General features: G+C 29.5%; 109 protein-coding genes, 3 pseudogenes and 1 CRISPR repeat array (1 of these 113 running past the window's edge). Of the genes and pseudogenes, 15 read left to right on the top strand and 97 right to left on the bottom strand.

The window, feature by feature from the left end; translation table 11 throughout:
* Positions 1-60: 60 nt before the first annotated feature.
* The 27 genes and pseudogenes from ACI48Q_RS09840 to ACI48Q_RS09710 form a co-directional block, all read right to left on the bottom strand.
* A complete protein-coding gene (locus tag ACI48Q_RS09840; RefSeq protein WP_474918908.1) occupies positions 61-543 on the bottom strand; it encodes a GNAT family N-acetyltransferase in 483 nt (160 codons plus the stop codon).
* A gap of 24 nt (positions 544-567) precedes the next feature.
* Positions 568-1,368 (bottom strand): hypothetical protein, encoded by an 801-nt coding sequence (locus ACI48Q_RS09835; RefSeq protein WP_474918907.1) that lies wholly within the window; start codon positions 1,366-1,368, stop codon positions 568-570.
* Between the two features lie 122 nt (positions 1,369-1,490).
* A complete protein-coding gene (locus ACI48Q_RS09830) occupies positions 1,491-1,853 on the bottom strand; it encodes a hypothetical protein (protein ID WP_474918906.1) in 363 nt (120 codons plus the stop codon).
* Between the two features lie 410 nt (positions 1,854-2,263).
* On the bottom strand, positions 2,264-3,076 hold the full coding sequence (locus tag ACI48Q_RS09825; protein WP_474918905.1) for an alpha/beta fold hydrolase: 813 nt from the start codon (positions 3,074-3,076) through the stop codon (positions 2,264-2,266).
* Positions 3,077-3,272: 196 nt separating this feature from the next.
* The gene (locus ACI48Q_RS09820) at positions 3,273-3,716 is read right to left on the bottom strand and encodes a GNAT family N-acetyltransferase (protein ID WP_474918904.1); all 444 of its coding nucleotides are present in this window, start codon (positions 3,714-3,716) and stop codon (positions 3,273-3,275) included.
* A 132-nt stretch (positions 3,717-3,848) separates the two neighbouring features.
* Positions 3,849-4,391 (bottom strand): GNAT family N-acetyltransferase, encoded by a 543-nt coding sequence (locus ACI48Q_RS09815; protein WP_474918903.1) that lies wholly within the window; start codon positions 4,389-4,391, stop codon positions 3,849-3,851.
* A gap of 174 nt (positions 4,392-4,565) precedes the next feature.
* Complete coding sequence (locus ACI48Q_RS09810; protein WP_474918902.1) at positions 4,566-5,510, bottom strand: GNAT family N-acetyltransferase; 945 nt, start codon at positions 5,508-5,510, stop codon at positions 4,566-4,568.
* Positions 5,511-5,661: 151 nt separating this feature from the next.
* Positions 5,662-6,537, bottom strand: coding sequence for a GNAT family N-acetyltransferase (locus tag ACI48Q_RS09805; protein WP_474918901.1), 876 nt, complete (start codon positions 6,535-6,537; stop codon positions 5,662-5,664).
* Positions 6,538-6,554: 17 nt separating this feature from the next.
* Positions 6,555-6,962, bottom strand: a complete 408-nt coding sequence (locus ACI48Q_RS09800) for a VOC family protein (RefSeq protein ID WP_474918900.1) — start codon at positions 6,960-6,962, stop codon at positions 6,555-6,557.
* A gap of 402 nt (positions 6,963-7,364) precedes the next feature.
* Complete coding sequence (locus tag ACI48Q_RS09795; RefSeq protein WP_474918899.1) at positions 7,365-7,835, bottom strand: TraX family protein; 471 nt, start codon at positions 7,833-7,835, stop codon at positions 7,365-7,367.
* Positions 7,836-8,232: 397 nt separating this feature from the next.
* Positions 8,233-9,099 carry a sugar diacid recognition domain-containing protein gene (locus ACI48Q_RS09790; RefSeq protein WP_474918898.1) on the bottom strand — a complete coding sequence of 289 codons (867 nt, stop codon included), beginning with the start codon at positions 9,097-9,099 and terminating at the stop codon, positions 8,233-8,235.
* A gap of 383 nt (positions 9,100-9,482) precedes the next feature.
* Positions 9,483-10,346, bottom strand: a complete 864-nt coding sequence (locus ACI48Q_RS09785; protein WP_474918897.1) for an undecaprenyl-diphosphate phosphatase — start codon at positions 10,344-10,346, stop codon at positions 9,483-9,485.
* 90 nt (positions 10,347-10,436) lie between these two features.
* A complete protein-coding gene (locus ACI48Q_RS09780; RefSeq protein ID WP_474918896.1) occupies positions 10,437-12,332 on the bottom strand; it encodes an FtsX-like permease family protein in 1,896 nt (631 codons plus the stop codon).
* Positions 12,332-13,078 carry an ABC transporter ATP-binding protein gene (locus ACI48Q_RS09775; protein WP_474918895.1) on the bottom strand — a complete coding sequence of 249 codons (747 nt, stop codon included), beginning with the start codon at positions 13,076-13,078 and terminating at the stop codon, positions 12,332-12,334. Before ACI48Q_RS09775 ends, ACI48Q_RS09780 begins: the two co-directional genes overlap by 1 nt.
* Positions 13,079-13,453: 375 nt before the next feature.
* Positions 13,454-14,437, bottom strand: a complete 984-nt coding sequence (locus ACI48Q_RS09770) for an ATP-binding protein (protein WP_474919513.1) — start codon at positions 14,435-14,437, stop codon at positions 13,454-13,456.
* 11 nt (positions 14,438-14,448) lie between these two features.
* Positions 14,449-15,141, bottom strand: a complete 693-nt coding sequence (locus ACI48Q_RS09765; protein ID WP_474918894.1) for a response regulator — start codon at positions 15,139-15,141, stop codon at positions 14,449-14,451.
* A 218-nt stretch (positions 15,142-15,359) separates the two neighbouring features.
* Positions 15,360-15,782, bottom strand: coding sequence for a VOC family protein (locus tag ACI48Q_RS09760; RefSeq protein WP_474918893.1), 423 nt, complete (start codon positions 15,780-15,782; stop codon positions 15,360-15,362).
* A 382-nt stretch (positions 15,783-16,164) separates the two neighbouring features.
* Positions 16,165-16,578 carry a VOC family protein gene (locus tag ACI48Q_RS09755; RefSeq protein ID WP_474918892.1) on the bottom strand — a complete coding sequence of 138 codons (414 nt, stop codon included), beginning with the start codon at positions 16,576-16,578 and terminating at the stop codon, positions 16,165-16,167.
* Positions 16,579-17,011: 433 nt separating this feature from the next.
* Positions 17,012-17,593 (bottom strand): flavodoxin family protein, encoded by a 582-nt coding sequence (locus ACI48Q_RS09750; protein WP_474918891.1) that lies wholly within the window; start codon positions 17,591-17,593, stop codon positions 17,012-17,014.
* Positions 17,594-17,694: 101 nt separating this feature from the next.
* Positions 17,695-18,486, bottom strand: coding sequence for an arsenite methyltransferase (gene arsM / locus ACI48Q_RS09745; RefSeq protein ID WP_474918890.1), 792 nt, complete (start codon positions 18,484-18,486; stop codon positions 17,695-17,697).
* Positions 18,487-18,498: 12 nt separating this feature from the next.
* Positions 18,499-18,891, bottom strand: a complete 393-nt coding sequence (locus tag ACI48Q_RS09740) for an ArsR/SmtB family transcription factor (protein ID WP_474918889.1) — start codon at positions 18,889-18,891, stop codon at positions 18,499-18,501.
* A 320-nt stretch (positions 18,892-19,211) separates the two neighbouring features.
* Positions 19,212-19,670: a GNAT family N-acetyltransferase gene (locus tag ACI48Q_RS09735; protein WP_474918888.1), complete on the bottom strand. Its 459-nt coding sequence runs from the start codon at positions 19,668-19,670 to the stop codon at positions 19,212-19,214.
* Positions 19,671-19,767: 97 nt separating this feature from the next.
* On the bottom strand, positions 19,768-20,367 hold the full coding sequence (locus ACI48Q_RS09730) for a zinc dependent phospholipase C family protein (RefSeq protein ID WP_474918887.1): 600 nt from the start codon (positions 20,365-20,367) through the stop codon (positions 19,768-19,770).
* Positions 20,368-20,587: 220 nt separating this feature from the next.
* Positions 20,588-21,613, bottom strand: a complete 1,026-nt coding sequence (locus tag ACI48Q_RS09725) for a phosphotransferase (RefSeq protein ID WP_474918886.1) — start codon at positions 21,611-21,613, stop codon at positions 20,588-20,590.
* 601 nt (positions 21,614-22,214) lie between these two features.
* Complete coding sequence (locus ACI48Q_RS09720; protein WP_474918885.1) at positions 22,215-22,763, bottom strand: N-acetyltransferase family protein; 549 nt, start codon at positions 22,761-22,763, stop codon at positions 22,215-22,217.
* Positions 22,764-22,905: 142 nt separating this feature from the next.
* A pseudogene (locus ACI48Q_RS09715) lies at positions 22,906-23,013 on the bottom strand (lactate utilization protein); the annotation flags it as partial.
* Positions 23,014-23,051: 38 nt separating this feature from the next.
* The gene (locus ACI48Q_RS09710; protein WP_474918884.1) at positions 23,052-23,939 is read right to left on the bottom strand and encodes a LysR family transcriptional regulator; all 888 of its coding nucleotides are present in this window, start codon (positions 23,937-23,939) and stop codon (positions 23,052-23,054) included.
* A gap of 113 nt (positions 23,940-24,052) precedes the next feature.
* Here ACI48Q_RS09710 and ACI48Q_RS09705 point away from each other — a divergent pair, with 113 nt between their 5' ends.
* Together ACI48Q_RS09705 and ACI48Q_RS09700 are read left to right on the top strand one after the other, a co-directional pair.
* On the top strand, positions 24,053-24,508 hold the full coding sequence (locus ACI48Q_RS09705) for a DMT family transporter (protein WP_474918883.1): 456 nt from the start codon (positions 24,053-24,055) through the stop codon (positions 24,506-24,508).
* 57 nt (positions 24,509-24,565) lie between these two features.
* Complete coding sequence (locus tag ACI48Q_RS09700; RefSeq protein WP_474918882.1) at positions 24,566-25,144, top strand: LOG family protein; 579 nt, start codon at positions 24,566-24,568, stop codon at positions 25,142-25,144.
* A 101-nt stretch (positions 25,145-25,245) separates the two neighbouring features.
* Here the strand turns inward: ACI48Q_RS09700 and ACI48Q_RS09695 are convergent, their stop codons facing one another.
* The 10 genes from ACI48Q_RS09695 to ACI48Q_RS09650 all read right to left on the bottom strand — a co-directional run bounded on the left by ACI48Q_RS09695 (position 25,246) and on the right by ACI48Q_RS09650 (position 35,204).
* The gene (locus tag ACI48Q_RS09695; RefSeq protein ID WP_474918881.1) at positions 25,246-25,755 is read right to left on the bottom strand and encodes a GNAT family N-acetyltransferase; all 510 of its coding nucleotides are present in this window, start codon (positions 25,753-25,755) and stop codon (positions 25,246-25,248) included.
* 107 nt (positions 25,756-25,862) lie between these two features.
* On the bottom strand, positions 25,863-26,744 hold the full coding sequence (locus ACI48Q_RS09690; RefSeq protein WP_474918880.1) for an aminoglycoside 6-adenylyltransferase: 882 nt from the start codon (positions 26,742-26,744) through the stop codon (positions 25,863-25,865).
* A gap of 197 nt (positions 26,745-26,941) precedes the next feature.
* Positions 26,942-28,333: a HAMP domain-containing sensor histidine kinase gene (locus tag ACI48Q_RS09685; RefSeq protein WP_474918879.1), complete on the bottom strand. Its 1,392-nt coding sequence runs from the start codon at positions 28,331-28,333 to the stop codon at positions 26,942-26,944.
* The gene (locus ACI48Q_RS09680) at positions 28,315-29,010 is read right to left on the bottom strand and encodes a response regulator transcription factor (protein WP_474918878.1); all 696 of its coding nucleotides are present in this window, start codon (positions 29,008-29,010) and stop codon (positions 28,315-28,317) included. Before ACI48Q_RS09680 ends, ACI48Q_RS09685 begins: the two co-directional genes overlap by 19 nt.
* A 24-nt stretch (positions 29,011-29,034) precedes the next feature.
* Positions 29,035-29,790, bottom strand: a complete 756-nt coding sequence (locus ACI48Q_RS09675; protein WP_474918877.1) for an ABC transporter ATP-binding protein — start codon at positions 29,788-29,790, stop codon at positions 29,035-29,037.
* Positions 29,791-29,801: 11 nt separating this feature from the next.
* Entirely contained in the window at positions 29,802-32,129 is a 2,328-nt protein-coding gene (locus ACI48Q_RS09670; protein ID WP_474918876.1) for an ABC transporter permease, read from the bottom strand.
* A gap of 459 nt (positions 32,130-32,588) precedes the next feature.
* On the bottom strand, positions 32,589-33,080 hold the full coding sequence (locus ACI48Q_RS09665) for an HIT family protein (RefSeq protein WP_474918875.1): 492 nt from the start codon (positions 33,078-33,080) through the stop codon (positions 32,589-32,591).
* Positions 33,081-33,487: 407 nt separating this feature from the next.
* Positions 33,488-33,961 (bottom strand): NUDIX hydrolase, encoded by a 474-nt coding sequence (locus tag ACI48Q_RS09660; protein WP_474918874.1) that lies wholly within the window; start codon positions 33,959-33,961, stop codon positions 33,488-33,490.
* Positions 33,962-34,064: 103 nt separating this feature from the next.
* Complete coding sequence (locus ACI48Q_RS09655) at positions 34,065-34,487, bottom strand: GNAT family N-acetyltransferase (RefSeq protein WP_474918873.1); 423 nt, start codon at positions 34,485-34,487, stop codon at positions 34,065-34,067.
* A gap of 231 nt (positions 34,488-34,718) precedes the next feature.
* A complete protein-coding gene (locus ACI48Q_RS09650; protein ID WP_474918872.1) occupies positions 34,719-35,204 on the bottom strand; it encodes a GNAT family N-acetyltransferase in 486 nt (161 codons plus the stop codon).
* A gap of 976 nt (positions 35,205-36,180) precedes the next feature.
* On the opposite strand from ACI48Q_RS09650, the gene ACI48Q_RS09645 reads away from it, so the two are divergent.
* The gene (locus ACI48Q_RS09645) at positions 36,181-36,591 is read left to right on the top strand and encodes a hypothetical protein (RefSeq protein ID WP_474918871.1); all 411 of its coding nucleotides are present in this window, start codon (positions 36,181-36,183) and stop codon (positions 36,589-36,591) included.
* A 506-nt stretch (positions 36,592-37,097) separates the two neighbouring features.
* Here the strand turns inward: ACI48Q_RS09645 and ACI48Q_RS09640 are convergent.
* A complete protein-coding gene (locus ACI48Q_RS09640) occupies positions 37,098-37,622 on the bottom strand; it encodes a dihydrofolate reductase family protein (protein ID WP_474918870.1) in 525 nt (174 codons plus the stop codon).
* 146 nt (positions 37,623-37,768) lie between these two features.
* Here ACI48Q_RS09640 and ACI48Q_RS09635 point away from each other — a divergent pair, with 146 nt between their 5' ends.
* On the top strand, positions 37,769-38,722 hold the full coding sequence (locus ACI48Q_RS09635; protein WP_474918869.1) for a helix-turn-helix transcriptional regulator: 954 nt from the start codon (positions 37,769-37,771) through the stop codon (positions 38,720-38,722).
* 146 nt (positions 38,723-38,868) lie between these two features.
* Here the strand turns inward: ACI48Q_RS09635 and ACI48Q_RS09630 are convergent, their stop codons facing one another.
* From ACI48Q_RS09630 to ACI48Q_RS09550, 17 genes are all read right to left on the bottom strand, one after another.
* The gene (locus tag ACI48Q_RS09630) at positions 38,869-39,162 is read right to left on the bottom strand and encodes a RidA family protein (RefSeq protein WP_474918868.1); all 294 of its coding nucleotides are present in this window, start codon (positions 39,160-39,162) and stop codon (positions 38,869-38,871) included.
* Positions 39,163-39,203: 41 nt separating this feature from the next.
* Positions 39,204-39,473, bottom strand: coding sequence for a CD3324 family protein (locus tag ACI48Q_RS09625; protein ID WP_474918867.1), 270 nt, complete (start codon positions 39,471-39,473; stop codon positions 39,204-39,206).
* Positions 39,474-39,752: 279 nt separating this feature from the next.
* Positions 39,753-40,655 (bottom strand): GNAT family N-acetyltransferase, encoded by a 903-nt coding sequence (locus ACI48Q_RS09620; RefSeq protein ID WP_474918866.1) that lies wholly within the window; start codon positions 40,653-40,655, stop codon positions 39,753-39,755.
* 195 nt (positions 40,656-40,850) lie between these two features.
* Entirely contained in the window at positions 40,851-41,015 is a 165-nt protein-coding gene (locus ACI48Q_RS09615; protein WP_474918865.1) for a hypothetical protein, read from the bottom strand.
* An 82-nt stretch (positions 41,016-41,097) separates the two neighbouring features.
* Positions 41,098-41,736 (bottom strand): Vat family streptogramin A O-acetyltransferase, encoded by a 639-nt coding sequence (locus tag ACI48Q_RS09610; protein WP_474918864.1) that lies wholly within the window; start codon positions 41,734-41,736, stop codon positions 41,098-41,100.
* Between the two features lie 175 nt (positions 41,737-41,911).
* The gene (locus ACI48Q_RS09605) at positions 41,912-42,646 is read right to left on the bottom strand and encodes an MBL fold metallo-hydrolase (RefSeq protein ID WP_474918863.1); all 735 of its coding nucleotides are present in this window, start codon (positions 42,644-42,646) and stop codon (positions 41,912-41,914) included.
* Between the two features lie 483 nt (positions 42,647-43,129).
* On the bottom strand, positions 43,130-44,383 hold the full coding sequence (locus ACI48Q_RS09600) for a sensor histidine kinase (RefSeq protein WP_474919512.1): 1,254 nt from the start codon (positions 44,381-44,383) through the stop codon (positions 43,130-43,132).
* Positions 44,384-44,519: 136 nt separating this feature from the next.
* Positions 44,520-45,197: a response regulator gene (locus tag ACI48Q_RS09595; protein WP_474918862.1), complete on the bottom strand. Its 678-nt coding sequence runs from the start codon at positions 45,195-45,197 to the stop codon at positions 44,520-44,522.
* A gap of 24 nt (positions 45,198-45,221) precedes the next feature.
* The gene (locus tag ACI48Q_RS09590) at positions 45,222-45,788 is read right to left on the bottom strand and encodes a TlpA family protein disulfide reductase (protein ID WP_474918861.1); all 567 of its coding nucleotides are present in this window, start codon (positions 45,786-45,788) and stop codon (positions 45,222-45,224) included.
* A gap of 21 nt (positions 45,789-45,809) precedes the next feature.
* The gene (locus tag ACI48Q_RS09585; protein WP_474918860.1) at positions 45,810-46,493 is read right to left on the bottom strand and encodes a cytochrome c biogenesis CcdA family protein; all 684 of its coding nucleotides are present in this window, start codon (positions 46,491-46,493) and stop codon (positions 45,810-45,812) included.
* Positions 46,494-46,503: 10 nt separating this feature from the next.
* Positions 46,504-46,974, bottom strand: coding sequence for a hypothetical protein (locus ACI48Q_RS09580; protein ID WP_474918859.1), 471 nt, complete (start codon positions 46,972-46,974; stop codon positions 46,504-46,506).
* 253 nt (positions 46,975-47,227) lie between these two features.
* Positions 47,228-48,472 carry a glutamate-5-semialdehyde dehydrogenase gene (locus ACI48Q_RS09575; RefSeq protein ID WP_474918858.1) on the bottom strand — a complete coding sequence of 415 codons (1,245 nt, stop codon included), beginning with the start codon at positions 48,470-48,472 and terminating at the stop codon, positions 47,228-47,230.
* 26 nt (positions 48,473-48,498) lie between these two features.
* On the bottom strand, positions 48,499-49,311 hold the full coding sequence (proB, locus tag ACI48Q_RS09570) for a glutamate 5-kinase (RefSeq protein ID WP_474918857.1): 813 nt from the start codon (positions 49,309-49,311) through the stop codon (positions 48,499-48,501).
* 293 nt (positions 49,312-49,604) lie between these two features.
* Positions 49,605-52,541 carry an insulinase family protein gene (locus tag ACI48Q_RS09565; RefSeq protein WP_474918856.1) on the bottom strand — a complete coding sequence of 979 codons (2,937 nt, stop codon included), beginning with the start codon at positions 52,539-52,541 and terminating at the stop codon, positions 49,605-49,607.
* A gap of 714 nt (positions 52,542-53,255) precedes the next feature.
* The gene (locus ACI48Q_RS09560) at positions 53,256-54,734 is read right to left on the bottom strand and encodes an Lsa family ABC-F type ribosomal protection protein (protein WP_474918855.1); all 1,479 of its coding nucleotides are present in this window, start codon (positions 54,732-54,734) and stop codon (positions 53,256-53,258) included.
* 560 nt (positions 54,735-55,294) lie between these two features.
* Positions 55,295-56,494 carry an FprA family A-type flavoprotein gene (locus ACI48Q_RS09555; RefSeq protein ID WP_474918854.1) on the bottom strand — a complete coding sequence of 400 codons (1,200 nt, stop codon included), beginning with the start codon at positions 56,492-56,494 and terminating at the stop codon, positions 55,295-55,297.
* A gap of 56 nt (positions 56,495-56,550) precedes the next feature.
* On the bottom strand, positions 56,551-58,458 hold the full coding sequence (locus tag ACI48Q_RS09550) for an acyl-CoA dehydrogenase family protein (RefSeq protein WP_474918853.1): 1,908 nt from the start codon (positions 58,456-58,458) through the stop codon (positions 56,551-56,553).
* A gap of 583 nt (positions 58,459-59,041) precedes the next feature.
* Here ACI48Q_RS09550 and ACI48Q_RS09545 point away from each other — a divergent pair.
* Both ACI48Q_RS09545 and ACI48Q_RS09540 read left to right on the top strand, forming a co-directional pair.
* Entirely contained in the window at positions 59,042-61,132 is a 2,091-nt protein-coding gene (locus tag ACI48Q_RS09545; protein ID WP_474918852.1) for a peptidoglycan-binding protein, read from the top strand.
* Between the two features lie 369 nt (positions 61,133-61,501).
* Positions 61,502-62,254, top strand: coding sequence for an acyl-[acyl-carrier-protein] thioesterase (locus ACI48Q_RS09540; protein ID WP_474918851.1), 753 nt, complete (start codon positions 61,502-61,504; stop codon positions 62,252-62,254).
* A gap of 31 nt (positions 62,255-62,285) precedes the next feature.
* Positions 62,286-62,644: direct repeats of the CRISPR family, unit length 30 nt; unit sequence ATTTAAATACATCCTATGTTAAGGTTCAAT.
* Between the two features lie 202 nt (positions 62,645-62,846).
* Here ACI48Q_RS09540 and ACI48Q_RS09535 read toward each other — a convergent pair.
* Both ACI48Q_RS09535 and ACI48Q_RS09530 read right to left on the bottom strand, forming a co-directional pair.
* Positions 62,847-63,389, bottom strand: coding sequence for a YdcF family protein (locus ACI48Q_RS09535; RefSeq protein WP_474918850.1), 543 nt, complete (start codon positions 63,387-63,389; stop codon positions 62,847-62,849).
* Between the two features lie 316 nt (positions 63,390-63,705).
* The gene (locus ACI48Q_RS09530) at positions 63,706-64,362 is read right to left on the bottom strand and encodes a hypothetical protein (RefSeq protein WP_474918849.1); all 657 of its coding nucleotides are present in this window, start codon (positions 64,360-64,362) and stop codon (positions 63,706-63,708) included.
* 213 nt (positions 64,363-64,575) lie between these two features.
* Between ACI48Q_RS09530 and ACI48Q_RS09525 the strand changes: the two genes are divergently transcribed.
* A complete protein-coding gene (locus ACI48Q_RS09525; RefSeq protein WP_474918848.1) occupies positions 64,576-64,785 on the top strand; it encodes a DUF3955 domain-containing protein in 210 nt (69 codons plus the stop codon).
* Between the two features lie 55 nt (positions 64,786-64,840).
* Here ACI48Q_RS09525 and ACI48Q_RS09520 read toward each other — a convergent pair.
* The 4 genes and pseudogenes from ACI48Q_RS09520 to ACI48Q_RS09505 all read right to left on the bottom strand — a co-directional run.
* Positions 64,841-64,927, bottom strand: a pseudogene (locus tag ACI48Q_RS09520) (ATPase); the annotation flags it as partial.
* Between the two features lie 5 nt (positions 64,928-64,932).
* A complete protein-coding gene (locus ACI48Q_RS09515) occupies positions 64,933-65,712 on the bottom strand; it encodes an NUDIX hydrolase (RefSeq protein WP_474918847.1) in 780 nt (259 codons plus the stop codon).
* A 686-nt stretch (positions 65,713-66,398) separates the two neighbouring features.
* Positions 66,399-67,427: an epoxyqueuosine reductase gene (locus ACI48Q_RS09510; RefSeq protein ID WP_474918846.1), complete on the bottom strand. Its 1,029-nt coding sequence runs from the start codon at positions 67,425-67,427 to the stop codon at positions 66,399-66,401.
* A 33-nt stretch (positions 67,428-67,460) separates the two neighbouring features.
* A complete protein-coding gene (locus ACI48Q_RS09505; protein WP_474918845.1) occupies positions 67,461-68,639 on the bottom strand; it encodes an acetyl-CoA C-acetyltransferase in 1,179 nt (392 codons plus the stop codon).
* Between the two features lie 246 nt (positions 68,640-68,885).
* On the opposite strand from ACI48Q_RS09505, the gene ACI48Q_RS09500 reads away from it, so the two are divergent.
* Positions 68,886-69,776 (top strand): LysR family transcriptional regulator, encoded by an 891-nt coding sequence (locus tag ACI48Q_RS09500; protein ID WP_474918844.1) that lies wholly within the window; start codon positions 68,886-68,888, stop codon positions 69,774-69,776.
* A 449-nt stretch (positions 69,777-70,225) separates the two neighbouring features.
* Positions 70,226-70,861, top strand: a complete 636-nt coding sequence (locus ACI48Q_RS09495; protein ID WP_474918843.1) for a CatA-like O-acetyltransferase — start codon at positions 70,226-70,228, stop codon at positions 70,859-70,861.
* 222 nt (positions 70,862-71,083) lie between these two features.
* On the opposite strand, the gene ACI48Q_RS09490 is transcribed toward ACI48Q_RS09495, so the two are convergent.
* From ACI48Q_RS09490 to ACI48Q_RS09460, 7 genes are all read right to left on the bottom strand, one after another.
* Complete coding sequence (locus ACI48Q_RS09490; protein ID WP_474918842.1) at positions 71,084-71,782, bottom strand: zinc dependent phospholipase C family protein; 699 nt, start codon at positions 71,780-71,782, stop codon at positions 71,084-71,086.
* Positions 71,783-72,138: 356 nt separating this feature from the next.
* Positions 72,139-72,357, bottom strand: a complete 219-nt coding sequence (locus ACI48Q_RS09485; protein WP_474918841.1) for a hypothetical protein — start codon at positions 72,355-72,357, stop codon at positions 72,139-72,141.
* A gap of 64 nt (positions 72,358-72,421) precedes the next feature.
* Entirely contained in the window at positions 72,422-72,592 is a 171-nt protein-coding gene (locus ACI48Q_RS09480) for a hypothetical protein (protein ID WP_474918840.1), read from the bottom strand.
* Between the two features lies 1 nt (position 72,593).
* Positions 72,594-72,890, bottom strand: a complete 297-nt coding sequence (locus tag ACI48Q_RS09475; protein ID WP_474918839.1) for a CD3324 family protein — start codon at positions 72,888-72,890, stop codon at positions 72,594-72,596.
* A 34-nt stretch (positions 72,891-72,924) separates the two neighbouring features.
* Positions 72,925-73,860 carry a GNAT family N-acetyltransferase gene (locus ACI48Q_RS09470; RefSeq protein ID WP_474918838.1) on the bottom strand — a complete coding sequence of 312 codons (936 nt, stop codon included), beginning with the start codon at positions 73,858-73,860 and terminating at the stop codon, positions 72,925-72,927.
* Between the two features lie 242 nt (positions 73,861-74,102).
* Positions 74,103-75,458: a UDP-N-acetylmuramoyl-L-alanine--D-glutamate ligase gene (gene murD, locus ACI48Q_RS09465; RefSeq protein ID WP_474918837.1), complete on the bottom strand. Its 1,356-nt coding sequence runs from the start codon at positions 75,456-75,458 to the stop codon at positions 74,103-74,105.
* Between the two features lie 303 nt (positions 75,459-75,761).
* A complete protein-coding gene (locus ACI48Q_RS09460; protein WP_474918836.1) occupies positions 75,762-76,820 on the bottom strand; it encodes a DUF6709 family protein in 1,059 nt (352 codons plus the stop codon).
* 321 nt (positions 76,821-77,141) lie between these two features.
* Here ACI48Q_RS09460 and ACI48Q_RS09455 point away from each other — a divergent pair, with 321 nt between their 5' ends.
* Complete coding sequence (locus tag ACI48Q_RS09455) at positions 77,142-78,398, top strand: cytochrome P450 (RefSeq protein ID WP_474918835.1); 1,257 nt, start codon at positions 77,142-77,144, stop codon at positions 78,396-78,398.
* Positions 78,399-78,435: 37 nt separating this feature from the next.
* On the opposite strand, the gene ACI48Q_RS09450 is transcribed toward ACI48Q_RS09455, so the two are convergent.
* Genes ACI48Q_RS09450 through ACI48Q_RS09425 form a run of 6 tightly spaced genes read right to left on the bottom strand, consistent with a single transcriptional unit; the run spans position 78,436 to position 83,733 of the window.
* The gene (locus ACI48Q_RS09450; RefSeq protein ID WP_474918834.1) at positions 78,436-78,732 is read right to left on the bottom strand and encodes a hypothetical protein; all 297 of its coding nucleotides are present in this window, start codon (positions 78,730-78,732) and stop codon (positions 78,436-78,438) included.
* 8 nt (positions 78,733-78,740) lie between these two features.
* A complete protein-coding gene (locus tag ACI48Q_RS09445; protein WP_474918833.1) occupies positions 78,741-80,003 on the bottom strand; it encodes an MFS transporter in 1,263 nt (420 codons plus the stop codon).
* A complete protein-coding gene (locus ACI48Q_RS09440; protein WP_474918832.1) occupies positions 80,000-80,794 on the bottom strand; it encodes an ABC transporter ATP-binding protein in 795 nt (264 codons plus the stop codon). The genes ACI48Q_RS09445 and ACI48Q_RS09440 overlap by 4 nt, the downstream gene beginning before the upstream one ends.
* 2 nt (positions 80,795-80,796) lie before the next feature.
* The gene (locus ACI48Q_RS09435; RefSeq protein WP_474918831.1) at positions 80,797-81,804 is read right to left on the bottom strand and encodes a FecCD family ABC transporter permease; all 1,008 of its coding nucleotides are present in this window, start codon (positions 81,802-81,804) and stop codon (positions 80,797-80,799) included.
* On the bottom strand, positions 81,804-82,796 hold the full coding sequence (locus ACI48Q_RS09430) for a FecCD family ABC transporter permease (protein WP_474918830.1): 993 nt from the start codon (positions 82,794-82,796) through the stop codon (positions 81,804-81,806). The genes ACI48Q_RS09435 and ACI48Q_RS09430 overlap by 1 nt, the downstream gene beginning before the upstream one ends.
* Positions 82,783-83,733 (bottom strand): ABC transporter substrate-binding protein, encoded by a 951-nt coding sequence (locus ACI48Q_RS09425; RefSeq protein WP_474918829.1) that lies wholly within the window; start codon positions 83,731-83,733, stop codon positions 82,783-82,785. Before ACI48Q_RS09425 ends, ACI48Q_RS09430 begins: the two co-directional genes overlap by 14 nt.
* 238 nt (positions 83,734-83,971) lie before the next feature.
* Between ACI48Q_RS09425 and ACI48Q_RS09420 the strand changes: the two genes are divergently transcribed.
* Positions 83,972-84,976, top strand: a complete 1,005-nt coding sequence (locus tag ACI48Q_RS09420; protein WP_474918828.1) for a helix-turn-helix domain-containing protein — start codon at positions 83,972-83,974, stop codon at positions 84,974-84,976.
* Positions 84,977-85,486: 510 nt separating this feature from the next.
* Here ACI48Q_RS09420 and ACI48Q_RS09415 read toward each other — a convergent pair.
* From ACI48Q_RS09415 to ACI48Q_RS09405, 3 genes are all read right to left on the bottom strand, one after another.
* Positions 85,487-86,095 (bottom strand): GNAT family N-acetyltransferase, encoded by a 609-nt coding sequence (locus tag ACI48Q_RS09415; protein WP_474918827.1) that lies wholly within the window; start codon positions 86,093-86,095, stop codon positions 85,487-85,489.
* Between the two features lie 427 nt (positions 86,096-86,522).
* Complete coding sequence (locus ACI48Q_RS09410) at positions 86,523-86,801, bottom strand: hypothetical protein (protein WP_474918826.1); 279 nt, start codon at positions 86,799-86,801, stop codon at positions 86,523-86,525.
* A 261-nt stretch (positions 86,802-87,062) separates the two neighbouring features.
* Positions 87,063-87,908, bottom strand: a complete 846-nt coding sequence (locus ACI48Q_RS09405) for an aldo/keto reductase (protein ID WP_474918825.1) — start codon at positions 87,906-87,908, stop codon at positions 87,063-87,065.
* A gap of 400 nt (positions 87,909-88,308) precedes the next feature.
* On the opposite strand from ACI48Q_RS09405, the gene ACI48Q_RS09400 reads away from it, so the two are divergent.
* Positions 88,309-88,650, top strand: coding sequence for a winged helix-turn-helix transcriptional regulator (locus ACI48Q_RS09400; protein WP_474918824.1), 342 nt, complete (start codon positions 88,309-88,311; stop codon positions 88,648-88,650).
* A 310-nt stretch (positions 88,651-88,960) separates the two neighbouring features.
* On the opposite strand, the gene ACI48Q_RS09395 is transcribed toward ACI48Q_RS09400, so the two are convergent.
* The 11 genes from ACI48Q_RS09395 to ACI48Q_RS09345 form a co-directional block, all read right to left on the bottom strand.
* Positions 88,961-89,410, bottom strand: coding sequence for a DUF6194 family protein (locus ACI48Q_RS09395; RefSeq protein WP_474918823.1), 450 nt, complete (start codon positions 89,408-89,410; stop codon positions 88,961-88,963).
* A gap of 451 nt (positions 89,411-89,861) precedes the next feature.
* On the bottom strand, positions 89,862-91,049 hold the full coding sequence (locus tag ACI48Q_RS09390) for a macrolide family glycosyltransferase (RefSeq protein ID WP_474918822.1): 1,188 nt from the start codon (positions 91,047-91,049) through the stop codon (positions 89,862-89,864).
* A gap of 41 nt (positions 91,050-91,090) precedes the next feature.
* On the bottom strand, positions 91,091-91,513 hold the full coding sequence (locus tag ACI48Q_RS09385; RefSeq protein ID WP_474918821.1) for a helix-turn-helix domain-containing protein: 423 nt from the start codon (positions 91,511-91,513) through the stop codon (positions 91,091-91,093).
* A gap of 287 nt (positions 91,514-91,800) precedes the next feature.
* Positions 91,801-93,123 (bottom strand): FAD-binding oxidoreductase, encoded by a 1,323-nt coding sequence (locus tag ACI48Q_RS09380; protein ID WP_474918820.1) that lies wholly within the window; start codon positions 93,121-93,123, stop codon positions 91,801-91,803.
* A gap of 108 nt (positions 93,124-93,231) precedes the next feature.
* Positions 93,232-95,469, bottom strand: a complete 2,238-nt coding sequence (locus ACI48Q_RS09375; RefSeq protein WP_474918819.1) for an ATP-binding cassette domain-containing protein — start codon at positions 95,467-95,469, stop codon at positions 93,232-93,234.
* Between the two features lie 260 nt (positions 95,470-95,729).
* Positions 95,730-96,878, bottom strand: a complete 1,149-nt coding sequence (locus ACI48Q_RS09370) for a hypothetical protein (protein ID WP_474918818.1) — start codon at positions 96,876-96,878, stop codon at positions 95,730-95,732.
* 80 nt (positions 96,879-96,958) lie between these two features.
* The gene (locus ACI48Q_RS09365) at positions 96,959-97,546 is read right to left on the bottom strand and encodes a TetR/AcrR family transcriptional regulator (protein WP_474918817.1); all 588 of its coding nucleotides are present in this window, start codon (positions 97,544-97,546) and stop codon (positions 96,959-96,961) included.
* A gap of 349 nt (positions 97,547-97,895) precedes the next feature.
* The gene (locus ACI48Q_RS09360; RefSeq protein ID WP_474918816.1) at positions 97,896-98,273 is read right to left on the bottom strand and encodes a carbon-nitrogen hydrolase family protein; all 378 of its coding nucleotides are present in this window, start codon (positions 98,271-98,273) and stop codon (positions 97,896-97,898) included.
* Positions 98,274-98,368: 95 nt separating this feature from the next.
* Complete coding sequence (locus tag ACI48Q_RS09355; RefSeq protein ID WP_474918815.1) at positions 98,369-98,752, bottom strand: hypothetical protein; 384 nt, start codon at positions 98,750-98,752, stop codon at positions 98,369-98,371.
* Between the two features lie 80 nt (positions 98,753-98,832).
* Positions 98,833-99,795: an alpha/beta fold hydrolase gene (locus ACI48Q_RS09350; RefSeq protein ID WP_474918814.1), complete on the bottom strand. Its 963-nt coding sequence runs from the start codon at positions 99,793-99,795 to the stop codon at positions 98,833-98,835.
* Positions 99,785-100,318: a GrpB family protein gene (locus ACI48Q_RS09345; RefSeq protein WP_474918813.1), complete on the bottom strand. Its 534-nt coding sequence runs from the start codon at positions 100,316-100,318 to the stop codon at positions 99,785-99,787. The genes ACI48Q_RS09350 and ACI48Q_RS09345 overlap by 11 nt, the downstream gene beginning before the upstream one ends.
* A 325-nt stretch (positions 100,319-100,643) precedes the next feature.
* Here ACI48Q_RS09345 and ACI48Q_RS09340 point away from each other — a divergent pair, with 325 nt between their 5' ends.
* Positions 100,644-101,606 carry an alpha/beta fold hydrolase gene (locus tag ACI48Q_RS09340; protein WP_474918812.1) on the top strand — a complete coding sequence of 321 codons (963 nt, stop codon included), beginning with the start codon at positions 100,644-100,646 and terminating at the stop codon, positions 101,604-101,606.
* Positions 101,607-101,759: 153 nt separating this feature from the next.
* On the opposite strand, the gene ACI48Q_RS09335 is transcribed toward ACI48Q_RS09340, so the two are convergent.
* The 3 genes from ACI48Q_RS09335 to ACI48Q_RS09325 all read right to left on the bottom strand — a co-directional run bounded on the left by ACI48Q_RS09335 (position 101,760) and on the right by ACI48Q_RS09325 (position 106,207).
* A complete protein-coding gene (locus tag ACI48Q_RS09335) occupies positions 101,760-103,073 on the bottom strand; it encodes an ATP-binding protein (RefSeq protein ID WP_474918811.1) in 1,314 nt (437 codons plus the stop codon).
* Positions 103,066-103,743 (bottom strand): response regulator transcription factor, encoded by a 678-nt coding sequence (locus tag ACI48Q_RS09330; RefSeq protein WP_474918810.1) that lies wholly within the window; start codon positions 103,741-103,743, stop codon positions 103,066-103,068. The genes ACI48Q_RS09335 and ACI48Q_RS09330 overlap by 8 nt, the downstream gene beginning before the upstream one ends.
* Positions 103,744-103,855: 112 nt before the next feature.
* The gene (locus tag ACI48Q_RS09325) at positions 103,856-106,207 is read right to left on the bottom strand and encodes an ABC transporter ATP-binding protein/permease (protein WP_474918809.1); all 2,352 of its coding nucleotides are present in this window, start codon (positions 106,205-106,207) and stop codon (positions 103,856-103,858) included.
* A 734-nt stretch (positions 106,208-106,941) separates the two neighbouring features.
* Between ACI48Q_RS09325 and ACI48Q_RS09320 the strand changes: the two genes are divergently transcribed.
* Together ACI48Q_RS09320 and ACI48Q_RS09315 are read left to right on the top strand one after the other, a co-directional pair.
* Complete coding sequence (locus ACI48Q_RS09320; RefSeq protein WP_474918808.1) at positions 106,942-108,453, top strand: sodium-dependent transporter; 1,512 nt, start codon at positions 106,942-106,944, stop codon at positions 108,451-108,453.
* A complete protein-coding gene (locus tag ACI48Q_RS09315; RefSeq protein WP_474918807.1) occupies positions 108,454-108,555 on the top strand; it encodes a MetS family NSS transporter small subunit in 102 nt (33 codons plus the stop codon).
* A 388-nt stretch (positions 108,556-108,943) separates the two neighbouring features.
* On the opposite strand, the gene ACI48Q_RS09310 is transcribed toward ACI48Q_RS09315, so the two are convergent.
* From ACI48Q_RS09310 to ACI48Q_RS09285, 6 genes and pseudogenes are all read right to left on the bottom strand, one after another.
* The gene (locus tag ACI48Q_RS09310; RefSeq protein WP_474918806.1) at positions 108,944-109,615 is read right to left on the bottom strand and encodes a nitroreductase family protein; all 672 of its coding nucleotides are present in this window, start codon (positions 109,613-109,615) and stop codon (positions 108,944-108,946) included.
* 24 nt (positions 109,616-109,639) lie between these two features.
* Positions 109,640-110,004 (bottom strand): annotated as a pseudogene (locus tag ACI48Q_RS09305) (ArsR/SmtB family transcription factor).
* A 230-nt stretch (positions 110,005-110,234) separates the two neighbouring features.
* Positions 110,235-110,792 (bottom strand): GNAT family N-acetyltransferase, encoded by a 558-nt coding sequence (locus ACI48Q_RS09300; protein WP_474918805.1) that lies wholly within the window; start codon positions 110,790-110,792, stop codon positions 110,235-110,237.
* Between the two features lie 147 nt (positions 110,793-110,939).
* Positions 110,940-111,209 (bottom strand): CD3324 family protein, encoded by a 270-nt coding sequence (locus ACI48Q_RS09295; protein WP_474918804.1) that lies wholly within the window; start codon positions 111,207-111,209, stop codon positions 110,940-110,942.
* A 324-nt stretch (positions 111,210-111,533) separates the two neighbouring features.
* Positions 111,534-114,941: an FtsX-like permease family protein gene (locus ACI48Q_RS09290; protein ID WP_474918803.1), complete on the bottom strand. Its 3,408-nt coding sequence runs from the start codon at positions 114,939-114,941 to the stop codon at positions 111,534-111,536.
* A gap of 10 nt (positions 114,942-114,951) precedes the next feature.
* Positions 114,952-115,343: the 3' portion of an ABC transporter ATP-binding protein gene (locus ACI48Q_RS09285; protein WP_474918802.1), read on the bottom strand. 310 nt of this gene lie beyond the right edge of the window; the window shows 392 of its 702 coding nt (coding positions 311-702); its start codon lies beyond the right edge, outside the window; its stop codon occupies positions 114,952-114,954.

Below are 115,343 nucleotides of genomic sequence, written 5' to 3'. Positions count from 1 at the left end.
AATATCACATATTCAAGCTTCGCCATTTTCTTCAAAAATCAGGTTTCCTTGGCATCTATTCTATCTGGTATCCCGTATTTCAAAATATATTGATTCAATGCCATCTTCAACAAGTGTTTCAATTTTTACAAATCCAACCTTCTCTAATAGACCTATTGATCCGTAATTATTGGAATATGTAAATGCTCCAATTTTTTCTATATCAAACTTATTAAATACTTCCTTTACAAAAGCTTTTGTAGCCTCTGTTGCTATACCTTTACCCCACAGCTCTTTTTCAAAAATCACAATACTTAACATAGACATTTTTTCATCATTTTCATCTATACCATAACACCAAATATCTCCAACATATTTTCCATCAAAATAGATTACTTTGCCGTAACTCAAGGCATCTTCTTTCAGAGATTCCTCAAATAATATTAATGCTTCCTCTAAAGATTCAATACTAAAGGGAAATAATTTTTTTATTTCATCATCTTGAGTCTTGTCCCAAAAAGTTACTACATGATTCTTCATTCTTATTTTTAGCATTATGTTCATAAAAATCATCCTTCCATAAAAATCCTATTCTAAATAATACCTCTGAATCATATTAAGCGTAAAATCATATAATCTCTTTCTAAAATTCCCCTCCAAAAGTTTGGTATTTTCTTTGTTTAAATAAAAATGATATAAGTCTTCAATTACTTCCAAGTCTGACTTATCTAAAAAGATGGTCTTACAGAATAAAAAAACATCATTTTTCCTTATGCTTAACAATCCTTTGCTAATGCATATACATCTAATTATTTCCCAAGTATTTTTTATTTGAGTTATAGCACCATTTTTTATATCGTAATCAGAAATCCTATCTCCTAAACCCATAACAGATTTTTGTATTCTTTCTATGCGCATAGGAATAAAATATTGTGGCTCAATTTTGGTATAGAATTCTGTTATGTCTTGTCCATATACTACAACATGGTGCTTAATGCTATCAAAAGCATATAACCACAACTTTGGATATCCCCTTGGAACATTATTTATGTTCCACTCCTTTAATACTCTTTGTCCACATTCTTTCACAGTATTAATATCTTGCCATTGAATATCATAAATTAGTGGTTTTCTTGGATATTCTCTTTTAGGCAGTTTACTTTGAATATTTTTCACTACTTCTTCTATTTGCTTCTTAACTTGTAAGTCTACATTTTTATGCAAAGTTGTAATTGTAAGGTCAATATCACTGGAAGCCTCAATGAAATCCCCTCTTACAATGCTTCCATCAATAATTACGCTACAAATTTCATTCTGTATTGACGAACTTATTTTTTGTAACTCATCTTGTAATAGTTGTATATTATCCAAAACTCTATTCAGTATCATAGCTCTCTTCCCCTTTAAATTATAAATTTTCCATACCCGTGAGTACTGGGAGTAATCTTCCAATCAAGTCCGTAATAATAAAACATTGTGGGAGTGCCGTCATAAACAATTAGGCTTACCCTTTAGAGTAAGCCTTTACTTATAATCCACAAATCAGAAACCCTTCTATAGAGTTCACTATATAAATAATTTTTATCATAGCCATCAGCTATTCCATGAAGTGAAGGTATAGATAAGGCCCCTTTTGCTGTTCCCTTAAACTCATTAATGCCAAATCCCTTTATAAACCCAGCAACTTTACCAGATTCTATTGCTACAACAAAATTATTGTTATCAACATATTCTTCAATTTTCTTTATATGCATTTCAATATTTTCATATTTATCAGATAAAATAGGTAATGCTAACCTAGCATTTTTATAATTAGTTGAAATAATAGCAGCTATTTCTTCAACATGAGAATTTTTTAAATAAGTATAGTGCATAACAATCTCCTTCTCAGGTGATAGATAATATAAAACTATACTTAATTCACATGTTTAAATAAATTAAGAAGTTTATAAAATAGTCACCTCATAGTTTTTTTCTATAATTTTAGCTATCATAAAATCTCCTCCTTTCGTAATATTAACCAATATTTATATATTAACAATAATGGTATTTACAGTCAATAGATGCTTTTACGTTTCTCTAGATATAACATAGCTTCATTTCAGTTTAACAATAGAAATATTTTATCAATACCTTATGCTCTTTTCCTTCATATGACTTATTTAATCATTCATTTGAATTACAAAACAAAAAATACCATAAAATTTATTTCTAAATAATATGGTATTCAAACTATTTATGGGCTTTCAATATTTTTATTAAGCCGTTCTACGTTGCAAAAACTTTATTCTTCAATAAAATTCATCAGTTCTTCGTTAAATTTGTTTCGCTGGTCATAGAAGGACCCGTGGCCGCTGAATTCAAATGGTACAAGCTTTGAATTTCTAATACCTTGTTTTTGTACTTCAGCTAGTGGAAATGGAACAACTTTGTCATGAATGCCATGAATAATTAAGGTTGGAACATTTATTGTTTCTAGATCAGAAAATAGTACTTCATTTAACCAAGTATTTGCAATAGCTGCAGTTGCCCACCCTGCTGCCTGTAATCCCATTTGAAATACCCAATCAGAAAATGGTTCAGTTATATGTTGAAAGAAAAATATGTCTCCGAAATCCCTCAGCATTTTAGGACGATCAGTGTATGTTCCCTGAATAATTTTGAGTATATCTTCTTTGTTTGAACCATATGGGAAATTGGGGCGTTTGATAAGGCTAGGAGCTGCTGCCGCAAAAAGAGCAAGCTTAGATACTCCGTGTTCTTTATGGCGAGCCATGTATCGAATAGCTATAGCTCCCCCAGTTGAATGTCCTGCCAGCGTGAAGTCATGTAATTTTAACGCATTTACCACGCATCTAACATCGTCTGATAATCGATCATAGTCGTAACCACAATAAGGCTTATCCGAGTTTCCGAATCCTCTCATATCTATTCCGATGCACCTATATCCCATCTTTGGAAGTTGATTAAACTGGTATTCAAATAAATTATGGCTACCAGGCCAACCGTGCAAAAACAAAATTGTCTTATTTCCCTCTGGGTTAAGATCCTCTACATAGACTTTTACATTTGGTTCTACCCTAACATAATATCCCATTTATTACCTCCAATAAATAACTAACTATATTAATAGATTATTCACTTGGTCATAAATTTATGAATGATTGAGCTGACTCTTAATTACCGTACTATTGAGTTTTCAACAAATCATGACAGGCTATCAGAGCCATCAATGAAAATAGGGTGGTTGTAATTCACATAAAAGATATTCTAGTGATAAATTTTAATTCATCTTAAATTGTATATTGAAATAAAAGTTCCCCATTGGGATCTTTTTCATTCATGTATTTAAATCCAATGCTTTTGTATAAATTATAAGCCACCACATTTCCCTCAATTATACTTAAATATATAGTATTTACTCCATATTCTTTTGAAACTATATCAATGAGCTTTATCATTGCAATCTTTCCCAATCCTCTACCTTGATATTTTTCATCGATTATTATCCTATCAATCCAAGTATGTTTATTAGGTCCAAAAGATCCATACATAGCAAACCCAACAATTTCTTCATCACAATATATGGCTACTGGGTGCCATTCATCATAAGTGTTAGCTTCTTCTAAACACTGATCTACAGTTTCAATAAAATTTTCTTGTTCCGGTTTCAATTTTATTTTTCTAACTGCATATTTATTAGTATTATCAATATCTCTAAAATGTATATTTCCCATGTTACCTCCTATCGCAATCTCTCCATACGTATTTATTTCGAACTATAATATTATGGTTTATTTTATATCTGCAAAAATTTCATGTATATTCCAACATATGTATTAATTTGTATGCAGACTATACACCTAACTTTATGCATATTTCTTTAGTGACTGCTCCATATTTCTTTTCATTGCCAACATATCTGTTAAGAAAACATCTATTAACAGTTTGCCATCCATATGATACTCTTGTCTGAACACCTTTGCGCCAAGCTTACGGTAGAAGCTATTGGAAGGTGCAAAATGATGATTGTAAATAACAATTTCTTTCATTCCATATTGCAAAAAAAATTCTAAAATATATGAAATCATTTTAAGAGAAATACCTCGTCCTCTTTGTTCTGGATACACCCATAACCCATTAAGTTCAATTCCATTTTCTGCTATATCATCAGTCTCAGCAAAACTTCCAGCTGCAAAACCAATCATCTTGTCATTTTCAAATGCTCCAATCAACAAGCGAATATCATCGTTTTCTTGGGCTGTATGCATCCAATCTACCCAGAAATCCAATTCTTCAGAAATGGAAAGAGTATTTTTAGCCTTGCCAGCCAATTCTTCAGTCCAGCAAAGAATCTTTAATTTCATAGCTTGTACCATGTCTGATTCCTTTAATTGTCTAATTGTAATCATTGTAAGTACCTCACTTTTTTAATTAATGTATTTTATAGTTTTATATTAAGAAAAGTTATAATAATTAACAATGTAGAATTAATTTCAGAAGAATTATTTTACATTATACTAAATACACACTCTAAATTTTAAAATAAAATGACCATTGCTACTCTCTTCACAGCTTCTATGCTACTAATTGGGTAGATAAAATCTTTTAAATTCAACTCCTGGAATAAATCCAAGCTCGTAATAAACCGATTCTGAAATATTTCCTATTGTTACAAACAATCGTAAAACGGAATATTTACAATTTAAAACGGTTAGTGCCTTTTTAAGCATGGTTGTTGCAAGATTCTTTCCTCTATATGAAGGATTAACTCCAATAGTATGTATTAAAGGCCACTCTTCAAAACAGGATATAAGACAAGCACCAATTAACTTTTTTTCTGCTTTGTCGTATATAAGTGTAGATGCCTCAAGTAGTATGTTTTCGGTCCAGTCGTTAAAATACTCATTTACTCCATCTAAATAATCTTCATAGGTACATTCTTGGCAATTTTGTTTAGCAGCATACTGGCAATCTATACCGCCATTAAAGCTTTCGTAAAATAGCTTAGCAATTTCTACATTATTGCTCTGTTCAGGGGTTTTTACTATTATAGTATTATCCCACACAAAATCAAAAACTTCGGTAGGTCTCATCATCCATCGTCTATTTTTATCTGGCCAAAAACCAAGCATTTCAAAATAGTGAGATTGTTCTAGAGAAATTTGATACGCATATATGTTTTTGCTGGAATCTGACCATTTAACCAATAATTTTTTTAATAATTTTACTATTTCAAATAGGTCTGTAAACGGAGGAATAATAAATAAACGTGATAGTACATTAGGTTCTATTAGCACTCCACCGATTCTAAGTTCACCAGCTTTTATCCAGTAAAAGCTTTCATCCTTTGCAAAAGGATTATCGAGACTTATTGCTAACCGTAGATCCCAATTTTTAACTGCAAATCTATTATAAATTTTATCCCCATAAACTGATTCATATATTGCAAATTCTTCTGAATTAGCTTTTACAATAGAATATTTATCTGATAGTTCATAACAATCTATATTACTTGACCAATTTCGCATATTATCCTGATTCCCCTTTTATATAAATAATTGGATTTCATTTGTACATTATAAATTGGATGATAAGCATCTCTACCATCTTTTTTCATCCTTTTCATGTTTTCATTTAACTCACATCGTAAGATAATTGGACAAAATTCATTTTAAAAAATCAAACTTTTACTTCATAACAATCATTGACACTTACTATTCTAAATCCAGAATCCTCGTATAATGAGAGAGCCTTTCTGTTTTCTGTTTCAACACTAAGAGTGAAATTTTCCATTCCCTGATTAAGTAAGTAAGCAATTGTTTTTGATAATATTGCTTTTCCAAATCCCTTTCCTCTATAACTCTTGTGCACTGCTAAATCAGCAATACTTCCCTTACCATTCTCTATTCTTGCAGAAATAATCCCAACTGTAGTATTATGAATCTTACCAATAAAATTACTATATTTAGAATTATTTAAATTTGATTCATTGTATGTTCGCTCATCTTCTTCGGTGGTTCCAAAAGCTTCCATGCCTATAGGTACAATCTTATCTAAATCTTCAAGTGATGCTCTACTCAAAACAAGATCAGTGTATTCTCCAATGAACTCTTTATAATATTCTCTATTAAACTTCATTTCATAGGTTGAGTATTTCTCTTCTCCGCCTACATAGATAATGAGCTCTCTAAGTCTAATAGCCTCTCTTTTATTAATGAATTTTAAAGTGAATACCTTATTTTCTCTACATCTATCTCTTACACCCTTAAAAAGCTCAGCGAAAATATCCTTTGCTTTGCAAGCTGGATGAATTGCACTCCATATATAGGCTTCACCCATATTATAGCTGGGTGTCATACCAAAATATGCAACTAAATCTCTTTCATCATAAAATAGAAATTTAGTAGTGTTCTCTGCTTTTTCATCAAGATAAAACTTTAGATCTGTATTATCCTTTTCATTACATATCTCTATTAATTTCTTAACATCCTCAAAATTTTCTTCACTTAAGCTCTGCTCTATAATTACTCTATTTTTGTAATTAAATTTCTCCATTTTTAGTCCCTCTACCTTTAAACTTCATATTTCCTCTTAGCAAATGCTATTATATGTCCATCAAGATCAGATCCATAAGCTACATAATCTCCCCATGACCGCAATTCTGTATTACTTATCCCTGTTCCACCAGCTTTTATAAGCCTATGATAAAACTCGTCTGGATTTTCAACAAATATATAAATTTCGCATCTTGGTATTCCATCGCCCTCTTTAGGATGAGGAATTTTATTCTCAAGAATTCTTACAATTCCATCTGATGGCATTATTCCTAAGGTAACATTTTTTGAAAGCTCAAATTCGGTCATTCCCGGCACATGTAGTATTGGGTTTATATCTAGTAACTCCTGATAAAATAATTTAGAATTTTCTTGAATTTCAACATATATAATAAACATAACTTCATTTCCAAGGTGTGAACTCATATTTATATTAACCCCCTTATAATATGACTAAGCGTATATGCCTTAACAAAAACATAAAGCTAGTGGAACTGCTTTTCAACCATTTGAGCCACAGAGACTAGTAATTTTCTTTCCTCAATATGCTCAAAATACTATTTGTGCCTTTCATTCATAATAATTATACCATTCAGTTCATAATTTTTACAATATTACCTATCTATTTCAATTTAAGCTTATTTGGAAATTAATTGGATTTTAGGCTAATAACTAGGTATCAGTTCTATTAATTATAGTATTAAAATCATACATATCTTAAAATAGTAAGGCTTTGTTTTAAGATAGTGTTGATAATGAACAACCATTTAAAACAAAGCAAATAATAAAAATCCTAAAGCTAGAAATACTAACCTTAGGATTCTTTTATTAACTAATCATAAACTTTACTATAGCTAATATCCATAAGTGTAATGGATAAAATATATAAAACATATACTTACTAAACACGTTATTTAGTCCTCTTTCTCCATTATAAAGAAGTATAAAAGGAACTACTGTTATGAATAAAAAGTCTGAGTTAAACATGAGCATATCTATAGTCATATCTAATGCTGGGTAAATAACCAAATTCATTTTAAGCAGTATAGCGAATAATAAAATATATCCGATTAATAAATTTTTATTATTTTCTCTAAAGAAATATGTCACCATTATAAATGGTATAAGACTTGCTCCGCCTTCTACAAATAATGCTCCAGAAATTAAAAGAATAGATAATATTATTACTCCTATCTTTTTATTTTCTTCACATCTTTTACTATACTCTAATAGGTTTATAATAGTAAGTCCAAGGGCTAATGTAGCAAATATGTTATTGTATACACTAATATAGTACAAACCTCATTACTCCAACTGCAATAAATGAAAAACCAATGATAAATATGGCTATTGCTCCAAGATTCTTTCTTACAATTTTACTCATTTTCTTCCCTCCCCAAATATTCTTTAAAGGACCTATATATAAATATTTCACCTCTAAATATTGCTATTTATAACTTATCAATTGCTATAATTAAATTATAAGGGATAAATCTTTAAATTTTCCTATCATAATTATTAAGAAAATCTTAAGTTTTACCTAGATTTTAATATAATATTGATTTCAAAGCCGCATATTAAAAATTTCTATATGAACACAAAAGGTGTTATCTCAAAATCAATTTGAGATAGCACCTTTTATTTGTCTAAAAATTACTGTTTATTATTTTTTGGCTTTGTTTTAAATGGTTGACACCTATATTTTTTCTATTTCTTCTTGTATGCCCAAAATACTATTACTTATATGTTGAAGCGCTAAGGATTGCTCATTAGCAATTTGAGTACTATTACGTATGCCTTCTGCAATATTTGTAATTGATGATTTTATATCATTTAAAATATTATTAATACCTTTCAGAGAATCAGCAGAATTTGTAGATAGCTTACCTATTTCCTTAGATACTACACCAAATCCTCTTCCATATTCCCCTGCTCTAGCAGCCTCAATAGAAGCATTCAATCCTAAAAGTTTTAGTTGGTCTGTAATGCCTTTAATAGTGTTTAAAACATTATTAATACTACCTAACTGACTTTCTGAACTGTTTGCCATATCTTCAATGATTTTCGAATGATTAAGACTCTCCAAACTACCTGCTGTAATCTGTTGTATTGCGGAGGTCATTTCTTCTATTTCTCTTGCAACCTTTTGAATAATCTTTACTTTTGCCTGAGTTGATAAATGTTTTGTATACTCTTCTTTTGCAATAATTGCTGCAAGCTGTTGAAGTGGTTTCATTTTATCTGGGTCTCCAGATAGTCCTATACAACCTAATCTCTCTCCGTTGTACAATATTACTCCATTATAACCTGGTAGTACTCCATTAAGTTTTTCTGCCATTTCAATACTGACTGCTAATTCATCAAGTTCTCCAGACATAATTCTTTTTGCACCATCATGAACCTTACCTAATCTTTCAGGTTGCATTGTGGCTATAATAACGCCACCTTGGGTCATGAAATTAGCATTTCCTCCTGTTACATCATGTAACATATTAACAATTCTTTTAGCTAGCTCCACAGGAAAGGATTTGCTTGAATTAGTCCCTTCATTAAATGTACTCATTTCTAATCCCCCAATTTATTTCTTCAGTTTAAATCTATAAGTTAATTAAAATATCTTTATTTAGCTTTATATGTAAATGGATACAATTTAACATTTTTTCTATATTATATCATAAGAAAAATTTTTAAACAATAAAGTGCGGTACCATGAACATCCATTTACCATGAAGTATGAAGTTTTTTTATATCCTTATAAGCAAGCTTTTCTATGCTTTAAAGTACGTATTTATAAGCATTTTACGTATATACTTATCCTCAAGTGTAATCTAGCAGCTCTGTAAACTTTGTGCACAATTTACATTTAAAACTATATATATTTGTACATGGTGCACAAAATAAAAAGCCAACGAACATATTTAAAACTGTTCATTGGCTCGGAATTTTCTAAAATAACCCAAAGAATCCTGTAAGTAATACTACAATTGCAAAGGCCATCCTATATACTGCAAATACTCTCATTGGTTTTTTCTTTAGATATGATATAAATTTATTAATTACTGCTAATGCTACTATGAAGGAAACTAGGAATCCAACCGCAAGAGCAATTATTTCTGGTGATGTAAGAGTAGCTAATCCTCCAATTTTTAAAATCTTTAAAAAGCTCATTCCCACCATAACTGGGATTGCTAAAAAGAAGGAGAACTCTGCAGCCGCCACAGTAGAAAGTCCTGAAATCCATCCTCCAATAATTGTGGAAGCAGAACGAGACATTCCTGGAATTATAGCTAAGCATTGAAATGCTCCAATTATCACTGCTTGCTTTACTGTAATATTTAAATCTGCTCCTCTACCTTTACTTTTCACCTTTCCATTGCTTCTTCTAAATTTCTTCTCAGCATATATCATCCATATACCACCAAAGAATAAGGTTATAGCTACAACCATTGGTGTAAATAAATATTTATCTGCTATATCATTTAAAAGTATTCCAAAAACTCCTCCAGGAATACAAGCAATAAATATCATAAACCAAAATTTAAAACCTGATCTTTCATAACCCACCTTTTGTGGAAAGAAATTTATAAGAGTATCCTTTATTTTCGCCCAGTAAAGTATAATTACTGCAAGGATTGCTCCTAATTGTATTACGTATGTATACATCTCCACATAATTTGGATTAGTACCTTTAAACCCCATTAAATTTTGAAAAATAATTAAATGCCCTGTAGAAGATACTGGTAAAAATTCAGTTATTCCTTCTACGATTCCAAGCACCATAGATTTTATTATTAAAAGTATTGTTTCCATTGTAACCACCCATTTCTATATTATTGACACTATTTTAATATAGTACTAATATTGAGTTCATATCCATACCATTTAAAATATTGCTATTAATTACTTGATGAGCTGTCTAATTTCTGACAGATATTTTCCTCTTATGATTAAGAAATATATTACTTGGATTAATAAGAAGCTTCCCATTACTAAGAAGGCCGCTGAAGTAACTTCTATATGGAAGGCATTTTTTAATCCTCCAAGGGCAAATAGTCCATGTATTACAGCTACTATATATGGAAGTAAAAATAAAACTCCTATCTCAATAGTTGATATCTTCTTGATTTCACCATAGGTCAATCCTATCTTATTTAGTTGCTCATATTTTTTCTTATCCTCTTCTGTGCCCATATAAAGCTTATTATATACGAAACTTCCTGTAGTTACAAAGAAAATTATTCCTAGTATTATAGCTAAAAACATCACCGTGCCATAATTAACCTTTGCGGATTCAAGCATTCCTGCCTTAGATAAAAAAATATATATAGGTTCATTTAGGGCACCGTTATATTTCTCCTGAAAGGTTTTCGATATATTTAAGGTTTCAATATAGTTCTCCACATGGAAGGAATAAAACTTTTGCTCTACTGCCTTAAGATTTATGCTATTATATAAATCATCTTTCACAATGTATACATCTTCATATAAGGCTGGCATTATTCTTTTTTCCACTTTCCCTGTGACTTTTATAACTTTATCCCCTATATCTATAGTATTTCTTGACTGCTCTTCTAATGGTCCTCCTACTAGTGCTTCACCCTCTTTAATGTTCATAGGTTCTATTCCTAGGTCATTAGCTAATTCTTTATAGGTACTTTCATTTATTAATCCCATTTTCACAACACTTCCATCTAAAATAACGGGCTTAATATATCCTTCAACTATAGAGTATTGTATATTATTATTTTTTAAAGAATCTTTTATAAAATTAATTCTTTCTTCATGTGTAGATTTTGAGTTGCTAGTCTCCTCATTTCCATTTTTATTATCTATTGAATAATAGAATGCATGAGGAAAAGCTATTTCCACTTGACTTTCTATATCTCTCCAAAAGGCATATATTCCTCCAATAGAGGTAAAAGCCATAGCTGTAGTTATTGTTATCAAGAAAAACATTCTAGTATTATCTTTTATTTTATAGTATAGATTGGAAACCCACAGTAATGTGATATTTTTCCTATAAAAGTATTTATTGTTTTTTAGTAGTTTTATAGCAAATACATTAAATTCTGAAAATAATAAATAGGTTGCTAGAATAACCATTGAAGTAATTGGAATTATAAGATTTATAACATTATCCTTAACTGCTGTAATTGCTAAATAGTATCCAATTCCTAATAGAATCAAACTACTCATAGCCAAAATCGGTGAGGTTTTTGGTTCCTTTTTTGGTGCTCTTGTACCTTTAAGTAGTTTTAAAACTTCATTCTCCTTAACTATAAAGGAAGCAAACATGGAAATTAATACTCCCATTATTCCAAAGGCAAAAAAATTAATTATAATTGCCTTTATAGGTATATAAAACTCTAATACCTTTATTCCTAGTAATCTTGAAGTAATTACTAGAAACAATTTCGAGAAAATTAGCCCTATTAGTATTCCTCCTATTCCAGCTACTGTGCTTATAATGGTATTCTCCATAAAAATCAGCTTTTTAATTTGACTTTTAGAAGTGCCAAGTATATAGAGTGTTCCAAACTCACTATATCTACTTTTTAAAAATACACTAACGGAATAAAATACGAAGAAAAATAGAAATAAATATGCAATAACTCCCGTTACATGTAGAGCCATTATTAAAAAATCAGGAATTTCATTAAAATTTAAATCTGGATGAAGTACCACCATAGTAAAGGAGAAAAGCAAAGAGGCTGATATGGTACTGCTTAAAAAATAAGCAAAGTAAGCCTTAATATTTCTTAGGACATTTTTTATGGCAAATTCTTTAAAATCCATTAATTAACGCCTCCTAATAGTGCAAGTACGTCAATTATCTCTTGATAGAATTGCTCTCTACTGTCTCCCTTATATATCTCATTATATATAACTCCGTCCTTAATAAATAATATTCTATTACAGTAACTAGCAGCTACTGGGTCATGGGTTACCATCATTGTAGTTACCTTTTCCTCACTATTTATCTTTTCAAAGAGTTCCATTACAATTTTTGAAGCCTTTGAATCCAAATTTCCTGTAGGTTCATCAGCTAGTATTATGGAAGGATTATGTATTAATGCTCTAGCAATAGCCGTTCGTTGTGCTTCTCCACCTGATACTTCAAAGGTTCTCTTATTAAGTAATTCTTCTATTCCTAGGATCTTAGATACCTTTTCTAACTTTTCATCCTGATCCTTTAGTTCTACTGCATCTAAAGTTAAGGGCAATAAGATGTTTTCACCTATGGTTAGAGTATCCAATAGATTAAAATCTTGAAATACAAAGCCTAGCTCCTTTCGTCTAAATAATGCAAGGTCATCCCCTTTGAGGGTTAGTGGATTTTTCTCCTTTATCCATATGTCTCCTGAAGTTGGTGTATCCACCGTTGAAATCATATTTAAAAGAGTCGTTTTCCCACTTCCAGAGGGCCCCATAACTCCTACAAATTCTCCATGTTCTATAGTAAAGCTTACATTATTCAAAGCATTGAAAACCCTTTGCTTTCCATACACCTTAGTCAAATTAGTTACTTTTAATATATCCATAGTATTCACTCCTTTTATTTCTACTCATTCTGACTATACTTCAATGTTATACTACCTTCTCAAAAGTAACTATCTACAAACCTTACACAAACCTTACAGCTGTGTAAGGTTTAATATTATTGTTCTATTTTCATATAGTGTTGATAAGGAGCTACATATTATTGCGAAGGAAGCCATTTGCAGAAAACTTAGATTTACTTAGGTTATATGAGAGTAAAAAGCGTTAAGAAAGACAACTTGTTCGAGAGAATCGAGTTGTTGGCTTTTAGTTTTTTACTTGAATAGAACCTTAGTAAATCAAGGTTTCGAAACGGATTCCGAGTAATAATATGTAGCTCGAAAATCAGCACTATATGAAACATAACAATATCACAATTAACCGCTAGTAAATACTATTGAAACTTTTGTACCTTCTTGTACTTTAGATTCTATATTTATCTCATGATTTAGATTGTCACATATCTTTTTTACCATATATAAGCCCATACCTGTTGATTCTCCAAAGTTACGGCCATTTTCTCCTGTGAAAAAGGGATCAAACACTCTTTTTATATCTTTTTTAGGTATCCCAACACCTTCATCAACTATATGTAAGATAATCCTCTTTTCATCTTTATGTGCAGCTATGGTTAAATATTTCCCATGGCCTTTGGAGTATTTTACTCCATTTATAATGAGCTGCTGCAATATAAACCTTAGCCATTTTAAATCACTGTACACTTCTAGTGATTCATCTATTTCTACCCTAGGCATAATTCTATTTTTTATAAACAATTTCTTTTCTTCATTTACACTATCCATTACTAATTTGTATAAGGATAGCTTTTCAACGCGGAAGTCCTTTTGAAAGGAATCAAGTCTTGCGAAGTACATAGCCATGTTTAAGCCCTTATTTAGCTTAATAACCTCTTCCCCTATGCTCTCTATTACCGCATCACCCTCATTGTCTTGAAGGTGAAGATCTATAACTGAAAGTGGTGTCTTCATCTGGTGAACCCACTGATTTATAAAGGTGATATGCTCTTTATAGATTTTATCATATTTCTGTAACTCTTCTTCATATAGCTTATGCTGCTTTTTCAATACCTCTGAAATATTTTCACCTAAGGTGGAATTTCCTAACTCTAAGAATGCCTCTTGAGTAGTATTTAATCCACTATGAAATAATTCATATACCTGCTTTTGTTTATAGTATCTAAAGGCTAAAAAACACCATAGAATAAAGGTGTTAAATAGTAATATATAGAGTCCTTCCCTTAAGTCGAGAAAATTTATAAGTCCACAATATATTACTGTAAGAAAAATACTTAAATAATATATGCCAATATATCCTCTATACTCTTTTATAAATAACTTCATCTTCATATTTCTTACCACACTTTATTTAATTTATAGCCAATACCTCTTATAGTCTCAATTCCATTTTCAATACCTAAATCCTGCAGCCTTTTTCTTATTCTACTTACATTTACATTTAAGGTATTCTCCTCAACAAACTCAGTATTATCCCAGATTTTCTCTAGTAGATAATCCCTACTCACCACCTTAGGGTACTGCTTTATAAGACATTCTAGAAGTATTCCTTCCTTCTTAGTAATAATAAAAGTTTTACCTTCAAACTCCAATTCTAATCTCTCCGTATAATATTTAAGTCCATCTAGTTCCACTACTCTTTCATCCACCTTAGGTGCATAATCCCCAAAAGCCCTTCTAAGATGGCTTTTTATCTTTGCAATCACCACATCATAATAGAAGGGTTTAGTTATATAATCGTCAGCCCCACATTCTAAAGCTCTAATCTGATCGGCTCCGCCCTCTCTTGCAGATATAAAGATAATAGGTACCTTGGACTGCTGCCTTATCTTACTACACCAATAAAAGCCGTCAAACTTTGGTAAATTCACATCTAAGAGTACTAAATCTGGATTATAGTCATTAAACTCTGTTACAATGTTCTCAAAATTCTCTACATCCTTTGCTTCAAAACCATATCTTACTATGTAATCTTTTAGTAAATTACTTATTGATAAATCATCTTCTATAACATATATTTTATAAGTCATTGTTATCTCCTATTTTTTATACAAAAATTTTATTATACATATGTTGTAATAATGATACTTCATATTAATTCAATTACAACCTATATATCTTAATATTATACCAATTTTTTCATATAACTTCAGATGATATACAAAAAAATTAAGGGATTATTTAGTAACCCCTTATTTCTCACATTGTGAACACTATTCATTAATATACTCCAAATCAACTTCATTAGTTATTTAATTCGTTTCATAATTGGATGTTTCTCATCGAATTGTATTAAATCCCATAAATTTCCATATAAATCCTTAAACACTGCAACTATTCCATAAAATTGCTCTTTTGGTTCTCTTACAAATTCTATTCCATTTGAAATCATTTCATTATAGTCTCTCCGAAAATCATCAGTGCTTAAAAACAGAAAAACTCTGCCGCCTGATTGATTACCGATGAATGGCTCTTGTTCAGAATTAGATGCTCTTGCAAGTAATACTGTAGTTCCAACTGAACCTGGTGGAGATACAACTACCCAACGCTTGTCTTGTTCAGGCTGATATGTATCTTCAATTAATGTAAAATGAAGTTTCTTCGTATAAAATTCTATAGCCTCATCATAGTCTTTGACAACTAGAGCTATATGGACAATAGATTGTACCATTTTCTCAACTCCTACTCATTTTGTGTTTTATTATTTATTATTTATACAAAATTTTACGAAACCAATAAGTGTCTTAACAAAGCTACATCTTCATGAAATTACTTCATGTTCTATATCCAAAATGATTCTAATAATTTTATACCAACGGCTACCATTCTAAGATCATGGAACAGTGGTATTATACCATACTTCAAATTATATAAATCTTTGTTGCACATAAACTTATTACAATAGATAATTATCTTATAAAAATTATACCATATTATACTAAATATTCATGTATATATATCATAATTTTAATAATAAATATTTATATATTTTTGTGCATCATTTTTTGCTCTACAAAACAAAAACACTGTATATTAATATTATGTGGTATATTTTATTTATTATTTTTATCTTTTAGGTGATTGTAAAATCCTTGTTTATCTGTCCATTGAATTAAATCAATTTCAAATCCATCTGGATCTTTTATATAGAATTGCCTCGAAAATGATTTAATTATAATTTCTTGTTTTTGTTCAACATACCCCTTTAATTTCAAGGATTCCAATAATTCATCTGCATTCTCAATATGGTAACCTATATGTCTAAAGTTCTGCTCTTCTTCTATTGTGAAATTATCTTTTTCAGAAATAAACAATTCATGTCCATCTCCCTTAAGAATCGCATAACTCTTTCCATTTGCTTTTATGCCTTTATCAATAGGTTCATAATTAAGAACATCTCTATAAAAAACTATAAATTTATCAACATTTGAAACATATCTATTTAAGTGGTCTATCATTTTCATCATATGGCCACCCCTTTAACCGTTTAATTAATCAATATTTTACAATTTTGCAATAATACTTTCACCTATTCTATCGCCTTTTTCCGCACATCGTTCTATAAAAGTTTAATCTTCATTAATGGCTTTCCATAATATAAAAATGCGTAAAATTCCCTGTTTAATTGTAACCCTGGAATAAAATATTTTTGACTTTTGCAAAGAAAAATATCATCCATGCTATCTATTAATAATCACTATCTTACAGCGTAGAATTAACTTCAAGAAAATTATACCATATTATACAGAACATTTGTCTATATATTCCATAAATTGGATGAGAAATATCTCTAATATAGCATTATTAAGTTTCTAAAGAACTTTACTTTCGTGTATACTTTATTTGTATTTCGACGTAAAAATATTCAGTTTTATGTTTTAATCGCTAAATAGAAATAGATTATAATTCATTATTTATTAGTTGTTGAGCAAATGACCTTGAATGCTCAATTTTATCATCTGTTATAAATACAGATTTATACCCAAGGTCTCTTTCAGCGAGCATTCCAATATATTTTAATTGAGAGTGTTTGCAATATCGTTTAATGCCTTCTTCAAATAAATCTGCTCCATTTTCTGGTCTATACCCACAAGTGGTTATGATAGCTAACTTTTTGCCATTCCAAAGAGAGGGACCCTTTTTATCACCATAATACTTGTTCATTCCATACACCAAACGATCCAACAGTGATTTCATAGGTGGTGTACAAAACCATGAGTAAATAGGTGTAGCTAAAATAATGACATCGCAATCATATATTTTATCAAAAATTTGCTGCATATCATCAGAATATCGACATCCAAAGATTGTCCAGTCTTTTTGGCATTTCCGACAAGCAGTACACGGTTCAATATTTTTATCATAAAGCCAAATCAAATCATACTGAACTTGATTAAGTTCAAGTTCCTCAATAAATGGCTTTAATAATTTAGATGTATTTCCATTTTTACGAGGGCTTCCCATAAGGATACAATATTTCATTTTATCTCTCCTTTGCTGATAATACTCAATACAAAATGCACACTTCTTAAAATAATAATTACATTAAAAATAAGAAGAATGCAGTATGTCACAATACTTTTTTATAATTTTATTGCTTTTACTGATGCAGACATAATATATTCTCCAACTTTTAAATTGTGTGCCCATTTTTCAGCATATTCCTTTGATACTTCTTGGGTTTCAATTCTAATATCACTAAAGCCAGCCTTTTTTAAATATAATTTTAATTCCTCAACTGAAGATGCCCCAGTAACTCATCCACAATAAAGCTTCTCATCTTGTTTCATTTCCTCTGTTAATTCTCTAATAAGAACTATATCAGAAATAGCAACGCTACCACCCTTTTTTAATACACGATAAGCTTCATTATATACCCTTTGTTTATTTGGAGATAAATTTATAACGCAGTTTGAAATAATTACATCTGCAGTATTATCTGCTACAGGAAGATTTTCAATTTCTCCTAATCTAAAGTCTACATTTCTATATCTATATTTTTTAGACATAAATCTGGATTTATTAATCATCTCTGGAGTCATGTCAATTCCAATAATGTATCCCTTGATTCCAACTTTTTTTGAAGCTAAAAAACAGTCGAATCCTCCTCCACTTCCAAGGTCTATAACAGTTTCACCTTCTTTAAGGTTAGCTATTAACTGGGGATTTCCACAACCCAATCCCATATTAGCTTCCTCTGGAGCAGTTGATATTTCTTCATCAGAATATCCGATTTTACGTGATATCTCTATTGAAGATTTTTTAATATTAAGACCTTCACTACAGCATCCATCCTCTTTTACATTTCCAATAGCTATTTTCCTATAACTATTACGAACAACATCTCTAACATCTATCTTTTTAAAATCACTCATTTTTTGCCTCCGCTAATTATTTTTATATTTACAACTATTTTCAATATAATTTTTATAATCTCTTAAATTTTCACAAGTCATTCCACACTTTTTATATTCAATTAAATTTTCTATATCTTGCTTGCATATGTCTATTTTATTTAATTCATTCTCTAGAAGTTCTTTTATAAATGTAAACTTTTCCAAAGTTTCTTTATTTAATTTATAATACACCCATTGAGCTTTTTTCTCATATATCACAATATTAAATATACTCAGCTTAGTGAGATGTCTTGAGGCATTGGATTGTGTAATTCCTAATATATATTCAATTTCACATACACATAATTCTTCATCTTTTAATAGATTTAATATTCTAATTCTATTTTCATCGCCTAATGCTTTTAGCATTTGTACTATATCCATTTCATACCTCCTCATAGTTTTATGGATTAATGCTTACACTCCTTTATGCTTATATTCACTTATACTCATATAATATGCTTATTGATTAAAATTATCAATCTATAATTTTATAATTCATATGAAATGTTCTTATTTTCTAGCACCACACCATCAGCTTTCAAAGAACACTCTTTTATTTATAAATTATTTCATAATATAATCATGTTGCGTACTTTTTTGAATTGCGAAATAAAAATACCGCTTATTCTTTTTGAATAATACGGCATTATGAATAAATTATTTAATTGTATATTGGTTTCATTATTTAAGAATATGAAGTATTATCTATGTCCTTCTAATCGTGCCTTTATGAATCCCATATATGTTAGTGTTGAACTTTCAGATATTTGAGAAACCTCAAATCCACATTTTTTATAGAAATCATAATTTTCAGGAGTTGTATGTACCCACCAATTTCCATGAGGTAACTTTTGTAAGCATAAGTCTACTAATTTTTTACCAATGCCTTTTCCTCTATATGCCTCTTTAACAGCAAGGTCTTGAATAGTTGCAGTCATAACTCTATCTGATACAACTCTTACCATTGCTATTATGTCTTCATTATCCCATACAGTGAAAACCCATGATGAATTTTTAAAGCAGATTTCGTACTTTTCATCTTGCCATTGTGGTTGATTTGAAGCCACCCAACCAACCTCGGTGTACATTCTCTTAATCATATCCGATTTAAGCCCATCTGCTCCTTCTCTAATAATCAAACCCTTATAATATTGATACATAATATTCCCCCCTAAAATTTATTTTGTCATTAAGTCGCAATTTTTTACTATTACGAACAATTTCAGATAGCTATGCCTTATTTTCTTAAATATAATTTCAATATTTCTTTAAAGATAACTCTTTAATATCTACTATACATTTCTTAGCTATTTCATCTATTTCGTTAATTACATACTCCATATCTAAAATTGTTAAAGTTCCCTCATTTTTATTGTGTTTAAAATTCTTCTGAAAGTTATTAATTAAGTCTACTAAATTTTCTGGCTTAATTTCATCTATACATAATTGCTTAGGAATAATCATATTTTCTTTAGTTAATTTGAAAAATTTAAATAATTTCATATTTAAAACATAATAGTCCTTATAACACCTCTTTATTCTTTCAGTTTTCTCTTCTTCTGATACCCCTGTCAGATATTGAAAACAAAAGTTATTAAAACTTATGGTATCTGCAACAAGATGGCAATAATATCCTAATATAAAGTCATTATATTTTCCACTCATATACTTTTCCTTAAATACAGATATATCACTTAAATCAGTACTTTTCTTTTGAAAATGGGATTTAAGTCTCCCTCCCCTTTCTTTAGAATGAGCATCTGGTGCTAAACTTCCTATAACAAATGAATTTCTATCTAGATTAACTGCTTCAAGAATCTTCTTTGATATGCAATAATGTATCATTGATGAAGGCATAGTTATCACTCCTATAATATGTTTATACCATAAAAAACTAAAATACATTTGAATTATGAAATTTCTCTGTAATGATTTGCATAAGAAGTGGAGAAACTATTTAAATTAGAATTTCTTAATCTAATTTATGTTTGAAACTCTTATGCAAGTCATGGAAGAGAAATTTCATAATTCTAGTATAGAAATATTTTTTGAGGTCTAATCATAATATGTTTTAATACTACTTGATAATACAAATCTCATTTTCTAGCCATTTTTCTAATTCAGAAATCATATCTGCATAACGACTAATGGCGTTTATTGTTTCTATTACTTGAGCAGTCCCTATGTGCTGTTCTTCTTGGTCTGTACATTCAATCCATAAAGACCGTTTTAAACTATATTCTAGCCAGCCTAGTTTGCCCCAAAAACCATTTACTAAGACCATTCTCCAATTTGCTTGTAGTGTTCCATATCTATTTTTATATCCATCTATAAAAGCCAAAAATTTTTCTTTGTTAATGTTTCCTATTTCATTTTCACACCAGTAAATAGCTGTTTCAGTTAATTCTTGCATAGAATTTATATAGCCAGCTGCCTCCCAATCAATAATAATGGGGTTGTCTCCGTTCCACATAACATTTTTAGGATCTAAATCCCTATGGCTAATAACCATATCTGAAGCAAGCAGTGTTGCTGATTTATTTGCCAGGGCATTCCAATGGTAAAGCTTATCAATGATTCCGATCAGCAGGTTAACCCACACTGCATTATTTTCTTGTCCCTTTTGCAAATAGTAATTCCAATCTGTTAGCTTTGGATTATCTGACCAATGATTAACTATGCCTAGTTCTGAAAAATCTGTTATATGGATATCAGCAAGAATAGAACCTATTTTTTCGCAATGAACTGTAGTAATTTCATTAGGTTTAAGACTTTTACCATCTACCCAATGGAACACAAGATAGAATTGATTGTCTATTTCTTGCATGAAAGTGCCATTAAATTTTTTAGCTGGAAGAGCAGGTATATTATTTGATGCAATATTAGCAATTTGCTCTGAATTAATGAAGTTCTGCATTGCCGCAGGTCTAAGCATTATTTGAGGGTTTAATGCTTTAATTGCATATTTACCTTGCGAAGTTTCAATAGCATACATTCTGTGTAAAAGCCCACCCGATATGGCTTCAGGCATACCAATCATCTCACCAAGCTGTAAAATGTTACACAATTTTTTAAATTGTAGATTGTATTGAATATCACTCATTTTTTGTACTCCTCTTTAGGTTTCATATGAATTGTATAAATAATCCTTATTTTATGATATAGCTTTAATCTAAAGAAAATTATACCATATTTCGCTAAATATTCATTTATATATTTCATAATTTTGTAAATTATATTTTAAATATCATATTATTTAATTTTAGGAACAATATAGTGGATAGCAGTAACACCAATATAATTATAATTATTTTAAAAAAAATATATAATTATTTTTGACGAATTTTTCACGTCAAATAAAAACAGAGGACCTTTACTAAAGTCCTCTTTTAATCTTTCTATTTCATTTATTGATAGGTACCAGATATTGATGGAATAAAAGTATCTGATATTTTAAAAAATTCATTTACTTTTTTTCTTTAAAATTATATCTATATAAAGCATTAGGATAAGTTATTATTCCAAAAAATTTTTTTTCTGTAGTTCCTGTAGAAACAACAACAAAATATAACACCTCTTAAATTATTGCTTTTATAGTTTACTTTGTATACCAAACAAGCTTACTATCAAATCATTCTGTGAATGCTGGATAGAAGTCCGTAATGATTCGTCGTTTAAGAATATTATGTTCTTAATTGTTAATTCTATTTATCTAATAATCTTCCCATTATAACTGTATTATAATAGTTTCCATCTTTATGAATACGATCCTTTATTAATAATCCTTCTTCTACAAATCCATATCTTTTATATAATTGAATTGCTTTTGTATTTATTTCTACCACAGTTAATGAAATTTTTTCAATTCCCACAGTATCTGCCCATATCAAAATATTTTCTAGTAGTACTTTACCAATTCCATGAGCCCAGTATTCCTTTGATATACATATTCCAAACTCCGCTCTGTGTCTAAATCTACTTAGTTTACTTCCTTCTAAGCGAGTAAATCCAACAATTTTACCTTCTACTTCTGCAACTAAAAATATAGTTTTTTCCGCTATTGAATCTTCATAAATAAGTTTTTCAAAATCTTCTGGACTTAATAAATCTTCACCAGATTCCCTATCAAGATTTTCTGTTTCTCCATCGATTTTAACTCTTAATTTAGATAATTCAATTGCATCATATTTTGTTGGACAACGAAGTATCCATGTTAGACTTTTACCTTCTATTCTTTTGCTTTCAATAATCATACATTACCTCCAACAGTATTATTAATATTAAAATAAGTTCGTACCTAATTACGTAGATGTAACTATTAATAAGTTGCAATAAAGATAATTCATATTACAAGTATGTTTAATGAATTGTTGAATACTTATGATGTAAGTACCATAGCTGTTCCCTATTTTTAATGTAATACCCTTCCATATTACGGATATTTATATTTTTTATAGTTCCCTCAACTTGTTTTTCAATATACCATGCAATATTTTCGTCCATACTTACAGCCTACTAAAGGTAAAGTTCAAATAAATAATCTAATCTTCAATAATATCAATGAATCTCTGCACTGCTGTAGACATAAGAATATCTTTTTTAGTTGCTATACCCATAATTCTCTCTGGGATTTTTTCTTTAATAGATATTTCATATAATTGTTCCTCATCCAATTCCTTTTGAATATAATCTTTTATAACACAGGAAACTCCCAACCCTCTTTTAGCAAATTCTATCATTAGTTCTACATTACTTAACTCCATTTGTGGCACTATTTCTAGTCCATGTGAACTAAAATAATTATCTATATAATTCCTTGTATTACCACCTTTCTCTAGTAGAATAATAGGATATCTATGCACTAAATTCTTCAATGGTATCTGTTTTTTACAAATTTCCTTGTACTTTTCTCCTACCACAAAGCAATCTTGTATTTTAAATGTTTTAATAACATTAAAAGAATTGTTAGTCTCTATATGCGTATTTAAAATTCCTATATCTATCTCACCTGAATCTAATGCTTTCGCTATTTCATAGCTTGACTTATCTTTAACATAAATTTTTATATTTGGATAGTTTAAATTATAAATTTCTATATATTTAATTAGATAGTATTTGCATACTGCACTACATACAGCTATTCTTATCTGACCTAAATTAAGATTTTTTAATTCTAAAAATTTTCTTTCTGCTGTCATCATAAGACCATAGCCTTGCTCTATATATTTGAATAATACCTCACCTTCTAAGGTAAGTGAAACTCCTTTGGGAGTTCTATAAAACAATTCTCCCCCTAATTTTCCCTCTAATAATTTTATAGACTGACTAACTGCTGGCTGTGATGTAAAAAGCTCTTTTGCCGCTTTAGATATACTGCCTAATTTGGCAGTAATATAGAAAATTCTGTAAAGTTCAAGATTAATATACATATAAAAATTTAGTATACCTCCTATACTAGATATCAATTTTACTTATACCAGTATATTAATTATAATTGCTTTATAAAAGTTATTCAACAATTAAAAGCATTGGAGGTTATAGTGTGGTATTTATTTATTACTTATTATCATTAGTATCTGGATTTGCCTTAACCTTACAGGTTGGTATAAATGGAGTACTTCGTTCTAAAATAGGAAACCCTATTATTTCATCCCTTGTTAGCTTCGGTGTAGGGACTTTAGGACTTGCATTAGTATTCTTCTTTACTGTATTAAATGGTTCTAGTACATTACCAACTGCTACTCATATTAGAAATACAAGTTGGTGGATGTTCCTAGGGGGATTATTAGGAGCATTTTATATATTTACAACCATATTTACATCTCCTAAGATTGGATTTGCAAATATGTTTAGTCTTGTAGTATGTGGTCAAATACTCCTTGCTGTTATATTTGATCATTTTGGATTATTAGGCAACCAAATTCATTTATTAACTCCACTAAGAACACTAGGGATTATTTTCTTAGTCTTAGGCGTTTATATTATTCAAACTCATTAATTAGAGATTTATATTTAAATCTTAATCAATAAAACATCATTATAGGAGGTAATGTTTATGAAAAGAATCTGTATTTATTCTGGCTCTAATCTAGGTTTCCGTTCAGAATATAAAGAAAGTGCTAAACTACTAGGTAAAATATTAGCTGAAAACAAAATTGAATTAGTATATGGTGGTTCAAGAATAGGTCTTATGGGTGAGATATCAAATGAAGTTTTAAGAAATAACGGAAAGGTTATTGGGGTTATGCCTAAAGGGCTTTTCTCAGGTGAAATGGTTCATAAAAATTTGACTAAACTTATTGAAGTCGAAAACATGCATGAAAGGAAACAAGCTATGGCTGAGCTTTCTGATGGGTTTATAGCACTTCCTGGTGGACTGGGCACTTTTGAGGAACTATTTGAAGTACTTAGTTGGGCTCAGCTTGGTATTCATAAAAAGCCTATTGGCATATTAAATATATCAAACTTCTTTGACCCTCTTTTACATATGATTAAAAACACTTGTACTGAAGGTTTCATGAATGAATCAAATATTAAGCTTATTTCAGTTTCAGACACTCCTTTAGAATTAATCAAACAAATGAAAAACTATGAGCCACCTTTAATGGAAAATAAATGGCGTGAATTATCATAAAAATACCTTTATTTTCTGCAAAAGATATTTATAAGAAAAATATAGACAGTTGACTATTATGTGTAACTTGAAGTCAACTGTCCGTTTCACCTATTATAATTCTAAAATAAAAAACTACTTTTGTAATACTCATCTTTAAGCATTGAATATATAATTTGATCCAAATAACCACGTTTAGCTTTATAGTTTTGTCTTAGAATTCCATCTCTATGCATTCCAAGTCCTCCATAAAGCTTGATTCCTATGAAATTATCGGGATACACATCCAACCAAAAGCGATTAATATTTCTATCCTCAAATGCATATTTTAATAATGCAATCATAGCTTCTTTTCCGTATCCTATCCCTTTGTGAGAAATAGCAATTCTTCTTAATTCAAAAATTTCTGATTTTAAATCTAATCTAATTAGAGCATATCCAATAATTAAATTATCCACTTTTTGTCTAAATACAAAAAGCAATTGATTTTTATCTTGAATTTCTGCCTTGTGCTCCTCATACGTACCAATCCAGAGAAAGTTTCTATTATCCTCATGGCTTTCCAATTCAATAATAGTTTCAATATCTTCTTCAGTGGCGTCAAGTATATAAAGACGCTTTGTTTCTATCATACTAATCCTCCCTATTTTCTCACTGCTTATATTATATAAATGCTTTTCAATTTCTCAATATATTAAAAATTCGTATCAATAAAAAACATCCTTTTGAGAGTATGACCCTATAATATATCTGTGGTGTTTTCAGGCATTTGCATTACACGTTTCAGATATTCCATCATATTTCTATCTTCCTCATTATTATATTCAAATTCAAAGTGTTTTCCCACAGATAAAGCTAAAGTTCGAAACAACTGGCAAGTAGTGAAAATTGTGGACCATAAAGTATTATAATCACTGGTTGAATAAGTCTTTGCATACATATCCCAAAATTCTGGGGACAGATACTTTTTAAAGTATTTTCCGCTCTTTCCAGCAGAAAGGGAAAAGTCTGTTTCTACTCCAATATGCCATTCTATCATAGTATGAAGTGCTTCCCTTACAGGAGAATTGAACATCCACATAACATAGGGTAATTCATCTCTTGCAATACCTTTAGCTACATTTTGTAAACACCACCAAAATTCATTACAACAGCTTAAATAAAGAAGTTCTGTGGGCTTTTTAATCCAATAGTCCTCATCTGTGGCAGATGGAATTATTGGGAGGCAGTTGTCCTTATCAAGCAGTGGAACAGTTAATTTGTCACTTAAATATCTGGTGAGAGTTTCTCCTTTGGTCTGCAAGCAAAGGTCAATGCGATTTCCGTCCTTAAATAACATTAAGAATGTATACGAGCGGTCAAAGTTCATTTGAATATCGAAAGCCATGTCATTCTTGTCAGGCTCTTGTAAAATAAGTAGTTCACCGAAAATGGATATCCAATTTTTATCTTCAATAAAAGACTTTGTCTCCGTTACCACATATACAATATCATAGTCTTGAAAAATATCCTTTGGCACATTAGTATTTGTTCTCGAGCCGTTCATATAAACTGCACGGATACGTTCATCATTTTTTGCTACACTAAGAATTAAGTCCATCATTTCTTGTTCTTTTCTCATAAATTTATCCCCCATCTTTTATAAATGAATCTTCTGAAAGTGATCTTACAATGTAAGATAACTTTCAGAAGATTATAACAAATTATACTATATATTCATATGAATTTCATGATTTTAGTAGAGTTTGTTTTAAGTAGTTCATTATCAACACCATATTAAAACAAAGTCAAAAATCTATATAGATATAGCTTCATTGTCTACATTTTAGGTATGGTAAAACTAATAGTAGTTCCAGCTTCTATAGAAGATGAACACTTTATCTTACCTCCATGACTCTCTACTATATACTTAGATATAGAAAGACCAAGTCCTGAACCTGATATATTAGTATTCCTATATTTTTCCCCTCTATAGAATTTATTAAAGACAAAGGGTATGTCATCTATGCTAATTCCACTACCAAAATCCTTAATATTTAAAGTGATTTTATCCATATCATCATCTATCCAAATTTCAATTTTCTCTCCTGATTTAGAGTATTTTATTGAATTTACAATAATATTATTTATAACTTGATTTATTCTTATTGTATCTATAAAAACTAGAGCCCTTGGCAATTCTCCCTTAACAATTAACCTCATATTATGAGTAGCTACATCAATAGATAAGTCTCCTAAGATTTCTATTAGATAATCATCAGAGTATATTTCTTTTCTTTCAATGGGCATTTCATTTAACTCTGTTTTTGATTGTTCTAATATATCATCTATTAATTTTGAAAGTTCCTTAGATTTCTTCAATATAATGTTTGAATATCTTTTTATACCTTCTTCATCATTTACAATTCCATCTCTTATACCTTCTACATATCCTGAGATGGATGAAAGAGGAGTTTTTAAATCGTGAGAAATACAGGTTAATAGTTCTTTTTCATTTCTTTTAAGCTTTTCTTCCTTTTCTTTTGAGTATATTATTTCATCTCTCATAGCTTCAAAGTCATGACAAAATCCTCCCACTTCCCCATGGTAATCATAGTTTATTTTACACTGATAACTTCCATTTAATATAGTTTTCGCACTACTATGAAGCTCCTTAATTGGTCTTATTATATCAATTTTTACAAATCTATTAATCATAAAAACTAATATAGCTATCACAAATAAAAGTATCCATAGGGGTATAAATTTTTCATTCTCATTTGCACCTTCTAACGCATTCTGAGGTAAATCTATAATTATAATCCCTTCTTGAACACCATCATTAACTAAAGGAACACTGTATCTAATTAGTCCATTATTTCTATTAGCAAAGGCATTATCATAACCTATTTCATTTTCAAGATTTATCTTCTCTTCTTTGTTAAAATCACTTATAGAAGAAAAGATAACCTCCCCTTTTAAGTTTATAACTGTATAATTATAAAAATCATTTTCCATGTAATAGTTATTTTCTTTAAACATTTCTTTAATCAATTCTCTTTGACTTGAGGTTTCTATTCTTAATAGATTAGACTTATCTTCTTTTTTAATATCTTCCTTTAAAATTAGAATAGAATATATCACTGAAAATATAACAAGTAGATATATTAGCCCTGTAAATATACTAATTTTTTTACTAAGGTAATTATCTTTTACTCTATTATTTCCCACTTATATCCTACTCCCCATATTGTCTTTATTGATTTTTCCCCATATTCTCCAAGTTTCTCTCTTAACCTTTTAACGTATACAGCTATAGTGTTTTCGTCCATATACTCACTGTACCCCCATACATTTTCATATATCTGGGACTTTGAAAATACTTGTGAAGGATTAGAAGTAAAAAAATCTAATATTTGAAATTCTTTAGAAGTTAGTGATACTTCCTGACCGTTTAATATAGCCTTATACCCCTTAGAGTCTACTATTAAATTTCCAAATTGTTTTACATCTGGTAGCATATCACTAGAAAATGAAGTGTACCTCCTTATATGGGCTTTCACCCTTGCTACTAATTCCATTGGAGAAAAGGGCTTTGTAATATAGTCATCTGCCCCCACGCCTAAGGTTAGTATCTTATCCATCTCTCCATTTTTAGCCGATAACATAAGTATTGGCATTTTTGATATTGTCCTTATTCTTTTACAAGCTTCAATCCCATCTAAAAGTGGGAGCATAATATCTAAAATAATGAGCTTTATCATAGGATCATTAGCTAACTCTACTCCTTTTAAGCCATCATTAGCTATTAACACCTGAAACCCATCTATTTCTAAATAGTCTTTTATTAAGTTTCCTAAATCATTATCATCTTCAATTACTAAGATTTTGTCACCTATTTTACTCACCCCCACTTCCATTATATCATTATTTTACCAGCCCCTACTTTTTATAAATTCAAATATCTTTTTTTCTCTATTATCTGAATCTTTTTCATTGTATCTTCCAAGAGATAAATCACCATCAATTCTTCCATCCTTTAAATAAATTAATCTACTTGCTCTTGAGGCTGCCTTTAAATCATGGGTTACCATTACTATGGATTGACCCTCTTCATTTAACTGAGTAAGTATATCTAGTACCTTGGCTCCAGTTGAAGAATTAAGTGCTCCTGTCGGTTCATCACCAAAAATTATTTTAGGATTGTTTATTAATGATCTAGCAATTGCAACTCTCTGCTGTTGTCCTCCCGATATTTCTGAAGGATATTTATTTTCTATATCTTTCAGCTCTAATCTATTTAATAGTTCATCTGTTTTTTTGTTTACACTCTTCTTATCTTTATTGTTTAGATAACCACAATAAGTAATATTTTCTTTTACAGTCAAATCATAAAGTAAGTTTATACTCTGAAAAACAAATGAGATATCTTTGTTTCTAATACCTGAGGCTTCTTTTTCATCTATATTAATTATATCTTTTCCTAGAAGCTCAATGCTACCTGCACTTGGGCTATCCATAGTACTAATAGAATATAGCAATGTAGATTTTCCAGAACCTGAACTACCCATTATTACAGTAAAATCACTTTCATATATATCTAAGTTAATATTTTTTAATACATTGTTTGATGTTTTTCCTAAAATAAATGATTTACATAATCCTCTTGCTTTAATAATACTTTCCATCTCTTCTCCCCCTACTCTTCCATAAGCTCCACTGTAGATATTTTTCTTATACTAAACATTGATATTATTGTTGCACCAATAGTTAATATTTCAATAAATACTATTGTGATTATAACTTTACCATTTGGAATCATTAAACCATCTATTCCCATCATTGCAAACTTATATATACTTTTAGATATAGTAGCATTTAAAATAAATCCAACTAAAGATGAAATACCTGTAAGCAGTATAATTCTATATAAAGTTCTCTTTAAAATATAAATATTTGAAAATCCTAGAGATTTTATAATTGCATTATTTCTTCTATTATCAGTATTGTTCATAATTATAAGATTTACTATATTTAAGATACTAAATAGTAATATCCCTAAAAGAATAATTGTAGTAACTGGTATAACTATCTCAATGATTGACGTACTTGTTGTAACAATCAAGCTTGGACATGTATCTATAGAGCATACTTCATATTTATCTTTATACTCATTTCTAAATACCTCATAATCATTTTTATCTTTTAAAGTAATATTGATGTTTAAGTTATTAAGGCTATCTCTAATTTCCTTAGGCACTACATCTAAAGTCATTCTCATATTGTAGTTATTTGACATCATACCTATATAGCTACCAGTGATAAGTAATGATTTTTCTTCTCCTAATATTTTCACATCTATATAATCACCAATATTTAAATTTGCCTCTTTTAGAATTTGTTCTGACAATGCAATTTCATTTTTATTTTTAGGATTTCTTCCCTCTGTAATTGATACATTAAATCCATGATTATTGTCATAGTTATCATATAAATAAGTGACAACTTGTGCATTTTTTATATTGTATCTTGATACATCTATATAGGCGACCTTTCCTACATCAAATGAACATTCCCTTACTCCTAATACTCTAGGATCACTCTTAATTTCTTCTAAAGCTTTATCATATGACTCCTCTCCACTTGGAAAATCTAAGGTGACATCCCCTTGAAGTAGTCCAAACATATTCCATGCATTATCTTTCATATTAACCATTGAGTAATTTACACTAACTAAAAATACTGAAAGATATATTACAATGGATAATACAATTACTATAATTAAGTTTTGTTTTTTATATTTAAAAATATCATTTATAGCCATGGACATTGGTGATGAAGCATCTTTAATAATTGACTTCTTAAATTTCTCTTTAGATGAAGTTACGCCTATTCTAAAGGCCTCAACTGGCTTTATTTTATTTATTCTTCTAAGTAAAAGATAAATATTAGATATTAAAACAAAACTCATTAATATTATTGTTAAAGCTATAAAGCCGAAGTTATTTATACCATCTTCATATATTCCAATATATTTAATAGATATCTTTATTAAATAATTAACAAACCAAATACTAAAGAAACTTCCAAAGGTTATTGCAAATATTCCTACTATCCCAAAGCTTTTTAAATATATATTACGTATTTGTTTTGAAGTAAATCCTAATGATTTATATACACCTATAGATTTATACTCCTTTAAAATGTTGTTCCATAGTACAAATCTTATTATTACAATAGATACAATAAATATTAATATAGCCGTACTTAATCCTACTCCACTTGTAATTTGGCTTCCAGCATTTGCTGCAAATATAGTAATCCACTTGTCGTATATAACTCCATCAACAGAATCACCTACATAAGAAACTAAGTCAGATGTTGCATCGTTCCCTTCTTTAGATGAATTATAACCAATATATTGAGATTTAATAAGTTCATTAAAATTCCCATAGACATTACTATTTATATATAAATTGTTATACCCCATAACAGAACTTGGAACTAATGAATCATTTACTAATGCTGATATAGTTAAATATTTATATTCATTACCATCTTTTATCTTTAACTTATCTCCTATTTTTAAATTTTTGGAATCAGCTAAAAGATTTGAAACCCAAATAGTACCTTTACTTGGAGTAGTTACTTTTTCACCTTTTGTTATGACTACATCCCATGGATGAGCTTTCATCCCCTCATAAATTATTAAATTTGCCATGCCTAAATCAAGGTTTTCATCTCCTAAAAATACTTGTCTATCTACCATTAGTCCCTTTGTTTTTCTTATATCTTTTTCATTAGTCTCCTTTTCCTCAATGAAATTTTCAACTTTTGGGATAATGTCATCATTATAAGTTTGAACTAAAATATCTTTTATATTTTCTCCTTCATAATACTCCTTAGTATATCTTGCAACTGTACTGGAAAAACTTGCACAAACTGCAAATATAGATGAAGATACCATTAAAATAATTGCTATTAAAATAAATTGTATCTTTTTTTGCTTAATTTTCTTTTTCCACATCCTTATCCCCTCCATAGTTTTATAATACAAATTAATTTTTAATATATTTATTTCAAATTCTTAATGAATTCTTACATTTTAATCTTATTGCTTTATTCTCACATAGCTCCTTAAGTATTACTCCTATAAAAGTAAGCTTTTATAAACCTTCATACCTTTTTTAAAAGGCTTTGTTTAAGTAGTTCTTGATTTTAGAAATACTTAAAACAAAGCCCTATTTTCAAATTTTTAGATATATCAAGCCTGTCAAAAGGACTAGATGTAAACTTTTCTGTTTTTAAATATATCTTTGAAAACTATGGCCTAAACAAAGAATCAGTAGAATACAAGATTCCAATTTACTACATGAAGGCTTGAATAAAAAAGGCAATAAAAACACCTAATGGTGCTATCTATTGCCTTTAAAACTATTTAGTCAATTCACCCTTTAAATTAAAGAGCATTCTTGGGCTTCCTGACCTATTGTATAATTTCTTTTAGTTTATGCTTATAAAGCTCTACTGTTTCATGATAATCCATAATAATTCCTTCTTCTCTGACAAAATTTCTATAGCCTATCGTCTCTCCCTTTAATCGAGGTAAAAGTTGAAAATGTAAATGATTTCTCTTACCGTCACATATTGTACACATATATACTTTTTCTGCACCTATAATTTCTTTATGGAGTTTAATTATTGCGTCTGATATCTTTAATATATGTGTCCCTAATTCAAGAGGAATTTCAGAAATGTCTTCATAATGTTCCTTTGATGCAATAATTGTATGTCCAGTTGCTCTTGGGTATTTTTCAAATTGACACCTCACCTTTTCATCATCGTAAAAAATTAACCCATCATCAGGGAATATATCTCCTGTACTAAAGTTATAACATGAGAAGCATATGCCTTTTTCTTGTAATTCTTTTATCTTTTCAAATCTTTGATTCAGTGCTTTTTTTTCGTTTTCGGACAATTGCTTAACATATAATTTAACTCCTCCTCTTCACAGTATTAATAAATAAATATTGCTATTACAAATCAAACGTTATATTCTGTAAACCTATGATTTAGGTATACGAACATAATATATGATACAATGTAGAATTAATTTAAGAAAATTATACCATATAATATTGAATATTCATCCATATATTAAACTGATTAGGTAATTTATACTTATAATACCGTAATATTCAATTTTCAAAGAATCCTTCTATTAATCCATCATATAATCATGTTGCGTACTTTGTAGGACGAAACAAAAATACCGCATATTCATTTCTAAATAATGCGGCATTTAAAGAAATTATTTAATTTTATAGTTATTACATCTTATAAGAAAATTATGTATTAAATAGATGAGCAAAAGTAGTATATTACTTAATTGATATTTATTGGATTATCAGGTATACCCCTCGTAATAACTTCTAAAAGGAGATTTCCAATTTGGGGCGTAAAAAATTCTTCACTTGATGATAATATTTCATCTATACTCCACCATTTAAAGCCATTTAAGGTTCTTACCTCATTAAGTGTCATATTTTCAAGGGAAATATCTATCTTATCAGCTTTAATAAGATAATACTTTTCGTAACTAACAAAATCTCCTCTTTTGCCTTTAAAGACAGATTCATTTGTCCATATCCAAGAACCTATCGAATTGAATACCAACCCCGTTTCCTCAAATAACTCTCTTTTTAATGCTTGTTCAAATGTTTCACCTTCTTCAACTCCGCCACCTGGAGTCACCCATAAAACCTTCTCACCTTGTATTTCTGGAAATTTAAATTTAAATAACAAGATTTCATTTTTGCTATTAATCAGTACAGCCCTAGATGAGTTTCTTACAAACATACTCGTCCCCCCAATTTCATCAATTTCAATTCGTTATATTTTAGGAATGTCCATTTATCGCAATTTTACAATTGGTGAGACCTTTAAGAACATTACCTAACATCTAATCCTCAATGTATTTTGATTCAAATGGATATTTTGCATAAGCAGTTTTATGTTTTTTAAACCCCAATTTTTTATAAAAATCTTCATTCCCAAACGTTGAAGTTAGGTGAATTGGTATATGTTCTTCTCCTTTTAATAGTAAATTCATCAATCCTTTTCCAACACCTTTTTTCTGATATTCAGGTAACACTCCTACATCAAACACTACACCATAACATATACCATCAGATAACATTCTGCAAGAACCTATCAATTTTTCTCCATCCCACGCGGTAACAACCTTATAACTATTTTGAAATGCAGATTGAATTTTATTAAATTCTCTATTTTCTATAAAACGTCCTAACATACCTATCTTTTCATACAAATCGAAAATTTCAGACCAATCAATATAGTCTAATCCAAATTTATAAGAAATCATTTTTATCGCTCCTCATTTAATGTTATATTACCATGACATCTCCAAGATTCAATATAAGGCCTTACCTTGACAGGATTTTTACCTGCTAGAATATACGCCTTGTCGGAACGCATCACCAATAGTTGCCGTACCACAAATACAGACTATAAAAAATAATAGGTGGAATTGTCAACCTATAATACTCAATTTCTCAAGTATGTAATAATAAAATATTGCAGGATATTTGAAATTTTAAATGTTTTTCAACATAGATATATTCTCATTTTTTTCATCTCTTATTTTGTATTCTAAACTTTTATATAACGAAAAAGCAGGTTTATTATATTTAAAAACGTTGAGTAATATTTTATTAAGACCCTTTTCTTTTGCTTCTTTTTCAATTAAAAGTAAGGTCTGTTTTCCATAACCTTGTTTACGGAACTTTTCAAGTATTAAGAAATCGCAAATAAATGCTATATCTTCCATATACTTTTGATACCAGATAAAGCCTACACCCTCATTGTCGCTATTTACAACCACATAAATATAATTATCCTTTGTGCACTTTCCCTGTGGAAGCAATTCATTAAAACTTTTTTTTGCATCCTCAAGTGCATTTTCTTCGCTGGATAGACCGGATTTTATTAAATCTTTTGAATAATCTAGAATATCCCACTCAGCGAATTTATCAAATTCATCATCACTCATGTCTCTAAATTTTATATTAAAGTTTTCCATTTTACTCCTCCTTAATTGTATTTTTGTATAATACTTATTATAGCATGACTTTCATAATATTTAACGGGTATGTATATTATTGTTAAATTTTAATTTTTTATAAGCTTTTCTACCCTTTTAAGTGATTCACTGTTGCTCACCCATATGTCAAGCAAATATCCTACACCTTCGTCTGTTCCATATTAATTTTTAACTTCTATAAGACAACTTTTATTGATTATACCGTATCATTCAGTTTTAAAAGAACATTGTTAAAAGATAACAAACTCATTACTAGGACAATATCTTATTTTCTTTCACTGCTGGAATACTGTTCCAAATTGGATTTTTTGAAAAATCTAATTTATTGCTTCATAGTTATGACCACCACTTCTACAACGTATATCTAATCCTTGCTTTCTTGACCAATTTACTGCATTAACCATCCCATACCGAAGAAAAGAGTATATAATCTCCAGCATATTGATTTACAACTTCTAGTGATAAAACTAATAGAAATGAATTTCATTTAATATTTTTCTCTAATTCAATTAGTATATAGGTATCTTGTCTTAATATAATCATTCTATATAATTAGGAAAGATTTCTTTTGAACATATACCTATAAACTAAGATATTATACGCTTTTATATCTTTTTTAAAGAAAAACCAAGTTGAATATTTATGAAATGAATTTTTGACGACAAATAAAAATAAGAGTAGCAAAATACTACTCTTAATGATTTAAAATAAAAATTACTTTTCTTTATATAGTTATACCACAAAATTGTAATTTTCACCATTGTTATACTTGTAAAAATATTGATATTAGAACTACATATTATTGTGAAGATCACTCTGTGTAAGTTCAACTAAACTTAGATTCCTGCAGAGCAAAGGAATCTCTAGTTGAACTTATACAGAGCTGTGAGTAATAATATATAATTCATTACATATTCTTTATTAATATTACAAATCATAATATTGAGGTGATATTATGGTTAAAAAATTAAGTATATTATCTTTAATACTTATATTAATTTTGTGCTTTACATATTCTATTCCAATATATGCTATGAATATTTCCAATCTCCCTATTACGTACAAATATAACAGTTTATCTCAACCACCTGGTAAAACTGTTAAGGATGATATTATCATTGCCTTTCTTGCACCTTATATATACGATGCTTTTAAGCTAAAAGGCATAACTGCTAATCAAGTTAATTTAGATACTTCGATTATTACATCAATAACTCCATTACCAAATGGAGAGTTTAAAATTGAACTATATGCTAATACATTTACTACTCAAAGTGGTAGACCTCCTTTAGGTATTTATAATGTTACTATAATTACCGATGGAAAATCAGTAAATGTTACTAGCATAGAATCGAGAAATCCTTAAAAATTCTATTTTTTATTACATAAAATTCATATATTTTCCATCAACAAGATCGATAATGCCCTTGTTTTTATTTTTTATAGAAGTACCAAAAATTATCGTTTATGGTGAATATCTAAATAAAAAGCCTATTTTATTATATTGATCTATTTTAAACTAATGGTTGCCATAACCCTTATACGTTTAGCAAATAATTTAAAGTAAATTATTATATATATAAGTTGCAATAAAGATAATTCATATTACAAGTCTGTTTAATAAACTGTTGAAATTGAACTTCATATTATTACTGCGAATACCATTTGCAGAAAGATTAGATTTACTTAAGCTCTATGAAAGAAAAAATCGTTAAGAAATACAACCTGTTCGAACGTAGTGAGTTGTTGTATTTTAGATTTTTTATTGAATAGAACTTTAGTAAATCAAGGTTTCGAAACGGTTGAGCAGGGATAATATGAAGCTCATATCAATTAATTTATAATGTAGAAACTTACTTTCAACTTATATATTTATCTTTTTGAATATCTTAATATTGTAATACCCTTATCCATAATATACTGATCTAAATGTAAATCTATTTTAGGATTATTCCCCAAAAATAAAGGTCTACCTTTACCTAATATTGTAGGAATTATTCCAATTATATACTCATCAATAATATCTGATTTAATAAAATTATCTACGAGACCACCACCACCAAATAAGAAGATATCTTTACCTTTTTTTTCTCTTTCTTCTTCTATTACTTTGCATATATCACCATTTATAAAATGTATATTGTCATGGTCTTGTAATTCTTGTGATGTTGCCACATATACTTTTTTATCCTTAAAATCATTGTGGAAGCCTTGATCATAACAGTTTTTCCCCATCAATACAACATCTGCACCATTTAAAAATTCATTATAATCCCATTTCTTTTCAGTATCTAATTTATCATCCCCATCTCCAACTATCCAATCATACCCGCCATCTTCTGCTGCTATATATCCATCGATGCTCATCGCTAAATTCAATATTATTTTTCTACTCATATTTTTTCCTCCCTTTTTTATATTTTTAAATATATTAATTATTTGTTAGTAGAATTTTTTTTATTCTCAATTTCTACTTGATACAAGATATATTATAACTTATAATAGTTGACACCTTATGTCATATTGAAAAGGAGATATTTATTATGAAAGCTGATAGATTAATTTCTATATTAATGTTGTTACAAATCCATAAAAAGTTAACAGCTAATGAGTTAGCTCAAAGATTAGAAGTTTCTGTTAGAACCATTTATAGAGATGTTGATTCCTTAAGTAGTCTTGGAATACCTATATTTAGTGATAGAGGAACAAACGGTGGAATAGAACTTTTAGGGGATTATAAAACTTCTTTAAATGGAATAAATAATGATGAAATTTACTCACTATTTCTCCCAACTGGCGATAAAATTTTAGAAGACTTAGGAATTCAAAAGCTTAAAGACTCTACACTACTTAAGCTCTTAGGAAATTCCTCTCCTAATCAAATTAAAGAAATTGAAAATATTCAAAACTATATTTACATAGATATGTATACTTGGGGCGAAAATCCTAATAATATAAATAAAGATATTCTTTCTGTATTACAAAATGCTATTTGGAATCATAAGGTATTAAAAATAGTATATAGAAAAATAAATGAAACAAAAGAAGTAAGCTTAAATCCATTAGGATTAGTATGTAAAAGAGGTATTTGGTATTTAATTGGAATAAACACTGAAATTATTAAAACCTATAAAGTAACTTCTATAGAAAGTGCTCTTTTAATAAATGAGCATTTTCATAGACCAAAGGATTTCAACTTAGAAACTCATTGGAAGTCATCTACAAGTAATTTTAAGTCTTTAATCCCTAAATACACCTTTACTTTTAAGGTTAATCCTTCTATTCTAAATCATATACAAGAAAGAAAATTTATAACTATAAATAATAAATTTATAAAAGATAATGAAATTTATTTAGATATAAATTTTGATAGTATTTGGCAGGGTATTGAATTTGCTTTTACCTATGGTAAAAATATAAAAATAATTAAACCTATTGAAGCTATTAATGAAATTAAAATGAAAGCCTCTGAAGTAATGGAAATATATGATATATAGATTGTAATAATGAAACTACATAATACAAATAGGCTTAAATATATAATAAAGACCTTGGACAACACATTTCTGTATTGTCCAGGGTTTCATGATTGATTTAAATAATCTAGCATGGCTATATTATTTTAGTAAGATAGATGTAATAGTTATTTTGCAGCCCAGAATTCTATTTCTATTTTTAATTCAGGTAAGCCTAATGCACTTATATATGCAACAGTCATTGAAGGATATTCTGTTCCAAATAATGAATCCCACTTACCATATAAATAAGCCCAATCGATTTCTTCAGTTGCCCAAATATTAACCTTAATTACATTATGGGCAGATAATTGCTGAGATGCTAATAGATCAGCAATATTTTTAAACGTATTTTCCACTTGATCATTAATTGATTCAGGAATATTGTTATCTATATCCACACCTACTTGACCTGAAGTCACAAAAAAATCGATACTTAATCTTAGACTAAGTATCGACTTTACTATGTGTTATGTTGGCATATTATTCTTCTTATACTACTTTGAGATAGATAATAGTCTTTAGCAAGTTGCTTAACTGATATACCTTCTTTATATTTATTGTATATCTCTATATTTCTTTCTCTTATCTCAAACTTTGAACCGCTTGACTCGCCCCAAGATCTCTTATTGTCAAATTTTCTTGGTATATATAAATAACCACCATCCATGTATTCTTGAATTAATTCAAGAATATCTTTAGGTAATATATCTTGTGCTTTTTCATATTTCACTTTATCTACTCCTATTTACTTTTGGGGTAAATAATTGAGCAAAAACTACACAAAACACTTATTTTAATTTTTACATAAAGCCCCTAACAAATCATGTTTTGATCTATATTACAGTTTTTGCTTGGAGCTTAATTCAATAAATCTGATTAAATTTATTAACATATGCATTTTTCCCTTTTAATTTATGTGCTCTTTATTATAGCATAAATATAAAAAGCATTAGAATAGATTAAATAAAAACATTTTCTTTTCATATTGTCATCGTCTATTTATTTACCATTATGCATGTGACAATACAGGAAACATTAAAGCTCCTGTTTTAAATGGATTATCTTTTCCAATCTTAATAAAAAGAGTAGTATCCTCCTCGTTCACTGAACTTTTTTCGTAGGAAGAAATATTGTTTGGAGTAAATCCTAAAACTACTTTCTTAGTTTCTTCATTCATTATTGCATTAATAATTTTATCTAATTTTATTTCTTTTGTTGCAAATACATCTTGCATATATAAAACATCTTCATGAAAATTACAAATAACAACCGCATCATAGTCTTCAATATAATAAATACTGTCATTCATAAAACATATACAATAAACCATTATAAGAGATGCATTATTTTTCATAGAAACCTTTGAGATAGGTATTGTATTACAAGCCATATTGTAAAGAAATTCTCTGTCTCTTTTATCATCCATACTCATCTTTCTTATTTTTTCTGACCTATTCTCTTTAATTTTGTTTATTGAGTATTGATATTCATTACACTGCTCAAATCCAAATTTTGGGTAGAAGTCAAGAACACTGTCATTAGCAAAAAGATAAATAAGATCACATTTATTCTCCCATTCTTTTAATACTACCTCCATAAGGGCTCTGCATAATCCTTGTCCTCTATATTCTTCATCTGTCATAACCGTTCCAATTTGTACAAATCTCTTTTGCTCTCCTAAAATTAAAAAGTCTATAATATTTACTGAAACATTAGATACTACTTTATCTCCATCTAACAAAGAGTATGGTATATATTTGTCTCCCCAATAGCCATACTCATACCATTGTTTAAAATTAAAACCATAAGTTTTCTCTGTTAAGGTATTAAAACTATTTCTTAGCACATTATCATCTTTGTAATTACACCTATAAATATATTTTTTATCATTAATTAATAAAAATTCATTCATTTTTAGTTTATCCTTTCTTATATTTACATTATCTTCTTATATCTTATCTTAGTATTTTTTGTGAAACAACCTCAATAACTTTTACTAAATAAGAATTAGCCATAAGCTATATACAATAAGTTTATGGCTAATTAATCATAGCTGCATGCTTCCTTTTTTCTATTGTTTTTGTTTATTAAAAATTACGAATCAATTCTATTCCCATCGATAGGGTAACAAATCATTAATGGTAAGTACCAGATCCTTTTTTATCATTACTTCGCATTTGTAGTTTTCATCATGAATTTGGCAAATGAATTCTCTACATCTTCCACATGGTGGAATTATTGTGCCATCTTCATAAACTGCAATGACTTTCATTATTCTATTTTCCCCAGCAGTAATCATAGCAGTAATAGCCGCATGTTCTGCACAGAATCCCATAGAACAAGGTGTATAAAAGTTATTTGATAGTCTTAATCTTATCTAAATCTGGGCTGCAAAGTATTTCAAGATTTTTAAATATCTTTTCTGCTGACCAATCCCACCATTTTAATTTTAGTAAATAATCAATTAATTCATCATCAAATCTCTTTTTTATAATTTTACATGGATTGCCTCCAGCAATATGGTATGGAGGAACATCTTTTGTTACTACGGAATTAGCAGCGATAATGGAACCATCTCCAACATGTACACCAGGCATTACTGTAACATTTTGTCCAATCCATACATCATTACCAATCACAGTATCACCTTTTATAGGTAAATCTTCAAGAGTAGGTGCTGCTTTTTCCCATCCACTCCCCATAATATTAAAAGGATATGTGGTTACAGAATTCATTCTATGATTTGCACCATTCATGACAAATTCTATTCCTTTTGCTATGGCACAAAACTTGCCTATAATAAGTCTATCACCTATAAATTCATAATGATGTGTAACATGCTCTTCAAATTTTTCTGCTCCACCTACATCATCATAATAAGTGTAATCTCCAACCAAAATATTAGGATTTTTAATAACATTTTTTATATAGCAAATACTCTTTATGTTTTCATTAGGGTAAATACTGTTTGGATTTGGGCCAAATCTATTCATATATCTTATCTCCTTTGTAATTGAATTTAAATTTTCATCTTCTATAAACTTTTTTTCATAATTCTATAGCTTACCTCTACTTAATAAAGTCTTATATTCCTCATATAATTTCTCTACATCATCTTATAAATATAAGATGTTTCTGCCCTTCTTTAAAATGAAATTTAGGCTATACTTAATCATTACTTGTAGTGATCTTCCTATATTGTGATTTTAAATATTCAATAATATCTGTCTTTTTTAGAGGTGATGAGTGTCCTAAAAAACAAGTATCAAACTCTAATCCTTCTAACATATTTATAAAACTTTGTAATTTAACTGAATCATACTTGTAGTTATTATAAAAATCTATACTGTAAGCATCTCCTATAAATACTACTTCTTCTTCAGGTACATAAACTATAACAGAATCTTCTGAATGAGGTGCAATAACATTTTTTAGAATAACCACTAATCCTCCTAAATTTATTTCTAAATCATTTTTAAACACTATATCAGCAGGTATAACTTTTATATCTTGAAGGACTTTATATTCTTTGCGGATATTCGTATCTGCAAATTCAATATCCTCTCCAGTTAAAAGCCGTTGATTCATTGCGTCTTCTGTCCATTCCCATTTAGACATAACTTTTAATCTTTCATTAGTTATTTCACATGCTATTGTTTTTCCGGTAACTGCATTCATCCCATAAGTATGATCCCAATGCCAATGAGTAATAGCCACATAATCAGGTAATCTTAAATTTGATTCTTCTATAGAGTCATTAAATTTTTTAACATGATTTCTCGAATTTCCTGCATCCACCATTAAAGAATACTTATCCCCTTTAATGTATCCAATTAACGGTCTATCCGCTTCTTTATCATTTTCAAGAAAATAGATTCTTTCTGTAACTTTTGTTAATGCCATAAAATATCCCACCTTTAATATAAAACTAAAAAATCCCCACAGATGAACAATATCATCCATGGGGATTTTATTTATATAGAATCTTTTAATATATTAAAATTAAATTTAGTGCACAATATATATTTATCCTATTTAAATTGCAATATAAATAAACATATAGTTTTATATGTGTGCATTTATAGTTATTTTATTTTTATATAAAAGAGTTTAATAGATGATATTGTTCTTAAAATGCATAATTAAATAAAGCTCTAGTGTAGAACTTTAAAAGCATTTCAAACTATTTAATTTTAATAGTTTAGCTAAAAGCAACTAAAATCATCTCTTTAAATCTCCTTTTCACATAATCACATTTTAACTTGATTGTATAATAAAGTATTTTCATTGTCAATAAGGATTATATATTGGAAAAATTAAAAAGACACTCCTACCTACCAAAAGTAAGAGTGTCTTCTAGATTGATATAAAAATTAAGTTTAAATATTATGTCCCACAAAATTTTATTGGCAGTTTTACTACAAAGTTGCTACCTTCATCTAATTTACTATATACATTTATACTGCCACCATGAGCCTTGACTATTTCTCTTGATATTGTAAGTCCTATCCCAACTCCTCCGGTCTCCCTAGCCCTTGACTTATCCGTTCTATAAAATCTCTCAAATATATAGTCTTTATCTTCATTACTTATACCTATTCCGCTATCTTTTATAGATATATATACATTATCAGATTTAGTAAAACATCTAACAAATATCTCTCCTTTATCTGGAGTATACTTAATAGCATTTGAGATAATATTAATTATTACCTGGCTTATTTTATCCTTATCTATCATAATATCAATATGTTTAAGATCGACTTGTAAATTTATATCTTTATCTAATAACTGCTTTTCAAAATTTGTTAAAATTGTAGTTATTACAGTCTCTAAATCTACTTCTGACTTATTTAACCTTAGTTTACTGCCCTCACATCTTGATAAATCATCTATGGATACAGTTAATCTATTTAATCTTTGAAGTTCATCATATATACTCTTTAACCTTTCTTGAGATGGCTCCCATAGACCATCCATTATTGCCTCAAGTTGTGCTTGCATAGTTGTTAGAGGGGTTCTAAGCTCATGTGATATATCCTTCGTTAGCTCTTGTCTTATTCTTTCTTGCTTATCTAAATCTCCTGCCATCATATTTATTGATTTTACAAGTTTATTGATTTCATATATACTGTAATCTTCTTTTATGCTTTTGGAATAATTTCCTTCTGATATAAGATTTGTTGCACCTATTACCTTTAAGATAGGTTTACTGATAGCATAAGACAATAACCATCCTACTATAATAGATATAATGAAAAATAGTAGACCTAGTATAAATAATACTCTATCTAGCATTCTCAAAAATATAACATCTGAATCTTCATAATAAATTGGACCTATATACTCAATTTCTAATTTTCCTATTAAAGCTTCGCCTTGTTCTAGGTCAAATTTATCAAATGTATTTTTAATATCTACATCTGGGCTTACTTTATTAGTATTTTCTATAATTTTATTTAAAATCTTTTCACATACAATATTATCATATTCTCTTGCATCCCATATAACATTACCATTTTTATCTTTAACTGTTATAAGTAATCCTCCAGTTATTGCATCTGTTCCTATGTTCTCAATAGCTTTCTCATCCCATGAATTATTACTGTATGCATTTGATATTTTATTTTTGATTTCCATTTTCGACTGTTGTATTTTTTCGCTAGTATATATATTAAACTTCTTCTCAATGTAATAATGATTTACTATGTTTACTAAAAATATGATACTCAAGGATAATAATATAAAAATGAAGCTTACTCTATATCTTAATTTATTAAACATTAAACCTATATCCCATACCACGAATAGTTTTTATATAAGTTGGATTTTTACTATCTTGATTTAGTTTAGCTCTTATATTTTTTATATGAGTATCAATTATTCTATCATAGATACAAATATTATCTCTACTTATATAATCCATTAACTCTTCCCGTGAAAATATTCTATTAGGATTTCTGGCTAGTATAGATAGTATTTTGTATTCCGAAGCAGTTAATATAATTTCTTTGTTATTGTATTCTACTTTCTTATTAACAATATCTATGATTAATTCATTATTAAAAATTAAGTTTTCACATTGATTTACCTTAACTCTTTTTAAAACTGCATTAACCTTCGCTACTAATTGCTTTGGACTAAATGGTTTTGTTATATAGTCATCACTTCCAATTGAATATCCATTTAGTATACTATCTTCACTTGATTTAGCAGTTAGCATAATTATTGGTACTTCAGATTCTTTCCTTATGCGCTCACAGACATTTTCACCTGATATATCAGGTAACATTAAATCTAATATTAATAGATCAGGATTAAACTCACTTTGCTTTTTTAATGCCTCAACCCCACTTGTAGCCTGTATTACAGTATATCCCTCATTTTCTAAATACAATTTTATAACTTCTATTATCTTAAATTCATCATCTATAACAAGTATAGTTTCTTTCATAAAATTATACCTCCATATGGGTACTTAATTAATTATCTTATTTATATTTTCATCAAGTATTTCTTTATCAATGATTCCTACATGATCATACACTAAGTTTCCTTCTTTATCTATAAATACTGTTCTTGGAATAGCATTTAATTTATATTTATTAGCTGCATCAAGGTCTATATCAAACATCACGTTCATATTATATCCTTCTTCTTTCATAAATCCCTCTGCAGACCCTTTAGTTTCCCTCATTCCATCTGTGAGGTTCACCATTAGTATTTCTAAATCCTCATTATTATATTTATTTGTTGATTCTTGAAAATATGGCATCTCATACTTACATGGAGAACACCAGCTTGCCCAGAAATTTACTACTACAGCCTTCTTCCCTTTATAATCTGATAGCTTTACTTCATTATTATCTTTATCATAAACTGTAAAATCTACTGCTGGCTGAAAACTAGAATTCTCATCTGATACATTATTAATAGCTTCATTACTTTTGTAATTGCTTGATAAATAGTCATATCCCAATTTGACCCCTACAAGTAAAGCTAACATTATAACACTTATATATATGTATCTTTTATTATTTTTCAAATTTATCGCTCCCTTTATAATTTAAAATGTCAATATTGACAATAATAAGTTTAGGTAACCAGTTATCATCATTATCCCTATAATAATTAGCAGAACCCCTGATATTCTATTTATTGTCTTATAGTTTCTCTTTATGAATTCAAAAGTAGTTTTCAGAGAATCTATTAGAAGTGCTGATAGTATAAATGGTATTCCAAGACCTAAACTGTAAATCATTAGCATTGATGCTCCCATAAATACATTAGTGGAATTTGATGCTATCATAAGTGCTGATCCTAGAAATGGCCCTACACACGGTGTCCATCCAAATCCAAATATCATTCCAAATAATGCTGTAGACATAATATAGGATTTTTTATGTTCTGTTGGCTTATTTATTTTAAAGCTTCTATGTAATAATCCTACATTTATTATGCCTAAATAGTTCAGACCAAATATTACCATGATAGATCCTGATACTATATTTATCTCCCTCATATATTTATTGAAAATGACACCTACTGTTCCCGCTGCTACACCTAATAAGGTAAACACAAAGGTAAATCCTGCAACAAATGCTATTGAACTTATTAATGCTCTGTTTTTATAATTTTTATTATCTATATCTCCCCCCGCAAAATATGAAACGTATATTGGAATCATTGGCAATATACAAGGAGATATAAAGGTTATTATCCCTTCTAAAAATAGTAATATATAGTTCATAGTTTTCCTCCTAAATACCGCATTGTAAACTGCTCATTACTTCTTCATATATTTTTTCTTTATCTGCTTTATCTAATTCATCTACAACTCTTATGCCACCAATTAATTTATTGTCCATAAGAATCCCATAATTTACACCTTCGTCAAGTTTAGTGGTTAAAACAAATTCATTATTTTCCGTATAAATCATATCCTGCTTTTCTCCATTCGACGAATTAATAAGTATTATCTTACTACCCTTATTAATATCATTGATTTTTATATTAAATTTTTCTTTGGCGTCAACCATCGTTACTACTTTATCTAAGTAACTTCCGCCATAACTCTTATTTATTTCACTACTATATACCTCATCAAATTTTTTAATATTCTCTGCTTTATTATCTGATAGGGATTTAGGTTCATTGTTGAATATGTAAAAACCTACTGCAGTTAAAATTAGTATACTTACTCCTAATATTGTTAGGATTTTTACCCTCATAGTATCACTCCTCTTGCTTGATAATAAAATAATAATACCTAAATTACTTGTTGATATTATGAAGATTTATTCGCTTTACACTGCACAAAAAACGAAAAATCCCCATAGATGAAAAATATCATCCACGGGGATTTTATTTATATAAAAGTCTTTTATTATATTCAAATTAAACTTAATACACAATATATATTTATTCATATTTAAATTGTAAGATAAATAAACATATAGTTTTATATGATTCACTCCTTAATTATTATCTTATTTGACCATTTCCAAATATTATATACTTATTAGTAGTAAGTTCTTTAAGTCCCATTGGACCTCTTGCATGTAGTTTTTGGGTGCTTATGCCTATTTCTGCTCCAAATCCGAATTCCTCTCCATCAGTAAATCTAGTAGAAGCATTCACATAAACTGCTGCTGCATCTACTTGTTGATGAAATTTTTGAGCATTTTGATAATCATTTGTTACTATAGCTTCAGAGTGTCCTGAGCCATATTTATTTATATGACTTATAGCTTCATCTATATCTTTTACTACCTTTATACAAATTATATAATCTAAATATTCTTTATAATAGTCCTCTTCATCTGCTAGTATTATGCCATTTACTATTTCTATAGATTTTTTGTCTCCTCTAACTTCTACTTTTCTTTGTCTTAATTCATCTACTATTACTGGAATAAATTCTTTTGCTATATCTTCTTGAACAAGTAATTTTTCCTCAGAGTTGCAAACTGCTGGTCTAGTAGTTTTTGCATTTATAACTATTTGTTTTGCCATTTCTAAGTCACTATTTTTATCAACATAAACATGGCAGTTTCCTGTTCCAGTTTCTATTACTGGTACCGTGGCATTTTCTACTACTGATTTTATTAGTCCAGCTCCTCCTCTTGGTATTAGCACATCTATATATTCATTTAGCTTCATCATGTTTTTAACAGTTTCTCTGCTTGTATCTTCTATTAATTGAATACAATCTACTGGCAACTGAGTTTTTTCTAAGGCTTTTTTTAATACTTCTACTATTTTTTTGTTGGAGTTTATGGCTTCACTTCCACCTCTTAGTATTGTTGCATTACCTGATTTTAAACATAGCCCTACTGCATCACAAGTAACATTTGGTCTTGCCTCATATATTATTCCTATTACTCCTAGAGGCACTCTTTTTTTCCCTATTTGTAGTCCATTTGGTCTAGTTACTATTGAACTTACTTCACCTACAGGGTCTTCTAAGCCCGCTACTTGTGTTAAGCCTCCACTCATTCCTTTGATTCTATCCTCATTTAAAAGCAATCTATCTATTATTGCTTCTGATGTTCCCTTATTTTTTGCATTTTCTATGTCAATTTTATTTGCTGCTATTATTTCCCTAGCATTTTCTAATAATGCTTTTGACATTTCATTTAGAGCTTTGTTTTTTTCATTTGTTGAAATATTTGATAATATGTACGCAGCTTCTTTTACTTTTTTACCTTTTAAAATTAACTCTTCCATCCAAAATTACTCCCTTTATATTTTGTTTATCTTTCTTTTCCCAGAAATAAAGTTCCTACATCGTCTCCATTTAATATATCAATAAGTCTACTTGGGTCTTTTCCATTTGCTAATATCATATTTGTGCCATTATCAGTTACAAGCTTGGCTGCATGTATTTTAGTTTCCATGCCACCTGTACCTAAATTACTTCCTGCACCTTCTGCAAAACTTTGTACTTCTTCCGTTATAGATTTCACTTCTTTTATAAGCTTTGCATCCTTATTTGTTCTTGGATTGGAATCATAGAAACCATCGATATCTGATAGTATTATTAAAAGATTTGCATCCACAATAGTAGAAACTATTGCTGCTAGATTGTCATTATCTCCAAATCTAGATACGTTTTCAATTTCATCTATAGATACACTATCATTTTCATTTACTATTGGAATTATTCCGCTTTCTAGCAAAGTTTCAAAAGTGTTTACAACATTATTTCTACTTCTTTCACATTCTATAATGTCTCTTGTTAAAAGTATTTGACCTACTGAATAGCCATATTCTCCAAATAGTTTGCTATAAATATTCATAAGTGCTACTTGTCCTACAGATGCTGCTGCCTGCTTTTCTCTAATAGTTTTTGGTCTTTCCTTTAAGTTCATTTTGCTTACTCCAACACCTATGGATCCAGATGTTACAAGGATTACTTCTTTCCCACTATTTATTAAGTCAGATATTGACATGGCTATTTTTTCAATTCTTCTTAAGTTTATGTTTCCATTGTCATAGGTTAAGGTTGATGTACCAATTTTTATAATTATCCTTTTTGAATTTTTAATATTTTCGCGATATTTCATTTTTCTCTCCTCTTAAGTTTCCTTCAATAATTTTATCTATTAATAAGCTTATAATAATATTATCATAAAAGTACAACGAACTAAAATATATTTACAGTTACAATGATTTTATAAAGCTAAAAAATCCCCACAAATGAACAATATCATCCATGGAGATTTTATTTATATAAAGATCTTTTAATATATCAAAACTAAACTTAATACACAATGTATATTTATCCATTTTTAAAATATACATGCTGCCCATTTTTCTATCATTAGGTTGCCAGAAGATATATGCAAACTCTCACATTCTACAACAATTTACTTATCTTATGAAAGATGGTTTCATTTTCTTTAATTTTTCCTTCGTTACCTACTACACAGCAGTAATGTTCATCCATTCCTGATTTAATCATTTTTGTATAAGCTTTTACATCTTCAATAGTTGTATTTAAAATTTCATCTCTTTCTCTTTGAACATCCTCATAGGTTATATTGCAAACATAATCTCTAACTGCTTTTTCACCTTTTTTATCAGGAGTCAATGGTTTATATACCCGACCTATTGTTCCAATTATGAAGTTTTCCATATCTTTATTCGTAAAATCCATATTTTCCAAGAACTTATGGGTTTCATTATATACATCTATTGTCCTTGTAAGATTTGGATCACGATAGGAGAAAAAGGCTAAATTTCCGTCATTAGTCATATGCATGTAACAGCCATAAGCTCCACCTTGAAGACGAACTTTAGGATATAAATATTCACTCTCTAATATGTTTTTAAGAACTTTCATCTCTCCTGAATACTTATAATCAAACTTGGCAAAGTTGAAGCCCTTAACTACATATTGTACATTGCTAGCAGTTATTAATCCCTCTACATCTTTTGATTGATTATATTCAAACTTAGGAACCTCACATATAACATCTTTAATATTATCTAAAATTATATTTATATTTGAAAGTAATTTTTTACTTTCAGTTTCTCCTCCAACTACTGAAACAATTAAATTATTCTTATTAAATATAGTTTCATACACTTTCGTAAGATTATTTTTAATTTCATCACTGCTATTTTCAAAATTCTTTTCTAAATTGCATATAAATTCATAATATGAAGCTCCATCAATTCTATCTCTATACTCTTGAGCATAAGAAAACTTAGAAAATACTCTAGTCATTGCAATTTCATTACCTGCATTTATAATCCTCATTTGAAGTTTTGACTTTGTCTCTTGAATAACTTGTTTAATTCTATTTACATCATCAAATTTAGTAGTAGTTATTATTTCATTGATTAGCTCTAATAACTTAGGAATATTATCTGAAATTGCCTTTGACTTAATAGTAAATTTAGGATGATACATCTTGTGATTATTCTTCTCAGTATAAATCTCATTTTTAAAGGTTATTCCCCCTGTATTTTTATAAACTTCCGTAACAAGCTCAGAGTAAATTTTTCTTTCTGTATCAAGTTCTCCTAACATATCTCTTAGAAGTCCTAAATAAGGAATATATTTTTCTTCAAGAATTTTTGCATCAAACAATAAATTTATATATGCTATTTTATTTGTGTGAATATGATGTTTAAGTATAGTTATTCCCTGTTCGTTTACAACTTCTTGAGGAATTTGTTCTGCTTTCTTATTTATCTCTTCCATAGGTAGTTTAGGAATAGTGTTCTTTTCTTCTTCTGTATCAACCTTAACTTGAGCTTCTTGTAGTTTTTTATTTCTACATATAAGTCCTTGTAAATCTCTTTCTGATAAAGAATTTCTATACTTTTCTAACTTTTCTTCTAGAGCCTTAATTTTTTCATTTTCTAATGCTTTTTTAGGATTTAAAATCACTAGTGAACAATGAGAATTTTTTATCATATTTTTTTCAATAAAACTCTCAAAATATCTATCTTTTATAGCTTCCTTTATATTATTAAGATTCTTTTCATACCTTAAATGAACAAGTGGATTTCCGTCATATATCCAACTATTCATAACTTTTTCATTATATTGAAGTCCCTTATTAGCAATTTTCCATGGATCAGCTTCACGAAGATTAAATTCAACTGTATTTATAGCTGCTAGTAACTGATTTGTATCAATACCATTCTTTACAAGCTCTTTAAGGGTATTTAAAACAATCTCTTTAAATTTATCCTTCATGTTACTATTTGTATTTTTAACAACTATTGGAAATAAGATTTGCTTTGTTGGGTCCATATTCATTTCATCAATAGTAATTATACATTCGCCTATACCTGCTTTAAGTAATGCTTCTTTAATAGGAGATGCAGAAGATTCAATAAGCATATTATAAAGTATTTCACTAGTTAAATATGCCTCAGCATTGCTTGTTTCCTCAAATACAAAACTTAAAGCTAAAAAAGCTTTGTTTTCTTCCTTTTCATCTTCGCTGATAGAATACTGTGATGTCTTTTCTACCATAGATTTAAAGGCTTCTACATTTTCTATATGTGAAGGTATTTCTATTCTATCAAACTCATTAAGATACTCATTATTTATAAGTTTTAAACATTCTTCTAAATTTTGATCTCCATACAAGAAAATATAGCTATTAGATGGATGATAAAACTTACTGTGAAACTTTTCAAAATCCTCTTGAGTAAGATTAGGTATGTCTTCTGGGTCTCCACCTGATACAAAAGCATAAGTAGTATTTGGAAATAAGGAACTATATATATGTTTACAAATTATTGCCTCTGGAGAAGACAGCGCTCCTTGCATTTCACTATATACTACACCTTTATAAGATAACTTATTTGTTTTTGGGTCAACTTCATATCTCCAACCTTCTTGGCGTAATATTTCATGGTTTTCATATATTCTAGGATGTAAAACTGCATCTAAATATACATACATTAAATTCATAAAATCCTTATGATTTCTACTTGAAACAGGATAAATAGTTTTATCTGTATAAGTCATAGCATCTAAGAAAGTATTTAAAGAACTCTTACCTATATCACCAAAAGGATCTTTAGTTTTGAATTTTCTTGAGCCACAAAGTACAGAATGCTCTAAAATATGTGCTACTCCTGTACTATCTGTGGGGGTTGTCCTAAATCCAATAGAAAATAATTTATTATCGTCTTCATTTTCTAAATGCAAAAGCCTTGCCCCACTTTTAACATGTTCAAACACTCTAGCTACTGATTGAATTTCATCAATCTTCTCTTCTTCTAATAACTTAAACCCATGATGCATTTCATTAATTTTAAATTCCATATCAATCATCTCCTTATAATTAATAAAAATTTATATATAAGCTGTAATTAAGTTTCTACATAATACAAATAGGCTTAAATATAAAATAATATTAATTAGAACTTCATATTAATTAACTTATAAAAGAAAAGCTTATTTGAATTATGTAGTTTCATTATTACAATCTATATGTTAAGACATATAAAATAAAAAAGTCATAGATATTCCTTGGCTAAAAACCTAAATTATCTACAACCTTCTATTTCTACAATATAGAATATAAAAAGTCACAGAGTATAAACAACCCCATGACTTAAAATATGAAAACAAATATTCTAAAAATTATCATAAAGGTCGTTCCAAACATTATTGAATTCATCTTTACCTATACTTCTTAAATTTTTCATTTACAAACGACCTCCCTTTTAATTATTTTTAACATATTCAGTTTATCATTATTTTACATATATGTAAATATGTTTTAAGATTTCTTTGATTCTCTAATTATTATAAGGGATTTCTTTCATCACAAGGGATATGCAGAGGTATAAGTAATAGATGTAAATTCATACTTATCTAATATATAAAAACATGTAATTCATAAATATAATCAACAGCTTTTCACTCATCTTGTTCTTGCTCCATATAGCTTTCTCCGTTCATTACTATTCTATTTTAGACAAACAAAAGGGGGAGACCTATCACTCCCCCTTTAATACACTCTGATTCATTTAGCTAAAGCTCAAAAAACTTTGTTGCAACATTTTTGCAAAATTCACTGTCATGCTCCACAAATAATAATGTTGGTGAATATTCAAGGAGTAACTGTTCTATCTGCATACGAGAGATGATATCAATAAAATTAAGTGGTTCATCCCAAATATGCAAATGAACTTTCTCGCAAAGACTTTTTGCAATCAACACTTTTTTCTTTTGGCCGCCGCTAAACGATGACATATCCTTTTCAAATTGAATTCTTGAAAAATCAAGTTTTCTTAAAATTGCTTTAAAAAGACTTTCATCAATATTGTTTTCAAAAGCGTAGTCAGTTAAATTGCCCTTAAGATGCGATGTATCCTGTGATACATAGGATATTTTAAGCTCACTTCCTTTTCTGAAAGTGCCTGTATATTTTATATTCTCATCACAAATAAGCTTGATAATGCTTGACTTTCCTGAGCCGTTTTTACCTTTGAGTGAAATTCGGTCACCTTGTTCAATACTAAAGCCAATATCTTTGCAAACCATGGTATTACCGTAAAAGATCGAAATATTTTCAAGTTCCACAAGTTTATTTTTATGATAAGCAAGTTGAGAAATCTTCAAGCTGTCGGAGCTTTCAATATTTTTGAGAAGCTTAGACTTTTCTTCAATAGAAGCTTGCTGTCTGTTTTCGATTGACTTGGAACGTTTCATCATTTTAGCAGCCTTATGGCCAACATAGCCTTTATCCAGCTTGGAGCCAGAGTTTGTTGTTCCTTTTTTTGATTTTTCCACTTCATGTGACCAATTGTTCGTTCGTTTGGCAGACTCCGATAGACGATTAATATCTCTTCTAAGCTTTTCGTTTTCTGCTAGCTCAAAGCCATCCTGCCTTTTTTTATTTTCCCACCAGCTGGAAAAATTACCTTTTTGTATTTCTATATTTGTCTTATTTATTGAGAGAATATGATCAATACAATTGTCCAAAAAAGACCTATCATGTGAAATCAGAATAAATCCTTTCTTTTTTCCTAAGTAATTACTGAGTTTTTTTCTAGCTTCAGCATCCAAATGATTTGTGGGCTCATCAATAAGTAGGAATGAATTCTCCTTCAAGAACATAGCGGCGAGCAATGCTTTGGTCTGCTCTCCTTTTGATAGTGTATAAAATTGTCTGTATAAAACATCATCCTCTATATCCAACAACGATAATTCTTTCATTATTTCCCAATCCATTGAATTTGGACTGATTTCCTTTATTATATCTATGGTGAAATTTTCTTGTTCCTGAACCTCATAAGGAAAATATTCAAAAGTTACATTAGCCGAAATATCTCCAGTATATTCGTATTTCCCAAGTAAAAGATTCAGAAAGGTAGTTTTTCCTCGTCCATTTCTTCCGGCAAAGCCCAATTTCCAATCGGTATCGATTTGAAAGCTGACATTTTCAAAAATAGTATCATAACTGCCTTCATAAGCGAAGGTCAGGTTTGTAACATTTATTAAAGACATATTTTTGTCCTCCTTTGTAATTAATGGTACAAATAACAAAGTCGGAATAATAGGCGACTGGTCTTACTCCATATAAATGTCGCCTGAAGTATCCGGCTCTATATAGAGATTATCATGTGTTAGCATAGTATCTTTATTTTCCATTATATTATCCATCCTCCTTATTCTCATTATTTATAAAAAATAAAAGCCGCAAGAAATTATTATTCTTACAGCTCATGAATATCCGTAGTTAAGCTAATCATTATAGCATAACATAAGAGTATACATTAAGAGAAAAAAGAACAACTTTCTTGCATAAGCACAACAAAATAAACAGAACACATCCGTTTATCTTTCTATCATATTGCACTTTAAAAATTAGCAAGAAAATTTAATCATCATTTCACCTCAAATTTCAAATTTATTGATATTGTACCACTATGCGTTGAAAAAATCAACAATTCCAATGATTTACCCAACTGATTTTGGAGCTTAAGAGTAATATTATCATGTAAACCAAAAAGGATGAGTTCATGGATTTTGTCCATGAGCCCATCCTAAATTTATGGTTTTTAAAATTACTTCATTGATTCCATAATACTGTCAACAATGGCATCCATTGAATCACCATCTTCTTCTTTCAGGCTAGAGTTCACTGTTATATCACTGTCTAAAATAGTCATTTCTTTCATCTGCCCCAAAATATCACGCATCAACTTGCCGGATTGAGGAGCCCATGACCCATTTTCTATAATAGCAAAAGTACGTTTTTGAAGATTTAATGCCTTCATATCCATTATATAATTTAGCATCGGTGGATAAATATTTAAGTTGTAGGTCACTGATGCAAGAACCACATGGCTATACTTGAATGTCTCAGAAATCAAATAAGAGACATGAGTTTTTGAAACATCATACATAACTACATTTGTCATTCCCTTTTCCACTAACCTTGTTGCTAAGTCGTTGGCAGCAGCCTCTGTATTGCCGTACATTGTTCCATAAACAATCATTACACCCTTTTCCTCTGGTTCATAGCGACTCCACTTATCGTACTTATCTAACAAGTATCCAAAATCATTACGCCATACCGGTCCATGTAGTGGGCAGATAATCTTAATGTCGAGACTGCCGGCCTTCTTCAAAAGAGCCTGAACATGGGGACCATACTTACCTACAATGTTTGTATAATACCTTCTAGCATCGTCAATCCAATCGCGGTCAAAGTTCAACTCGTCATTAAATAGCTTACCATCCAATGCGCCAAAAGACCCGAAGGCATCAGCAGAAAATAGTACACCGTTGGTAGTATCATATGTTACCATAGCTTCTGGCCAATGTATCATTGGAGCAGACACAAATGCAACGTTATGTTTTCCAAAGGACATAGTATCCCCTTCGTTGACTTCTATTAATTTGCCATCCACTTGGAACCCAAACTGACGCATAAACAAGGAAGCTTTTTCAGTACATACAACTTTTACATTTGGATAACGAAGAATAATCTCTTCAATGCAGGCTGCATGATCTGGCTCCATATGGTTGATTATCATGTAATCTAAAGTCCTATCGCCTAGAACCTCTTTAATATTCTCAAGTAACTGACGACAAATTGACCAGTCCACCGTATCAAAGAGTACTGTCTTCTCATCTAAAAGTAGATAAGAGTTATAGGAAACACCTCGTTGAATAGGATGAATGTTTTCAAATAGAGCAAGTCGACGGTCGTTGCCACCAACCCAATAAAGATCCTCAGTTATATTTCTAACACAATACATAGATTTAATCCTCCTTTAAACTAGAAAAACCTTATTATGTCTAACTATTATAGAAATCAAACTTCTATAAACATATCTTTTTCTTCACCACAAGCAGGACATGTCCACTCTTCAGGTAGATTTTCAAAGAGTGTGCCTGGAATTACCTCGCCTTCGGGATCACCCACGCTAGGATCGTATTCATAACCACATCCGTTACATACATGATATTTCCAGCTTGGAGCAACTTTCTTTGGAACAGCTCTCTTAATCTTCTTCATTGCTGGAGCCTCCTTCTTAGGTTCTCCGTTGTCTAAAGCGACAGTAAGCAATGGCAATATTTCCATTAAATCGCCAACGATACCATAGTCTGCGTTCTTAAAAATTTTCGCATTAGCATTGATATTTATAGCAACAATTGTAGAAGCATCCTTTATACCTTTTAAATGTTGACCTGCACCTGAAATACCACAGGCAATGTAAAGATTTCCCTTAAATTTTTGACCTGACATACCAACATAACGATTTATTGGTACATACTTAAGGGTTTCAGCTACTGGACGAGATGAACCTATAGCTGCACCGGCTTGAACTGCCAAATCTTCTATAAGCTTCATATTTTCTTTTTCACCTATGCCTTGACCTACGCTGACTACCCTTTCAGCTTTGCTTATAGGAGTGTCCATAGGAATTCCCACTGTGAAATCATAGCCATCTGCCTTAAGGGCTTCTACAAGAGCATTAACTCTTTCTTCAGCAGTTCCACTCTTGAAAATAACTTTCTTACGGTAACCTGTGGCAGGTCCGCTTTTAGAACTTTTACCTACATGCTCTGTCTTCGGCATTTTACCGATGATATTAGCAGCGATAACCATACGTTGAATCTCATTCGTTCCTTCATATATTGTACAAATCTTGGCATCTCTATAGGCACGTTCAACTTCCATGCCTTTTAGATAACCACTTCCACCAAATATTTGAAGAGCATCATTTACAATCTCAAGGCAAACATCAGAAGCGTATTGTTTAGCCATAGCAGATTCCATACTGTAATGCTCATGATTTTCTTTTAGCTCTGCTGCACTGTAAATAAGTAACCTAGCTGCTCTAAGTTTTGTGGCCATATCAGCCAATTTAAAAGAAATGACCTGTTGTTGACAGATAGGTTTTCCAAATTGAATTCTTTCTTTTGAATACTCTAGTGCATTCTCATAAGCACCTTGGGCAATACCAAGAGCCTGAGCTGCAATACCAATACGACCACCATCCAAGGTTGACATAGCAATCTTAAAACCATCACCCTCGTTACCTAATAAATTTTCCTTAGGTATTTTCACATCGTTGAAAATAAGCTCTGCAGTTGCAGAAGAACGAATACCCATCTTGTCGTAATGTTGTCCGAAGCTAAAGCCTTCCCAGCCCTTCTCTATGATAAACGCACTGATGCCACGAGTACCTATATTTGGTGTAGTAACTGCAAAAATGATGTAAGTCTCAGCTTCACCTCCGTTGGTGATGAAGATTTTTTCACCATTTAAAATATAATAATCACCTTCTAAGACAGCAGTAGTCTCAGTACCACCTGCGTCACTACCAGCATTCTCCTCCGTTAAACCAAATGCACCAAGCTTCTCTCCTTTTGCTAATGGAACCAAGTATTTTTGTTTTTGTTCTTCTGTTCCATAGGCAGCAATTGGATATGCACCTAAAGATGTATGAGCGGAAAGAATTACGCCTGTACCACCATCCACTCTTGATAATTCCTCAACAGCCATTGCATAGCTGATTACGTCCAATCCTGCTCCACCGTACTCTTTCGGATATGGTATACCCATCATACCCATATCAGCTAGCTTTTTAATTGCTTCCGAAGGGAATTTATTTTCCTGATCCAACATAAAGGCAATAGGTTTAACTTCCTCTTCAGCGAACTTTCTGATTTTTGTCCTCAAATTTTCATGTTGTTCTGTAGTCTTAAAAAACATAAATACACCTCCCCATAATTAAAACGATTTCATGAATGCACTTCCCTGATGAATTTGTAGCAATCGAAATTCCTTAAACTCAAGTGACTCCTTCAAGTCTTTCTCCCCTAGAAGTCATCTAATCAATGTATTTGTTATTTCCTATTATATTCCGAATACTTCTTACTAAATGCATACAATAATTACATAATTTATTATACTACTTAATAATTATTATTACAACTTTGATTTGGTACAATTTTCTAATAGTTACAGGTAAATGGATTAATATGGAGTGTTCTGAGTAAAATAATCCTATAAAATGTACAAATTTCTTTGATTTTCTTAGTATCTCGCTCATGTACTGAAAAGTAGCTACCATAATATGGCCATATTTGCTTAAAAACAAGTAAAAATGTATTTCTGCCTTTTTACTTTGGTGAACACTACATGAATGATCTGTCTAATCTAGGTAGTCCTATCCTTTAGGGCAATTCAGCATTAATAGCTGATTTTAATACAATTATTTTTATACCATAAGTTGTCAGTATCAAAGTGGAAATACATCAATATAATATATTAGATCAATATTTAGTGGTGTAAAATGGGAAAAGGATATATAATAGTTCAACTTTCAAAGGAACAAGAAGCTTTACCTATCACAAGTGCAAAGATAAGAATTAGAGATCATGAAACAAAAGAGGTTATTTTTGAGACAGACAGTGGTGTAGATGAAAGTGGCAGAAGTCAGGTTATTGAGTTAGAAGCTCCGGATAAAAGTTTGTCATTAGAACCAATGAATAAAATATACATTCCTTATGCTAGATATGATATGTTAATAAGAGCAGAAGGATATAATGATGTTCAAATAGAAGGAGTTAGTATTTTTGATGAAACTACTTCTATTCAAAATGTGTCATTAAATGAGAGGGTTAAAATTGGTGCGGCTGATTTCTATAACACAACGGAAGAGAGGATTGTAATACCTCCTCATCAATTATTATTGGATGTTCAAAGAGATCAGAAAACCGGTATATTATCTCAACCTTTTGTATTAAGAGAAGTATATATACCAGAGTATATTACAGTACACCTTGGAGCGCCTAGTGCATTTGCTCAAAATGTCACTGTCAGATTCGTAGATTACATTAAAAATGTTGCTTCCCATGAGATTTACCCAACATGGCCTGAAGAATCTCTAAGAGCCAATATTTATGCACAAATAACCTTTGCCCTTAACAGAGTTTATACAGAATGGTATGTAAGTAGAGGATACTCATTTCAAATAACAAATTCTACAGCCTATGATCAATACTTTATAAATGGAGGAAATATATTTGAAAATATAAGCAAAATTGTAGATTCTATTTTTAATGAATATTTTTCTATAGTTAATAGCAAAGCACCATATTTTACACAATACTGTAATGGTACAACCTCTAGGTGTAATGGGTTATCTCAATGGGGAACTGTAGACTTAGCAAACTCTGGTATAAATGCTTTTGAAATGCTACAGTATTATTATGGTAATGATAAAATACTAAAAAGAACTCCAATAATTGCGGGGCTAGTAGAGTCATATCCAGGATCAGCAATAAGGATCAACGACAGAAATTCCAATGTAACTATAATACAACAACAATTAAATAGAATATCGCAAAATTATCCAGCTATTCCTAAGTTAATTCCTGTAGATGGAATCTTTGGGCCTAACACTGAAGCCTCCGTTAAAGTATTTCAAAGAGTATTTAATTTAGTTCAAGATGGAATAGTTGGAAGAGCAACTTGGTATAGGTTATCAGCAATTTATACTGCTGTAAAAAGATTAGCTGAATTAGATCCAGAAATAGAAGAATATATGATTATAGAAGAGTTCGATGCAAATTTTGATGGAGAATATCCTTTAGAAGGATTAAAATATGGTTCTAAAGGAGGAAAAGTAAGGGAGATACAAGTATATTTAAGTACCCTAGCAGAGGCTTATGGGCTTAAGAAAAATACTATAACTGGTATTTTTGATTATAGAACTCTGGAAACCTTAATGGAATTTGAAAAAGCATTTAATTTAGCTCCTTTAAAATCAATTGATAGAAAGCTTTGGAATATTATATACTGTGCATATCTAGATTTAACAGAACTCTACTCAGTGGAGGATTTAACTAGATATCCAGGGTATGTTTTAAGGAAAAACTTCAGCAATAAAGATGTTAGAAGACTTAAAACAATGCTTAGAAAGATATCTACACTCTATAAAGAGATACCAGAAGTTAATGTTGATAGAGATTTTGATGGAAAAACACAAGATACCGTACTAAGATTTCAAAAAACTTTTGGATTAGTTCAAGATGGTGAGGTGGATATTAATACTTGGCGGAATATTGTATTTGTGTATTTGGAGTTAGACTCTGGTAGGAATATAAATACATCAGACATCCTTTTCCCATTCCCATTTGAACTAAAACTTGGAGATAACAATGGATATGTTGCTGTTCTTAAGGAGTATATGAATGTTTTGGCTAAAAACGGATATAACATAAGGATTTTACCTGTAGACAATATATTTGACTTAGCAACTGAAAGAAATGTTAAGAGTCTTCAAAAGGTATTTGGCTTAAGGAGAACTGGGGTTGTGAATAGAATAACCTGGGACAAAATTGCATCAACCTATGACGATTTCTTCACTGGTAGAAGGTAATTTTAGTTGAAGCATAATATAAGTCCAATGTTTTTGGCCCTGTAAAGAATTTTGTGTAAACTAAATAAATTCAACTCCTCCTTGGTAATAGTTGTTAATAACAATACATTCCAAGGAGGAGTTTTTCATGGTGCTAAAGACGTTTTAGGCATGATGTGCTACCTACATGTTGAATATCTAAAACATATTTTCCTATCACTGAATATAGTAATTCTTCTTTATCATACTCTTTTTTTCATTGATTAGTATTTATTATATTAATTTTCAAATAGAGGATTAATTACCTCATTATTGAAAAACAATTGTCTATTTGTTCATATTATGATAATTTATTTATAAACTATCATAATATGAAAGAAGGGAATATATTTGAATGTTAAATTTAAAAAAGAGTACAAAATCAACATCTATGATGTTGATTCTAAACTACAATGTAAATTTTCATCTTTAGTAGATTACTTATGGGATATTGTTATTTCGCAATCTGAGTCCTTAGGTGAAACAGAAAAAGGATTCGTACATAATAATTGTTTTTGGGTTCTTTTGAAGTATGATATAAATATATATGAATATCCTAAATTTAAAGAAATCATAAGTGTGGATACTGAGGTATTAGGCGTTAAGAAGTTTTATGGTTACAGAGGATATACTATTAAAAATTCACAAGGTAAAGTTATAGCTGAGGCACTTTCTATAGCTATATTAATTGATATTGAAAAGAGACGTCCTATGAAAATATCCCCTGACCAATATGAAATATATGGAATTAAAGGCGAGTTAGAAGAACCTATTCCTTTAGATGATATATTGAAGTTAGAAAAAGAAGACTATTCTAATGACTATCCTATTAGATATAGTGACATTGATTCAAATAGTCATGTTAACAATGTGAAATATATGGAAATGGCACTAGATACACTGCCAAGATCTATTTTGAAAGAATATAGCTTATCTAATATTAAGGTGTTATTTAAAAAAGAAACAACTGACGGAGATACCCTTCATATTTCTAGTGAAGTAATAGAAAATAAAGATGATGAACTTACTACTCTTCACACTATTATAGGTAATGATAAAAAGCTTCTTACGAAATTACAATTTAAATGGAAAAGGAATAGCTAAAATGCTATTCCTTTAGATAGAGCTGCATATATTTTAAGTATATACTATGTTAAGGTTCAATAAGACTTAAATCTGAATTAGAAAGAAGTTCTCTTAGATTTAAATACATCCTATGTTAAGGTTCAATGAGATATACAATAAAACCAATGAATCATAATGACAATTTAAATACATCCTATGTTAAGGTTCAATTTCAAGTGATGGAGAATATGTATTTAAAGTACAAGAATTTAAATACATCCTATGTTAAGGTTCAATTCTTGCATGCTTTACATCTATCAACAATAATTCTCTATTTAAATACATCCTATGTTAAGGTTCAATGTTAGTTATCCCTCTATCAAGGCCAGTACTTCCAGAATTTAAATACATCCTATGTTAAGGTTCAATCACTGTAATCAAGCCATTTCATATTTTCATTATACACTCTAAAACATTGTAAATAAATGGTTTATTTACAATTTTACCAACTGCTTTGTGTTTTTTAAAAAATCATAAAAAACTCCTCACAAGCCTTCAGTTATCAATGGATTGCGAAGAGTTTTGTTTTAGATTAGGTTGGTAAAATTGATTTTTAGTTATAATATAAAAATTATTTAGTAAGTTCCATGATATAATCCTTAAATTGTGAGCCACTTCTCATTAACTCACCCATAACCTTATCTATTCCATTTTCTGAATTAAACCAATTGCCCTTGTTAATTCCTTGTACTTCTGATGGGCAAATGATTAGTTCTGACTCTGGATATGCCCACTGATAATACATAAAACAACGTCTTGCATGAAAACTCTTACAGCAAATTATTGCTTTATTTATATGCAAATCTAATTTATCTGTAACTTCACGAGATTTAAAAGCATTTTGATATGTATATTCAGCATTGTCTTCCCTTAAAATTGCATTTTTATCAACACCATTTTTAATCAAAACATCATTTAAAAAATCCCACTCTGTGGTATATATATCATTATATTTCTCTGCTTTTGATGATGGTTTTGGAAAGCATCCACGTTTAGGACTATATTTTCCAGAAGGCAGAATGAGTGGTGCATACTTATTTTTCCAAAGTTCAGCTGCCTTTTCAAGATCATTCTCAAGGAAAATAAAATTTGTAATATCAGTTATAGTTTTCATATTCCCTCCATAAGTTACTGTATTTTTCAATATAAATAAGGGCTTATTATTGCTGTTATAATATATATTTACAGACCTAATATGTTACGATATTTACCTAAAAATTTATCATTTAATATCCTTTTTTCAAAACAGTCTAGGTTATTTATATTACGATTCAGCGTAATGAGCATAGCGTAGATTTCTTAAAAATTAGACTTCAACCTCTAATCCATCCCAACTTGCATATGAATAAGCAAAAGTCTCTTTTGCATTCAGTTCTACATCAGTCCTAGATTCCATGTTTATATATCTACTAGCATCAATAATTTTAATGCTATAATTTAAATCTTTGATGAACGTTAAGCTTAAATTCTTTAGATGTGAGAACGAAATAACCTACATCAATATAATCTGGTGTACTTATTCCCAATGGCTTATTATTTTTAAATAGTCTTAGCAGTTCTAATGTCTGTTCATTTGATACTTTTTCTAAAAAACGACTTATGGTAATGTGTGCCCCCCAAGGGAATTTAAGCTGTATCCCCTTTTTCATTGCATAATCAACTATTTTTCTTGCATTCTCAAAAAATGCAAGATTGGGATTACCTCCCACAATTCCGCTGTCTTGATTCATTAACCACTGATTGTATTCTATTCTTACATTTTTAACTAAAGGTAAATTAGCACAAAGGATGCTAGTGATACTCTCTAAAACTCTATTATCAACAGCGAAATTATCCGATACTTGGAAAGTAGCCAATGTAGTGTGTATGTTGTCTTCATTATATCTAATTGAAGGAATAATTTTGTTAATTTTTTCAGATACTTCATTAATACCATCTACTATATTATTAGAATGTCTATAAGCGATAATGTATCCACCTTGATTATCAATGAATTTAGGAACTATCCCCTCTGATTCAATTTTAGATGTATCTCTAAATTCTTTATATATCCCTTCTTGTCTTTCGATAAAATCTGAGAAAGTCATTTTATTCACCATCCTTAATGTATTCATAGTTTATATACTTTCAATTATAATACATTATGATAGATATATGTAATTCATTTCCATAAAAATTAACTACAGATTAGGTTTTATCGTATTACCGATATTTTTTATTGATTATCAATAATTTTTTATTGATTTTTGTTTAAGATGATGCTATTATAAAATCATAAAGAACAAAGGAGAGATTTTTATATGAAAAAATTTATTTATTTTTTACCATTTATTCTAAGTGCTTGTTGCTTTATTGCTTTTAGTATTATAGGTTCAAAAGTAGCCCCTGATGGAACCCTTGTTGAGCCATTTTTCTTAATACCTATAGCATATATATTATTATTAGTTGGAATAATTCTATTATCAATTAAAACAATGTATTTTCTATATAAAAAGTGTATAAAAGCCTAAGTTTAGGCTTTTATACACTTTTTAAGTGAGTATGTGTGTCATTTATTCTGTTTTAATCTTTATTTTCATTATAGTAAATAGATTTATATATTGAAGTTTTTCTAGCTCCATTTAATCCTGCAAAAATTGTATGAGTCGGCATGTTATTTACCTAAAAGGTAAAACTGGTCGTATTCCAACAGCAGCCTCCAAGGTGGCAATAAGATTTTCATCCTTTTTTCTTTTATCCTCTGAAACGAACTTCACTATAGCTTCTTTTTTTGCATCAAGAAAAATTAATTCTCTTATTTCTTGCATTTCCATTTTTGATGCTAAATCTTCATTATGCCTCTTCAAAAGTTTCTTAAGCTCATATTCATCAACTAATAATTCCATTTTAAAAATAGCTGATAGAAAGTTACTTTCTCCTCCACTTTTTAAATAATAAGATCTTAAGCTTTTCACAATACTTTTATTTTCAACTTCAATACCTAGTTCTTCTAAAATTTCTTTTTTTATATTATGCTCTAAATCTATGATGTCTCCTTTAATGTCACCCTTATCTATGCCACCACCAATAAACTGTAGCTTAAAAGGAAAGGCTGTCCCCTCATTCATTTCCCCAATTGCAAACTTATTATCACTAGTTTGAATCAAAACAGAAGTATGAATAACCCTGCAGTCATTTTCTTCATATTTATTTTTATGTATGGTATATAAAAAATGAGCATAATCAGTTAACCCAACGAAAATCTTTAAACCGCTTTCACTAACTACTATATTATTAATTGTGAAAATATCTCCATTAAAGAACCTTTTACCACCACTTAACATATCCTCCCAATGTCTTTTAACTTGTTCACTATACTCCTTAGGTAAGGATTTTTTCTCATTTGTATAATACACTTTTAGCTTATCATTAAATTCAGAAATAATAGTTTCTTCCATGTTATTTTTTCCCTTTCTTAAATATCTAGCGAATTCATTAGTTATTGATTTTCATAAGCTTCTTCAAATCAAATTGCGATTTCCTTTTTTAATAATCTAGGAGAAATAATTTTAGCATGTCATGTTAAGGTTCAATCACTGTAATAAAGCCATTTCATATTTTCATTATACGCTCTAATCCATTGTAAATAAAGGGTTTATTTACAATTTTACCAACTGCCTTGTGTTTTTTAAGAAATCACAAAAACTCCTAGCAATCCTTCAATTAGCAATGGATTGCGAAGAGTTTTGTTTTAGATCAGGTTGGTAAAATTAATCTTTAGTTATAATATAAAATTGCTATTTTATAAGTATAAATTCATCAATGTCTTTTTAATAGAAATTTGTGTATTAGCATTTAACACATCCTTTATTTCCAGACAAAACCAACTTATCATATATGAATTATCCGTAACCGCATAGTATTGATAATGTCTATTAAGCTTTTCCTTTGTTAAATCAAATATATCTCCTATATGAAGCTTGTTCTTAACCGATTTAACCAATTGATTAAATTTCTTTACCTTTGCTCTGAATTTCTTTTTACTTGTTTTTCGCTTAACTCTAAACTTTCCATTTCTACTTTTACCATAATAATGAGTGAATCATTTCTAAAATAATGCGCTACGGATTCAAAAAAGCACTTATTATAGATTCAATTTTTTAATTGCCCATTGAGCCATTTCTCTTACCTTTGAATTGCTATCGTTACAAGCGTACAGTATGTGTTCTCTATATTGCTCATTATAGTCATTTACCATTGCGTTAATAGCATTAACTTTCCATTTCCAAACATCAGCTTTTTCTATATACCAAAACTTAGACTGCATTACTTCTTCTAAAAAAGAATAATCCATTTTAAGAATTTTTTCTAAGGATATATGTTTACTTAATTCTTGCAGATTAGGAAACTCTTCTGTTTCCTTCCAACGGTTTTTATTCATAGGGCAAACATCTTGACAGACATCACATCCATAAACCCAATTCCCTATTTGTTCTCTGTATTTTTCGTTAGGCATATCCCTACCCATAAACGTAGTTATACAAGATACACACGCAACAGGGTTCATTGTATATGGCTTAGATAAGGAAGCTGAAGGGCAAGCTTTTATGCATAGATTACACCCTTCAGCGCAAACTTTTACTTTTGGTACTTCTATAGCTTCAAGTTCTTTATCAATGAGCCATGCTTCTAAAGACAGCCATGAGCCATTTTCAGTGTAAAAAAAGTTATTCTTTCGAACTATTCCAAGGCCAGCTTTCAATGCCGCCCAGCGTAATGCTGTAGAACCAAATTTACGCTCATTTTCTGCTCTAAGTCCCAAATCTTGCATATATTTTTCAAATTTTAAGCTATCTTGAAAATCTCTAGAGTTTTCATCTTTTCTTATATCAACTAAATAATATTTTGCAATCATACCTTTCAAATGCTTTGGAATATGATATTTTCCATATCTTCTTACGCATATGACAATTGATTTTGCCCAAGGATGGGTATCTTCTAAATGTGTAAAACGATAAAGATTTTGGTAAAAACCTTTGGCTTCTGGAATGATATCAATCCTTTCATTGAGTTTTTCCTCATATCCATTCATCTGGGAGATCTTAATAATTCCACACTTTTCATATCCCATTTCCAGTGCTGCACTTTTTATTTTCTCTGCCAATAAAGTCATTTTCCACACTTCTTTCTAAATTGATGATTATAATTAATCTCTTTCAACTATTAAAGCAGTTCCTTGTCCTCCACCAATGCATAGAGTAGCAAGTCCCTTCTTCGCATCCCTTTTCTCCATAGCATGTAGCAATGTTACCAAAATACGTGCACCAGATGCACCTATAGGATGTCCAAGTGCTATAGCTCCACCATTAACATTAACTTTACTCATATCTAAATTTAAATCTTTAGTTATGGCTATACTTTGAGATGCATAGGCTTCATTTGCTTCAATTAAATCTAAATCTTCACCTTTTAAGTTAATTTTATCTAAAGCAGCTTTTGTTGCGTAAAATGCACCATATCCCATTATTGCTGGATCTAATCCAGCTGATCCATAGGAACTAATTTTAGCAAGTGGTTTTATTCCTAGAGCTTTAGCTTTATCTGCACTCATTATTACTAATGCTGCTGCTCCATCATTTAGTCCTGATGCATTTCCTGCTGTCACTGTACCATTTTCTTTAAAAATAGGCTTAAGTTTTTTTAATGCTTCTATAGTATTACCAAACCTAGGGAATTCATCTTGGTCAAATATTATTTCACCTTTTTTTGTTTTAATTACTACAGGAACTATTTCATCTTTAAATTCTCCGTTCTTAATAGCTATTTCGGCTTTTTGTTGTGATAGAAGTGAAAATTCATCTTGTTCTTCTCTTGTTATATTCCACTTTTCTGCTACATTTTCTGCTGTTACTCCCATATGATAGTCATTGAAAGCGTCCCATAAACCATCTTTTATCACTTCATCAACTAGTTCACCATGTCCCATTCTTTGTCCCCATCTTGCATTATTAAGTAAAAATGGTGCGCTAGACATGTTTTCCATACCACCTACTACAATAGCATCAGCATCGCCAGCTTTTATAATTTGAGCTGCCAAACTTACAGATCTTAATCCTGATCCACAAACTTTATTAATTGTAAATGCAGGTATTTCTAAAGGTAATCCTGCTTTCACAGCAGCTTGTCTTGCTGGATTTTGGCCTAAACCTGCTTGAAGTACATTACCAAAAATAACTTCGTTGATTTCATTAGGGTTTATATTTGCTCTTTTAACAGCCTCTTTTATTACTGTTGTGCCTAATTCAACTGCTGGTACATCTTTTAAAGTTTTACCATATGCTCCTATTGCAGTTCTTACTGCGCTTACTATTACTACATCTCTCATTTTTTATTCCTCCTATAATCTAATACATCCTTGTCATTTTTTTAGCAAATCCTATTATGCAAATTCATTTATTTTTATTGATATATTGATATAAGATTATGCTCAAAACTTACTTAATCAATTTTATAGCTGCCTATGAATTTATACTATCAAGGAACTATATATTTGTAAAATTGATATATTCGAATTGACAATTCGATTTTATCAATATATTATTAACTTAATATAAAGATTGAGGTGAAATAAATGGATATTAGACACTTTAAAACCTTTAAAAGTATTATTGAAGAAGGTAACTTTTCAAATGCTGCAATGAAATTGGGGTATACACAATCCACTGTTACCTCACAAATTCAGCAGTTAGAGCAGGAACTCTCAATCAAGTTATTTCAAAAAATTGGTCGCAATATGGTATTAACGACCTTGGGAAAAGAATTGATACCTTATGCAAATGAATTACTTAATATAGTGAAAAAAATTGAGAGTATTGGTAAATATGACGAAAATATTACAGGAGAATTAAAAATTGCAGTTGCAGAATCATTGATGTCTTATAAATTACAAACTGTATTGAGCTTGTTCAAAGAAAAAGCTCCTAATGTAAAACTTTCTATAATTTCTCTCAATTGCTATACTATAAAAAATATCTTATCGAATGGTGAAGTAGACCTTGGTTTAATGTATGATGTAGGAAGTCAAAATGATAATTTAACTACTGTTAAGCTTTCTGATTTCAATTTAGCTTTAATTTGTTCGCCATTATTCAAACAAGAAAATTTAGATTTTTGTAAGCCAAATCAAAAAATAAATACAAGCCTTATCATTAATGAAGTTGAATCCATTTATCGGAAAATAATTGAAAGTTATTTTTTTGATAAGAATATATTCTTAAATAATACAATTGAACTCGGGAGCATAGAAGCGATAAAAAAATGTGTTGCAAGTAATTTGGGAATTTCGTTCTTACCTCGATTTACAGTAGAAGAAGAACTTGAAAATGGTAAGTTAAAAGAACTTAACGTTGGCTGTTCTGATACTAACGTTACAGCAATATATGCTTATCATAAAAACAAATGGGTTAGCCCTACAATGTCGTTGTTTATTGAATTAGTAAGAGAAAACTTTAATATTAGCTAAATGTTTTTTACATCATCATAATTATTTTTCCTATTGTATGTTCTAATAGATAATATTTTTTGAAATTTTCTTTATATTATCATCATTATTATAGCAAAAATAATAAACTAGAAACTTCTTGGTTCACTGTAATGTATCGCACTCTTATACCAAGATAATTGATTCTAAGGTAAGAAAACCAAAATTCATATAGTTATTACAATATATTGAAATTGGTGCTATACTTAAAAATACGGATTGTATATTATAATTAAATATAAATATTGTTTATATAATAAGGGGAGAGCTATATGAGAACAATTGTAGCTATTGGTGGTGATTTACGCTTGGCTGAAACTCTGGAAATTGATAAATATGAATTAAACACTTTCAATTTTTCACCAGTATCTGAAATTCTATAAACTTATGTATAATTATAATTTATTATTTTTATGGAGAGTGATATATTAATGAAATTTATAGATATAGAAAGCTGGAAGAGAAAAAACCACTATAATTTTTTTAAGGAATTTGATTACCCTCATTTTAATATTTGTAGTAACGTGGACATTACAAAATTTTATAGTTATATTAAAGAAAATGAAATCTCTTTTTTTATATCGTTTTTGTATGTTGCTACAAAAGCAGCAAATGATATAAAAGAATTTAGATATAGGATCAGAGACGATAAGGTCATTGAACATGAAGCTATAAATCCTGCTTTTACTATCATGGGTGAAGATGAAGTATTTAGCTTTTGTAGCTCAAAATTCATAAATGAATTTAATGATTTTAAAATTAGTACATCTAAAGAAATCGAGAAAACAAAAAATAATATAATTATAGAAGATGAACCTGGATGTGATGACCTTTTATATATGACCAGTATTCCTTGGGTTTCATTTACTGGTGTAACTCACCCAATTCAGATGAATCCTGTTGACAGCGTTCCTAGAATAGCATGGGGTAAATATTTTGAGGAAAATGAAAAGATTAAGCTGCCACTATCTGTTCAAGTTCATCATGCCTTGGTTGATGGCTTACATGTTGGACAATATTTTAATGCAATTCAAGAGATTTTAGATAATCCTTCAAAATATTTATAGAATATATTTGCAAAGGTACTCTTTATTAAGGATAGTTTTAGAAATACTATCAATAGTTAAAAAGATGATTCCTATATTGAATCATCTTTTTAACTATTGATATATTTAACTTTTAGTACAAGTTCTATTTTACGTACATCTCCATAATATCGTTGATTTTCCAACCCCATTAGTTCTATGAATAAGTGCCAATTTCTTTATACAATATCTTCTATTGCAAATTTAAAATATTCTTGGGAACAGTACACCATCAGACAATCTACTTATAATATTCTGAGCTGTTTCCTCAATATATGTTAATATTTTTTCATATGGAATATAGATAGGTTCTGAAGCTTTATGTTCCTGATTAAAATTTTTTTCTATTACCCAATTTATACCTAGGATTAATTCCTTATCCGTAATGTATCCATTGACGCAATGAGGTTCCACATTTTTCAATAAATTGCATATATCTTCCATTTCACTATTATCTTTTACAAGCCTAAAATCATGACTATCTAAATCATATAAGATCTTATCTCGAAATAATATATCAGTTGGCTCTATGCCCAAAGTTTTCATTTTTGTTACAAAGTTCGGTCTAACTGTAATAAGAAACATTTCATCTGAAAGCAAATGCACTACATATCCTCTATATAAGTCGATTATATTGTTCTCTTTAGATATATTATTATTTATAAAACTAGCGACCCTATTATGAAACATTGTAAGATTCTCTGTCTTATTAAAATCTACATCTGCAATGTTATCTCTCATGTGTGAGTGTTTTTTATCTGCTCTTACAACGCCTTCCCTCACACGAATTAAATCTGGTGCTATTGAGCCTGCATAAAACAATCCTTTATTTGTAATTATTCCATCGGGTAATTCATTTATTATTCTATTGGCAATTACCAAATGTGTTATAATACCCGCCATATTATCTCCCCGTTCGAATTTTTTAAACTAGTACTAAATGTTGTTGAACACGTTGATTTTCCACTTGCACTACTTCACCTAATACCGTAATTGTTATTAACTTCATTTTAATATGTAATATTAAGTATATTTTAACATATAAATACATAAATTAGCAGTAAAAACAAGAATCTTCTATCAATATAGTAAGATTCTTATTTTACAAATTTATCAAAAAATTCACTTGCTTATGATATGGTTCACCATATCTATTTTATCTGCGATTTTTACTATTGTATATGTTTAGTTGATTTTACAACACCAATAGGTCTATGAATAAGTATTAAATTATTTATACAATGTCTTCTATTCCAAATTTAAAATATTCTTGGGAACACTACACCATCAGATAATCTACTTATAATATTCTGAGCTGTTTCCTCAATATATGTTAATATTTTTTCATATGGAATATAGATAGGTTCTGGAACTTCATGTTCCTGATTAAAATTTTTTTCTATTACCCAATTTATACCTAGGATTAATTCCTTATCCGTAATGTAGCCATCGACACAATGAGGTTCCACATTTTTCAATAAATTGCATATATCTTTTATTTCAGTATTATCTTTTATAAGTCTAAAATCATGACTATCTAAATCATAAATTCACTTTTTTATGCTTACAGCGCTTGCATACTGTTAGTTTTTTATCGTTATCTAGTAAAATATCATATAATAGTTTAATTCTTTTCGTTTTACAGACAGGACATGTTCCCCTACCTCTAGCAGGTAAATGAATTAATCCCTTTCCTCTATGATTCTTAGACATTTCAATCCCCCTCTATAGAATTATTTACATCCTTTAAGTTTTTATAGACAATCTTTCTTATGGACTCACTGCTCAAACAAAATAGTTCAGACAACTCATCCATAGTTAAACCATCTTTATACTTTTTTAAAATTTCATTATTTCTGAAAGTAATCTCCTCCCTTGAACCACTTTTTTTACCCCAATTTCTTCTCACATTATCCAATTGAGGTATATATACTCTCTCACCTTGAACATAGGTTTGAATTTCCCTTAAAAGTTCAGGAGGAAAAATATCTTTTGCATTTTTATAGTTCAATAAATAGACCTCCTTCAATACTCAAGCATAGGTATCATCTCTCAAGAATCATATCAGTCCAAAATTCAAAAGGAATAAAGCCATTTTTTTCACAAGCATTAACTGCATCATGACAATCCCTGTTTAAATAAATGTAAATGTTCTCTTCCGAGCAGACCTTGGACAACTGGTCTATTGTTTTGCTTAGAATGTAATCTCCAACACTACTCCCATTATATTCAGGACTAACTGTGAAATTATCAATCCATATTTTCCCTGAATCCTTTGAAACGATGATACCCGCAACAACCCTACCATTTTCTGTTGTTATAAACTTTGAATTATTAATTGTGAAATCTTGTTTAAGCATTTCCAGGAATTCCTCATAAGTACAATTCGTGAAGTAACGATAATTTCTAGTAGATTCATATTTATAGTAAAAATCAATTATATTATTTAAGAGTTTTTCAGAATAGTTTATTTCCGACAAACCTTTTCCCAGTTCATCTGCTTGAGGTACTGGTGTATTTCCATCCTTTTTCATATACATCCGATATTTAGGTTCAAACCCATTTCTAATAATTGTGGGGATTAGATAATGTGAAAGGGTGGGAAAGTATTCAATTTCACCATACTCAAGGGATTGAATGATAAACTTTTTCGAGGTATCTTCAGCTAAAAACCATTCTTTAATATTGGGAATTGATTTTTCGATAATTTCAAATCTCTTCTCCCAACTTGATGGTAGTATCAATGTAGCACGTAATGTGTCATCTCCCTCACTTAAATGATAGAAATGGTAGAGACAATATTCATCCCCAATATAATCAATTAAATAAATTCCTTTTTCACTATAAATCTTATATCTGTCAAAATCATGCAATGGCATTTTTACAAATGGCAACATCGGAATGAAACTCGTTTTTGCATATTCAATTTTATCTGCGAATTCACTTATTGTATCTGAAGTTATTCTTTTAATATTTTTCATGACACTCACCTCCGAAATATTTAACAGGTAAATCCTGTATCTTCATTATTGCATATATAGAATGTGAAATACAGGTAAAAAACAATTGCACCAATTTTATACCTGCCTATATAGATATGGAGTGTTTTGAGTAAAATAGACATAGTTAATTTGGGGTTATGTAATAGTATGATTTAATTATAAAAAAATATAGGCTTACTCTTCCTGAGGTAAGCCTTCATACTTTACTATAATCGATCATTTTAAGAACATTCAGACTCTAGTTTGTTTACATACTCCTTAAACAAATTCCCACGCACCTCAAAATCCTTAAATTGATCCCATGCAGCGCATGCAGGACTTAAAAGAACAACATATCCTTCACTAGATGAATTGTATGCTATTTCAGTAGCCTCTTCTAAAGTATCAATAACTTTACAAGGAATGCCACATTTCTTAGCAAAATTCTCTATCCTCATTTTTGATTCACCATATGCTACAATTAGTTTTACATTTAATAAGTAGTCCTTTAACTCATCAAAGCTGTGTCCTCTATCTAATCCGCCCAGCAATAATACTGTTGATTTTGTAAATGAAGATAAAGCAACTTGAGTCGATTTTATATTAGTGGATTTAGAGTCATTATAAAAATCTATATTATTTATAGTTTTAACATATTCCATTCTATGCTCTACACCACCAAAAGCTTTTAAAACACTAATAATAACATCAGTATCTATGCCTAATTCTTTAACAACTGCAATAGCTGCCATAGCATTTTCATAATTATGCTTTCCTTTAATTTTTACTTCATTTAGCGATATTATTTTATCGTTATTATAATAAATATATCCATCAGCTACTGTACAGCCTAATTTATTTAATGAACTAGATGAAAAATATTTTTTAGTAGATTCAATATCATTTGTTAAGTTAAGAACTTCTTTGTCATCTAAATTAAGAATTGCTGTATCACTTTTAGTATGATGATTAAAAATCCTTCTTTTCATGCTCTTATAAATATGGTAGGACCCATGGAAATCAAGATGGGCTTCTGATATATTAGTTAAAACAGATATATTGGTCTTAAAGTCTAAGACATTACACAACTGATGGTCTGATACTTCCATAACCGCAATATCATTATATCTTAATTGAGATACAAAAGAACATGCAGGATATCCAATGTTGCCCATTAAAAATACGCTTTTCGAAGCTTTTTTTAAAATCTCGTAAATTATTGTTGTTGTACTTGTTTTGCCATTAGTTCCCGTAACTCCAATAATTGTGACATCTGACGGAAAATATCGAAAAGCTAACTCCAACTCATTTATAACAGGAATGTTAAGCTCACAAGCTTTTTCTATATATTTATGACTATTTGAAATACCTGGGTTTTTAACTATCATTTCAAAAGTGTTATCAATCAAATCCTCTGGATGACTACCTAAAACAATTTTGACACCCAACGATTGCAGCTCTTTCATCTGTTCTAAGTTTTGTTCAGGGTTAGCATCATTGACAATAACTTCATAGCCTTTGTTTACCAGTAGTTTCGCAGCCTCATAACCACTTCTAGCCATACCTAGGACAAAAACCTTTCTAGTAATAACACTCACTCTATCAACTCCTCTTTCATATCTATTATACTATATAACGGGTAACACCAGTAATTGCATATTATCATTATTAGAATAGAATATAATATAAACTAATTCCTATTACTACAATATTCACAATTATTATACATCTAATCAATTTATATTAACAAATCTCTAATTTAGTTAATTTTATCTTAATAAACTATATGATTATAGTAAAAACTGAAAAAGAAGAAGAATCCCCCTCATTTGTGGATCCTCCTTCTTTATTATTTATGTATTAAAATATATATTACAATAATGTACAAACTTAATTGCAACTTATATATCATCTTTTTCTTTATTAAGTTTCCACTTAAGTATAAATTCATTAGAGTCTTTTTTTAATAGATTTTTAAGCTCTTCTGAATATCCTACAAAGGATGTGCTACAATTGTTAGAAATATATTCAATAATTTCATCAATGGCTTTATCCTTAGATAAACTAACCTTATAGGTGCGGTTATCTGAAAAAACCAATATTAAGTTATTAATTTTTCCAGCTGGAATAACAAAATATACTTTTTTCTTTATAGTTTCTTTATACACCCACATTAATTCGCTCAGTGGAAGAGCAAATACAATCTGTTGGGTTTCTGCAACTATATAATTTTCAGTTATAGTAATAGGTCCATTTTTATACACATTAGATGAATTACATTCATTATCAATTTCCTCACATGTAGTTTTAAAATCTTTATTTGAAAAATTCTTAAGACTTTTTAATGCTGAGGTATTTCTTCTCATAACACCTATATATAAAGCTAGGATAAATATTGTAAATAAAACCGCAATAGTAAAATAAATCATCGTCGACTGAATTGGACTTTCATATCTTAAGTATTGAAGATATGGCACCAGTTGAAATCCTCCTGAAAGAGAGTTATTATCTTTCATAGCTTTTTTTATTACTTCTAAATCCCCATCTTCAAGTCCAACTAATTTTCCAGTTAGTATATAGGGTGCTTTTTCTTGTTCAATAAGTTTTTCATATTCCTTATTCGGAATAGATACCGCCAAAGTAAATGGAGGTAGCTTTATAGCTACAAATTTGGATTTTACATCATTTGATATTTCTATTCCTAATTTACTTACTGTCTCTGTCATTACCACATCTAAGTCATATAGCTCCTCTGCTGAAATCTGTATATAACTACCATTGTTAAGAGCTTCGCTATAATCTTCAACATTATTCACTATAACTGCATTATTCTCATTGTTATAATATGTATATATCCCTATACCTATTAATCCTATAATGGCTATAACAGAGACTATCAATCCCATAATTCTATAAATCCATCTTTTTTTATAAGCTTTTAAAAAATTTGATTCTCTCACTAATAAATCCTCCCCCTTAAATATTTTTTAGCAAGCATTTTCTATTATATGTTTTTTATTGAACATTGTCCATATTTTTCATATCATATAAATTTCTAGTTTTTAATTATTCATATAAGACTAAACCATACAAAAGTTAGTTTATTAATACTGAATACTTTCTTATTTGTATGAGAATAATAAGTTGCTAGAGAGTTTTTACATAAGGTTTTATTTCTGAATAGTGTCGATAGTATTTAGCTCTAAAATCAACAACCACTTAAAATAAAGCCTTATATAAAAAAATTATTTTTTAATAGAATAAAAGGAGACGATAAATAAATGAATGAACAAATCCCTAAGGATAAAGGTATAGATAATACTTTAAACTTATTAAAAAAGGGATATACCTTTATAAAAGATAATGTTGATAGTTACCAATCTGATATATTTGAGACCCATCTTTTAGGACAGAAAGTTATTTGTATTAGTGGAGAAGAAGCTGCCAAAATGTTTTATGATTCCGAAAGATTCAAACGACAAGGTGCTGTACCTAAAAGAATACAAAAAACATTATTTGGATTAAATGCAATTCAAGGTATGGATGGTGAAGCTCATGCTCATCGCAAACTTCTTTTTATGTCTCTTATGACACCACCACATCAAAAATATCTAGCTAAACTTACAGTTGAAAAATGGGAAGAACGCATTAGTAAATGGAAGAATTCTGAGGAAGTTGTGCTTTTTAATGAAGCAAAGGAGATTTTATGTTGGGTAGCATGTTACTGGGCTGGAGTTCCATTAGCAGAATCAGAAGTAAAGGATAGAGCAGATGATTTTAGTAATATGGTTAATGCCTTTGGAGGAGTTGGACCTCGATACTGGAAAGGAAGAAGATCTAGATGTAAAGCTGAAGATTGGATAAAAGAAATTATCAAGGACCTACGAGGTGGAAAACTTAAAGCTAAAGAAGGGTCTCCCCTTTATGAAATTGCTTTTTATAAAGATTTATACGGTAATCAATTGGATGATCAAATAGCAGCTGTAGAACTCATCAATGTAATACGTCCTATTGTTGCTATTTCAATTTTTATTACCTTTGCAGCGTTAGCTTTACATGAACATCCTGAATGTAAAGATGTATTACTTAAGGGTAATGATAATGATTTGAAAATGTTTGTGCAGGAAGTAAGACGTTACTATCCATTTGCTCCTTTCCTTGGTGCAAGGGTTAAAAAGAATTTTACATGGAATCATTATGAATTTAAAGAGAATACTCTTGTATTACTTGATATTTATGGAACAAATCATGACGCAAGAATTTGGGAGAATCCTTATGAGTTCAGACCTGAACGATTTGAAAATGGGGATAAAAGTTTATTTAATTTCCTTCCACAAGGTGGTGGTGAAACTGCAAAAGGACACCGTTGCCCTGGCGAAGATATTACCATAGAAATTATGAAAGTCAGTGTAGATTTTCTTATTAATAAAATTGAATTTCAAGTTCCTAAGCAAGACTTAACCTATAATATGGTAAAAATGCCCACATTACCTGAAAGTGGTTTTATAATGAATGATATCAAAATAAGATATTACTAAAATTTGTAAAAAATATTGGCTAGTTTTCTATAAAAAACTAGCCGTTCTTTTTAGTAACCTTGCAGTCATCATGATTATGTATTGGATAAAATTGTGGAAAGAACTGATTATTTGGATTTCCATAACACTGATTACATATTTCAATATAATTTATTAATTGAGTATCAGCACAATTTACTAGTTCTTCTGGAATATTAGAAATAGCACTGTTATCAATATTATAAATTTCCTTAAGCTGCTCGCAAAGAGAATGGAAACCATCTAACTGAGTAGCAATGTGAGCACCATGCATGTGTACAGTATGAAAATCCTTAAGCTCAGGAAGATGTTTCATTCCAATTTTTACTCCAATTCTCTTACATTCCACTTAACAAATAGTATAAGTCCTAAATTAATTATTGCTGTCATTAATAAGATTATTCCTATTGGTATTCTCATATCTATTGCTTGTCCAAATAATAATTGTCCTGGTATAACGCTTATAGTTGCTACTGCTGTTGAAAAGGCTGATACACGCCCTAGCATATCCCCTGGTACTTCTCTTTGTATAAAGGTTAGAGTTAATACATTTGATAATGATAAAGATAGCATAATTGCCATACCGCCAATCCCAAAGAGTCCTGCTAAAGCATAATTATTTAACTTTATAGATCCTAGCATGGCCATTAGTATAACCCCTACTATCATAGGAAAATATGTATAATGGACTTTTTTCATTGAGAACATCTTTGGTTTTAAGCTTATCCAAAGACCTCCTAATAGCATCCCCAATACACATACTCCTTCTACTATTCCGTAGATTTCTGAAGGAAGTCCAAGCAATATGTTTATAAAATATGGCGTAACTATGGATAATATTGGCACTAAGAAGACATTACAAAGAGCATAGGAAACTATAATTCCTAATACAATTTTCTTTTCCTTCTTTAAATAAAGGAAACTGTTTTTCATATCTACAAAGGATTTTTTCACAAAATCCTTTGATAGCAATTTGCTTTCTTTTTCATTTTTATCATTACAATTTACTTCTTCCTTTTTAACTATATCTGGAATATCTAAGAATAATTCCATTACTGCTGATACTAAGAAGCTTACTGTATTTATTACTACTATTAGTTTTATACCTACTAATCCATAAAGAATTCCTGCAAATATTGGTCCTGCAAAATTTACAACTGAACTTACTTGATTTATTATTCCATTTGCTGAAGTGAGTTTATCTTCCTCCACTATTTGTGGAATTGAAGACACTACTGCTGGTCCGTATAATGTAGAACATATTGATAGTATAAACATAACTGCTGCAACTATTGATTGATTATCTCTTCCTTTAAATAATATAAAGGCATAACCTCCAATTAATATTGAGCAGAAGAAATCTAAGTATACCATTATCTTTTTTTTATTTACTTTATCTGAAAGCCTACCTGCAATTGGTGCAAATAAAATATAAGGTATGGTTGATATTGCTAATATATTAGCAAAGACAGCTGTACTCCCTGTAGATTCTAGTAAATATAAGGACATACTAAATCTTTGAATTGCATTTCCAAAAAGTGAAATAATCTGTCCTATGACTATTATTATAAAGTTTTTATTTTTCATGCACCCTCCCTAAAAAGTTCATATTCCATACATACTGGGTATTCACCATTTTCACTTTCTTTAAGATTTGCATCTATGCCATAGATCTCTTTTAAAGTTTCTTTATTAATTACATCTATTGGCTTTCCTTTACAAATAATCTTTCCTTTTTTAAGTCCAATTATATTATCTGCAAATCTACAAGCGTTGTTAAGCTCATGAAGCACTATAACTACTGTAATATTTTTTTCTTTATTAAGCTTTTGAAGCACCTCTAATACCTCAAGCTGATAGGACATATCTAAGTAAGTTGTAGGCTCATCAAGCATTATAATCTCTGTTTCTTGAGCTAAAATCATGGCAATCCAAGCTCTTTGCCTTTGTCCACCAGATAAATTTTCAACTTCTCTATCACCAAACTCACTAAGCCCAGTTTCCTCTATTGCCCAATCAATAATTTCTTTATCATGACTATTAAGTCCACCTATGATTTTTTGATGAGGAAATCTTCCAAAGGCTACAAGTTCTCTCACTGTAAGCCCACTTGGACAAACTGGTCCTTGAGGAAGAAAGGCAATTTCTTTTGCTATATTCTTTTCTTTTATTTTCTTTATATTTTTATTATTTATAAAAATATCTCCATTTTTAGGCTTATTAATTCTTGATATAGTTTTAAGCAGTGTTGATTTTCCACATCCATTTGCTCCAATTATTATACTTATTTTTCCCTTTGGTATGCATAAATCCATATTTTCAATTATTGTATTGTTTTCATATGATACTGATAAGTTCTTTGCGTTAATAGCTTCCATAATTATTTCTCCTTCATCATTAAATAAATAAAATATGGTACTCCTAATATCGATACTGTTATTCCAACTGGAATTTCAATTGGAGAAAATAAATTTCTTGAAACTGCATCTGCAAGAAGAATTATTATAACACTTATTATTGCTGATATTACAACAAAGTTCTTATGATAAGGCCCAACTAATTTCCTCGCAATATGAGGAGATATAAGTCCTAAGAATCCTATATTTCCTGCAAAGGCTGTTGCTGTTCCAGCTAATATAACTACAAAACTTAGAAACTTTTTTCTTTCTTTTTCTAAATTTAATCCTAAAGATAAGGCAAGTTCATCTGAAAGATTTAAAACGTCTAACTTTTTATGATTCAATAAAACTAATACAAACATTAAAGTTACTATTAGAATACTTATTTTTGCATAGCTCCATCCTGATCCCCAAAGGCTTCCTGACGTCCAAACTAACACTCTATTGTAATCTCCAACCCCACCCCTAAAGGTAAAAAAGGTTATAAAGGCATTAAGACCTGCATTTAATCCAATTCCTATTAATAAAAGTCTTTTAGGTCTTATTCCGTTTCTGCTAGATAGCATATATATTATAAAGGAAGAAACTCCTGCTCCTACTATAGCCATAAAGGGTAATACAAAGATTGAAAGTTGTCCAAGTTCACTATAATAGTTAGAAGTTTGATAAGTAATAAATATCACTGCTGCCACCGCTGCTCCAGCATTTATACCTATTATTCCTGTATCTGCCAAATCATTTTTAGTTATAGTTTGAAGAATTGCTCCTGCTGTTGATAAGGCAATTGCTACAAAAGTTCCAACTAAAAGTCTTGGTAGTCTAATACTTAATATTGCTGTGTTTTGAAGCCTTGTTCCATTTCCAAGAAGGGTATTTATAACTTCTAAAGGAGAAACTTTATATGTACCCCAGCATAATGTAACTCCAAAGGAGATAACTAATAGTGCTAATAAAACTATTAAAGTTATTTTAAATCTTTTTTTCTTCATTATCCCCTCTCCTTTCTAGCTACTGATATGAAAAATGGTATTCCTATTAATGCTGTAAATATTCCAATTGGAGTTTCATAGGGATCAAATAACATTCTTGCTGCAATATCTGCATAAGTTAAAAGAAGTGCTCCAAGTAAAAAAGAACATGGTATGTTTCTTCTATAGTCTTCTCCTAATATTTTTCTAACTATTTGAGGCACAATAAGCCCAACAAAAGCTATGTTTTTTCCTACTGCTACTGCTGCTGCACACATAGGTATCATAACCATAAGTGTTGTAAATCTTATTTTCCCAGGATTTTCTCCAAGTCCTATGGCAACATCATCTCCAAGATTTAATATATTTATCTTTGATGATAATAAAATGGCTATAATAAGTCCTATAGTTCCTACCATAAATACCAGTTTAAAATCTGCCCAACTTGCATTTCTAAAGCCCCCAGATACCCAAAAACCTATCATTTGAGATTGGTTTGATAATAGTCCAATTATTGTGGTTAATGAAATAAAAAATGTACTCATAGCTGTTCCTGCTAAAAGTATCTTTGCTATAGAATTATTATTTGCTTTTTTTGATATAAAACCTAAAACTATAATTCCAGTTATCAATGCTCCTATAAAAGAGGCTATCATAACGTTCTGCGTATTTATGGTTATTCCTAATGCATAAAAAATCGCTATTACTAAAGTAGCTCCTTGGCTTACACCTAAAATCGATGGTTCAGCTATGGGGTTTCTAGTAACACCTTGTATCATTGCTCCTGTGACTCCTAAAATTCCTCCTGTAAATAGTACAGAAAGAGCTCTTGGAATACGAACATCTCTAACTAGCATAAGCTCAAGAGTTTCGCTATAATTAAAGATACTGTTCCAAATCTCTGAAAAGCCGATATGGACAGCCCCTAACCTTACGGCTAGAAGCAGTCCTATTATCAGAAGTAACATACTAAAAATTATAAAAGCTAGGGTATGTTTTTTATTTTGTTTCATTTAACATGCCACCTATTTCATCTAGTAATAATTCTCTACCTATTGGACTGTACCCTTGGTTAAAATATGGTGAAGCTCCTAATTTAACTACTTTTCCTTCTTTAACTGCAGGTAAGCTATTCCAAATTGCATTGCTTTGAAGCCTTGCATAATCTTCATCTGTTGCCATTAGGAATATGTATTCAGATTTAATTGCTGCTAAACCTTCATAAGTCACTACAGGGAGACTGATATCACTTTGCTCTGGCATTCCTTGTGGTTTAGCAAGTCCCATATCTTCATATAATACAGAACCAAAACCTGCGCCATCAAATACAAAAAATTGTCCGCCACTTGCTAAGAATGAAAGATATGTTGCATCTTCTCCATATTCTTCTTTAATCTTATCTCCTGCTGCTTTAGCTTTTGCTTCATATTGTTCAATCCATTTATTCGCTATATCTTCTTTATTGAATAATTTTCCTAAAGAGCTTATATCATCTTTCCAGTTTAATGCCTCTAATTTAACCATAACTGTTGGAGCAATTTCACTTAATTGATCATACATTTTTTCTTGAACTGTTGATATGACTATTAAGTCTGGCTCTAAATTCATAACAGCTTCTACATCCATAGTATCTTGCATGCTATATCCTAAAATTTGTGCTCCTTTTAATGTATCTTCTAAATATGAAGGGAATTTAGTATAGTCATAGGCATCACTATTTGCAGTTCCTATAACCTTATACCCTAAAATTGATAAAATATCACTATTACCACTTAAATCTACTATCTTTTGAGGTTCTGCTGGTATTTTAACCTCTCCTCTTACATCTGTAACTGTTACAGTCTTTTCTATTGACTTATCATCGCTTGGACTACCCTTAACTCCACAACCTACGAGCATTATAGCAGTCATACAAGAAACTACTAATGTCTTTAATAAATTTCTCTTCATAATATACCTCCATACATTCTTCATCACTAATTTCTATATTGTTGTTCTATTCGTTCCAATTGTATATGATATTCATTATCATTTCAATTCTTGCACCTAATTTAATAATTTTATCATCTATTAGAATAATTTATGTTATAATAAACAGAGTTCTTAAAAATATTATATCCAAAGCTAGATAAATAATTTATTTATGATAATTAAGACTTTAAAATTTATAAAAAATGAGGGATAATCTATGGTTTCTAGAACAACAAAGGATTTTCAAAATAGAGTTTTAAATAAAATGACTTTTACATCCTATCCTATGGAAAACTACACTATATATAAGAATGAAGATAGACCTGAACTTGGATATTTTATTAAATATGGTAGAGAAGGATATTATGACTTTGGAATTGGTGATTATACCATACCATTAAATTTTTCTCTTTCCTTTGATCACAATGAAGAATTAATGCGTTTTGGAACTGTTTATACTGGTGAGACTACCTTTGAAATTGAAAATAATCCTGTTTCTTCTTTTAGTCCTTCCTCATTTTTTGTAGTTGAGAAAAGTCTAAAAGGAAAGCAGGATTGGAGAAAAGGTCAACACTTTCATGGCGTAGAAATAACAATTTATAAAAAATACTTTGATGAAGTAGTAAAACCAAACTTTCCAAAGACTATAGATTTTGATAACTTTATTAGTAACTATACTTATCACTATCTACCTGTTGAGATAGCTTCTGTTGTTCAAAACTTAAAGAATCTAGCTGAAGCTGATCGTCTAACTCCTTTATATTTAGAAAGTAAGATCTTAGAATCTATAGCTTTACTTTATAATGAAATATATTCCTCACCAGAAAATGCCTTTACTAACCAATTAAATTATGGTGATATTAAAATAGGGAAAAATAGACGTATTACTTTAACTGCTTCAGATGTAAATGCAATACAAAAAGCCCATGATATTTTAACAAAAGAAGCTTGCAATCCTCCTACCATTAAAAGCTTAAGTAAAATGGTGTTTCTAAATGAGCAAAAATTAAAAGCAGGTTTCTTAGCAAAATATCATATGTGTATTAGCCAATATACTAATTCCATTAAAATGACAATGGCAGAAAATCTGTTATCTACAACAGAATTAAGTATTGATGAAATATCTAAAATGGTTGGATATAATTATAGTGGAAACTTCGTAAAAATGTTTAAAAAGGTTCATGGAAAAACACCATTGGCTTTTAGGAAAATGAAAGGTTAAAATTGAATACAAATGTGAATTTATTTTTCATAGTATGCTAAAGTCTACTCTAATTATTTTCAAATAATAAACCGTAACAGGTATAAAGTAGACTTTTTAGCCATTACTTGAGCTGATTACTATATTCATCCTTTGTTAGAGCATAATATAATTCTCCATCATATTCATTGTAATGACTCAATCTATATTTTTATTAGTCTTTTTTGTTTTTATATTTGGCTTTGTTTTAAATGATTGTTGATTTTAGAGCTATATATTATTGCGAAGCAAACCATTTGCAGGAATATTAGATTTACTTAGGCCATATGAAAGTGAAAAGCGTTAAGAAATACAACCTGTTCGAGAGAATCGAGTTGTTGTATTTTAGCTTTTTACTTGAATAGGGCCTTAGTAAATCAATCTTTCGAAACGGTTTAAGTGTAAACTTAGATTCCTGCAGAGCAAAGGAATCTCTAGTTGAACTTATGCATAGCTGTGAGTAATAATATATAGTTCATTATCAACACTATATTAAAACAAAGCCTTATATTCCCATTCACTTTTATTGAGTTTATAATAGTAAAAGTCTTGACCATCAATCTTCATAGTACCCATTAATTTAAAACCACATTTTTGTATTACCTTATTTGAAGGGGTGTTATATGTTAATGCAGTAGCATTTAACACATCAGTATTAGTGTTCTCAAATAAGTATTTTATTAGACCTTGAGCAGCTTGAGTTCCATATCTCTTACATGTATAATCTTTTGAAATAGCATAACCTATCTCTCTATTTGGTGGTGGCAATTCCTCTTTCAAACCTGAAGTAATCCAACCAATAAGCTCATTTGTCTTCTTTAATATAATTCCTAATCGCAGAACATGTCCCTTAATATTAGGAACAGCCTCCAAGAACTCTTTATTCTCTTTAATTTCGTATTTAGTTAACCACTCTCTATGTTTCTCCTTTGTTGCTATCCAATCAGGTAGAAATTCCTTTATTTCAGGCTGTAAGGTGATATTATATATTGCATCCAAATCTTCCATTTGGAATTCTCTTAGTACTATATCCACACATTCTATTGTAAAAATATTTTTTGAATTTCCATTATTAAGATCTGTAGCGTTTCTATCATACATAATAATTATCATTCCTTTCAGTGTTAAATAAAATCTTCAATATTACTTTGCTATTTCAAAGTATTCTTCCTTAGTTAACAAATAATATAGCAATCAATCTATTTGTTTCAATTCTTATTGCTTTTATTGTATTCATTATGTTCCACCTTAATTAATGGGAATAATACTTGAATTTCTTATTCCATAATAGCATTAGGCTTTTTATTAGAACAACCTAATACTTAATTCATAAATAAAAATGCGCCATCTAATATAAATTAAACAGCACACTTTCTATTATCATATATTCTTTTTTTGTAAAATAATTCTTTGTATAATTTTAGTTGACAAATAATACGTTTGTGAAAGACTTTGAAAATATCTTCATGTAAAATATCTTCAGTAAAAATATTCATCATTTGCATAACTCATTATCTGATTTTCCTATTCATTTAAGCACTTGAAAATTAGCATTGGAAGTATCTTCATCTGCTCTTAAATAAGCGTAACTACGAAGCTTATCTAAAAGTCTTGAAGCTTCAACATCTTTTTCCAAGTATTCTAAAAATTTTTCGCTACTATTAAGCTTTCCTGCAAACGTTCCTAGCTCTGGTATTAGACACTTTACTTTTTTAAAATCCAACTCCCATGCTCCTATATTCTTATACATTTTCTCTATATTCCATTTATATTTATCTTCAATTTCATTTCTTATCATTAATCTCATAACTTCACCCCTTATGAAATTTTTCATATAATTATTTCATTAAAACTACAGATAAAATTAATTTTCACAATCTTAATGAATAATATTTCATGTATAATTTTAACATGTCTGATTGATAAGGTAAAAGCTACAAAATGTTTCTGTATCATTCTTGAACTGCTGCAAACCACATTTACTTATGATACGGTTCACCATAGCTATTTCAAGTGAGGTCTTAATTATATAATTAGATTCACTAAAATAAAAAGAATAAAATATAAATTAAAAATCAAAATTATCTGGATCTGGTCCTACTCTTAAATCTTGATTTAAGCTATCTATCCTATCAATATCAACCTTACTTAGATTAAAATCAAATATATCTATATTTTCAATTAACCTCCTCTCATTTGTAGATTTAGGAATAGTTACTACTTGACTTTGTAAATCCCAACGTAGCACTATTTGAGCTACTGTTTTATTGTACTTCTTAGCTATTTCTTTTAATATCTCATTTTCTAATAATCCATTACCGGCCATTAAAGGTGACCATGCCTCAACTTGAATATCATTTTCTTTGCAAAATTCTCTAACCTTTTTTTGACTTAAATAGGGATGTAATTCTACTTGATTTATAACAGGTTTTATTTCAGCATCACCTAATAAATCTTGAAGATGATGAACTTGGAAATTACTTACTCCTATAGCTCTAACACGACCTTTTTTATATAGATATTCTAATGCTTTCCAAGCTTCTTTATACTTTCCTTCTACTGGCCAATGAATAAGGTATAAATCTAAATAATCCACACCTAATCTATTTAAGCTTGCTTCATAAGCTGCTATGGTTGATTCATATCCTAAATCAGCATTCCAAACCTTAGAAGTTATAAACAAATCTTCTCTTGAAATCCCTGCTTCCTTTATACCTTCTCTTATTCCTTCTCCCATAGCTTCTTCATTTCCATATATAGCTGCACCATCAATGCTTCGATATCCACTTTTTATTGCCGCTTTAACTGCATTTATTAATTCTGAACTATCCTCTACTCTGAAAACCCCAAGTCCTAATCTTGGCATTTCAATACCGTTGTTTAAAGTAATTGTACTATTCATATTATCTATCATGTTAATTCTTCTCCTTCCAAACCTTTAATTATTTTTATTAATATATTTATCTTATGAAATTCATAAAATTCTTATTCTCTCTTTTTGGTGCTACAATCTCTATTGATTTATATGTATTTCCCTCCTTTTTAGGACTTCCATTAAGAGCAACTACCTTTATATTACATCTCCTTATGTCTGCTTTTTTATCTCCCCACTTATGTCCTCATTATATAAATACCTATACTACCTAACAAGTACGCACTTTTAAGTTAGATGTCTTACCTAAAGGTAAGAATTATTATAATACCTTATTTATATAAGAAAATAAGATATTAATATAAACAGGACATATTCTTTATTTATATTAATAACTTTAGTATAATGTCTTATGTAAAAATATTTGAAAGTAGGTAATTTAATGATTTCTTTCAATAACAAAAAATATGTTTGTTTATTAGATTTTGCAATGGATTTTATACGTGGTAAATGGAAGGCTCTTTTATTATGTAGTTTATATAATGGGCCCAAAAAATTTTTAGAGCTTCAAAGAGTTGTTAAAGGCATAAGCCAAAAAATTTTAAATGAAAATTTAAAAGAATTAGAAAGCGATGGATTAATAGGTAAGGTAATATATGCTGAAATTCCACCTAAAGTTGAATATCATCTAACTGATAAAGGGAAAGAAATTACTAAACTCATTAAGGAGTTTGAAGCTTGGTCTATTAAATATTACCCTGATTTAGATGGCAGTTGTGAATAATATAATTAATATTTCTTCTTCATTGAATTCTCATTAAAACTAAAAAACTCCTATGTAATCACATTATACATAGGAGTTTTTCTTGTATTAAACTCTTATAAAATTCTACTTTTTTGTTTATCTTCTTTAATTAATATATTTAACTTCTCTATAATTATTTCATATAAATTATTATCTATTATTCTATCTTTTCTCATACAATTTTAGTAAAAATTGCACTTATTTATGGTACGGTTCTCCGTATCAGTAGTAAGTGAGGTTTTTTATATAGTTTCATAAATATATATTTATCTATTAGGTAAACTGGAATCTACACTTTTCTTTTCTTATATTTTTCTTTTGCATATTCATAGGATTCTTTAATAAAAGGTTTTAATTCTTCAAAAGTCTTTTCAGAGGGATTTAGTAAACATATCCATCCCATCCACGCATATATAGGGTGAGGAAGAATTTGATTTATTGCAGAAAAATCATACTTCATATCTACAACGTCGCCTTTATTTGGGCGTTTAGGTATTTCATTAAACATTTTAGCAAAAGTATTCTTACGAATTCCTAAATTTACACGATAGATGTTTTCTCTATCTAGTTCTGAGCTTTTGTCATTCTCTCCATCTTTTTCCTTTACCGTCAAAATATAAACTCCACGCTTTAGTTTGTTGTTTGGATTATAGAATATTCCTCTTTCTCCCCAACTGCTGACTAAAACAGTTCCTTCTAAATTTTCAAGACAATATTTCAAAATTTCATCTGCTGTCATATTCGCTACCTCGCTTAAAATTCTAATTTATCTATTCACTAAATATGAATATTTTCTATTAATTAAATCTACATATTCAGGTATCACAACATCACACTCAACATAGGCTTTATTCTTTATTTTTATAATTCTTTAATCATAAAAAACTTCTGATTTGGAACAGATATTAACTGTGGTGTCTCCTTAGGTGCATATAGTTCTTTTTCATCCTTTCTAATCTTAGTCTATCGCTTAAATTATACTATATATTGAGTAATATTTCCTTTAAGCATCTCATATTAAGGTATAAAATAACTCACGACAATCCTTATCGTGAGTTTAACTTGTATAAATTATATAAACCTCTTCTCTTAATTATCCAATTTCAGTAAAAATCTCACTTATTTATGGTGCGGTTCACTCTAAATAATCCTAAATTTATATATAGTGAAAAAAACTCGACTAATTTAAATTATAATTGCTTTAATTTGCTAGCATCTATAACTTTTAATATAGAATCAGCCGCTTTCTTTGCGCCTCCAGCATCTTTGAAGCTTTTTGCTAATTTATTTGCATTTTTCTTATATTCATCATTATTCATAACCTTTAATACTATCTCTCTTATATACTCTGCACTATTATATTTCAAAAAAGCTCCAGCTCCTAAATCAGCAACTCGTTTTGCTACCATTCCTTGTTCTTCTTGCTGTGGATACAATACCATAGGAACACCATAATACAAACTTTCATTAACACTATTCATACCGCAGTGGGTCATAAACACATCTACATTTTGAAGTACTCTAATTTGTTCAACAGTATTCTTCACTTCAAAATTATTTGGTATATTCCCTAGTTCTTCAATTGCAGTACCTTTCCCAACTGACATAACTACATCAACATCACAAGTTTCAAAGGCTTTTATACAGTTTTTATAAAATTTTATATTTTTATTATTTACCGTTCCCAGTGAAATATATATTTTTTTACGTTTTCTTTCTTCGTATTCAACCTTTATATTAGATACCGAAGGCCCTATAAAGGAATATTTATCTGAAAAAGTCTCCACCATTGGTTGAAACTCCTTTGAAGTATATACAATAGTATCTGTATCATTATCATTTTGGATTATAGAAATAAAATTCTTAACTCCATATCCATTTTTTCGTAAAAGATTTATTTTCTTATTAATACGTCTCATTCCTAAAATCATACGCATGATTTCATTAAAGTTTTGCTTCATCATTTTTGCTGTATACTTATTAAATGCAAAAGTTGTGGTAGAACATACATAGGTAATATTTAATTTTTCTGCAAATAGCTTACCCCAGAAGCATAAGGAGTCTGATACAATACAATCTGGATTGAAATCCTTAAGTTCACTACATACTTTTTCATCCAAAGCTATAGTTGTATCTGCTATCATTTCAATTAAAGCAGCAAAATCCTTTCCAATTTTTTTCTCATCTCCAGGCTTTAATTCTGGAAGATACTTATCACAACTAATGAATTTCGCACCTGCCCCTTCAATTTTTTCTTTAAAATCATTAAAAGAATAATACCATATTTCATGACCTCTACATGATAATTCACGCACTACCTCAATTGTAGGATTAGTATGTCCATGTGCAGGAATACAAAAAAATACTATTTTACTCATATTGTAATCCTCCTCTTTCCAATTCATCTGCTTAAAAATTGTTATTCCTTTGTTGCCACTCCAATTTTTCCCATGAAATTTATAAGGTCACGTTGATGTACAATGGCAATTCCTCTATCTTCATCTCCCAATATCAATAAATTATCACCAGGGTTAATATTAAATAATTCTCTCGCTTTTTTAGGAATAACGATCTGACCCCGTTCTCCAACCACCACAGATCCAAAGAAATATTTTCCTTTAGGCGGCACCACAATACCTGAATCTTCCTCTGAATGATTAACTAAATCATCGATAGTAACGTTATACAAGTTTGCAAGTGCAATACAACTACTTATATCTGGAGTTGATTCTCCGTTTTCCCATTTGGCTACAGCTTGCCTTGAAACATTAATCTTCTCAGCCACCTCTTCTTGTGTATATTGATTGATTTTCCTTAATCTTTTCAAATTTATACAAATCATATTTATCATACCTTTCATATTTATTATATTTCTCTCACTTTTTAATGTCTATCAACCAATATTAACATTCATGTATATATTTATATTGCAAGTATAAAATCTAACGAGAAGATAGCTTAGTAAATCACCAATCGAATAGGAGCTGAATAAAATAATTATTCAGCTCCTAAATGTATTAAGTACCTTTCCATATATTGAGATTCTGAAAAGATTATTATACTATCATTTATTTCTTCAACTAAAGATGCATAACCATATGGATTATTTCCATGTGATCCTCACACTGCTTATAGATTTATTCCTTGAGGATAGTAAAATAAGTTATATGGATCATATTTTTCTTTCACAGTTTTTAGCCAAGGTACATTATTACCAAAATAATTATATAAATAATTAGGTATATTAATATCACAATAGTTAAGATATCCAAAACCTGCATATGGAAGTAAGGACTTTCTTAAACTATTTACCCATCTAATTGTATCATTAGCATACATACTATACTTAAGAAGCCATTCGGCATCAATTTCTATTAATACTTTAGCACGTCTATGAGGATAAGCGCTAGGTAAACCTTCATTTTCTGCAATCTTTCCTCCTAATAGGAGGAATCCAATATCTATTGGTGGCTGTATAGGCGGTGAATTATCTAAATAATCAAACATTATTTCACAAGGTTCTTTTCCTAATGGATTATATGCAAATAATCCTGTAATCTTAAATCCTTTTGGTGTAGACACAAAACCTGGACGCCTCTGTACAGATTCCTTAAAACTAATATGCTTTGTTGTATAATTCATTTTATTAGGAACTTTTAATAAAACGCTTAAAGCTTCTTCCATTTCTTTTTCTGTGCTTCTTACTCCTACTCCATATAGTGCAATAGCATCTTTAGTCATAGAAACCTTAATGGTATACCTATTATCTAAATGTTCCCCTACCTCTTGAAATGCTTGAATTACTTCATACCTACTCTTTTTAGACCATTGAGCAGTCACTACTGTTACTTTATCAACTGGATATACTTTAAAAGTAAGTGACACTACTACTCCAAAATTATTACTACCTGCTCCTCTTAATGCAGCAAATAAATCTTGATTTTGATATGAATTAGCAGTTATTATCCTGCCAAAAGCATCTACTATTTGTGCTTCTACTAGATTATCGCATACTAACCCATATTCCCTTTGTAAAAAGCCAACTCCTCCTCCTAATGTAGTTCCTGCAACCCCAATAGATTGACAGCCTCCTCCAACAAATGCAAACCCATATTCAGTTATCTTAGGATGAAGTTGTTCTTGCCTATATCCTGCCCCTATTCTTACATAACCTTCATTAGTATCTATTTCAAAATCAAGTAAATTAGAAACATCTATCACAACAGCATCATTTGCCACAGAAAATGCTTCATAGTTATGACCACCACTTCTACAACGTATATTTAATCCTTGATTTCTTGACCAATTTACTGCATTAACTACATCTGTTATATTATTAGGATATACAATTACCCTTGGGTAGTAACTAAAATATAAATTTGCAGTTCTACGAACAATATTATAACTTTTATCTGCTTTGGTTATAACAAGTCCTGTTAACCCCTCTGTCATATTGATTTCCTCCAACTTTATTAGCCATATATTATGGCATTACATGTAATGCTATAATATATGTTAATAACTTAGGAGCTGTTCTTAGTATATTTATTTGAAAACAAACTAAATATATTTAGCTGTTAATGATGCTTCACAGTTACATAATTGTTTTGGAGTTCCCTTAAATATTATCTCTCCACCTTTTGTTCCACCATCGGGGCCCATATCAATAATCCAATCTGCTCTTTTAATTATATCTATATTATGTTCAACTATTATAACTGTATTTCCGCTATCTACAATATCTTCAATTATATTTATAAACTTTTCAATATCAGCCATATGAAGACCAGTTGTAGGTTCATCTAATATATATACAGAACTCTTATTATGTAATTCACTAGCAAGCTTTAATCTTTGACATTCTCCGCCAGATAATGTATCAAGAGTTTGCCCTAAAGTTAAATATCCAATGCCCATTTTTTCAATAGATTGCAGTTTGGTTTTAATTGGCTTTAAATTAAAGAATTCAATTGCATCTGAAACAGACATTTCAAGAACTTCTATTATGTTTCTTCCTTGAAATTTATAATCTAAAGCTTCTTTTTTAAACTTTTTACCTTCACAAACATCACAAGTGCTCTTTATATTTTCCATGAATGCAAGATTTGTTTCTATTATTCCGCTTCCATTGCAATTCTCACAAGCACCTTCTGAGTTTGAGCTAAATAATGATGCATTAACACCATTTGCTTTAGCAAAAGCTTTTCTTATATTATCCATAATTCCACTATAAGTTGCTAAACTTGATCTTGAATTGGCTGATACAGGATTTTGATCTATAAGTACAGCATCCTTATTTTGTTCCATGAATTCATGCTTAATTAATGTACTTTTACCTGAACCTGCAACTCCTGTTACTAAAGTTAGTACTCCTTTAGGGATTGTGACAGATATATTTTTTAAATTATTTTTATTACAATTTACTACCTCTAAATATCCTTTATGCTCTCTTACTTTTTCCTTAATAGTAAGAGATTTATGTAATGCATTACCAGTTAAGGTTCCTGATTTAAGTAGGTTCTCATAGTTTCCTTCATATACAATTTCTCCGCCATATTTTCCTGCTCTTGGCCCTACATCTATAATATGATCTGCAATTTTAATAACATCAGGATCATGTTCAACAACTATTACTGTATTACCTTTGTCACGTAGTTTCATTAAAAGATTATTTAGCTTATGTACATCTCTTGGGTGAAGTCCTATACTAGGTTCGTCAAAAATATACATTAAATCTATAAGGTTACTATTTAAGTATTTAACTATTTTTATACGTTGAGATTCTCCACCTGATAATGATACTGTTTCTCTATCTAAAGTTAAATATCCAAGACCTATATCTATGATATTATTTAGCTTTTCTATTATCCCTTTAATTAAAGGCTCAGCTTCTGGTTCATCTATTTCTTTAATTACTTTAACTAATTCATCAATTTGCATACTAGTTAAATCTGCTATATTATAACCATTAATTAAGCATCCATAAACTCTTTCATGAAGTCTTTTTCCCATGCAAACAGGACACTTCTCTTCCACAAGAAGTTGATTTAGTTTTTTCCTTGCAGCTTCAGAGATCTCTCCTTCTTTCTTTAAATATAACCTATTAAATTTAACCATTAGACCTTCATAAGTTATGTTCATTCCACCTGTTTCATCTATCTTAATTTTCTCTAGCTCACCATATAAGAACTTATCTAGTTCTTCTTTTGAATAGTCACATATCTTCTTATCATTATCAAAATATCCTGACTCAGCAAATATCTTAAAGTGCCAAGAACCTACTCCAAAGCCTGAAAGTAAAATAGCTCCTTCATTTAATGATTTGCTTCTATCAAGTATCTCATCCATGTTAGGAACTAACTTTTTACCAAGTCCCTCACATTCTGGGCACATACCATTAACATCATTAAAAGAAAACATATTAGCCTTTCCGATATAAGTGCTTCCAAATCTTGAATATAAAGCTCTTAGAAAGGAATTTATATCTGTAATAGTACCTAATGTCGATCTTGAATTGCCACCAATTCTACTTTGATCGATAATAATTGGTGTCGATAAATTTTCTATATGATCAGCTTTAACCTCACCATACTTAGGTAAAAAGTTCCTTATAAAAGCACTGAATGTCTCATTCAATTGACGTTGTGCTTCCTTTGCAACTGTTTCAAAAACAATAGATGACTTTCCAGAACCAGATACCCCTGTGAATATGGTTATCTTTCTTTTAGGTATTTTTAATGAAATATCCTTTAAATTATTTTCTTTACAGCCTTTTAAAACTATAAACTCCTTCTCCATATTTATCACCCTTATTCCTTAATGTATTTAGCTGAGAAATGTTCTATAATTTTCCGCCTACTTACCTCCCTTCTGATAATTCATAGATTAAATTATAGCACATGTCACAAACTCTGGTCATATAGTGTAGGGTTGTAATTTTTTATAGGATAGAAATACAGTGGCTAATTAGTCACTGTATTTTTCGTTGATTCCAATGCTTAGGCCAGGTTCACGTTACCAGCACGCATTCAGTTTATATACCTATTTATAGCTTTAAACTATTTTATACGGCTCCACTTTGACTCTACTTGTAATATATCATCTACGATTTTTATATCACAGTTCCATAAGTAAGTTTTCATCCATAGCTTACCAGGCATTGGCTGCCAACCATTTTGAGGGTTAATTTGAAGTTTAATTGAATCATTATTTTTCCTTACTAAATAAGTTCCCCCCATAATTCCTTTAACCTCATCAACAGATAATGAAAAATGTCCTAGTATTTCTGTATTATCCTTTAATAAAATAATATCTTGTATAGGTGGAGAAAAAGTTATTTTCATTTCACTATTGCTGTCAATTCTTTTTACGGACTTTATTTCAGGATGTGTATTGTTTATGTTAATTGAATAAATACAATTATCTATTTTTATTTCATCTACATCTGTAGTAAATTCTATTGGTTCTATTATACCTGTATAATCATTATTCAAATCTTTAATATTATTAAAATAAGAATATCTAGCCAAATAAACCCTTTTAAAATTACATAATGGAAAAAGTTTAATAGGCTTTAGATCTTTTTCATCTATCTTTACAAATATATCGGTGTGTTTTTGCTCCACCATATTAAATTTTTTTAAATATATGATAGGAAATTTATCTGGTCTATCACTCATACTACCTACAGGTGCTAGAAGACCAAAACTATCTAGTTTATTCTTATTCTCTTTTATTTTAAACTCTATAATTCTATCTTCCCTATCCCTTAAAGATAGATGTACATCTATCCCTTTTTCAGTTACATCAAACTGTACCTTCATGGAATCAACTTCGTATATAGTTACTTTATTCAGTAATGATTTATACTTATCCCCGTCTAATTTCAGTCCCTTTGTATAGTAAATATCTGATTCACCATCCTGCCTTCCCATAAGTACAATGTAATATATGAAATTTTCTTGTTTCACTTGCTGTAATTCTATAGCTTTATAAGTAGTATCTCCCTCAAAATCAATTAAGCAAAGCTTCTCAATTATCACTTGCTCATCTTTAAATTTAATTAGTGGATAAATATATTTATTATTACCTGTCTCATAAATTGAAGGATTATTCTTTTTATCACCTAAGTACTTTTCTTCGTTAACCGGGCTATTTTCAGGAACCATAAAGATTGGACAAATTTTTGAAATTAACTTTCCTAACACTTCTATACATCTCCTTTAAACTTTTAAAATGCATTAGTATGATTTTTGTTATTTAATTTCTTAAAATCTAACATTTTATATTATTGAATTAGTAATTTATATAGGTATTTTAGGTTTGAAAAGATTATTGTTTTGGTCTCCTCATTTTTGCTTATAAAACTTCGATTATTAATCCATTTACACAATTCACCATGTAAATAACTATGCAATATATTTCCGACAGAGCTTGCTTTCTCATTTGAAATATTATTATTACTCATTTTTATAAATTGTGAAAATCCCTCTCCTGATTTATTCAATATTTTAGTAACTTCAGGAGAAGGGTTTCCACCTATAGACTCAAACCATATAAATCTATACCACCCGGGATGTTGCATAGAAAAATCAATTAAATTGGATAAAATTAAGAAGAACTTTTCTTCATCATCTTTTTGATGACTCAGACCATTACTGGAATAATCCATCATCATAAGAAGTACCTGACCAAGTGCTTCCCAAAATATTTCATTCAAACTACTAAAATAGTTATATAAATTTGTATGTGCACACCCAACTTCTTTAGCAATATCTCTTAAAGTTACATCATTCATTCCTTCATTTCTATCAATCAAGCTTAATGTAGTTTCTAAAATAAATTCCTTACTTATATGTTTTTTATCATTTTTCAATTTAGTCTCCCCTTTCATTACCTAAGGTAATTACCATAGGTAATATTTTACCGATATTTTCATATTATGTCAATAAGATTAATATAATTTTATTTATACGTTTTTTAAATGTTCACTTAAACGTAGATTACTTCTTATTCCATCTACTTTATTATTTGCGCTAATATATTGTTCCAAAAAAATAATGGGACTATCTCATTCTAAAAATCACTTTTTATTTTGAGATGATCCCATTATATATATCTTCTTAATTTTATAACCTTTATTACATTATATATTATTGTCCGCATCTATAACTTGTCAGCCTTTGTTGCTATCCAAGTAGGAATATAAGTATCCAATAACTCATTCATTGCCCTATCTTCATACGCTTAAATGGTTCTTTTATATCACTGTTTAGCAGTTCAGAATATGTTTTTACTTTACGGAATGTATTCCCCATCATTTCATGATTTCGATAATCTCTTAGTTCTTCCAAATCATATTCTGCTATAAAAATATCCTCTGTTTCATCATCTGCCATTACAATCTTATTATCAATAGGTATCCCATTCTTATCCCAAGTTATTGGACTGAAAGCACAGGAACATCCTGCATTTTCCCCTGGTGGATCTGCCATTACAACTCCAACCATATTCTCATAAGCTCTAGTAGATAAAGCTTGGACTCGAGGCCGCATTGCTCCACAATCATTTGGTAGTAAAATTAATTCTGTTCCCTTTAGCATAATTTTTATTAAGCTCATTTAGAATATGTTGCAGCTTTAACATGGTAATCACCTCTAGCACAGAACCTATTTATTTTTACAATCCTTCGCAAAAACTATCTGCTCGAACCTACTCTAAATTCCCCTATAATATTTTCTCCTTCCTTATCATAAAGAGGAATTAGCCTAAACCCCTTTTCTTGATTAGCTCTTTGAATTGCAAGAGCTTCCTCTGGATTCTTAGGAATTTCTCCTTCTAAATCTTTAGCTCTTACATATCCCTCTACTTCATTTTCTCCTATAGCCGCTAATAAATCTGGTCCATAAGTAGCATTATAAATATTAGGACCATAAGTTTCTCCATTTTTATTAACTTTATATAATTGAACCTCATCTTTTGACAAAGCTTTTGTATTATAATTTATTACTCCAATTGCAGTTATCATGAGCATTGCTAATAATATATTTAAAGGTCTTAATTTACCATTTTTTAGCTTCATATATACTCCTCACTTTCCTCTTAATATTAGGATATTTTTTACATTGCCTTAACATACAAGCGTTTGAATTAGAGTTATTCCTACTTTAAAACAAGCTCTAAAATTTTCTGAACAACAATTTCTTTATTCGACCAATGAATATAATGGTTTGAATTAGGTATAGTCTCTTGATAACTGTTGTTAGACCAATTTAAAAGCTGTTGTTGACTTTTTTCCCAACGCCCTCCACTATCTGAGGATAATATAATCAATGGGATATCTTTTAAATAACCATTATTGAGCACTAACTGTGCATTTTCATTAATATTTTTTATAGAGCTTAAATTGTTTTTACTTCCAATATATTTATAATACATAGCTTTATCTATACTTCTTATTTCTTTAGGAAGTCTATCATAGCGTAAATCTTCTCCTAAAAAAGGAAGTTCAATTTCTATATTTCCTAGTAATCTAACAATGCCACTTACTCGCAAACCTGCCATGCCTCGATTTATTATGTAGGACTTTAATTCTGAATCCTTAGCATAAAACTCAGGACTTCCACTATCTAATAACACTATTGCTTTTACTTCCTCAGGATATTTTTGAGCAAAATGAATTACTTCAAGAGAGCTAAGAGAATGTCCAACTAGAATAAATGGTGCTACTTCTCCAGACCGCCTAAGTAATTCATGGAGTTCTTCAACTACAATATCCACATTCCTTGAAATAGATGTACTTTCACTAAAACCATAACCAGCATGATCGTAGCTAATAGTCCTTGCATAATCCTGTAATTCACTTTGAAGGTAATAATAGTCCGTAAAGGCACAAGGAGTTCCTGAACCTGTAGTAAAGACGACGGTATCTTTCCCCTCTCCAATGGCATATCCATGGATATTATGAGAATTTATCTTGTATAATTGTCCTGGAGGTGAAAACATGGTGGCTTCTTTATTCATCATATAACCTTGCCATATACCTCCAAGGAATAAAAGTACTAGAAGTGAAAGTGCAATTTTTACCCCTGTTTTTTTAATTATTTTTTTATTTTTAATCACCACTAAATTCCCTCTTTGCTTTTTCCAATATGAAAGTAATAAACTTATCCTTCTCCTTCGTATAAGAACCTCTATCCTCTTCAAATTTTATTGCTAAGGCTTTTTTAAGATCTGAATACTCCTTAATATATTCCTTATGTAGGCGGAGATAATCTCTAAAATATATATGATTTTCCCATATAGGTCCATGAATAACTTCTACATGTAAATAATGAGTTCTTAAATCTTCGCTACCTTTAGCAAACATAATTCGCCCTTCAATTCCAGCATTGCCTTTATATTCATATCCAATTTGTTCTAATGCTCCTTTAAAGTAATTAACTTTATCTAGAGATTCAACAGCTACTGCTATGTCAATAATAGGCTTAGCATCCAAGCCTTCTATTGAAGTACTTCCTACATGTTGAATATCTAAAGCATATTGCCCTATTACTGATTTCAGTAGTCCCTCCTCTTTTTCGTACTCTTCTCTCCACTGATAGGTATATGGAACTACCTTAACAGTTCCTCTTGCTAATCCAATCATAATTTCCCCCTCTTTTCGTATTGATTATTATTTTCTTAATACTTTACAGTTCTACTATTTTTGTAAAGCTATCATCTTTTATTACTTAGCTTTTTCGTCAATAAATCTGCAGTAAACTAATACTTTAAATAACTTGTAATTATAATATGTTAATATTTCATATACTGTAATAATTATACTTTATATTTATTAAACATTATATACTTCCTTTTAATACTGTAATGATTTGCGTGAATACCCATATTATTAATAAAAACTATTTCTACACTACTTTATTGTGATATATTTATTAATATAGTCTTAGTTTTAGGAGGAATCATGTATAATGGCTAAATTTCAAAAAGAAATTACATCAACAGAAGAATATATAGAAATCAATGGAATACATCACTACCTACTACACCTAGAAGGTAATAAAGAAAATCCCATACTTCTTTTTCTACACGGAGGACCTGGCTCAGCAGAATCAATCTTTGCACATTTAATGCAACAAAACTGGGAAAAGAATTATACAGTTGTCCACTGGGACCAAAGAGGAGCTGGAAAAACTTTAACCAGAAATCCATCTAAAGAACATTTTCCTACCTTAGACCTACACTTAGAAGACTTACTTGAAGTAGTTAAATATTTAAAAAAGAAATATAAGAGAGAAAAAATAGCAATATTAGGACACTCTTGGGGTAGCGTTCTAGGAACATTGTTTATTAAAAAATATCCTGAGGAAGTATCCCATTATATAGGAGTTGGCCAAGTTATCAACATGCTTGAAAATGAAAGAATTGGATATTCAAAGTTAAAAGAAGAAATTTTGAAATCAGGTAACAAAGCTGATTTAAAAAAACTTGAAGCTTTAGGCGAATATCCTAAACTCCCTATTGATAAAGATATGTTAAAGGCAATAGCTAAACTTAGAAAACTTCAAGGAAAATATAAATTAGCAGTGACTCCAAACTTCTCTCTAATTATGGGAGTATTCCGAAGCCCTATTTTCAAATTCTCAGATATATTAAGCCTATCAAAAGGCTTAAATGTAAACTTTTCTCTTTTAAAATATCTTTTTGAAAACTATGATCTGAACAAAGAATCAATAGAATATCAGATTCCAATTTACTACATTTTAGGGGACAAGGATTGGCAAACACCTTATCCCATGGCACAGGAATATTTTGAAAGAATTAAAGCTCCTAAAAAGGAACTTTTCATGATTCATAATGCTGGTCATGTTACTATGCTCGATCAGCCTAAGGATTTTTATGAGTCCTTGTGTAAGTGCACACCTATAAATTAGCAGTATTCTCTTTTGAAAAAAAGGAGTTATTATAAAACATATTTTTACAATATTTTATAAATAAATAATCATGCATATAAGAGTATTTATCCTCTATTTATGCATGATTTTCATACAAAGATTTTATGTATTTTATAGCATTCCTTTATATTATTAATAAGGTAGACTTATTAATATCTCAGTATATCTTCCTAACTCACTATCTATATGAATTTCTCCTTTGGATAAGTCAATTATTCTTTTACAAATAGATAATCCTAACCCATATCCTTCACTTTTTCTAGAACTATCTCCTTGATAAAACTTATGGAATACTCTCTTTTTAGTGTCTTCATCCATTCCAGAACCATAATCTTTTATTTTAACAAATGCATACTCTGAGTTTTTGTAGCAATATATATCAATTTCACTATTTTCTTTTGAAAACTTTATAGCATTATTGATTATATTTATCCATACCTGCATTAAATACTCTTCTTTTCCATAGTAGGACATATTTTTTAGATTTAAATTAAAAGATATATTTTTATTAGTCCATTCTTTTTCAAGTAATATAATAGTTTTTCTAATTTGTTCGTCTAAAAAAAACTTTTTATTATTCTTAAAATTATCCATATTATCAAGTTTTGAAAGTGTTAGTATATTAGATGATAATTCTGATAATCTACTAGCTTCGTCAGTTATAATATTTAAATACTCCATCCTTTCTTCTTCTGATATTTTGGTATTTTTAAGTATAGTTGCAAATCCATCTATAGCTGCTATTGGTGTTTTAAATTCATGAGATACATTATTAATAAAATCAGTTTGCATATATTCTATATTCTTTAATTCTCTGGCCATAGAATTAAATTTTTCTACAAGCATCCCTACCTCATCATTACTTTTAATATCAATATTTATATCAAAATTACCTGCTGATATTTCATTTGTAGCATCTGCTAATTTTTCAATTGGTTTTGTCATCTTTCTTATTACTAAGCTTATTATAAATGAACAAATAAATATATTAATAAATAATACTACTTTATTTAAAGTAGATATAATATGTCCTATATCTGAATAATGCTTTAATTCTAAAGTAATATAACTATTATTTATTTTTCCTATTACCTTAGCATTAGGTCTATGAGCTACTAAGTATATTGATTTCTCCCCTTCAATAAGCTCCTTTTCTTGAGATTTTCTTAGATTTAATTCATTTATGTCTTTATGTACTACTAAGCTATATCCTAATCCATCATACAAATTTATTAAGATATCTAATTTTTTTTCATAGTTTTTAGAGCTTTTTAATTCAGACATTATTGTTTCATATCTATTGAATAATACCTCTTCTATTTTGCTATTTATATAGGGTGCTACTATTAAAAATGATAGTATATTTCCTATTATAATAGATATGATAAGGGCTACTATAAATTTAAATTTTATAGTGTTTCTCAATTTTTTAACGCAATTAGTCATCTTCTCTTACCGCCTTATAGCCAAGCCCTCTTACTGTTATAATTTCGAATTCCTTGTAATGTGAAAACTTTTCTCTTAACCTTCTTATATGCACATTTACTGTTTGCTCATCACTTTTCACATCCATTCCCCATATCTCATCCATCAATTGGATACGTGTAAATATTTGGTTAGGATAACTAAGGAGTTTGTATAACAGATAGAATTCTTTTTGTGGAAGTTCTATTTCTTCATCACCTTTTGTAACTGTTAGCTTATCATAGTCAAGTATAACATCTCCTATAGTTAATTTATGTTCATTATTTATATTCGCCCTTCTAAGTAATGCTTTCACTCTCATTAATAATTCTTCTAAATCTATGGGCTTTACCATATAATCATCAATTCCTAGTTTGAATCCTAATATTTTATCTTCTTTAGATTCTTTTGCTGTAACTATAAGTATTGGCAAATTAGTATATATTCCTCTCAATTCTTCTATAAGCTCAAATCCATCCATGTTTGGCATCATGATATCACATATTACTAAATCTATCATATTATTATTTATTATCTCCAAGGCCTCAAGTCCATCTGTTGCATTATAAGTTTTATATCCATTGTGAGTTAGATATACATCAATTAATTTTCTTAGTTTATTGTTATCTTCAACTATTAGTATTTTAACCACAATATCCCTCCTAAATTGATATATAATATGATTCTACTATATTTTATACTAAATACTAAATATTAATAGGCTATCTTAATTTATACTTTAAGATAGCCTATATAATCACTTTCTATTCACTTCTAAGTGCTTCTACTGGATTCTTTCTAGCTGCCATTTTTGATGGTATCCATCCACCTAACATTGTAAGTGTAACACTTATTATTAATAATGATATTGCATGTACTGGATTTAGCTTTGCTACTGATTCTAACTCTGTCATTTTATATAAAATACTATTTATTGGTATTGTAAGTATCCATGCAATTGATATCCCTAATAGCCCTGATCCAGTTCCTATTATAAAGGTTTCAGCATTAAATACTCTAGTGATATCTTTTTTTCTTGCTCCAAGTGCTCTTAATACACCTATTTCTTTAGTTCTCTCTAGTACTGATATATAAGTTATAATACCTACCATTATTAAAGATACAACTAATGATGTAGCAGCAAATGCAACTAAAACTATAGTTATCCCATCCATAATTCCACCAGTCATATCTGATAACATCTTTGATAAATCAGTATATACTATTTTATCTTCAGATGATTTATTTTCATTATAATCATCTAAATAAGATATAAGTTGATCTTTATTTTCAAAGCTATTTGGATATAACATAATTGCATATGGAGTTTCATCTCCTCCAAGATATGCTATTAAGTTTTTCTTAGTTTCCTCGTCAATAGCTTCTCTTGACATTACATTATAGTCTGCATCTTTTTGAGTTTGTACTATATCAGAATCTTTAGCTTTTTCTATAACTAATTCAGTTAAGTCATCACTATAGGCTATTCCTTCACCTATCATAGAAATACCTGCATCTTCTTTAATACGTACTACACCGCTTAAAGTTAATGTAACTGAATCATTTGAGTTATACATTTTTTCATAATCATTTGAAGGCATGTATGTATTAAATTGTGTTTTTTCATAATAATCATTGTTTGATATTAACTTGAACTCCATACCTACTAGATCTTTGAATTTAATACTCTCTAAATCTGTTGTATCTATTCCAAGATTTTTCATTGCATTTACATCTACTCTGTTTTGATTATCCACTATAAGTACTAAATCAGTTTTTGACTTTGGATATTCTCCCTCTAATAAATCATAGTTTTTTTCTATAAAAGATGTATTATTATCTTTTATAGAACTTGGATAAGAAGCTAATCCTGATCCCATTTGGCCCATTGGTGATGAATTCGTATTACTTTTATCACTAGCGTTAAATGTTATAGGTGCTATTTTATCATCAAATTTTCTTAGAAGATTCATAGATGCTATTCTTGTATAACCTATAGTATCCACAATTTCTGGGTTTATTCCTTTAATATAATCTATATATTCACTTGATATATTATTTGTATGTATCAGTGTATTTTCACTTGAATCATATAAGTAAACTTCATCTGAATCTACATATTCAGATTTTCCAAGCATTTTATCGTTCATTTCTTCTCTTCTAGATTCCATAGCTTCTTTAGTAATTTCTTGAGTTTGTTTGGATATAGTAATTGGATATTCCGCTAGTGCATCCTCCTGCATCTCTGCTATTTTAGCATCAAATCCGTTTGATAAACTAAGTATAATAGCGATTCCTATAATACCAATACTTGATGCAAGTGCTGTTAAAAATGTTCTCCCCTTTTTAGTTTTTATATTCATTGCTGATAATTTTAAAGCTGTAAAAAAGCTCATACTTGTTTTCTTTAACGAGTATTTTTCTTTTTTAGTTTCAATATTTAGTGGATTGGAATCTGATACTATATTTCCATCTCTAAACTCTACAATTCTATCTGCATAATCGTTAGCTAATTCTGGATTATGAGTAACCATTATAACTAATTTATCTTTTGATATCTCTTTTATTAATTCCATTATTTGTACACTGGTTTTTGTATCCAGTGCACCAGTAGGTTCATCTGCAAGAATTATATCTGGATCATTTGCCAAAGCTCTTGCTATTGCAACTCTTTGCATCTGACCTCCTGAAAGTTGATTAGGCTTTTTATGTATATGGTCTTTTAGTCCCACTCTTTCAAGAACCTCAAGTGCCTTTTCCCTTTTTGCTTTAGATGATATTCCACTTAAAGTCATACCCATTTCAACATTTGATACTATATCTAAATGCCCTATTAAATTATAACTTTGGAATACAAATCCTATACTGTTATTTCTATATGAATCCCATTCAGAATCTGAAAATTCCTTTGTTGATTTCCCATTAATAATTAGATTCCCCAAGTCATATTTATCAAGTCCACCAATGACATTTAAGCATGTTGTTTTTCCTGATCCACTTGGCCCTAATATAGCTACAAATTCATTTTCTCGAAAATTTAAAGATACACCATCTAGTGCTACTTGTGTAAAATCACCTGTAGTGTAGCTTTTTTTTATGTTTTTTAACGTAAGCATAAACATACCTCCTCTAGCAATAATTTAAATATACACATACTACATTAACTCAACATTAACTTTTTATAAGTTTAAACGTACTTAGTACGTTATTTTATACCTAGGAGATGTTAGGCATCTTCAAAAAATAAATAAGTCAGAATGCTCGTATATTTTGTGTTATACTGCGTTAACAGAACCCTTAGATAGTGTTACTATCTGCGGAACCTGTTTCCTTGTCTAACTCAAAATATACTTCCCATCTTTGACTTATTATTTGCTTTCAGATACCTTAATATGATTAAAGATATGACAGAAATAAAAGAATTTTGAGAATAAAAAAGTTGACAAAGTATAAGTTATGATGTTATTATATAAAAAAATTATTAAAGGGAGGAAATATTATGAAAACTATAAAATCACAAATTCAAAAAGAATCAAAATTCAATAGAGTACTCTTATTGTTAGCCGAGTTAAGATAGCAATTGCATGTATGATTAGATAGATTTATATTTATTACTGTCATAGATGTAATTGCTACTTTAAGTGATTATATCTATGACGGCTAATTTATATTTTATAGATAAAATATGCCTCATAGATTTATATGAGGCTATTTTTGTATTGTTTTTTAGACAAAATAAGTCTCATAGATTAATATGGGGCTTTTTTATATCCTAGGTTAAAAAGTCCCATAAATAACTATGGGACTTTTTTTATATAAATATTAAAATTCAGCTTAGGAGGATTTAACTATGGAAGAAAATAGAGAACAATGGGGAACTAAAGTAGGTTTTATACTTGCAGCAGTTGGATCAGCAGTAGGATTAGGTAACATATGGAGATTTCCATATGTAGTTTACTCAAGTGGAGGAGGAGCATTTTTAATACCATATTTCTTTGCTATATTTACTGCAGGAATTCCTCTTTTAATATTAGAGTATGGAATGGGACATAAATTTAGAGGATCCACACCTCTTTCATTAGCAAGAGCTAATAAAAAATTTGAATGGTTTGGATGGTGGTCAATAATTAGTTCATCAATTATACTATGTTATTATTCCATGATATTAAGCATGGCAATGAAATATTTAACCCTTAGTTTTAATAAGGGATGGGGAGAAGATTCTAATTCATTCTTTTATAATGATTTTTTAAAATTATCTGATTCACCTCTAAATCTAGGTGGAATAGTTTTTCCTATACTAATTGGAATTGCATTAATTTGGTTTATAAATTGGCTTATATGCTATAAAGGTATAAAAGCAGGAATTGAAAAAATGAATAAAATATTATTACCTTGTTTACTATTAATAATGATAATTATAGTAGTAAGAGGAGTTACATTAAAAGGTGCAGAAGTTGGATTAAATACATTATTTACACCAGATTGGAATAAGGTAAAAGATCCTAAGATTTGGATTTTAGCATATGGACAAGTATTTTTCTCCTTGAGTATTGCTACTGGTATTATGATGACATATTCTAGTTATCTTCCTAAAAAAACAGATATAAATAACAGTGCATTTATGACTGCATTTGCCAATTGTGGATTTGAATTTTTATGTGCTATTGGAGTATTTGCAATACTTGGAGTAATGGCAACAATTGAAGGGGTACCTGTCGAGGAAGTAGTAACAAGTGGAATTGGGCTAGCCTTTATAGCATTCCCTAAGGTCTTTACAATAATGGGAGTATGGGGAAATATATTAGGAGTTTTATTCTTTGTATGTCTATTATTTGCAGGGATTACTTCATCAGTTTCATTAGTTGAAGCAATATCAGCTGCAATAATTGATAAATTTGGATGGAAACGAAAAAAAGTTGTAACAAGTATTTCTGTAATTGGGTTTTTAATAAGTACAGCTTTTGCAACAAATGCAGGTCTATATTTATTAGATATTATGGATAATTTTATAAATAACTATGGGATAGTTGTAGTTGGATTATTAGAGGCTTTTGTTATTGGTTGGTTAGTTAAGCCTAAGGAAATAAGAGAACATACAAATGCTATTTCGTATTTCAAAATAGGTAAATGGTGGGATTTTATTATAAAGTATATTACACCTACATTACTATTAGTAACACTAGTTCAAAGTATTATAACAGAATTCAAAACTCCTTATGGAGGATATGATTTAATATCTTTATTATTATATGGTTGGTCAATTATTGCATTAGGAATTATAGGTGGAATATTAATAAGCAAGAAGCCTTGGAAGACAGAAAATGAATCTCAAGATATAAAAAGTAAGGAGGTTTTATAAATGACAGGTTATGCTATCTCATTTTTAATATTAGGAGCAACTATTCTTTGGGGTGGATTAATAGTAACATTAGTTATAAATTTTAAGAATGAAAAACAGTAAGTTAATTCTTGAGTCTTTAAAATAAGTATCAGAAAAATATCAAAAGAGTATAGCGCAAATAACATTAAGATGGCATATTCAAAATGGTGTTATACCAGTACCTAAATCATCTAATGAAGAAAGAATAAGGACATAGCAAGATTTATTTTAAAACCGAGTAAAGTAATTTTAGAATATGATTCCACAGGATCATTAAATGAAGATAATAGAAATAGTATAGTTGAATTATTAAAAAGACTTAGAGTAATCTCAATGTCATTTAGATAGGGATTTATCCATATCAAGGCCATCTAAGGATATTAAAAATATTCTTAGATGGCTTTTTATTTTGTTATACAAGGCTAAAAATAATATTAATGAAGTTTCTACATTATACAACTAGACTATATTATGCTTCATCCCATTTCCATCCATTACTTCCAGCACCCACCTCAAAATGATATTTAACAATTCCGAGATCCAATTTTGTATAAAACCCTTTCAAGGCCTTTGCTTTTACTAAGTTACCATCTAGTGTAATTAAGAATTTTTGCTGATTCATAGCCGTTGGAGCAAGTTGAACAGCTTCCATACCCTTTCTAAACCAATCAGGCATCTCTCCATCTACATGACAAAGTTCCTCTATTATTTTTGTCTTACGATCCACTCCAGATGTTTCACCATATCCCAATGCAATTACACAACACAATTTTTCTCCCTTATTTATTTGATAAATTGCCTTTGATTTACTATAGGTAAGTGCAACCCAACAAGTATTGAGCCCTAGCTGAGCTGCTTTCAATACAATTTTTTCACCATAATAACCACATTTCTCTTCAAAATCTTTTCCTTTTTTGCCTATGATAGCAATATAGTTCTTTACATTTTTAAATTTCCCGTAATGTGCCATAAAACCATCAAATGCCTTTGGTTCATCAATACATAATTGAATATTCAAATCCCCTTCTTTATTGCATTCTTCAATTATTTTTCTTAGCTCTCTTTCTGTCTCCTTATCAATTTTATCTTCAGTATAACTACGTACAGAATGACGGGTTTTAATTGCTTCAAAAATATCCATAATATCCTCCTCTATTGAAATTTCTTAAAATGATTCTTCTTCACTTTTATTACATGAAACATCTTGTACTATTTCATATATATAATTCATAAGCTCCATAAGCTGCTTCCACTGTGTTTCGTTAGCATTAACATAATAATAATTTTTTGTTCCTTCTCGCCGCATGTTTATAATTCCCGCCTCTTTTAGTATTTGAAGATGATGCGATACTGCTGGCCTTGAAAGATGTGTCCTTTTAGTAATTTCACCAACCCTAATTCCATTACAGTCACTTTCTAGTAATGCAATGATAATTAGTTGCCTTGTTTCGTCTCCTAATGCCGTGAAAGCCTTTTGACAATCTTTAAAATCCTTCGATAGTTAAGCATTCTTTCTTTGCATTTATCCATAATATTGATCTTCCTTTTTGTATAAACTTTAGTTTGTAATGCTATTACAAGGTTAATAATATTTTATGATTAGTTTAAAAGTTTAAACTATTGTATCATAAAAAAACTCAAAATAATTCAATGGTAAAGAAAATCGAGACCATTGAAAATCTATACATCATAAAAATAAAAACAACTGACATATGTTCAGTTGTTTTTCAATATATGGTTCACTATAAATAATTCTAAAATTAATTTTTATAATATTCTCGTTCTAAAATACTAAAATAGAATTGGTCTACCCACTTACCATCACATTGATATTCTTCCCTAAATACGCCTTGTTTTGACATTCCTGCTTTCTGCATTACCGATGCTGATCTGAGATTATCGCAATTACACATACCTATAACTTTATGGGCATTTAATTCATTAAATGCAAAGGATATTAAAAGCTTTGCACTTTCTAAACAATACCCATTACATTGAAACTCCGGCAAGATAACATATCCAATTTCCCAACTTTTACGCGTGGAACTACATTGCCATATATAAGCTGCTCCCATCTGTACACCATCTGTGCTACGTTTGACAATAAAGTCGAAAACACCGTTATCTTCAATTCTTTTAGTAAATTTTTTTCGAATACAGTCCTTATCAGTCTCAACATATTCTTCATAACACCATAATTCTGAATTACTTTCTTCATCACATATAAAATCCATATGTTTTTCTGTTACAGGAGCAAGTTCAATAATTTTACCCTTTAACAGCTGATGAATTTGCTTTTTATTGCCTTCATTTTCCATATTTCCCCACCTCCATGTTATTTGAACAATCTTTAGTTCACAATTTATGATTAAAGTATAAAAGAAAATATTAAGTAATAATATGCAATGTTTAATTATAGATATAAATACACAAAAGCAGTCAATTCATCAACTGACTGCTTTCTTCTATTTTTTTCTGTAGATTATACTCTTGATCGTATCATAAGATAAATGATACTCAGACATAAGATCATCTATCGTTGCGCCATTTTTCTTCTTTTCTTTGATTTCATTGTTTCTTTCAACAATTTCACTTTTACTATTAGTAGAAGTCCCCCATGATTTTTTATCATTATTCTTTTGAGGTATATAAATTATACTACCACCAACATATTGTTGTATCTGAAGAATTAATATTTTGGGTAAAACATCTTTCGCATTTATATACTGTCCCATAATCCTGCTCCTTTTTATTATAATTCACAAGACTGCAGATTCGTCATATATAAATGAAACAGCGATTATATTTTGCGCTCTATACACCTAACCGCTGAATTATATGACTAATCCTGCATAGAGCCAAAAGCCGTTTTTATTCTTCATAATTACACCCCCTAGATAATAAACCAATATATTTCATGCATAAATCAAATATACTAAAAATGACAGTAACTACATTTCCTATATTTTACCACATCGCTATACAGTAAACAATTACCTTAATCACCTATAATCCACATTAAGATTTAAAGTAATTTACGACTCCCTTTGATTTAAATTTTACTCTACAGATTTTAGTGCTTCAATCATATTTACATTTTTTAATTTTATATGCATCATTATCATAACTAGTATTGCAAAAACCATTGTAATTAAGCCAGAGATTACATAACTACTCATATCTACAGTTGGTATCATCATCATATTATCCATTTCTGCTGTACTTACTAAAAATACATATAATATTTTACCCATAAATGAGCCTGCAAGTATTCCTAATATGGTTAGTATTATATTTTCCCTAAATATGTACATTGCAACCTCATTATCATAAAAACCTAATACCTTTATTGTAGATATCTCCCTTATACGTTCCGATACATTTATATTTATTAAATTGTATAGTACAACAAAGGCTAAACTTCCTGAAGCAACTATTATTACTATTAAAACTAATCCTAAATCAGCAGATTCACTTAAGCTTCTCATCTTTGAAACAAGGGTAACATTTATTACCTTATCCTTCTCCATAAGAGTAGCAGCTATTTTGTTATCCTCTTCTTTATCTGAATTTAATTTTAGTAATTGTGCATTATATATGGGCTCATCATTAAATACTTCTTTATAATATGCTGGTGATAAATATATATAATGCCCAGCATAATTTTCTGCAATGTTATCTACCCTAACTTTATGAGGATTATTATCTGAATCTGTTATAGTTACCTCATCACCAACAGATACCCCTAAAACTCTCCCCAGTTTTTCATTTATAATTACTCCATTATCAGATAGTTTGTATTCAAGGCTGCTTTCTCTATTATTTAATAACACGTATTTACTTAGCTCCTCTGTATTTTCTGGTACATACATAGTAGCAGTTTGTTTATTTACCTCTTCTTTAATAAAAGTAACTGAATCTTGATGAATATTTAAGCTGCCTTCATATCCTTTTAAGCTATTTAACCCTTCTTTATAAGCTCCATCTTCTTTTTCAGTAGTATTATCATCAAATACCACCATAGCATCATACTTTAAGAGTTTGCCAAACTGAATATCCATAACTGAAGAGTTAGATTTCTGAAGGGCCATCCCTGCAACCAGCATAGCCATACAACCTGATATACCAAGTATGGTCATCAACATTCTTTGTTTATATCTAAAAAGATTTCTAAAGGTTATCTTTTGATTAAAGTTCAATCTTCTCCATAAAGGAGTAATTCTTTCTAATAATATCTTCTTCCCAAGTTTTGGAGCTTTTGTTCTCATTAAATTAGAAGGATTTTCTCTTAATTCTTCTTTTAATACAATTAATGAGGCTCCTACTGTACAAAGTATTGAAGCTACTAACGATTGAATTATATAGGATGGATAATAGTGTATTTTAACCTCTGGTAAAGTAAATGCAGATGAATAAGCTTCACCAATTATGTAAGGAAGTATACTGCTTCCAACTACTATACCAATTACGCTTCCTGCAATACTGGCTAATGCTGCGTAAACTACAAATTTTCTAGCTATTTCTAAATCTTTATATCCTAGAGCTTTTAGTGTTCCTATTTCTACTCTATTTTCTTCCACCATTCTCGTCATTGTAGTTAAGCATATAAGTGCTGCAACTAGGAAGAAAAACACGGGAAATATTGAAGCTATTTTATCTAAGCTGCCAATTGAACCTTTGTAAGTTGAGTAACCAGGATTATCATTTCTATCAAAAAAATAATATTTACTATGATTTAAATCATTCAATTTTTCTTTTTCTTCCTCTATCTCTTTTAGTCCATCTATTAGTTTTTCTCTATTTTCCTTGATTTCTTTTTCTCCATCGAGAAGTTTTTTCTCTGAATCATCAAGGTCTTTCTTCGCCTTATCAAGTTCTAACTGCCCTTGTTTTTTACCTTCCTCAAGATCTTTTTTACCTTTTATAATTTCTTCTTTACTTTTATCTATTTGTTTTTGAGCTTCTTCAAGTTGTATCTTTCCCTTATTAAAACTTTTAACTTGCTCTTCATAGGCAGTTACACCTTGTTGATACTGAGTTATTCCAGCTACTAAAGTTTCTAGCTTAGATTTATTTTCACTTACACTTTTACTAGCACTTTCTACTCCTTTTGAGATATTAAGCACTAAAGAAATATTTGTTGGGTCTTTTTCTAAGCTATTTACTAAATTACTTAATTCATTTAATCCTAAACTAGGGTTAGATATAACCCCTTTCCAATACTGAATTTTTTCATTTGAAACTTTGCCACCTTCTTTAAGGTTATTTGCTGTTTCTTTCATATCATTGGAAAGTGCATTATATGTTGTAATTAAAGTATTTAAACTATCTATTTGCTTTTTATACTCTATTGTATCTCGTGTAGGATCAATTCCTTGGTTTAAGAATTCTTGTTTTGCATTATCAAGTTCAACTTTTGCTGCCTTAAGTTGCTTCTCACCATGTACAAATTGCTCTTCTTGCTTATGAAGTTCCTTTTGACCATTCTCTAACTGCCTTTGTCCTTCAATTAGTTGTACTTCACCATCTTTAATTTCTTGCTGATACTTTTCCACAAATTGGTCATACTGCTTTTTACCATGAAGAAGTCGCATCTTACCGTCATCTACTTCTTTTTGAGCATCTTCAAGCTTTCTTTCACCATCTTCTATTTCTCTATAAGCTTTATCAAACTCTTTTTGTGCCTCTAATTTTACTTCTTCAATTCTTTCTACAGTTCTATTTGAGTATAAACTTTCAAGATATTTATTATTTTCTTCCATTCTTTCTTTATACTCATCACTATATGCACCAAGCCCAGCTACATTTTTAAATCGTATGTATATTTCAGTATATACATCCATTGATATGTCAGAGCTATTTAATATTGCAAAGTAGTCTACACTTCCTTTTCCAACATTAGTTGTACCTCTAGACATATTTTCTATATACATAGGGCTTTGCACAAATCCAACAACCTTAAAAGTTTTCTTATTAAAATACTCATCTAAGTCTTCATCAGATTCTATGGTATACTCATCACCTATTTTTAGATTTTTATTTTCCTTTAAGGCATTCTCATCTAAAGATATCTCGCCACTGTTTTCAGGTAATCTACCTTCTGTAACAATAAGCTTATTTATATTACCAGAGCTCTTTGGATTATGTTCCATGAACTTAACAACATTATTTATATTAGTTAAATTTACATCTATACTCTTTGCTCCAAAGTAATCTAGAATTTTATTGTTATTTTCAAGTGGCTTTAAATCATTTTCATTAAGACCTATGCTAGATACTATCTTGGTATCCATTAAATTTTGCCTTCTAAAAAATTCATTTATGGACTCTTTTAAGTCTGGTCCACTTGATTTGATACCGGAGTAAAAGGCAACTCCTAAGAAGATTATTGCTAATATAGAAATAAACCTTGCTTTTGAAGATAATATTTCTCTTGTTATTGATTTTTTATATGCTCTATTTTTCATCTTCTACCCTCTACCACTCTATATCTTCAACTGAAACAGGATTTTTATTTACTTCGATACTTGTAACCTTGGCATCCTTAATTTTTATAACTCTATTTGCAATTGGTGCAAGAGCTGAATTATGGGTTATAACAATTACTGTTGTCCCTGTATTTTTGCATGTATCTTGTAATGTTTTTAAAATTTGTTTTCCTGTTTTATAGTCAAGGGCACCAGTTGGCTCATCACATAGCAGCAATTTAGGATTTTTAGCTATAGCTCTTGCTATAGACACTCTTTGTTGTTCTCCTCCTGATAATTGAGATGGAAAATTACTTTTTCTATGACCAAGTCCGACTAATTCAAGAGTTTTATCAACATCTAAGGCATTCTTTGAAATTTGTGTAGCCAGTTCCACATTTT

It is taken from the genome of Clostridium sp. LXY-7, assembly GCF_056172015.1.
The sequence above is the reverse complement of the archived record's forward strand: the minus strand, read 5'-3'. Positions and strand labels throughout refer to the sequence as shown.

Coding starts and splice junctions, on each gene's coding strand:
- ACI48Q_RS09840 (WP_474918908.1), bottom strand. CDS start 543: ATGAACATAATGCTAAAAATAAGAATGAAGAATCATGTAGTAACTTTT.
- ACI48Q_RS09835 (WP_474918907.1), bottom strand. CDS start 1,368: ATGATACTGAATAGAGTTTTGGATAATATACAACTATTACAAGATGAG.
- ACI48Q_RS09830 (WP_474918906.1), bottom strand. CDS start 1,853: ATGCACTATACTTATTTAAAAAATTCTCATGTTGAAGAAATAGCTGCT.
- ACI48Q_RS09825 (WP_474918905.1), bottom strand. CDS start 3,076: ATGGGATATTATGTTAGGGTAGAACCAAATGTAAAAGTCTATGTAGAG.
- ACI48Q_RS09820 (WP_474918904.1), bottom strand. CDS start 3,716: ATGGGAAATATACATTTTAGAGATATTGATAATACTAATAAATATGCA.
- ACI48Q_RS09815 (WP_474918903.1), bottom strand. CDS start 4,391: ATGATTACAATTAGACAATTAAAGGAATCAGACATGGTACAAGCTATG.
- ACI48Q_RS09810 (WP_474918902.1), bottom strand. CDS start 5,510: ATGCGAAATTGGTCAAGTAATATAGATTGTTATGAACTATCAGATAAA.
- ACI48Q_RS09805 (WP_474918901.1), bottom strand. CDS start 6,537: ATGGAGAAATTTAATTACAAAAATAGAGTAATTATAGAGCAGAGCTTA.
- ACI48Q_RS09800 (WP_474918900.1), bottom strand. CDS start 6,962: ATGAGTTCACACCTTGGAAATGAAGTTATGTTTATTATATATGTTGAA.
- ACI48Q_RS09790 (WP_474918898.1), bottom strand. CDS start 9,099: ATGAGTACATTTAATGAAGGGACTAATTCAAGCAAATCCTTTCCTGTG.
- ACI48Q_RS09785 (WP_474918897.1), bottom strand. CDS start 10,346: ATGGAAACAATACTTTTAATAATAAAATCTATGGTGCTTGGAATCGTA.
- ACI48Q_RS09780 (WP_474918896.1), bottom strand. CDS start 12,332: ATGGATTTTAAAGAATTTGCCATAAAAAATGTCCTAAGAAATATTAAG.
- ACI48Q_RS09775 (WP_474918895.1), bottom strand. CDS start 13,078: ATGGATATATTAAAAGTAACTAATTTGACTAAGGTGTATGGAAAGCAA.
- ACI48Q_RS09770 (WP_474919513.1), bottom strand. CDS start 14,437: ATGAAGTTATTTATAAAAGAGTATAGAGGATATATTGGCATATATTAT.
- ACI48Q_RS09765 (WP_474918894.1), bottom strand. CDS start 15,141: ATGACTTATAAAATATATGTTATAGAAGATGATTTATCAATAAGTAAT.
- ACI48Q_RS09760 (WP_474918893.1), bottom strand. CDS start 15,782: ATGGTACAATCTATTGTCCATATAGCTCTAGTTGTCAAAGACTATGAT.
- ACI48Q_RS09755 (WP_474918892.1), bottom strand. CDS start 16,578: ATGATGAAAATGATAGACCACTTAAATAGATATGTTTCAAATGTTGAT.
- ACI48Q_RS09750 (WP_474918891.1), bottom strand. CDS start 17,593: ATGAAATATTGTATCCTTATGGGAAGCCCTCGTAAAAATGGAAATACA.
- ACI48Q_RS09740 (WP_474918889.1), bottom strand. CDS start 18,891: ATGGATATAGTACAAATGCTAAAAGCATTAGGCGATGAAAATAGAATT.
- ACI48Q_RS09735 (WP_474918888.1), bottom strand. CDS start 19,670: ATGTATCAATATTATAAGGGTTTGATTATTAGAGAAGGAGCAGATGGG.
- ACI48Q_RS09730 (WP_474918887.1), bottom strand. CDS start 20,367: ATGCCTTCATCAATGATACATTATTGCATATCAAAGAAGATTCTTGAA.
- ACI48Q_RS09725 (WP_474918886.1), bottom strand. CDS start 21,613: ATGAGTGATATTCAATACAATCTACAATTTAAAAAATTGTGTAACATT.
- ACI48Q_RS09720 (WP_474918885.1), bottom strand. CDS start 22,763: ATGATTATTGAAAGCAAAAGAATAGAAGGTAAAAGTCTAACATGGATA.
- ACI48Q_RS09710 (WP_474918884.1), bottom strand. CDS start 23,939: ATGTATATTAATCTTGAACTTTACAGAATTTTCTATATTACTGCCAAA.
- ACI48Q_RS09700 (WP_474918882.1), top strand. CDS start 24,566: ATGAAAAGAATCTGTATTTATTCTGGCTCTAATCTAGGTTTCCGTTCA.
- ACI48Q_RS09695 (WP_474918881.1), bottom strand. CDS start 25,755: ATGATAGAAACAAAGCGTCTTTATATACTTGACGCCACTGAAGAAGAT.
- ACI48Q_RS09690 (WP_474918880.1), bottom strand. CDS start 26,744: ATGAGAAAAGAACAAGAAATGATGGACTTAATTCTTAGTGTAGCAAAA.
- ACI48Q_RS09675 (WP_474918877.1), bottom strand. CDS start 29,790: ATGGAAAGTATTATTAAAGCAAGAGGATTATGTAAATCATTTATTTTA.
- ACI48Q_RS09670 (WP_474918876.1), bottom strand. CDS start 32,129: ATGTGGAAAAAGAAAATTAAGCAAAAAAAGATACAATTTATTTTAATA.
- ACI48Q_RS09660 (WP_474918874.1), bottom strand. CDS start 33,961: ATGTTTGTAAGAAACTCATCTAGGGCTGTACTGATTAATAGCAAAAAT.
- ACI48Q_RS09655 (WP_474918873.1), bottom strand. CDS start 34,487: ATGATTTCTTATAAATTTGGATTAGACTATATTGATTGGTCTGAAATT.
- ACI48Q_RS09650 (WP_474918872.1), bottom strand. CDS start 35,204: ATGGAAAACTTTAATATAAAATTTAGAGACATGAGTGATGATGAATTT.
- ACI48Q_RS09645 (WP_474918871.1), top strand. CDS start 36,181: ATGGTTAAAAAATTAAGTATATTATCTTTAATACTTATATTAATTTTG.
- ACI48Q_RS09640 (WP_474918870.1), bottom strand. CDS start 37,622: ATGAGTAGAAAAATAATATTGAATTTAGCGATGAGCATCGATGGATAT.
- ACI48Q_RS09635 (WP_474918869.1), top strand. CDS start 37,769: ATGAAAGCTGATAGATTAATTTCTATATTAATGTTGTTACAAATCCAT.
- ACI48Q_RS09620 (WP_474918866.1), bottom strand. CDS start 40,655: ATGAATGAATTTTTATTAATTAATGATAAAAAATATATTTATAGGTGT.
- ACI48Q_RS09615 (WP_474918865.1), bottom strand. CDS start 41,015: ATGAAAGTCATTGCAGTTTATGAAGATGGCACAATAATTCCACCATGT.
- ACI48Q_RS09610 (WP_474918864.1), bottom strand. CDS start 41,736: ATGAATAGATTTGGCCCAAATCCAAACAGTATTTACCCTAATGAAAAC.
- ACI48Q_RS09605 (WP_474918863.1), bottom strand. CDS start 42,646: ATGGCATTAACAAAAGTTACAGAAAGAATCTATTTTCTTGAAAATGAT.
- ACI48Q_RS09600 (WP_474919512.1), bottom strand. CDS start 44,383: ATGGAAATCAAAAATAAAATATCAAATGCATACAGTAATAATTCATGG.
- ACI48Q_RS09595 (WP_474918862.1), bottom strand. CDS start 45,197: ATGAAAGAAACTATACTTGTTATAGATGATGAATTTAAGATAATAGAA.
- ACI48Q_RS09585 (WP_474918860.1), bottom strand. CDS start 46,493: ATGAACTATATATTACTATTTTTAGAAGGGATAATAACCTTTATATCT.
- ACI48Q_RS09580 (WP_474918859.1), bottom strand. CDS start 46,974: ATGAGGGTAAAAATCCTAACAATATTAGGAGTAAGTATACTAATTTTA.
- ACI48Q_RS09575 (WP_474918858.1), bottom strand. CDS start 48,472: ATGGAAGAGTTAATTTTAAAAGGTAAAAAAGTAAAAGAAGCTGCGTAC.
- proB (WP_474918857.1), bottom strand. CDS start 49,311: ATGAAATATCGCGAAAATATTAAAAATTCAAAAAGGATAATTATAAAA.
- ACI48Q_RS09565 (WP_474918856.1), bottom strand. CDS start 52,541: ATGGAATTTAAAATTAATGAAATGCATCATGGGTTTAAGTTATTAGAA.
- ACI48Q_RS09560 (WP_474918855.1), bottom strand. CDS start 54,734: ATGTCTTTAATAAATGTTACAAACCTGACCTTCGCTTATGAAGGCAGT.
- ACI48Q_RS09555 (WP_474918854.1), bottom strand. CDS start 56,494: ATGTATTGTGTTAGAAATATAACTGAGGATCTTTATTGGGTTGGTGGC.
- ACI48Q_RS09550 (WP_474918853.1), bottom strand. CDS start 58,458: ATGTTTTTTAAGACTACAGAACAACATGAAAATTTGAGGACAAAAATC.
- ACI48Q_RS09545 (WP_474918852.1), top strand. CDS start 59,042: ATGGGAAAAGGATATATAATAGTTCAACTTTCAAAGGAACAAGAAGCT.
- ACI48Q_RS09535 (WP_474918850.1), bottom strand. CDS start 63,389: ATGAAAACTATAACTGATATTACAAATTTTATTTTCCTTGAGAATGAT.
- ACI48Q_RS09530 (WP_474918849.1), bottom strand. CDS start 64,362: ATGACTTTCTCAGATTTTATCGAAAGACAAGAAGGGATATATAAAGAA.
- ACI48Q_RS09525 (WP_474918848.1), top strand. CDS start 64,576: ATGAAAAAATTTATTTATTTTTTACCATTTATTCTAAGTGCTTGTTGC.
- ACI48Q_RS09515 (WP_474918847.1), bottom strand. CDS start 65,712: ATGGAAGAAACTATTATTTCTGAATTTAATGATAAGCTAAAAGTGTAT.
- ACI48Q_RS09510 (WP_474918846.1), bottom strand. CDS start 67,427: ATGACTTTATTGGCAGAGAAAATAAAAAGTGCAGCACTGGAAATGGGA.
- ACI48Q_RS09505 (WP_474918845.1), bottom strand. CDS start 68,639: ATGAGAGATGTAGTAATAGTAAGCGCAGTAAGAACTGCAATAGGAGCA.
- ACI48Q_RS09500 (WP_474918844.1), top strand. CDS start 68,886: ATGGATATTAGACACTTTAAAACCTTTAAAAGTATTATTGAAGAAGGT.
- ACI48Q_RS09495 (WP_474918843.1), top strand. CDS start 70,226: ATGAAATTTATAGATATAGAAAGCTGGAAGAGAAAAAACCACTATAAT.
- ACI48Q_RS09490 (WP_474918842.1), bottom strand. CDS start 71,782: ATGGCGGGTATTATAACACATTTGGTAATTGCCAATAGAATAATAAAT.
- ACI48Q_RS09480 (WP_474918840.1), bottom strand. CDS start 72,592: ATGTCTAAGAATCATAGAGGAAAGGGATTAATTCATTTACCTGCTAGA.
- ACI48Q_RS09470 (WP_474918838.1), bottom strand. CDS start 73,860: ATGAAAAATATTAAAAGAATAACTTCAGATACAATAAGTGAATTCGCA.
- ACI48Q_RS09455 (WP_474918835.1), top strand. CDS start 77,142: ATGAATGAACAAATCCCTAAGGATAAAGGTATAGATAATACTTTAAAC.
- ACI48Q_RS09450 (WP_474918834.1), bottom strand. CDS start 78,732: ATGAAACATCTTCCTGAGCTTAAGGATTTTCATACTGTACACATGCAT.
- ACI48Q_RS09445 (WP_474918833.1), bottom strand. CDS start 80,003: ATGAAAAATAAAAACTTTATAATAATAGTCATAGGACAGATTATTTCA.
- ACI48Q_RS09440 (WP_474918832.1), bottom strand. CDS start 80,794: ATGGAAGCTATTAACGCAAAGAACTTATCAGTATCATATGAAAACAAT.
- ACI48Q_RS09435 (WP_474918831.1), bottom strand. CDS start 81,804: ATGAAGAAAAAAAGATTTAAAATAACTTTAATAGTTTTATTAGCACTA.
- ACI48Q_RS09430 (WP_474918830.1), bottom strand. CDS start 82,796: ATGAAACAAAATAAAAAACATACCCTAGCTTTTATAATTTTTAGTATG.
- ACI48Q_RS09425 (WP_474918829.1), bottom strand. CDS start 83,733: ATGAAGAGAAATTTATTAAAGACATTAGTAGTTTCTTGTATGACTGCT.
- ACI48Q_RS09420 (WP_474918828.1), top strand. CDS start 83,972: ATGGTTTCTAGAACAACAAAGGATTTTCAAAATAGAGTTTTAAATAAA.
- ACI48Q_RS09415 (WP_474918827.1), bottom strand. CDS start 86,095: ATGTATGATAGAAACGCTACAGATCTTAATAATGGAAATTCAAAAAAT.
- ACI48Q_RS09410 (WP_474918826.1), bottom strand. CDS start 86,801: ATGAGATTAATGATAAGAAATGAAATTGAAGATAAATATAAATGGAAT.
- ACI48Q_RS09405 (WP_474918825.1), bottom strand. CDS start 87,908: ATGATAGATAATATGAATAGTACAATTACTTTAAACAACGGTATTGAA.
- ACI48Q_RS09400 (WP_474918824.1), top strand. CDS start 88,309: ATGATTTCTTTCAATAACAAAAAATATGTTTGTTTATTAGATTTTGCA.
- ACI48Q_RS09395 (WP_474918823.1), bottom strand. CDS start 89,410: ATGACAGCAGATGAAATTTTGAAATATTGTCTTGAAAATTTAGAAGGA.
- ACI48Q_RS09390 (WP_474918822.1), bottom strand. CDS start 91,049: ATGAGTAAAATAGTATTTTTTTGTATTCCTGCACATGGACATACTAAT.
- ACI48Q_RS09385 (WP_474918821.1), bottom strand. CDS start 91,513: ATGATTTGTATAAATTTGAAAAGATTAAGGAAAATCAATCAATATACA.
- ACI48Q_RS09380 (WP_474918820.1), bottom strand. CDS start 93,123: ATGACAGAGGGGTTAACAGGACTTGTTATAACCAAAGCAGATAAAAGT.
- ACI48Q_RS09375 (WP_474918819.1), bottom strand. CDS start 95,469: ATGGAGAAGGAGTTTATAGTTTTAAAAGGCTGTAAAGAAAATAATTTA.
- ACI48Q_RS09360 (WP_474918816.1), bottom strand. CDS start 98,273: ATGCTAAAGGGAACAGAATTAATTTTACTACCAAATGATTGTGGAGCA.
- ACI48Q_RS09355 (WP_474918815.1), bottom strand. CDS start 98,752: ATGAAGCTAAAAAATGGTAAATTAAGACCTTTAAATATATTATTAGCA.
- ACI48Q_RS09345 (WP_474918813.1), bottom strand. CDS start 100,318: ATGATTGGATTAGCAAGAGGAACTGTTAAGGTAGTTCCATATACCTAT.
- ACI48Q_RS09340 (WP_474918812.1), top strand. CDS start 100,644: ATGGCTAAATTTCAAAAAGAAATTACATCAACAGAAGAATATATAGAA.
- ACI48Q_RS09335 (WP_474918811.1), bottom strand. CDS start 103,073: ATGACTAATTGCGTTAAAAAATTGAGAAACACTATAAAATTTAAATTT.
- ACI48Q_RS09325 (WP_474918809.1), bottom strand. CDS start 106,207: ATGCTTACGTTAAAAAACATAAAAAAAAGCTACACTACAGGTGATTTT.
- ACI48Q_RS09320 (WP_474918808.1), top strand. CDS start 106,942: ATGGAAGAAAATAGAGAACAATGGGGAACTAAAGTAGGTTTTATACTT.
- ACI48Q_RS09315 (WP_474918807.1), top strand. CDS start 108,454: ATGACAGGTTATGCTATCTCATTTTTAATATTAGGAGCAACTATTCTT.
- ACI48Q_RS09310 (WP_474918806.1), bottom strand. CDS start 109,615: ATGGATATTTTTGAAGCAATTAAAACCCGTCATTCTGTACGTAGTTAT.
- ACI48Q_RS09300 (WP_474918805.1), bottom strand. CDS start 110,792: ATGGAAAATGAAGGCAATAAAAAGCAAATTCATCAGCTGTTAAAGGGT.
- ACI48Q_RS09295 (WP_474918804.1), bottom strand. CDS start 111,209: ATGGGACAGTATATAAATGCGAAAGATGTTTTACCCAAAATATTAATT.
- ACI48Q_RS09290 (WP_474918803.1), bottom strand. CDS start 114,941: ATGAAAAATAGAGCATATAAAAAATCAATAACAAGAGAAATATTATCT.